The following is a 115,343-nucleotide window of genomic DNA, read 5'->3' as shown; positions in this document are numbered from 1 at the left end:
TAACTGCCTTGTCGTATTCAATTGGATCAAAAGGATTAGTGGCAGTCAAGTTGGCTGCTTTTGTCCAACCAATGAAGGTAGAACCGTCTCTTAAACGATACCAAAGTTGTCCTTCGATAGTTGCTTGTTTATCAACTGCAAGTTTTTTAGTTTTATAGGTGTTTAAAGTAGTACGCTTAATTGGTGCATCTTCAACCGGTAAAGTGTAAAGAGCGGCAGCCGTTTTTTTCGGGTCAACGTACCGAGTTAGTGTAATTGGCTTTTCCATACTTTGTGTATAGAAAGTAGTTAATGCACGTGTATCTACCCAGCCAATGGTCTTCCCATCCACACTAAATTGATACCAAGTAGTGATCGGTGTCTTAGCTTCACGCAAGATGCGCATTTTTTTCCCGGAGTAAACAGATAATTGGTTTATGAGGCTGGCACCTTCCGTTTTATAAGGTTTTGTCCAAACTGCATTACCAGGTGCAGTTTTCACTCGGCTATAGGCAGTAACTGCCTTGTCGTATTCAATTGGATCAAAAGGATTAGTGGCAGTCAAGTTGGCTGCTTTTGTCCAACCAATGAAGGTAGAACCGTCTCTTAAACGATACCAAAGTTGTCCTTCGATAGTTGCTTGTTTATCAACTGCAAGTTTTTTAGTTTTATAGGTGTTTAAAGTAGTACGCTTAATTGGTGCATCTTCAACCGGTAAAGTGTAAAGAGCAGCAGCCGTTTTTTTCGGGTCAACGTACCGAGTTAGTGTAATTGGCTTTTCCATACTTTGTGTATAGAAAGTAGTTAGTGCACGTGTATCTACCCAGCCAATGGTCTTCCCATCCACACTAAATTGATACCAAGTAGTGATCGGTGTCTTAGCTTCACGCAAGATGCGCATTTTTTTCCCGGAGTAAACAGATAATTGGTTTACGAGGCTGGCACCTTCCGTTTTATAAGGTTTTGTCCAAACTGCATTACCAGGTGCAGTTTTCACTCGACTATAGGCAGTAACTGCCTTGTCGTATTCAATTGGATCGTATTTAACTGTTTGCATCGCTTTATACTTTTGATTTACTAAAGAAACAAAATCAGTGAAATTGTAGCCCCATTGATTGAAATAGCCGACAGGGTCTGTATGTGTCGTTCCACCAAGATAGCGAGTGACTGCATCATGTGACCAAACAGTACCTTTGCCATCTCCGTGAGCGTTATCCACAGGTAATTTATATTGATTTAAGAGATAGGCAGTATAGTATGCATAGTTATTTATAGAGCGAGCAAATTCATCAAATGTTTTCGAACGGACCAGTTCTACTTGAATAAAGCGAGCATTAGCATATTGACCGGCACCCCATACCCCATTTTGAGTGGGATGAATTTGAATGATACGGGATTTGTCCACAAATGCATGGACGAAAGCGTTGTTATAATTACTACTCATATAACTAATTTCACCTGTAATCGTGGATGAATTATTGGCAGTTTCATGTATAACAATTCCCTCTGGTTTTCCATACCCATTACGATAGTTGAATTTAGGGAATTGGCTTTTTAGTTGCTTTTCTATTGATGCAGTAGAGAACTTATTTGTTGTAATATAGGAATTAACGTTAGGATAACCTGATGTAGCACGAAGCAAAGGGACTTCCTTTAATACGGTAATAGTCTCATCTTCAAAGCCATCATGTTCCTCTGTAGCAGTTCCGTCTCTAACTCCTTTTGGAATATAAACGGATTGATCATCCGCTTTTTGTACCGTGTCAATGGAAGAAGCACTTGCTTTTTCTGCAATTGTGGTTGCGGAAACACCCACAATAGCAAGACTTGCAAATACGACCGCTGACTTTACTAATTTTTTCAAAGTTCTAATCCTCTCCTAACTACATTACTTTTTAAAAAATAATCTATATTAATTATGACAATAGGTTAAGATGGAGTCAATGGAAATTGGCAACAATGAACCTATTTGCATATAATTTGTCACAGAATAGTAATAAAATTTCTATTTCACATTGAAAAAGGAAATTTGAAAACAATAAATATGTGTTTGGTAGTGGGTAAAAAGGCCTCATTTTACTGATAAGGTTTGTTATAGTCAAACAAGTTGACATCCCTAAAGCAAAATAGGAAACTTAACTCTATAAATAGGAAAGAGGGAGCGGCAATTTGCAAAAGAGAGCGATGATAATATATAATCCGGCAGCTGGAAAGAATAAGTTTAGAAAATTACTTCCGGATGCAGAACAAATTTTAACAAATGCAGATTTTGATGTAACATTAGTTCCGTCTACAAAAGCGCCAAAGAGTACTAAAAAAATTGCTAAACAAGCGGCAGAAGAAGAGTATGATGTAGTGATAGCAGCAGGTGGAGATGGGACAGTAAATGAAGTGGTTAATGGATTAATGCAAGTGACTAATCCACCAAAACTAGGTATTTTACCAGTAGGAACGACAAATGATTACGCAAGAGCACTTAATTTTGCGAAGGATCCACTAGAAGCACTTCATATTATCGCAAAACAAGAGACCGTTCGAGTAGATATTGGAAAAGCAAATGAAACCGAATTTTTTATTAATAATGCAGCAGGTGGGAAAATTACAGAAATAACTTATGCAGTGAAAGAATCAATGAAATCAAAATGGGGTAGGCTTGCATATCTTTTTAGTGGTCTTAGGATATTACCTAAACTATCGCCAGTAGATGTAGAAATTAGTTATAATGATCAATTATTTCAGGGCGAAATTTTACTGTTTTTTGTTAATAAATCAAATTCAGTTGGCGGGATGGAAACGCTTTGTCCACCAGCCCAACTAAATAGTGGTATGTTTGAACTTTTAATTCTAAAAAAAGTGTCGCCGCAGAAGTTATTTCAATTATTTGCTTCAATAAAAAAAGGTACTCATTTGGAAAGCGAACATGTAATTCATGCACGTACCAATAAAGTGGAAATTAGAAGTATGGCGGACTTAAACATTAGTTATGATGGAGTCTATGGTGGAAAAGCCCCGTATACATTAGAGGTTATTCCAGAAGCCTTAGAAATATTTGCAGATAAATCAAGAATAATAAATCGTCTTAGAGGCTAAAGCGTTTTCACGATATTTTTTTCTTGTTTATATGGTAAATTCATCACAAATCTGTTATCATATACTTTGTTAGGGGAAAATAGCTGCCACTATTTTTCACGGCGGAAATTCAAATCTAGGGGAAATCAAAAATGGTTTTCCTAAATTCCTGAGGGAGGAAATTGTATTATGCCTATCGTTAACATGACAGACATGCTGAAAAAAGCATTAGCTGGGAAATATGCTGTTGGCCAATTCAACATCAACAACCTTGAATGGACACAAGCTATTTTGAAAGCTGCAGAAGCAGAAAAAGCACCAGTAATTTTAGGAGTTTCTGAGGGAGCTGCTAAATACATGGGAGGATTTAAAACAGTTGTAAAAATGACTGAAGGACTTGTAGAAGACCTGAAAATCACTGTACCTGTTGCAATTCACCTTGATCATGGTTCAAGCTTTGATTCTTGTAAAGCGGCTATCGATGCAGGATTTTCTTCTGTAATGATCGACGGCTCTCACCACCCAATCGACGAAAATATTGCAATGACTAAACAAGTTGTTGATTATGCGCATGCAAAAGGCGTATCTGTAGAAGCTGAAATTGGTACTGTTGGTGGGGATGAAGACGGAGTAACTGGTGGAATCAACTATGCTGATCCACAAGAATGCTTACGTGTTGTTAAAGAAGCTAACATTGATGCACTTGCTGCAGCATTAGGTTCTGTTCACGGTCCTTATCACGGCGAACCTGTACTTGGTTTTGACGAAATGAAAGAAATCTCTGAACTTACAGGTGCTCCACTTGTACTTCACGGTGGTTCTGGAATTCCGGAACACCAAATTAAAAAAGCAATTGAACTAGGTCACAGCAAAATCAACGTTAACACTGAATGCCAAATCGTTTGGACTGCAGCTGTTCGCGAAAAATTAGCTACTGATGATAAAGTTTATGATCCACGTAAAGTAATCGGTCCTGGTGTGGATGCGATTATCAAAACAGTTACAGAAAAAATTCAAGAGTTTGGTTCTAACGGTAAAGCGTAAAACTGAATTTATGATGATATAAAAATAACTGGCAAAATTCACTTGTTGATTTTGCCAGTTATTTTTATATGGTGATAAAGCATTTATATAGAAGGAAATTAATTATCGTTATTTTAATGAATATGTTATGATAGCAATAGCCTTTATATAGAACGGACTCAAAGTCTAAAATTCCCGATTAAAAATCATGCTACAGGCGCATGTTTTATCATACAAAATGAGTCATAATGTAATTAGTCATGTAATACGAAAGAATAGAATTATGTTATAATAATATACTAAATAATAAATGAACAAACGAGGAAGAGAGTAGGCGATAGTAATGAATATAGGGATTTTCACGGATACCTACAGTCCGCAGATTAGCGGTGTAGCTACGTCAATCATGATTATGGAAAACGAACTAAGAAAACAAGGGCACACTGTATATATTTTTACAACAACTGATCCTAACGCCGATCGAGAAAGTGAAGAGGGACGTGTTTTTCGTTTGCCTAGTATTCCTTTTGTCTTTTTTCCGGAACGTCGTGTAGCTGTAGCTGGGATGAATAAATTTATTAAATTAGTGGGACGCTTAAATTTAGATATTATTCATACGCACACTGAATTTTCTCTAGGACTTTTAGGTAAGCGCATTGCTAAAAAATATCATATTCCTTCCGTCCACACCTATCACACTATGTATGTAGATTACCTGCACTATATTGCAAAAGGGAAAATAATTACACCTTCTATGGTTGGCAAAATGACTAAATCTTTTTGTGATAGTTATGACGCAATAATCACCCCAACAGCGAAAGTAAAACACCATCTTGAAGAACAAGGGATTCATAAATTAATGTATACCATTCCAACTGGCACAGATATTTCTTCTTTTGCACCAGCAGAAAAGCAACAAATAACAGATTTAAAAAAATCACTTGGAATTGGTGTAGACGATGCGGTTATCCTTTCTTTAGGGCGAATTGCTCAGGAGAAAAATATTGATGCAATCATTATTGCGATGCCAGAAGTACTTTTGGAAGAACCGAATGCTAAATTGGTTATTATTGGTGACGGTCCTGTTCGCAAAGAGCTAGAAAAAATAGTAGAATATAAGAATTTAGAACCACATGTTATTTTTACTGGTGCAGTAGAATGGGAAAATATTAGTTTATACTATCAGTTAGGCGACCTGTTTGTAAGTGCTTCAACAACTGAAACACAAGGACTAACTTATGCAGAGGCAATGGCGGCTTCATTACCAGTAGTTGCAAAACGTGATGAAAGCATTGAGGGATTCTTAACAGACCGGGAAACTGCCTTTTTATTTGATGAAGATTATGAATTAGCAGGCTTATTAGTCCAAATTTTATCAGATAAAAATACTGCAACTCATGTAGCTACAAATGGACGAGTGAAGGTAGAATCGATTTCTGCGGATCAATTCGGTCTTAACGTGGAAGCTACATACAATGAAGTTCGCGAAATCTACCGTGCAAAGCGAAAAAATGGCTCCATTAAAGTAAAACCAACATTAATCAAAAGTAAAATAGCTTCCCAAGTATTTTCGCTTTCATCTTCTACACAAGTTCACAGAAAAGAGAGGTCTTCGCGACGTGATTAAGTTGACAATGCTATCTTCAGCGGAAAAAGTCAAGGGTCAAGGTGTAGCGTCAGCATACCGCGAACTTGTGAATTTGCTAGAAGAAAGATATACAAATGAAATTGATATGCAGATTAATAGTTTTAGGGAATCGGATATCACACATTACCATACTGTTGATTTCCGTTTTTTTCTTTCTACTTTTTTTAAGAAAAAACGCGGTGTTTGTGTTGGTTATGTCCACTTTTTACCTGAAACAATGGAAGGTAGTTTAAAATTACCTTGGATTGCACGAGTGGTTTTTTATAAATATTTAATTAGCTTTTATAAGCGGATGGATGAAATTGTTGTAGTAAATCCATCATTTATTCCTAAATTAACTGCATATAACATTCCAGAAGAAAAAATCCACTACATTCCAAATTTTGTTTCTAAAAAAACTTTTTTTCCAATTTCTCAAGCGGAAAAAAATGTCGCTCGAGAAAAATATGGAATTACAGAAGATAAATTCACGGTTATCGGAATTGGTCAGGTTCAGCATCGAAAAGGAGTGCTTGATTTTATTGAAGTAGCTAAACAACTTCCAGAAGTGCAATTTGTCTGGGCAGGTGGCTTTTCATTTGGGAAAATCACTTCTGGTTATGAAGAGCTAAAGAGAATTTATGATAATCCGCCTGACAATGTGAAATTTATTGGAATTGTGGACCGTTCAGAGATGAATGCTTGTATTAATATGGCAGATATTTTCTTTATGCCATCTTATAATGAGCTTTTTCCAATGGCGATTTTAGAAGCAATGAGTTCTAATGTCCCCGTTTTACTCCGGAATTTAGATTTATATGAGGAGATTTTAGATGGTTATTATGTAAAAGAAGCTGATAATCAGGGTTTTATTCAGGCAATTCAGCGTTTAAAAACAGACGAAAATTATTATAATGAAATGCTAGAAAAGGCGAAAAAAGGTGCCGCATATTATTCAGAAGATCGACTAGCTGAGATATGGTACTCGTTTTATCAAAAGTTATACACAAAGGAGTGATGAGTAATGAGTGGAGGCATTAAAAAAAATCTTTTTAATATTGCTATTGTACTTACAATTAGTATTGGATTTATTATTTGGCAATTCAAAGATGTAGATGTCTCTACATTCTTCGCTTCTATGTTAAAAGTAAATCCTTGGTGGCTTGTTGCTGCATTTGGTGCAATGTTTTTATATTGGTTTTTGGAAGCCGTTGTTTTACAAACAGCATCGAAACCAGCGAATAAGGATCAGCGCTTTTTTTCCTCTTTTCGGATTACAATGATTGGTCAGTTTTTTAATACAATTACTCCAATGGCTACTGGTGGGCAACCAGCGCAACTTGTTATGCTAACAAAGCAAGGTATGGATGCTGGGCGTGGCAGTTCCGTCTTATTAGTAAAATTTATTATTTATCAGGCAATGGTGGTACTTAATTTTTTAGTTATTTTATTGTTTGGGATACATTATTTAATGACTGGTGTAACACAATTAAAATTTTTAGTGCTACTTGGCTTTTCTGTACATGTATTTGTTATTGCTTGTTTAATATTAGTTGGTAGAAGTCAAAAATTCACAACAAAACTAGTGCATATTTTGCTTACACCAGCCAAATTATTTATGAAAAAAGAAAAAATAACTAATTTGAGGAATATGCTAGATCAAAAAATTATTACTTTCCATGAAGAAAGTAGTCGAATTGGAAAAGACTGGAAATTAATTATCCGTTGTTGTTTATATACCACTTTACAGCTGTGGATTTATTTTTCTATTCCGTTTTTTATTTTACATGCAATTGGAGTAACTGGTGTTGGATTATATATGGCTATTACTTATCATGCCTTTATTATTATGTTTGCGACTGTAATGCCAACTCCTGGTGGTGCGGGTGGTGCCGAATATACTTTTACATTATTATTTGGAATGCTACTAGGTCCGGCCAAATTACTCATGGCACTCGTGCTGTGGCGGATAATTACTTACTATAGTTGTATCATATTTGGTGCAGGAGCTTTGTTAATTAAAGATACGACCTCTAAAAAAATCAAACCGCGAATGGAAGCACTTGCTAAAGCGCCGGCAAAAAATATTACACAATAATAGAAGCTCGGAACGATTTTGTTCCTAGCTTTTTTTAAAGAAAGAATCTTGCAAAGTAAAACAAATTAATGGATAATGATAAAGTATTATAAGCTTCAAGAAAGAAGGGTACATTTGTGACGGAAAAATTAGTTATTCGAGGCGGCAAAAAATTAGCTGGCACCTTACAAGTAGATGGGGCGAAAAATAGTGCCGTTGCGTTGATTCCAGCTGCAATTTTAGCGGAATCGGAAGTGGTTTTAGAAGGGTTACCAGATATTTCTGATGTATATACACTTTATGATATTTTAGAAGAACTTGGTGGTAAGGTTCAATTTGATAAAAAAACAGCTGTTATAGATCCAACAGATATGATTTCGATGCCATTACCAACAGGAAATGTAAAAAAATTGCGTGCTTCTTATTATTTGATGGGAGCAATGCTAGGACGATTTAAAAAAGCTGTTATTGGGCTTCCGGGAGGCTGCTATCTTGGTCCGCGTCCAATTGATCAACATATTAAAGGTTTTGAAGCACTTGGCGCGAAAGTAACCAATGAACAAGGCGCTATTTATTTGCGTGCTGATGAACTTATTGGGGCACGGATATATTTAGACGTAGTGAGCGTTGGAGCTACCATTAATATTATGCTTGCAGCTGTTCGAGCAAAAGGGAAAACAGTGATTGAAAATGCGGCAAAAGAACCTGAGATTATTGATGTTGCTACGCTTTTAACTAATATGGGTGCTATTATTAAAGGGGCAGGAACGGATACAATTCGAATTACAGGTGTAGAACATCTTCATGGTTGCCATCATACAATTATCCCAGACAGAATCGAGGCGGGAACTTTTATGGTACTTGCAGCGGCTTCTGGAAAAGGAATACGAATCGAAAATATTATCCCGGCACATTTAGAGGGTATCATTGCGAAACTGTCAGAAATGGGCATTTCAATGGATATTGAGGAAGATGCAATTTTTGTTGGTGAGGTAGAAAAAGTAAAAAAAATAGATATTAAAACATATGCTTATCCTGGTTTTCCAACGGATCTACAGCAACCACTAACTGCACTTTTAACAAGAGCAGAAGGTAGTAGTGTAGTAACTGATACGATTTATCCAAGTCGTTTTAAACATATAGCTGAACTTGAACGTATGGGCGGGAAATTCAAACTAGAGGGTAGGTCAGCTGTTGTTAGTGGCCCGGCGAAACTACAAGGATCTAAAGTTACGGCAACAGATTTACGTGCTGGTGCGGCGCTTGTTATTGCAGGACTTTTAGCAGAAGGTCAAACGGAAATTCATGGTGTAGAACATATTGAACGTGGTTATAGTAAAATCATCGAAAAACTTACTGCAATTGGTGCTGATATTACTCGTAGCACTACTGCAGAAACAAATATTTAAAAATTAGAGACTGAACGAAACATTTCGTTTCAGTCTTCCCCCTGTTTGCCTCTCCATTACTTATTTCCAAAAAATTATTAACTTAAAAAGGTGGTACATATATGGCCAAACTGTCCATTGCTTATTTAGAAAGTTTAACAATTAAAGATATTTACTCCCTCGCAAAAGAACACAAAATTGCCTATTATAGTAAGCTTACAAAAAGAGAACTTATTTTTGCATTATTAAAATCCAATGCTGAAAAAGAAGGCTTCTTCTTTATGGAAGGTGTTTTAGAAATCATTCCAAATGAGGGTTTTGGATTTTTACGACCAATTAATTACTCTTCAAGCACAGAAGACATCTATATTTCGGCTTCTCAAATTAGACGTTTTGAACTTAGAACGGGGGATAAAGTTTCTGGAAAAGTCCGCCCACCAAAAGAAAATGAACGTTATTTTGGATTATTGCATGTTGAAGCAGTCAATGGAGAAAACCCGGAAGTTGCCAAAGAAAGAGTGCATTTTCCAGGATTAACACCACTTTATCCAGATCGACAAATTCACTTAGAAACTGGTAAAACGCCTATTTCAACAAGAACAATTGATTTAATAGCACCAATTGGTTTTGGTCAACGGGGCTTAATTGTTGCCCCACCAAAAGCAGGTAAAACGGTATTATTAAAAGAAATTGCTAATGCTATAACGACCAATCATCCGGATTCAGAGCTGATTGTACTACTGATAGATGAGCGGCCAGAAGAAGTTACAGATATAGAGCGTTCGGTAAAAGCAGATGTGGCAAGTTCAACTTTTGATGAAGTGCCAGAAAATCATATTAAAGTTGCTGAACTAGTATTAGAACGTGCGATGCGTCTAGTAGAACAAAAACGTGATGTTATTATTTTAATGGATAGTATTACGAGATTAGCAAGAGCTTATAATTTAGTTATTCCTCCAAGTGGGCGAACGCTTTCAGGTGGGATTGATCCAGCAGCTTTCCATCGACCAAAACGATTCTTCGGTGCAGCGCGTAATATTGAAGAAGGTGGCAGTTTGACAATCCTTGCTACAGCACTTGTTGATACAGGCTCGCGAATGGACGATGTAATTTATGAGGAATTTAAAGGGACAGGAAATATGGAATTACATTTAGATCGCCAACTTGCAGAACGTCGCGTCTTTCCAGCGATTGATATGCGTCGCTCGGGAACAAGAAAAGAAGAATTGCTACTTTCCAAAGAGCGTCTAGAACAACTTTGGAAAATTAGAAAAACAATGCCAAAACAAAGCGATGGACTTGATATTTCCGAGCGTTTCGTCCGCTACCTGAAAAAAACAGCAAATAATGAAGCGTTTTATGAATTATTGCAAGAAGAGATGTTTAAAAAATAAAATATATCTGTACTTTTCTTACTAGTTTTGATAATATCTGTTTTAGAGTGATGAGTGAAATATAAAGAAGGAGAAAGATAATGAAATTAATTACTATATCTGTCCCTGCTTATAATGAACAAGAATCTGTAGTTGCATTATATGAGGCCATCGTGAATGTTATGGATGTCATTAAAGACAAGTATACATTCGAATTATTATTTATTAATGATGGAAGCAAAGACGAAACTTTAGAAATTATAAAAAATCTCCATAACATGGATAACCGAGTAGGCTTTGTAGATTTATCAAGAAATTATGGGAAAGAAATAGCTATGGCAGCTGGTTTTGATTATGCCAAAGGAGATGCAGTAATCACAATGGACGCCGATTTACAACATCCTCCAGAATTAATCATACAAATGATTGAACTTTGGGAACTAGGATATGAAGATGTTTATGCTAGACGGAATAAACGTCATGGTGAAAGCTGGTTAAAAAAAGCAACTTCTAAGTATTATTATAAAACTTTACAAAAAGTTACAAAAACCCCTGTTCTTCCAGATACAGGTGATTTTCGCTTGCTTGATAGACGATGTGTTGATGCTATAAAAAAATTAAGAGAAACGCAACGGTATACAAAGGGGCTATACAATTGGATTGGATTCAAAAAGGTAGAGGTTGCTTTTGATGCTGCACCAAGGCTTGCTGGTGAAACAAAATGGAATTATCGCTCGTTGATTAATTTGGCACTCGAAGGAATTACATCTTATACGACTTTACCGCTAAGACTATCCACTGTAGCAGGCTTTGCAATATCGATTGGGACATTCATTTATTTGATATTTATACTAATTAAAACACTAATTATGGGATCTGATGCTAGTGGATTTCCAACATTAATGATAACCATACTGTTTTTAGGTGGAATCCAATTGACAAGTATTGGAATTATCGGGGAGTATTTAGGAAGAATTTTTAATGAAGTGAAGAAACGCCCGCTTTATTTTGTGGAAGAATACAACGGAGAGAAAGAAGATGTCAAATGATTAGAATAAGACAATTGTTAAATAAATTACCTTGGTATACAGATGAAGTGCATAGCATTTTGATGTATTTAATTATGGGTGGATTTACAACGCTTATTAATATTGTAGTTTTCTGGTTGTGTACTTCGGCCTTAAATTGGGATTATCGAATTGCTAATACAATCGCATGGTTAGCATCAGTTTTGTTTGCCTATTTTTCGAATAAGAAATACGTTTTTGAAAGTTATACGCCAACATGGAAAGATAAGACAAGAGAAATTTCTTCTTTTTTTGGCTTTAGATTTCTAACGTATATTGTTGATTTCTTAGTAATGATTCTATTGATTAGTGGGCTACATATCGATGAATTATGGGCTAAAATATGGACAAATGTAATTGTATTAGTTTTAAACTATATTTTTAGTAAATGGATTATTTTTAAAGTACGAAAATAAAAGGATGGTGCATTGATGATAGGCCGTATAAAAAAAGACGGATTTAAACTGGGGATTTTCAGCTTTATTATTTTTTTGTTTTACTTGTATTTATCTTATTGTACTCCGTTAACGCATGATGACTGGTCATGGGGAATGCAAATTGGTATGAATAGGTTTTATGATGGTTTTAAAGATTATAATGGACGATATTTTGGTAATATTTGTGAGTTAATTATTACTAGAATCGATTGGTTCCGATTTTTAATTATGGGTGTTTTTGGTGCCGCAATTGTAGTATTACCACTTTTGATTGCAAAAACTGCAAAATTAACTATCGCTTTTCTTAGCTTATTTTTAATGCTTGGAGTTTCTAGTGACATGTTTTCTTCCACATTTGCTTGGGCAGCTGGTTTTGCTAATTATAATACTGCGACCATTTGTATATTAGTATACTTATTAATTGTGAAAAATGTTTTTTATGATAAGAGACCTAGTTATTCTGTTTGGTTAGTCATATTTGCAGTTCCACTTGGTATTGCTTCTCAGCTATTTGTAGAGCATGCAACAATATATAATGTTTTTGCAGGCGGATTTATAATAATTTATAGTTTTATTAAATTTAGAAAGATTTTTTATTTTCATGTAGTTTACTTTATTTCAGCGCTTATAGGAGCAGCTATTATGTTTTCCAATGGTGCGTATATGAAAATATTTACTGGAGCAGATACGTATCGAACAATTGATACCGAAATGGGCTTTTTTGAAAAAATATATTCTATTTTTTCTACAAGTATGTATAAGTTTTTAATCATGAACAATGTGTTATTAAATTTCGTCTTAGCTATTTTTTGTATTTTTTTATTAGTTAAAATTGGAACTAATTTGCCTGGATGGAAAATTTGGGTTAAAAATATTTTTATTATTATACTAACAGGTTATCCTTTTTATCAGCCAGTTGTTGTTAATAGAATGCAATTAAGTATCTTTACGGATGTAACAAAGAATTCACAACTCGAAGCTTGGATGTCATTACTATTCTATCTAACTATCTTGTTTACAATCTTATTATTTTTTAATAGAAGTTCATTAAAGGTGGAGTTAAGCTTTTATCTAATATCGGCTGTATTTGTCGCTGGTCCACTTTTCTTTGTAACACCTTTTGGATCCAGGTGCTTTATAATTTCTTATGCATTATTTGTATTATTTATAGTACGATTGCTTGTTTATCTTGTGGATGAAGGCTTTGTGAATTTAAAAGTTATCAATATTCCAATTATCACGATTGCCATTTGTTTTGCGCTTTCTTATATCGTTTTATTTACACAAATAAAGACTTCGGATAATGCAAGAATGGACAGTATATACCAGCAAATTGATGATGGTAAAAAAGTTGTTACAGTTAAACCGCTTAGAAACGAAAAGTTCTTATGGAATAGCAGATTGACCATTCCAAGTTTCCAAGCAGACAATTTTAAAATTTACTTTGATTTACCAAAAGACATTGAACTAAAAAATGCTCCAGAATGATGAGAGATTTTAATTTAAGCAAAATAATTTTAATAAGACAAAAATATAATCTTGCTTGTTTGTGTTAACATTGTTATAATATTTATACTGTGTGTAAAAGCACTTATTACTCTGTTTCAGATGATTCAGGGCGAAGGAGTTGAAAAGAAATGAAAACTGGAATTCATCCTGAGTACCGTCAAGTGGTATTTGTTGATACTAGTACTGATTTCAAATTTTTGTCAGGTTCTACTAAGAGCTCAAGCGAAACAATTAAATGGGAAGATGGCAACGAGTATCCGTTACTACGTGTCGAAATCTCTTCTGATTCGCATCCGTTCTATACTGGTAAACAAAAACATGCTACAGCAGACGGACGTGTGGACCGCTTCAACAAAAAATACGGTCTCAAATAAGCGAAAACGTTTTAGAGGATATCCTAATGGGTATTCTCTTTTTCTTTTTCTAGGACAATTTGTGTATAATGGAATAATGAGGTTTGGAAATATGAAGGAGGCTAGGAGAGTTAGTGGAGATTAGAATGTTGAAATATTTTCTTACAGTAGCAGAGGAACAAAATATTACGCAAGCAGCAAAAAAACTTCATATTACACAACCAACATTAAGTAGACAAATTAGAGACTTTGAAGTAAATTTACAAACAGCTTTATTTGTACGAAAAAATAAAAAACTTTATTTAACTGAGCCGGGCTTGTTTTTAAAGAAACGTGCTGAAGAGATTTTAGAGTTAGATGAAAAAACGGAACAAGAATTTGCTAAATATCAAAATGCACTTTTGAAAGGACAAATTTCAATTGGATGTGTGGAGGCAAGTAATTCCCAATTTTTGGCTGAAATGCTAGAAGAAATGATTGCTGACCACCCTCAAGTAACATTCAATATTTATAGTGGGACGAGTAATGATATTAAGGAGAGGCTTGACAAAGGATTATTAGATATTGCTCTTTTGATAGAACCGGTTTTGGCGGATAATTATCATAAACTAGTTTTACCAGATAAAGAAATTTGGGGATTACTCGTATCTACTGAATACTTTTTGACAAACCAACAACACGTTTCAGCAAAGGAAATATTAGGTGTACCGTTGATCTGGTCCGGTCGGAAAGAGATTCAAAATATGCTTTGTTCATGGGGGGGATTCGTGGAGGAAGATTTGAATGTTGTCGGTAAATATAATTTGATTTTTAATGTTATTTCATTGGTTGAAAATAAAGTCGGCGCTGCTTTTGCAATCAGAGGAGCAATCGATAACCGCAAAAACAATACTAAATTTCTTCCGCTAACACCAAAATTAGAAACGAATTGTGTGCTGATCTGGAAAAAAGAAACGATACTCAGCGATACGGTTTTAACGTTTATTCAAAAGATGGAAAATGCTTTAAAGGCATGAAAGTAAGCTTAATAAGTATTGGACGATAGTTAGGGAAAGCTGTAACATAAACTTGTAAGGGAACTCTTTAAGTTTATGTTATAGCTTTTTTTGAGGTGGAAAATGACTATTATACTTTATTTTTCTAGGAAAGATGAAAATTTTGTGGATGGCGAGATTAAAACGCTGTCGAGTGGGAATACCGAGATTGTAGCAGAAAAGATTGGTCAGAAGATAGGTGCTCCTAGTTTTGAAATTGTCCCAAAAGTGGCTTATCCGTATGACTATCAGGAAGTTGTAAAACTTGCCCAGAAAGAAAAAACGGAGGGTATTAAACCACTGTACCAAACACTCAATATCCATTTAGATCATGTCGCAAATATTTTCCTAGGGTTTCCTAATTGGTTTGGTTCAATGCCACAAATAGTTGCTCATTTCTTAGAAAAAACAGATTTAGCAGGAAAGAATATTTATCCTTTTTGTACACATGAAGGCAGTGCTTTTGGTTTTAGTCTAATGGAGTTAAGAGAAATCTGTCCAGATTCAAACATACAATTAGGATTGCCAGTAAGAGGGTCAAGAGTGGGCAAGGCAGATGAGGCGATAGCAAATTGGCTCGCGGAATACAAAATGAATGGAGGTAAATTAAAATGACAAAATTTGAAGAAGTAAAAGATGGTGTGATTTTTCCAAGTGGAGAGAAAAATGAGGCTTTTGCACAATTTTTTATTGGACAAAGTTATTTGAAATCCTTGGTAGCGGATTCTGCTATTAATGTAGGCGTTGGTAATGTGACATTTGAGCCGGGGTGTCGAAATAATTGGCATATTCACCATGAGGGTTTTCAAATTTTATTAGTGACTGGCGGGGAAGGCTGGTATCAAGAAGAAGGAGAAGTAGCACAATTTTTACAAGCAGGGGATGTTATCGTAACTCATGATGGTGTGAAACATTGGCACGGCGCAACGGAAGATAGCTGGTTCGAACATATTGCTATTACAGCTGGAAGACCTGAGTGGTTAGAGTCTGTTTCGGATGACGTTTACTTATCACTTGAAAAATAAGAAAGAAGGATGAAAAAATGAAAAAACAAACAGCAGGTAGAAATAATTTAGGTGAATTTGCTCCTCAATTTGCGGCATTAAATGATGATGTATTGTTTGGAGAAGTATGGGCACGTGAAGCAGAATTATCCCCTAGAGATCGGAGTTTAATTACAGTCTCTAGCCTAGTAACTCAAGGAGTACCGCAACTAGAAGCTCATTTGAAAATCGCAAAAGAAAATGGCGTAACGAAAGAAGAAATTGTGGCATTAATTACTCACCTTGCTTTCTATACAGGATGGCCAAAAGCATGGTCAGCTTTTAATTTAGCAAAAGATATTTTTAGTGAAGAGGCAAAATAAGTAGAACTACTTGAATGAAGGAGCTAACATGAAGTTTTTTTCGATGAAATTAATGGCATTATTATCAGTAGCGTTAATGGTTAACTCTGCACCAGCTATTTCTGCTAATATACCAGCAATTACGGAGAGCTTTAGTGGGATAAATCCTGTATATGTAGGGCTTTTAACGACTATACCTTCGTTGTTTTTAATAGTGGGTGTTTTTTTTACAAATGTAGTGGAATTCTTTTTAGGAAGAAAATATACCATTTTGCTAGGTTTAGTTATTGTTGGTGTTTTTGGAACTTTGCCAGCGTGGTATCAAGGCAGTTTTCTCGTACTATTTCTTTCAAGGTGTTTGCTAGGCCTTGGAATTGGTCTGTTTAATCGTCTCTTAATTCAAATGATTAGTAGCTTATATCAAAGTGAGATCGGGAAAAAAGCAAAAGCCCTAGGATTAGAAAGTGCATGTGAAGGTCTTGGTGGCATCATCATGACCATTAGCGCGGGTCAGTTAATACGGATAAGCTGGACAAGTTCTTTTTGGGTGTATGGTTTTGCTGTGGTAAGCCTGCTTTTTGTTGCGATTTTTATTCCAAATCAACGAGTGCAACCTATAAGTGATAACGAGGAGGCTGAATCAAGAAATCCCATCTCGAAAGAACGAAAAATAAGGTCTATTATTTTAGGCTGTATTTTATTCTGTATCGTACTTTTGTTTATTAATTATAATTTACAGATTACGCCATTACTAATCGAACAAGGCATAGGGGATGCAACAAATGGGAGTAATATGATTGCAGCAATTGGGGCTGGAGCTTTTATCGCGGGAAATCTATTCGGTAGAACTTATACATATTTGAAAAAGTGGTTACTACCTATTGCTACTTTTACAGCTGGATTGAGTATTTTTTTCACGAATAATTCTAATTCGATTTTATTTACTTTATTTTGCTCGTTAGTGTTGGGATTTGCCTTTCGTAATATTATGCCTTATTTTATGCATATACTTACTACTGGCGGAGAGCAAACAGCTAAATTTGGAGCAACAATTGTTTTAGTAGCTTATAATTTAGGGGCAACACTGGCTCCCTATGGTTCGCGGCTCATATCTGTCATTACTGGTAGTACAAACGCAGGGAGTCAAATCATAGTTATGGGTGTACTTTTATGTGCAATTAGTTTAATTACAGTTATCTTTCATAAATATATGACGGTATAGAAAAGTGCTTAGGAGGAACTAAAATGAATATTTCAGAAGTAGCTTCTCGTCAAAATATCACTCCAGCAACATTAAGATATTATGAACAGCAAGGATTAATCACTCCAATTAAGCGAACAACTGCGGGTGTGAGAGATTATTCCAACGAAGATTTGAAGTGGATTGAATTTATTAAATGTATGCGTAATTCGGGTTTATCTATTGATGCACTTGCAAGGTATACGGAACTTTTTCAAAAAGGGGATATGACACTAAAAGAACGTAAAGAAATCCTTGTGCTTGAATACGAAAAGTTACTTAAAAAGCAAGCGCAAATAAATGAAACAGTAGCCAAATTAGCTTATAAAATAAACAATTATGAAGTGAAGATAAATCACTCTGAAATAATCAATACGGCTGTTCAGAAAACTACTAATTATGCCGGGAGTGTGGAAGATAATGTATCTTTTTCAAAAAATTGAAGAAGCGGACTTTAAGCCACTAGATGCACGACGGACAATTGCGGAGTTTCTTTTGGCTAACAGAGAGAAACTACCTAAATATACAATGGAAGAAGTGGCTAAATTAACGCATACTTCTAAACCGACACTTGTACGTTTTGCTAAATACTTTGAATACTCGGGATGGAAAGAATTTATCTTTGCTTTTACTCATGAAGTGGCTCAGTTTGCAGGGAATCACTTTGACATTGATACGAATATTCCTTTTGGTAATCAGGCAGATACGCTAGAAATTATTGAAAATATTGCTAATTTACGCATCCAGACTATTAAAGAAACGGCATCATTAATGTCACTTTCTGATATCAATCAAGCTGCTCAAATTATCAATCGAGCAAATACAACAATTATTTATGGGAGAAGCCCTAATTCATACTTTGCTGAACTTTTTAAACGAAATTTAAATGCCATTCATAAAAAAGCTTTTTTTGCAGATGAAGCGGAATCGGGCCTTATCTCACACACTTTAACAAAGCAAGATTGCGCTGTGATTATTTCATATTCTGGAAACAATTCCACCTCCTATCCGATGAAAAACTTAAAAATTCTTCTTGCAAATCAAGTGCCAATCATTAGTATTACTAGTGGTGGAAAGAATTATTTGCGTGACTATTCAACAATTAGTTTAAATATAACAAGCAGGGAAAAGTTATATTCCAAAATCGCTAATTTTTCTACGGAAGAATCTATCCAGTTTATATTAAATGTTCTATATTCGAAATTGTTCGCGTTAAATTACGATGAAAATATGGAAATGAAAATTGAGAATTCTAGGATGCTTGAAGCTTTAAGAATGACAACTTTTAAAGATATTTCTGAGGAGCTTTAGAAAAAACGAACTAGCTAGTATTAATTAGGCTAGTTCGTTTTTTTGGTTAGTATAATAGGTTCGCCAGCTGCTAATAGTTGAATTCGATCAGGGTTAATAACTTTATCAAATAAGTCGGCGGGATCTGCGTTAAAGACATTCATATCAGGAGCATCAACTGTTCCCCAATGTGAAAGGATTAAATCAGCCTGAGGATATGTATTTGCAAGTTTTACAGCATTAGCAAAGCCGATATGCCATTCATTGTCTGAGAAATCAAAAAGAATTGCATCTGGAGGTGTCATTTCAAGTTGTTCTTGTAGCAAACGGGAATCGCCAGGAATCCACAAAGTACCATCTGGCGTGTCAATCCAGTAGCCACAATAGTCTTCTATTTTAAAGGTATGCTCAAACTTCGTTGTTGCATTTTGCCACAAATGGTCAGCTTTTGTTAAAGAAATTGTCAGATTGTTGATTTTAAAAGTGTCATAAATCTTATGGCCATTTGCATCAATTTGCAACTGTTCACGCATTAAACGAGCGACGTACTCTGGCCCATGAAACGAGCTAGTCACTGGAATTAATTTTTTGAGTGTTGGCAAACTGTAATGGTCGTTATCGGAGTGAGTGATTAAAATAGCGTCCAAATGAGGGATGTCTTCTGGAGGTATAGGCATATCAATCAGAAGGGGAATATCAAAACCTTCCAAAACGGGATCAATTAAGATATTTGTTGTACCACTATTTAATAAAACACCTGAATTCCCAAGCCAACGAATAACTGTTGTTGTTTCATTTTGAAAAGCTTCTTGTTGAAAAAATTTGGTGTTAGGTGGAATTGCTTGCTTCTTCTTTGTCATTTAGTTCAGTCCCTTCAATCGTTATTCTGTTAAAAAGATTATAACAGTTAAAGCCCACTTTAAGTCAAGTCGACAGAAAAAATGGTTCCTTATAGTTGAAATTAATTTTACAAAAAAAGCTATTTTAAAAAATAAGATGAAATCCGTTTCTTATTTAATAAAAACTATTGGAACCGTTATCAATTCATGGTAAATTGCTTTTCAGAGAGAGCTTATGTTTTACCGGTAAGAGCATAATCTCGTTAAACTTATAGGAGTGGTTTATATGAGCAAAAAATATGAACAATTGGCAAAAGATATTATTCAACAATTAGGTGGAAAAGAAAATATAACAGAAGCGTATCACTGTCAAACAAGATTACGTTTTAAACTAGCAAATGAGACGAAGCTACAAAAAAAGCAGTTACAAGAATTAGATGGCGTTACTAAATATATTAATAACGCAGGTGTCCATCAAGTAGTAATAGGCACACATGTAAAAGATGTTTTTGAGGAGATTGAAAAAAATATCGACACAAGCACAAAAAAATCGACTGACAATGGTTCAGAGAAGAAAAAACCGGTTGCGGCAGCGATTGATTTTGTATCTGGAGTGTTTCAACCAATTATTCCAGCTTTATCTGGAGCAGGGATGGTTAAAGCAGTACTTGCCTTATTAGTAGTTTGCAAGGTTATAACGACAGATTCGCAAACGTATTATATGTTAAATCTCTTTGCAGATGGGGTCTTCTTCTTTCTGCCGATGATGTTAGCATTTACTGTTGCACAGAAATTAAGATGTAATCCTATTCTGGCGGCATCCGTGGCGGCGATGTTGATGCACCCAAGCTGGGGAGCACTTGTTGCAGCAGGAGATCCTGTGAAGTTTTTTGATTTAATTCCTTTCACATTAGCAACCTACACGGGTTCCGTTATTCCAATTTTGATTATCATTTTCTGTCAATCATATGTGGAAAAATTCTTAAATCGAATTATTCCTAAATCCGTTGAGCTAGTGTTTGTGCCAATGCTTACGTTTCTTATTATGGGAACTTTAGCATTTTCAGTACTAGGACCAATTGGTAACATTTTGGGTGGCTATTTAGCATCATTCTTTATCTTCCTAAGTGTCAATGCTAGTTGGTTGCCAGCAGTATTAATTGGTGGATTACTGCCAATTATGGTTATGTTTGGCTTACATAATGGTATTGCGCCATTAGGTGTTATCCAAATGGCTGATATTGGCTATGACAGTATTTTTGGACCAGGTGCACTTGTTTCCAATATAGCTCAAGCAACAGCAGCATTAGTAGTTGCTTTCCGGACGAAAAATAAAAAAATGAAACAATTAGCTGTTTCAGGATCAATCACTGCGTATATGGGAATTACAGAGCCGACATTGTACGGAGTCAATTTGCCTAAAAAATACCCTTTAATAGCCGCTATGATTGGTGGTGCAGCAGGTGGGTTATATGCTGGTTTAACACATACACATCGGTTTGCAACGGGATCATCTGGTTTACCTGCCATTTTGTTATATATCGGTGACGACACGTTGAAGTTTTTTTGGAATATCACCATAGCATTAATCATTTCAGCAAGTGTTACAGCGATTATAACGTATATTTTAAGTTTCAAATTTGAGAAGGAAGAAGAAAATCAAATTCCAGAAATGAAATCTGTCATTTTGGAAAATACAACGATTAGTAGTCCAGTTCCAGGAAAAGTGGTTCCATTAAGTCAAGTGGAAGATGAGGCTTTTGCATCCGAGGCATTAGGAAAAGGATTTGCCGTTGAACCAACAATTGGTGAAGTTTATGCACCGTTTGACGGGAAAGTTGTAGCAATTTTTCCAACCAAGCATGCTATTGGGCTTGTATCAGATAATGGGTTAGAGATTTTAATTCATGTTGGCTTAAATACAGTTGAATTAAATGGTCAATATTTTGAAACAGTAATTGAGGTAGAACAGCAGGTGACCAAAAATCAATTATTACTGACATTTGATATGGAAAAGATTAAAGCGGCAGGGTATGTTACACAAGTACCGATAGTGGTAACAAATACACCACAATATTCATCAATAGAAATGATTGCAGAAGGAAATGTGGATAAAGAAACAGCAATTCTAGCAGTCAATGTATAAGGAGTGGGTTGAAAAATGGCATTAAATGAAAAATTTTTATGGGGTGGGGCGACCGCGGCTAACCAAGCGGAAGGAGGAGTTCTAGAAGGAGGAAGAGGTTTATCTAATGTGGACCTTCTTCCGACTGGAGAGGACCGAAAGAAAGTAGCTTCTGGGGACCTAGAAATGTTGGAATGGAAGGAAGGCTACTATTATCCAGCTAAAGAAGCAGTGGATATGTACCATCGATATATGGAGGATATTCAGTTGTTTGCTGAGATGGGATTTAAAGTCTATCGAATGTCCCTTTCTTGGTCACGTATTTTTCCAAATGGGGATGATGCGGAGCCAAATGAAGCGGGTCTTGCTTTTTATGAAAGTATTTTTAAAGAGTTAAAAAAGCATCACATTGAGCCGCTCGTGACAATTGCTCATTTTGATGTGCCAGTGGGGTTAATTAAGCGCTATGGAGGATGGAAAAATCGACAATTAATAGATTTTTACGTTCATTATGCTGAAACTGTTTTAAAGCGGTACCGAGGTTTAGTAAAATATTGGCTTACAATCAATGAAATTAATGTTTTGCTCCATCAACCTTTTGTAGGCGGAGGAATTGTTTTTGAAGAAACGGACAATAAACAAGAAATTAAGTATCAGGCAGCACACCACCAATTAGTGGCAAGTGCACTAGTTACAAAAGCCGCTCATGAGGTAGATACGCAAAATATGGTAGGGTGCATGTTGGCTGGTGGAAGTCATTATCCATACACTTGTCGACCAGAAGATTATCAGGAAGCAATTAATCGTGACCGAGAGGGGTATTTCTTTATCGATGTTCAAGCTCGTGGCAAATATCCTAACTATGCCTTGAAAAAATTTGAACGAGAAGCACTAAATATCCAAATGGCAGAAACGGACGAAGCAACTCTCGCCGCTTCACCAGTAGATTTCGTCACTTTTTCTTATTATTGTTCACGAACTGTCAGCGCGCATCCAGAAGACTACGCAGAAGCAACCGGAAATCTCTTTCCATCGATTAAAAATGAATATCTTCCCTCCACCGAATGGGGCTGGCAAATTGATGCGCTTGGTTTAAGAAATTCTTTAAATCAACTGTATGATCGTTATCAAAAGCCATTATTTATTGTCGAAAATGGGTTAGGAGCGAAAGACACGCCAGATGAAAATGGATACGTGGAAGATGATTATCGGATTGATTATCTAAGAGAGCATATTCAAGCATTTAAAGATGCTGTGGAAATAGATGGCGTAGAGCTACTTGGCTATACAACTTGGGGATGCATCGACCTAGTTGCGGCAAGTACTGGTCAAATGAGCAAGCGCTATGGCTTTATCTATGTGGATAGAGATGATGAAGGCAACGGAACTTTAGCTCGCTCAAAAAAGAAATCATTTGATTGGTATAAAAAAGTAATTGCCTCTAATGGCGAATATTTATAGAAATATAAGTGGGATATTACTTTCCTATGTCACAAGGGATACACGACTTTTGTTGTGTGTCCTTTTTTATATAGTTTAAAAAACTTTCTGTTCAGGGTTTACTTTTCCCTGTGAAGTTGCGTATAATATCACTAATTACTTTTTTATGAGTAGGTAATAAAAAAGTTAAATTTTCTGTTTAGTTAAACAATAATAAGGAGGTTTTCAAGTGGAAGCAAAGTTACAAGTAGGTGTGTTAGGTTTTGGAACGGTAGGAAGTGGTGTTATTCATATTTTAGAAGAACATCAAGAAAAAATTAGTCAAGTAACTGGTTATCGAATTTCTGTAAAGAAAGTGCTAGTTCGCGACTTAGAGAAAAATCGCCGTTACGAAACAAAAGGTTTTGAACTAACCACCAATCCGTCTGATATACTGGATGATCCAGAAATTGCTGTTGTTGTCGAGGTTATGGGCAGCATCACAACTGCGCGGGAATACATTTTGCAGGCCTTGAAAGCCGGAAAACATGTAGTAACTGCGAACAAAGATTTAATTGCGCTACATGGTGACGAATTAGTTGCAGTTGCACAAGCTAATAATTGTGATTTATTTTATGAAGCAAGTGTTGCTGGCGGGATTCCAATTTTACGTACTATTGTAAACAGTCTAGCAGCAGATAAAATTCAAAAAGTAATGGGCATTGTCAACGGGACAACGAATTTTATGCTAACAAAAATGACGACAGAGAAAAAGTCATATGAAGAAGTTTTAGCAGAAGCTCAAGCATTAGGTTTTGCAGAATCTGATCCGACGAATGATGTGGATGGCATTGATGCAGCGAGGAAAATGGTTATTATGACTCGTTTAGCATTTGGAATGAATGTAGATTTAGATAATGTGGAAACAAACGGCATCCGTGGAATTTCCCCTGAAGATATTGAAGTAGCTTATCAATTAGGCTACAAAATCAAGCTAGTTGGTACAGCTGAAGAAACAAATGGTATGGTCAATGTGAATGTTGGTCCAGTATTATTACCAAAAGCGCATCCTCTTGCGGGCGTAAACTATGAAAACAATGCAGTATTCGTTACAGGAGCTGCTGTTGGAGAAACTATGTTTTATGGTCCTGGAGCTGGCGAATTACCAACTGCAACTAGTGTAGTCAGTGACTTAATCACTGTTGCTAAAAATAGTCGTCTGGGTACGAATGGAAATGCCTTCAATAGTTACAAACACGAAACAAAACATACACCAAAAGAACAAGTTTTTTCTAAATATTATCTTCGTCTAACAATGGATGATAAAACAGGGACATTCTTGAAATTAACTCAAATTTTTGCAGAAGCTGGCGTTGGCTTCGATAAAATTTTACAGCAACCATATAATGATTTTACAGCAACTGTTGTTATCGTCACGCATTCAACTAGCCAAGCGCAATTAGAACAAGCAATTGCTAGGGTGAAAAACGAGCCGGAAATGCAAATGCTCGCAAAATATTCCGTCGTGGAGGGGTAAAAATGTATAAAGGTTTACTTGAAAAATATAAAGAATATCTACCGGTAACTGAAAATACACCGATGATTTCACTTGCAGAAGGAAACACACCACTTATTCCATTGCCGAATTTGTCCAAAGAGCTTGGAATCACTTTATATGGAAAATATGAAGGGTTAAATCCAACTGGTTCTTTTAAAGATCGTGGTATGGTGATGGCTGTGGCTAAGGCAAAAGAAGAAGGCGCGGAAGCAGTTATTTGTGCTTCAACAGGAAATACTTCAGCCGCGGCCGCAGCATACGCAACACGTGCTGGTTTGAAAGCATACATCGTTATCCCAGAAGGTAAAGTTGCGCTTGGTAAATTAGCGCAGGCGGTCATGTATGGTGCGGATATTATCTCAATTCAAGGTAATTTTGATGAAGCTTTAAAGTCTGTTCGTGAACTTGCTGAAACAGAAGCAGTAACACTTGTAAACTCAGTGAATCCTTATCGTTTAGAAGGTCAAAAAACAGCAGCTTTTGAAATTTGTGAACAATTAGGCTCCGCTCCGGACGTTCTTGCTATTCCAGTTGGTAATGCAGGAAATATTTCGGCGTACTGGAAAGGTTTTAAAGAATGGAACGAAGCGCATAGTTCAGGTCTTCCTCGAATGCACGGTTTTGAAGCAGAGGGTGCAGCTGCAATTGTTCAAGGGAAGCCAATTGCTAATCCAGAAACGATTGCAACAGCGATTCGTATTGGAAACCCTGCTAGTTGGGAACTTGCTGAGGTAGCTCGTGATGAGTCTCATGGCTACATTCATTCGGTTACTGATGATGAAATAGTCAATGCTTATAAAAAAATCGCCGCGCAAGATGGTGTCTTTATCGAACCAGGTTCAGCCGCTTCTTTAGCTGGTGTAATTCAACATATAGCTAACGGGACAATCAAAAAAGGTGAGACGGTTGTTTGTGTGTTCACTGGAAACGGATTAAAAGATCCAGATACTGCAATGAGTGTGCATGAAATCCCTGTTTCTCATGTAGATGACATCGAAGCAATGCGTGCCCATCTTCGTTCAGGAGTGAAAGCTTAATGCGTATACGTGTCCCGGCAACTACGGCCAATCTTGGTCCCGGCTTTGATTCATGTGGTTTAGCTTTGACGCTCTATTTAACGCTAGATATTGGTGCAGCTAGGGATGATTGGTATATTGAACATAATATTGGCGGAGATATTCCCCATGATAAAACAAATGTTATTATCGAAACTGCATTAAATCTTGCTCCTGATTTGGCACCGCATTATTTAACAATGACCAGTGATATTCCACCTGCACGTGGCCTGGGTAGTAGTTCTGCCGCAGTTGTAGCAGGAATTGAATTAGCGAATACTCTAGGTGAATTGAACCTGACTAAAGAAGAGAAAGTACGAATTGCTGCTGAAATAGAAGGACATCCAGATAATGTTGCCCCAGCAGTTTTAGGCAATTGGGTAGTCGGAGCGAAATTAGATGGAGAAGACTTTTATGTACGCCATCTATTTCCGGATTGCGCATTAATTGCGTTTATTCCAAAAGCAGAACTATTAACATCTGAAAGTAGAGGCGTATTACCTGATGCCCTCCCTTTTAAAGAGGCAGTGAAAGCAAGCAGTATCGCGAATGTCATGATTGCCGCAATTTTGCACAATGATATGAAATTAGCTGGTGAAATGATGGAACGAGATTTATGGCATGAAAAATACCGTAGCAAATTGGTTCCACATTTACCACAAATTCGAGAAATTGCGAGCAAACAAGGCGCTTATGCTACTTGTTTAAGTGGAGCTGGACCAACTGTATTAGTTTTTGCTCCTAGATCTCAAGCTAATACGCTCCAAACCTCCTTACAAAATTTAAAGATGGATGCGGATGTCCTACTGCTTGAGGTAGAAGGTAGCGGCGCAGAAATTTTCCAATAAAATTAAGCTATGTCGGACTCTGGCATAGCTTTTTTATATGGCGGAAAACTATATGTCCCAATTTCGACAGCTCTATGATAAAATAGGAAAAGAGTTTAAAAAGTAAAAGGGAGCGGTCCTATGGCACAGTTATTTTTCCGTTATGGTTCCATGAATAGTGGAAAAACCATTGAAATTCTAAAAGTCGCACATAATTATGAAGAGCAAAATAAATCAGTTGTTATCTTTACTTCTGGAATTGATGACAGGGACCAAGTTGGCTTTATTTCTAGTCGAATTGGATTAAAACGTGAAGCAACACCTATTTTTAGTGATACTAATATTTATGAAATTGTTGCCGACATCACACCTAAACCAAGCTGTGTTTTGCTAGATGAATCACAGTTTTTAGAAAAAGAGCATGTATTTCAGCTAGCAAAAATTGTAGATGATTTAAATATTCCTGTCATTGCTTACGGCTTGAAAAATGATTTTCGAAATGAACTTTTTGAAGGCTCGAAGTATTTGTTGTTATATGCAGATAAATTAGAAGAAATGAAAACGATTTGCTGGTTTTGTGCCAAAAAAGCAACCATGGTACTTCGTGTTGATGATAAAGGCAAACCAGTTTATACAGGCGAACAAATTATGATTGGCGGAAATGATCATTATTATCCAGTGTGTCGTAAATGCCACGCACATCCACCAATAAAATAACTTAAAGAGGTGTTTAAAAAAATGTATGATCGATTACAAGCGGTGGAAGACCGTTATGATGAATTAAACGAACTATTAAGCGATCCTGATGTAGTATCAGACCCGAAGCGACTACGCGATTTATCCAAAGAACAATCCGGAATTACAGCAACTGTGGAAACATATCGTGAGTATAAAAATGTAACAGAGCAAATTGAAGAAACAAAAGAACTATTAAGTGAAAAATTAGATGATGAAATGCGAGAAATGGCAAAAGAAGAATTTGCTGAACTTCAAAAAGAGAAAGTGGATTTGGAAGAACGACTGAAACTACTTCTTGTTCCAAAAGATCCTAATGATGACAAAAATGTTATTCTAGAAATTCGCGGAGCAGCTGGTGGTGATGAAGCAGCATTATTTGCGGGTGATTTATTCCGAATGTACAGCAAATATGCTGAATCGCGCGGTTGGAAAGTAGAAATAATGGATGCTAACCCAACAGGTATTGGTGGTTACAAAGAAATTATCGCCATGATGAATGGGAATGATGCTTTTTCTCGTATGAAGTATGAAAATGGAGCTCACCGTGTGCAACGTGTGCCAGAAACCGAATCAGGCGGACGAATCCACACATCTACAGCTACTGTTGCTATTTTACCAGAAGCGGAAGAAGTAGAAATTGAATTACATGATAAAGACATTCGAACGGATACATTTGCTTCCACTGGTGCGGGGGGACAAAGCGTTAATACAACCATGTCGGCGGTGCGTTTAACCCATATTCCAACCGGGATTGTTGTTTCTATGCAAGATGAACGTTCACAGCTGAAAAATAAAGATAAAGCAATGAAAGTCTTACGCGCGCGTGTTTATGATAAATTCGAACGAGAAGCAAGAGAAGAATATGATGCTAACCGTAAATCAGCAGTTGGAACAGGAGATCGCTCGGAACGTATTCGCACATATAATTACCCACAAAATCGTGTAACAGACCACCGCATTGGTTTAACTATTCAAAAACTGGACCAAATTATGGAAGGCAAACTCGATGAAATTATAGATGCGCTTATCATGGAAGATCAAACAAGTAAGCTGGAACATTTAAATGACGCAAATTAGTCAGTTATTAAAAAATGCAGAAACAATTCTTCTCGAAAAAGGATTAGACCAAAACGCAGCTGAAATTTTACTCGAAACAAGAATGGGGCTTTCTCGCTCGGAGCTTTGGCAGGAATTTAACCGAGAGCTTGAGGCAAATCATGAAAAACAATTTCAAGAGGATTTTCAACGGTATTTAGATGGAGAGCCAGTGCAATATATCTTAAAAACAGCTCCCTTCTATGGCTACGATTTTTTAGTGACAGAAGATGTACTAATTCCTCGCCCGGAAACAGAGGAATTAGTTGCTTGTGCAGAAGCCTTTTTAAAAAAGAAGCCTTTGCCAGCAGTATTAGATGTTTGTACAGGTAGTGGAATCATTGCGATTGCGTTAAAAAAAGTATTTCCTAGTATAGCGATAACTGCTGCGGATATTTCAGCTTCAGCACTTGCCATAGCGAAAAAGAATGCCCTACTATTGAATGCAGATGTACGTTTTGTGGAAACAGACTTATTAGAAGCGTTCATACAAAATGGCGAGCAATTCGACATGATTTTAGCCAATCCACCATATATTTCGGAAGCCGAAAAAGAAACAATGTCAGATTATGTGTTAAAAAATGAACCAGCACTTGCTCTTTTTGCAGAAAATGAGGGACTTGCAATCTATGAACGTTTTGTAGAGGAGCTAAAGTTTGTCTTAAAACCTTCTTTTTGGGTGGGGGTAGAAATAGGTTATACACAAGGCGAAAAAGTAAAACAGCTATTCCAAAAAAGTTATCCACAATCCACTGTTGTTATCCACAAAGATATTAATTCTAAAGATCGTTATGTAACTTGCTCAAATATACTGGTATAAAGGCGTTTCTAAAAATAGAGCGTCTTTTTTATTTTAAGTTATCCACAAAACTGTGGACAAAATGTTGTGCAAAAAATTTTTTTAATCAAATCTTAATAAAAAAAATGGCTTTTTTACTTATCTGAACGAATTATCCACAATTCACAATAAGTTATCCCCATTGACAAAGTTATTATCCACAGTTTGGGGATAACTCTTGTTTAAAATCAACAAAATACAAAAAATAAAAAACAATGCTGTAAAAATAAACAAGAAAACGTTAAAATATAGTAGAAGTTATGTAAAGGGGACTGGAATTTAATGCAAACCATCCATTGGAAAATAAACAAGCAACAATCAAATAAACCAGTTTATGAAAAAGCGGCTAAACTGCTACAAAACGGCGAGTGTGTAGCTTTTCCAACTGAAACGGTATATGGTTTAGGAGCAGATGCGACGAATCAGGCAGCGATAAAAAAAATATATATGGCAAAGGGACGTCCTTCTGATAACCCACTTATTGTCCACATTGCTAGTCGCGAGCAGATGGATATTTTTGTAGCAAGTTATCCACAAAAAGCCATGCAACTAATGGAAAATTTCTGGCCAGGCCCGTTAACAGTTATTCTCCCTTTAAAAAAAGATACCTTAGCGAGCAATGTTTCGGCCGGTTTATCCACAGTAGGAGTGCGGATGCCTGAACATCCTGTAAGTTTGGCTTTAATTAAAGAAGCTGGTATCCCAGTTGCTGCCCCAAGCGCTAATCGTTCAGGTAAACCAAGTCCAACCACTGCAAGTCATGTTATAGAAGATTTAGATGGAGAAATTGCCGGAATTATTGATGGGGGCGAAACAGGAGTAGGTGTAGAATCTACTGTAATTGATTGTTCAGCAGAAATTCCTGTAATACTTCGACCAGGCGGTATTACTAAAGAGCAAATTGAGCAAATTATTGGTCCAGTCGAATTAGCGACCAATGATACAAAAGAAACAGAAAAACCAAAAGCACCAGGCATGAAATACACACATTACGCCCCTAAAGCACCAGTTTATTTAATTGAAGGTTCAAAAGAATTTTGGCAAAAGGAAATAAATAAAGCAGAAGCTGCCCATAAAAAAATAGGAATATTAGCGACCGAAGAACTTATCGAAGGATTAACTACAAATGCAATTATCCAATCAACGGGAAGTATTAGTTCAATGGCAGAAATTGCTAACCAACTTTACAAAGGACTACGAGCGTTTGATCACGTGGAAGTTGATATGATTTTTGCAGAAGTTTATCCTGAAACAGAATTAGGAGCTGCAGTAATGAATCGTTTAGAAAAAGCAGCTGGAAATCGGAGGATTAGTGAATGAATATTTTATTTGTATGCACCGGAAACACATGCAGAAGCCCTCTAGCTGAAAAAATTTTAAAGGAAATAAGACCAGATTTAGAAGTTCGTTCAGCGGGAACTCATGCAATAACTGGAGCTGCGATTTCTGAAAACTCACGAGAAATTCTTGAACAAATGAGTTTAGATACAAGCCACCAAGCTGAAAATATTGATCAAACAGATATTAACTGGGCGAACGAAATTTATGTTATGACAACAACTCATTTACAAGAACTAAAAAATCGCTTTCCAAAAGCAAAAGATAAAATCAAACTTATCTCACTGGATGAAACAGACATTCCTGATCCATGTGGCGGATCTATCGAGCAGTATGAAATAACCTATTATGAGCTAAAAAGTGCAATTTCCGAACGTTTTTTATAAGTGAAGCGCTTCACTATCGGATTTTGCGTTTTTTTATTCCAAAATGCTTGCTTTTCTAGGGGTTTTAAGTAATTATTAGAGTTAATACATAACAGTTCACTTAAAAAATTTATCAGAAAAGGATGGGGTCCATAGATGGTCTATTTACAAAGGCAAGATAAGGAAGTTTTTGATGCAATTAAGTTAGAACTTGGTAGACAACGTGAAAATATCGAATTAATCGCATCTGAGAATTTTGTTAGTGAGCAAGTAATGGAAGCAATGGGTTCTGTATTAACGAATAAATATGCAGAAGGCTATCCAGGAAAACGTTATTACGGCGGATGTGAATTTGTTGATATTGTGGAGGATCTAGCACGAGACCGGGCGAAAAAAATATTTGGTGCTGAATACGCTAATGTTCAACCTCACTCAGGTGCTCAAGCAAATATGGCAGTTTACCATGCTGTTCTCGAACCAGGCGATACGGTTCTTGGTATGAACCTTTCACATGGTGGTCATTTAACTCATGGTAGCCCTGTGAATTTTAGTGGTGTTTTATACAATTTTGTTGAATATGGCGTTCGTGAAGATACGAAACAAATTGATTATGACATTGTTCGTGAAGCAGCTCTAAAACATCAACCGAAAATGATTGTTGCTGGGGCAAGTGCATATCCGCGTAGCATTGATTTTGCGAAATTCCGTGAAATTGCTGATGAAGTAGGCGCGTATTTAATGGTTGATATGGCACATATTGCTGGTCTTGTTGCAGCAGGCCTACATCAAAATCCAGTTCCTTATGCAGACTTTACAACGACCACCACACATAAAACGCTTCGTGGACCTCGTGGCGGAATGATTTTAGCCAAAGCAGAATGGGAAACAAAATTAAATAAATCTATTTTCCCGGGAATTCAAGGTGGCCCGCTAATGCACGTTATTGCAGCAAAAGCAGTTGCATTTGGCGAAGCGCTACAACCTGAATTTACGACTTATTGTGAACAAATTATTCGCAACTCGAAAAAATTAGCTGAAACTTTAGAAGCGAACAATGTTCCTGTTTTAACTGGTGGATCGGACAATCATTTATTACTAATTGATTTAAAACCACTTGGTATAACAGGAAAAGCAGCTGAAAAAGTGCTAGATGAAGTTGGTATTACTGTTAATAAAAATACAATTCCATTTGAAACAGAAAGTCCATTTGTGACTAGTGGTATTCGTGTAGGTGTTGCCGCTGTCACTACGCGAGGCTTTGATGAAGTTGCTATTGAAAAAGTTGGCGTGTTGATTTCAGAAGTACTTCATAATTTAGAAGACGAAGAAGTTTTAGCTAGCGTAAAAGCACGTGTAATCACTTTAACAAATGAATATCCGCTTTATCCAAGTTTATAAAATAAGTAATCCGGTTTTTTCTATAAATACTAGAGAAAACCGGTTTTTTTCGTGTGGGACAAATTAATCCTTGCACTTGTGTCCTGTTCTGATACAATAAGAGAAGGAAATTTTCAATATCAAAGGAGCGAACGAATCGATGGCAAATGTACATGTTATAAATCATCCGTTAGTACAGCACAAACTAACAATTATTCGAGATAAAAATACTGGAACAAAAGCATTCCGCGAACTTGTAGATGAAGTCGCAACACTGATGGCTTATGAAATCACACGTGATATGGAATTAGAAGATACTCAAGTAGAAACACCACTACAAACAACAACAGCAAAAACACTTACGGGTAAAAAACTTGGTGTTGTGCCAATTCTTAGAGCGGGACTTGGAATGCAAGATGGTATTTTAAAACTAATCCCAGCTGCAAAAGTAGGGCATGTTGGTCTTTATCGTGATCATGATACACTTGAACCAGTAGAATATTTTGTGAAATTACCTTCTGACGTAGAAGAACGCCTTTTCATCGTAGTTGACCCAATGCTTGCAACAGGCGGATCTGCAATCATGGCAATTGACTGCTTGAAAAAACGTGGTGCTCGCAATATGAAATTTATGTGTCTAGTAGCTGCTCCTGAAGGTGTTAAAGCTCTTCAAGAAGCACACCCAGACGTAGAAATTTATGTAGCTGGCTTAGATGAGAAGCTAGACGAGAATGGTTATATCCGTCCAGGCTTAGGAGATGCTGGCGATAGATTATTTGGAACTAAATAATTAACAATCTCCTCGATTTAGCGAGATAAGGAATTTACGAACAGTATTACTTTTAAATAAGTAGGCTGAAAAATTTTTTGTCATGCTATTTCAGAGGAGTTTTTTTATGAGGAGGATGACGTTTGGCTAAGATTAAAGTGATGAGTATTTTTGGAACAAGACCTGAAGCAATTAAGATGGCGCCGCTTGTTTTAGCATTAGAAAAAGAGCCAGAAACATTTGAATCTACAGTAGTCATTACAGCGCAGCATCGAGAAATGTTAGACCAAGTGCTTAAAATTTTCCAAATAACACCGGATATTGATTTAGACATTATGAAAAAAGGCCAGACACTTGCAGAAATTACTTCCCGTGTAATGAATGGAATTAATGAAGTCATTATTGCTGAAAACCCGGATATCGTTTTAGTTCATGGTGATACAACCACTAGTTTTGCTGCGGGTCTTGCTGCATTTTATCAACAGAAAACACTGGGACATGTGGAGGCAGGACTTAGAACATGGAATAAATATTCGCCATTTCCAGAAGAGATGAATCGAGAGCTAACAGGAGTTCTGGCGGATTTACATTTTTCCCCGACAATTCAGGCGAAAGAAAATTTGATAGCAGAAGGGAAAAATGCAGATAATATTTTTGTCACTGGAAATACAGCGATTGATGCGCTAAAAACAACAGTCCAAAAAGATTATCACCATCCAATTTTAGAAAAGTTAAGAACTAATCGTTTAATTCTAATGACTGCCCATCGCAGGGAAAATCTTGGCGAACCAATGCAAGGGATGTTTGAAGCAGTGCGAGAGATTGTAGAGGGCCGTGAAGATGTAGAGCTTGTCTACCCAATGCATTTAAACCCAGCAGTGCGAGAGAAAGCAATCAAAATTCTAGGCGGTCATGAGCGGATACATTTAATTGAGCCGTTAGATGCGATTGATTTTCATAATTTCTTACGGAAGGCTTATCTTGTATTTACTGATTCAGGTGGGGTGCAGGAAGAGGCTCCAGGGATGGGCGTGCCAGTATTAGTGTTACGTGATACGACTGAGCGGCCAGAAGGAATTGAAGCTGGAACGCTTAAACTAGTTGGGACACAAAAAGAGACATTAATAAAAGAAGCATTAGACTTACTTGATAATAAGGAACATCATGACGAAATGGCAAAAGCAGCCAATCCATATGGCGATGGAAATGCAGCTAAGCGGATTCTTGAAGCTATCAAAAGTCAATTTAACGAAACAGAAAGACCTGCCGATTTTATTAGAAAATAGTCAAAGAAAACTAGGCTTAAAAAGTCTAGTTTTTCCTTTCACTAGAATGAAAGCGCCTTATTGTTACAGATATGTTACACGCTCGATTTTCGCTAGTTCTTTTATATTACATGTGATAAGATGGACAATGTTATTAATATAAGAGCCCAAAAAATAGCTTTTTGGAAGCATAGGGATAGAAAACTGCTCTCAGTATTCATTACAATCCCGCCGGCGCGAGGTTTACGCTGACTGAATTGGAATCTATACGGGCGGTAGATATCAAAGTGCATCTCGCTTATTGTGAGATTCAGCTGTTTTTTTCGTTCTTTTTCTTGGGAAAAGAACTTTCGGTCGCGAAATTTGCGAATAATCGTATCGAATTCTTTTACCAATAATGGTAGAAGTTTTTTTATTTGTGCGAGAAAGAAAGGCTTGGTTGTTTTTGTGAATTATCACACGAACAATCCGTTCATTTTCTCAATGATTACGGAGGTGTTGATTGCTGTTAAATGGACAAAAAAATTTCTGGTGGAGCAATCTAAGAAACGAATAAAATCTGAAATTAAAAAAACGTAGAAAAAGGGTGCTATTCTTTTATGAATTAGCCGTGTTGTGGTACTATTAGTATTAGATATACGCACTATTTGTGAAAGTGTATTGACTTTTCTCTTTTGGCTGTTGTATGCTAAGAACTGACACGCTGATAAGGCTTTCATGTGTGTTTGGGATTGGAGTAGATTAGGGGGAATGTGTCTATTTTCACAAACCGAACTTACTCCTTTGAGATTTCAGATTGGTTACTTGGATTAAAAATCTTTTTAAAAGAAAGGATTGCGCCCCGAATGTTGGAATCGCTAATTGGCATGTATCATCGTCATCAAAAGTATATGGTTCTTTTTATTGGAGTTTGTCTTTGCGGATGGTTTTTAACCCCTTATATACATATTTTTCTTGGACTTAAGCTGGGATTAATCGTCGGCTGGTTTAATTACTGGCTATTAATGCGAAGAACACAATCAATGACTAGAGCTTTGGCTGAAAACCGTTCATTTTATGGTATGGGAATGACTGTCAGAATGGGAAGTGTGCTATTTGCTACAATTATAGCGACGCAACTACCGGAATATTTTCATGTTTATAGCATGGTAATCGGACTCGGGCTTGCATATGCCATTATTTTTCTAGATTTTTTTGTGTATTCCATGTACCGCAGAAAAAAGTTTTTACAAAGAGAGGGGTGAACCTAATTGGAAGAGGAATTTCCAACGATAAGCCTATTAGGAATCGACTTTAATCTATCGAATATATTGATGATTACTGTGACTTGTGTCATTGTCCTCCTAATAGCCATTATCTGTACCAGGAATCTGCAACGGCGTCCTACCGGAAAGCAGAACTTCATTGAATGGGTTATGGATTTTGTCAGAGGTATTATCAATAGTAATATGGATTGGAAAACCGGTGGGAGATTCCATGTGCTAGGTATTACGCTATTGATGTTTGTTTTTGTAGCTAATATGCTAGGACTACCATTCCAAATCGCAATAAACGATGAAGTATGGTGGCGTTCACCTACAGCAGATCCAATTGTCACATTAACACTTGCGATAATGGTTCTTGGCTTGACGCATTACTATGGTATAAAAATGCGTGGCTTTAAGCATTACTTTGTTGGTACTTATTTGAGTCCAATGAAATTTTTATTCCCACTTAAATTAGTAGAGGAATTTGCAAATACATTAACGCTTGGTTTACGTCTTTACGGTAATATTTTTGCCGGTGAAGTTTTGTTAACCATTATTGCCACTCAACTTGCACATATTAATATATTTGTAGGCGTGCTTGCGATAATTCCAGCGATTGTATGGCAAGGCTTCTCGCTCTTTATTGGGGCAATTCAAGCGTACATTTTCACTATGCTGACAATGGTTTACATGTCACATAAGGTAAGTGACGAACATTAAACTAACTTTCAATTAAGTCATTTATAAAAAGTATTAAAAAAATAATTTGGGAAAAATTAGGAGGATAATTATATGTCTTTAGGTGTTATTGCAGCTGCTATTGCTGTTGGATTAGGTGCATTAGGTGCGGGTATTGGTAATGGTCTTATCGTATCAAAAACTGTCGAGGGTGTTGCGCGTCAACCAGAAGCGCGTTCTATGCTTCAATCAATCATGTTCGTTGGTGTTGCATTAGTTGAGGCCCTTCCTATCATCGCTGTTGTTATTGCGTTCATGGTTCTTAATAAATAATTAGAGAAGTTGGGGAAGTATTACCCCATTTCTTTCTGTTGAACGAATAATTTAAGCGAATGGATAGAAAGGAGTGAAACTGGCGTGTTACAACCACATTTAGTAATTGGTTCCGCATTTACGTTTGGTGATGCATTCTTTACACTTTTTGCTTTCGCGATTTTGCTAGTTTTAATCCGAATTTATGCTTGGAAACCGCTTATGGGAATTATGAAAGAGCGTGAAGAGCATATTGGTTCTGAAATTGATGCGGCTGAAGAAAACCGTGCTCAAGCAGAAAAATTACTTGCTGAACAAAAAAGTGTTTTACAACAAGCTCGTGTTGAATCTCAAACTATGATTGAGAACGCAAAACAGCTTGGTGAAAAAGAACGTGAAGAAATTGTAAAAACTGCTAGACGTGAATCAGAACGTATAAAAGAAGAAGCAAAAACTGATATTGCACGTGAAAAAGAAGATGCTATTTCTGCGCTTCGTGAACAAGTCGGTTCATTATCTGTTCTTATTGCATCGAAAGTCATCGAAAAAAATCTGGATGAAAAAGAACAATCTAACCTTATCCAAGATTATATCGAAAGGCTAGGGGATGACAAATGAGTAAAGATTTGGAAGTTGCAGGTCGCTATGCCAATGCGCTTTTTCAAGTAGCACAAGATAAAGATTTAGTAGATGTTTTTTCCGATGAATTAAAGGAATTAAAATCGGCACTAAACGAAAACAAAGATTTTGTGAAATTACTTGAAAATCCTACTTTCACGACCGAGCAAAAGAAAAATCTTGCCAGCGTTGTTTTTGACACAATAAATCCAACTTTAAAAGATTTTATTTTTCTTTTAATTGACCGTAGCAGAGAAGATTATCTTTCTGTTATTGCGGATGTATATCAAAAACGCGTAAATGACTTGCGAGGAATTGCGGATGCAGATGTTTATTCTGTTGTTCCACTTTCTGAACAAGAACTTACGGCGCTCTCGAGAGTATTTGCTGCGAAAATGAACAAAACAAAATTAAACATTCAAAATCATATTGATAAATCCTTACTTGGAGGAGTCAAAGTGGTTATTGGAACCCGTATATATGATGACAGTCTAAAAACGAAATTAAAAGACATGGAACGGCAAATTAAAGCTTAGTTCCCGTTTAACGAGGGGTGAAATTAATGAGCATTAAGGCTGAAGAGATCAGCTCAATCATAAAACAGCAGATTGAAAATTATCATTCAGAACTAAAAGTGAGTGATGTTGGTACTGTAACCTATATTGGTGATGGTATTGCGCGTGCTCATGGACTCGATAATGCAATGGCTGGTGAATTGTTAGAGTTCTCAAATGGTGTTATGGGGATGGCCCAAAACTTAGAGACTAATGATGTTGGTATCATTATTTTAGGCCCTTACACTGAAATCCGTGAAGGCGATGAAGTTCGTCGTACCGGTAAAATCATGGAAGTTCCAGTTGGTGAGGCGCTTATTGGGCGTGTAGTTAACTCATTAGGTCAACCAGTTGATGGTTTAGGTCCAATTGAAACAACTGGAACTCGTCCGATTGAAGCAGTTGCACCAGGAGTTATGCAACGTCAATCAGTTAACGAACCATTACAAACAGGTATTAAAGCAATTGATGCGCTTGTTCCAATTGGTCGTGGTCAACGTGAATTAATTATTGGTGACCGTCAAACTGGTAAAACTTCTGTTGCGATTGATACAATTTTAAACCAAGCTGACCAAGATATGATTTGTATCTATGTCGCAATTGGTCAAAAAGAATCTACCGTTCGTAATGCTGTAGAAACTTTACGTCAGCACGGTGCACTTGATTATACAATCGTTGTTACTGCTGCTGCGTCACAACCAGCGCCACTTTTATATTTGGCTCCTTATGCTGGTGTTGCTATGGCAGAAGAATTCATGTATAACGGCAAACATGTATTAGTTGTATATGATGATTTATCTAAACAAGCAGCAGCTTATCGTGAGCTGTCTCTATTACTTCGTCGTCCTCCAGGTCGTGAAGCATATCCAGGAGATGTTTTCTACTTGCATTCTCGTTTACTTGAACGTGCAGCTAAATTAAATGATAGTTTAGGTGGCGGATCCATCACAGCTCTTCCATTTGTAGAAACACAGGCTGGAGATATTTCAGCATATATTCCTACGAATGTTATTTCTATCACTGATGGTCAAATCTTCTTGCAATCTGATTTATTCTTCTCAGGTGTACGACCAGCTATCAACGCCGGTCTTTCAGTATCTCGTGTTGGTGGGTCAGCGCAAATTAAAGCAATGAAAACTGTTGCCGGAACACTTCGTCTAGATCTTGCAGCGTTTCGTGAATTAGAATCATTTTCACAATTCGGTTCTGATTTAGATGCTGCTACTCGCGCGAAATTAGAACGTGGTAAACGTACAGTAGAAGTCTTAAAACAAGATTTACACAAACCTTTGAAAGTTGAAAAACAAGTATTAATCCTTTATGCGCTTGTTCATAAGTATCTGGATGATGTGCCAGTTCATGATGTACTGCGTTTTGAGTCTGAAATGAATACATGGTTTGATCATAATCACCCAGAGCTTTTGGAAGAAATTCGTACTACGAAAAAACTTCCGGATGAAGCAAAACTTGATGAAGCATTAAAAGAATTTAAAAATACATTTGTTCCTTCTGAAGAAATATAATTTAGATGCGGAATAAATTCAAAGGTGGTGAAAATCTTTGGCATCTTTAATCGATATTAAACAACGAATAACCTCTACTCGTAAAACAAGTCAAATTACAAAAGCTATGCAGATGGTTTCAGCAGCGAAACTGGGTCGTGCAGAATCAAACGCTCGTTCCTATGGGCCGTATGTTTCTAAAATTAAAGACGTAGTGACACATGTTGCTAGCACTGGTAACAGTAGTGATCATCCAATGCTCGTATCAAGACCGGTTCATCGCACGGGGTATATCGTTCTTACTTCTGATACAGGACTTGCAGGTTCCTATAATAGTTCTGTAATTAAAGAGGTATTTCAAGAAATTAATGAAAAACATACTTCTAGTGATGAATATGCAATAATCACTGTAGGAAGATCCGCTCGTGATTTCTTTAAAGCGCGTCAAATGAATGTCGTTTTAGAAGTCCAAGGTGTAACGGATCATCCGGTATTTGCGGAAATTAAAGATATTGCTAGCAACACAGTTCAAATGTTTGAAGATGGTGTTTATGACGAGGTTTTCATTTATTATAATCACCATATCAATTCCATTTCTAGTGAACTGAGAAAAGAGCAATTATTACCACTAACAGAATTTCATGAAAAAGGTACAGAAGCGGATGTTGATTTAACTACATACGAATTTGAACCCTCTGAACAAGAAATCCTGGAAGTGTTATTGCCGCAATATGTGGAAAGCCTAATTTTCGGAGCACTTCTGGATGCCAAAGCCGCTGAACATGCCGCTCGTATGACTGCCATGAGAAGCGCGACAGATAATGCATCCGATTTAATCAGTGACTTATCACTACAATATAATCGTGCTCGCCAAGCAGCGATCACGCAAGAAATTACCGAAATCGTCGGAGGAGCAGCCGCGCTAGAATAAAAGTCGGCGTTTCTTCATACGTCCCTATAGATGGGAAGGTAAGTGAGGAGGAATAATTGCATGTCTAAAGGACAAGTAATCCAAGTTATGGGTCCAGTTGTAGACGTTAAATTTGAAGGTGGCAACTTACCTGAAATCTACAATGCCCTAGTTATTGAATATAAATCTGATGCAGAAGAAGCACCAACTAGCCAACTTACTTTAGAAGTAGCCATTCAATTAGGTGATGATGTTGTTCGTACAATTGCAATGGCATCAACAGATGGTGTTCAAAGAGGTATGGAAGTTATTGATACTGGAAGTCCAATTACAGTTCCAGTTGGTACAATAACGCTTGGTCGTGTATTTAATGTATTAGGAAACACTATCGATTTGGATGAGCCACTTCCAAACGATATCAAACGTAATAAAATTCACCGTGAAGCGCCAACTTTCGACCAATTAGCAACAACTACTGAAATTCTTGAAACAGGAATAAAAGTAGTAGACTTGCTTGCCCCATATTTAAAAGGTGGTAAAATTGGTTTGTTCGGTGGAGCGGGTGTTGGTAAAACCGTTTTAATCCAAGAACTTATTCATAATATCGCACAAGAACATGGTGGTATCTCTGTGTTTGCTGGTGTTGGAGAACGTACTCGTGAAGGGAACGATCTTTACTTTGAAATGAAAGACTCTGGCGTAATTGAAAAAACTGCCATGGTATTTGGTCAAATGAATGAACCACCGGGCGCTCGTATGCGTGTAGCGTTAACAGGTCTAACAATTGCTGAATATTTCCGTGATGAAGAACACCAAGACGTACTTCTATTCATTGATAATATTTTCCGCTTTACTCAAGCTGGTTCAGAGGTATCGGCGTTACTTGGTCGTATGCCATCTGCGGTAGGTTATCAACCAACTCTGGCTACCGAAATGGGACAATTGCAAGAACGTATTACTTCTACTAATGTTGGTTCTGTTACTTCTATCCAAGCGATTTATGTGCCAGCCGATGACTATACTGACCCGGCTCCGGCTACAACATTCGCCCATTTAGATGCAACAACTAACTTAGAACGTAAATTAACTGAGCAAGGTATTTACCCTGCGGTAGATCCGCTTGCTTCTACATCACGTGCTCTTTCTCCAGATATTGTTGGTGAAGAACACTATGCAGTAGCAACCGAAGTACAACGGTTATTACAACGTTATAAAGAACTACAAGATATCATTGCAATCCTAGGTATGGATGAATTATCTGATGAAGATAAGCAATCTGTTTCTCGTGCGCGTCGTGTGCAGTTCTTCTTATCGCAGAATTTCCACGTTGCAGAACAATTTACAGGACAAAAAGGTTCTTATGTTCCTGTTAAAGAAACGGTTAAAGGCTTTAAAGACTTACTAGCCGGAAAATACGACCATATTCCAGAAGATGCTTTCCGTTCAGTTGGACGCATTGAGGATGTTCTAGAAAAAGCAAAAGACATGGGCATTGAAGTCTGATAAAAACAGGAGGAAATACGTATGGGTTCATTAAAAGTTAGTATTGTTACTCCAGACGGCCCTGTTTATGAAGGCGTTGCTCAAATGGTTATAGCTCGAACAAAAGCAGGTGAACTCGGTATTTTACCTGGCCATGTTCCACTAGTTGCTCCACTTAAAATTGACGTAGTTCGTTTAAAAGTAGAGTCTGGTGAAGAATGGGTCGCTGTTGGTGGTGGCTTTATGGAAGTAAACGGTGAAGAAGTAAATATTCTAGCGGATACAGCTGAGCGTGAGCAAGATATTGATATCAATCGTGCTGAAAAAGCCAAAGAACGCGCAGAAGCAGAACTTAGCCGAGCGAAAGAACAAAAAGTGGATGAAGTAATGGCTCGTCTTGCATTACAAAGAGCTATCAATAGAATCCATGCAAAAGAACATAATTAAATATAAAGTTACTTCCTGGTATTTAATATCAGGGAGTTTTTTTATAAACTTATAAGTGCATTAGCTGTTTTTTCTAACCAGCATTTGTTAAAATGAGTAATAGCAAAATATGAGGAGCGAACAGAAGTGTATAATATTATTATGGAATCACCGTATATCATTATCATCTCACATTTACTATTTATAGTGATTACTTTTTGGGCATTACAAGCAATTAATTATGAAAAATTCATAAAGAAAAACCATGTAACACAAGCAAGACTATTGTTTGTTATTATCTCGATAGTACTTGGTTATACATTGAGCAGTTTCTTCTTAGATTATTTAGGAGCTTCTAAACAATTGCTTAATTTTATTGGGTAAAAAGTGGATATAGTAGCAAAAAATTAATAGAACTTTAAAACAACTTTAATATTAGGTTAAAATCAGTTGATATTTTGGGGTAATAAGTGGTAGAATTACTAAGATATGTTTAAATTAAAATTTTTATTAATAAAATTCGATAAATGATTTAGTTATTAGTAACGCGGAGGGGTTCTTTTTGGAAAAAATTATTGTACGCGGTGGAAAACAGTTAAATGGTTCTGTAAAAATGGAAGGTGCCAAAAATGCTGTCTTACCGGTAATAGCTGCTACATTACTTGCGAGTAAAGGTACTAGCGTATTAAAAAATGTCCCAAATTTGTCTGATGTTTTCACGATTAATGAGGTTCTTAAATACTTAAATGCGGATGTTTCTTTTGTAAATGATGAGGTTACTGTAGATGCAACTGGAGATATCACTTCGGATGCACCTTTTGAGTATGTGCGTAAAATGCGTGCTTCTATTGTTGTAATGGGACCATTATTAGCTCGTACAGGTTCAGCTCGTGTTGCTCTACCTGGAGGATGTGCTATTGGTTCAAGACCAGTTGACTTACATTTAAAGGGCTTCGAAGCAATGGGAGCAATTGTTAAAATAGAAAATGGTTATATTGAAGCAACTGCTGAAAAATTAGTTGGTGCTAAGGTTTACTTAGATTTTCCAAGTGTAGGTGCAACACAAAATATCATGATGGCTGCTACTTTAGCAGAAGGTACAACAGTGATTGAAAATGTTGCTCGTGAACCAGAAATTGTTGACTTAGCAAACTTCCTTAATCAAATGGGAGCAAGAGTTATTGGTGCAGGAACAGAAGTAATCAGAATTGAAGGCGTGAAAGAACTAACAGCTACAGAACATTCTATTATTCCAGATCGTATTGAAGCTGGTACTTTTATGATTGCTGCTGCGATTACTGGTGGAAATGTTTTAATTGAAGATGCAGTTCCTGAACATATTAGTTCGTTGATTGCTAAATTAGAAGAAATGGGCGTTCAAATTATTGAAGAAGATAATGGTATTCGTGTTATCGGACCAGATAAGTTGAAAGCTGTGGATGTTAAAACAATGCCACACCCAGGCTTCCCGACTGATATGCAATCTCAAATGATGGTTATTCAAATGCTAAGTGAAGGCACAAGTATTATGACCGAAACTGTTTTTGAAAATCGTTTTATGCATGTTGAAGAAATGCGTAGAATGAATGCTGACATGAAAATTGAAGGACATTCTGTTATTATCTCCGGGCCAGCAAAACTACAAGGAGCAGAAGTTGCAGCAACAGATTTACGAGCAGCAGCAGCGCTTATCCTTGCAGGTCTTGTGGCAGAAGGATATACACAAGTTACAGAATTAAAATATTTGGATAGAGGCTACAATAATTTCCATGGTAAACTGCAATCTCTTGGTGCAGATGTGGAACGTGTAGATGATTCTAAAATTGATACAAAAAACTTAGCATCTTTATTTTAATAAATGAATTTTGGAAACCGTATCTTCTGGATGCGGTTTTTTTTTCGTAAAAAAACCACAATGTCATAAAATATACATTCCGACATATCATAAATTATGCTATAATTCAGAATGAGATGTAAAAATAGGGATACACCACGAAAGGAGTTAAGTTATTAATGGCAAAGGATGTTGGTATCGACTTAGGTACAGCGAACGTATTAATTCATGTAAAAGGAAGAGGAATCGTTGTTAATGAACCCGCTGTCGTCGCTATAAATAATAAAACTGGTGAAGTTTTGGCTGTTGGAGCAGAGGCTCGAGATATGGTTGGTAGAACTCCAGGAGATATTACAGCAATCAAACCAATGAAAGATGGAGTTATTGCTGATTTTGATATTGTACAAGAAATGCTACGTTTCTTTATACAAAAACTCAATTTAAAAACATTTTTTTCTCGACCACGTATTTTAATTTGTTGTCCAACGAATATCACTTCTGTCGAACAAAAAGCAATTAGAGAGGTTGCTGAAAAAAGTGGTGGTAAACAAGTATTCCTAGAAGAAGAGCCTAAAGTTGCTGCTATTGGTGCAGGAATGGAAATTTTTGAGCCTTCAGGTAATATGATTATTGATATTGGTGGCGGGACAGCAGATGTAGCAGTGTTGTCTATGGGGGACATTGTAACAAGTCAATCTGTAAAAGTTGCTGGTAATAAATGGGATTCTGATATACTAAATTACATAAAGCGCAAATATAACTTATTAATTGGTGAGCGTACTGCAGAAAATATCAAGATAACAATTGGTACTGCGAGTCCAGGATCTAAGGAAGAAACTATGGATATTCGCGGTAGAGATTTAGTGAGCGGTTTGCCTAAAACAATAACAATCACTAGCTCTGAAGTAGAATCAGCTATTCATGACTCATTGCATTTAATGGTGCTTGCTGCTAAACAAGTCCTTGAACAAACTCCACCAGAACTTTCTGCGGATATAATTGATCGAGGAATTATTATGACTGGTGGTGGATCATTGTTGCATGGGTTAGATGAATTAATGACGGAACAATTGAAAGTACCAGTTTTAATCACAGAAAATCCGTTAGATGTTGTAGCGCTTGGTACTGGTGTTCTGCTTGATTCGCTTACAGCTAAAAAGCGTAGTTGGTTCTAATACTAAATTTGGAGGATTCTTATGTTAGATATTAAAAAAATTAAAGAAATATTACCTCATCGCTATCCTTTCTTACTTGTGGATAGAGTTATCTCTGTTGAAGAAGGAAAGAAAGTTACAGCTATAAAAAATATTACTGCAAATGAAGAGTTTTTCAATGGGCATTTTCCTAAATATCCTGTAATGCCAGGAGTGCTTATTGTGGAAGCGCTGGCTCAGACAAGTGGTATTGCAATGATGCAAAGTGAAGCAAATAAAGGTAAAATTGGTTTGTTTGCTGGAATTGATGGATGTCGTTTTAAACGTCAAGTTGTTCCGGGAGATCAGCTGTTACTTGAAGCTGTAATTACACGGATGCGTGGTGCTATTGCAAAAGCTCAAGTGAAAGCCACTGTTGAAGGTGAATTGGTTTGTGAAGCAGAAATTATGTTTGCACTAACAGATATACCAAAATAATAAATTGGCACTAAAACTCTATGCGGGTTTTGGTGCTTTTTCATGTTTTCAGAATAGCATGCGTTAAAAAAAGTTGCAATTTGCTAAAATGCTATTTTAATAGGTATTTTGATAGGGAAAATAGCTATTTTTTCTAGTGAAAATTACTATTTTAAGCTACTCAAATCAATTTAAAAAGCCATTTTAGCTATTTTACAAAAAAATAATTATCCAATATAATCGCTTTACATCAAAAGAAAGAGGCGATTTCATGATTAATCAAGTGACTTTAGTAGGACGTTTAACGAAAGATCCAGAATTAAAATGGACCACAGAAGATAGAGCCGTTTTGAATTTGACAATTGCTTTAAATCGTTTTGGGAAAAATAAACGTGTTGATAATGATGCAGATTTTATTCAATGTGTTATTTGGGGGAAAAGAGCAGAAGCAACGGCAGAATTTTGTAGTAAGGGGCAACTGGTTGGTATTGTTGGTGAATTGCAATCAAGAAATTATTTAAATAAAGAAGAGCAAAAAATATATATTACGGAGGTTTTAGTTCATCAAATTAGGTATTTATCTAATAGAAATAAGGAAGAACATGTTATTAATATTTCTCAAGATGACGACGAATCGTGTAATACTTTGTTATAAAGCATAAGTTTTTACAAGTAATAACTATAAAATAATAGGAAAAATAGCAGAATCTTTATTATTTTAGGTTGTATTTGTAATGGAAAAATTTTCCAATTATATTCAAGAAAAAATTTCAGTTCAATAAATGAAGTATTTTTAGACCTGTTATTTAATTTGCAAACCACAACCGGGCGTAATGATAGCAAAATAAAAGCTACATGTATAGCCATCTACAAGAAAAGTCAGATAATAACGCCAATTTACAAATATTGCAGAGAAACCAGTCGTTTATTAACTGCTGTCATACACGCTTAATTTTTTAGTAACCAAGTCGCTAGTTTCGTATGGTACGATTATTCTCGAAAGTTATCAAGGAGGGAAAATAATTACATGAAAAAAACAGTAGTAGCCATTGCGGCTGGTTTAATTATTGCAGGATCTGGTTCAACTCAAGCTTTTGCAGCTGAGTATAAAGTGCAAGATGGTGATTCACTTTGGAAAATATCGAATGAAAATAATGTTTCTATAAATCAATTGAAACAAGATAACAATTTGAGTTCTAACATTATCTTTCCAAATCAAACCTTGCAAGTAAATAATGGAGAACAAAAATCAACAACAAGCAATACTGAATATACAGTAGTTGCGGGAGACACTTTGGGACATATTGCATCAGATAAAGGTGTAACTGTGAACCAAATAAAATCTTGGAACAATCTTTCATCTGATTTAATTGTTGTAGGTCAAAAATTATCTATTGGAAGTAATGCTGTAAGTGTAACACCAACGAAGCAAAATAATACAAATTCAAATACTGCAGAACAACCAAAACAAGCTGCACCTCAAACAACACAAAAATCAACATCATCTAATGCAGCGTCATCTAACAGTTCTTCATCATCTCAAGGAAATGTATCAAAAGAGGTAACTGTAACAGCAACTGCTTACAGTAAAGAAGAACCTGGTATGGGACATGTTACTGCTAGTGGTATTGATTTAAATGATAATCCGCGTGTTATTGCAGTTGACCCATCTGTTATTCCTTTAGGATCTAAAGTTTATGTAGAAGGATACGGAGAAGCGATTGCAGCTGATACAGGTGGCGCTATCAATGGAAACAAAATTGATGTACATTTTAACTCAGTCCAAGAGTGTTACAATTGGGGCGTAAAACAAGTTAAAGTACAAATTTTAGACTAATATATTTTAATTAATAAGGCTGTAAATAGCATAGTGCTACTTACAGTCTTTTTTTGTAGATTAAAAATAGGAAAGCAACCCTAATTTATGATAAACTTATATTTAATAAAGTATTTTAGGAGATACATATGAAAAAGAAAGTAGTTTCAATTTTAAATATACCTTTTTATAATATAACTCAGGCTGGATTTGTGGAAAAACTCTATGAAGATGTGCAAAGCGGAGAGAGGAAGTTTGTTGTAACGGCTAATCCTGAAATTGTGATGCATGCTAGCACAGACAAAGAGTTTGAAGCTGTTTTAAAGCAAGCTAATTATATTGTTCCTGATGGAATTGGTATTATAATGGCTTCTGAAAAACTAGGTAATCCTTTAGAAGAACGAGTTACTGGATATGATACCATGATTGGACTGCTTGAAAAACCGCTCCGTTGCTATTTTTTAGGTGCTAAACCAGAAGTCAGTCAAATGGTGGAAAAGAAAGTGAATGAAAAATATCCGAATGTGGAAGTTTGTGGTGTCCATCACGGATATTTTGATGCTTTAGAAAGTGAAATAATTGGCCGAAAAATCGTTGAAACGAAACCGGATATCGTTTTTGTTGCTTTAGGTTCACCCGCGCAAGAAAAATGGATTTTATCGCAAATAACCAATTTTGAAAAAGGGATTTTTATTGGCGTTGGTGGGAGTTTTGACGTACTGACGGATAATGTGAAAAGGGCTCCGCAAATTTGGATAAAATTGAAATTGGAGTGGGTATATCGATTGCTTTCAAATCCATCAAGATGGAGACGTTTTTTTGCGATTCCTCAATTTATGTTTGCTATTAGAAAAGAAAGTAAACGCTTGAAGAAGGGGGAGTAGAATGCGATTCCAAAAAGCAAGATTAATCCATGCAGAAATTCCACTTTTGAAGATATTTAAAACAAGTTATGGAGAATTAAAAACTAAGGATTTTTATATTATTGAATTGATGAATGATGCTGGAATATGCGGATATGGGGAATTAGAAGCTTTTCCATTACCTGATTATACAGAAGAAACCCTGGAAACAGCTATTTTGATTGTTAAACAGCATTTATTACCTAACCTTGTGCAAAAAGATTTTGCTGCTCCGGAAGAAGTGCATCAAATTTTTAGCTGGGTTCAAGGTAATGAAATGGCGAAAGCGGCAGTTGAATTGGCGGTATGGGATGTTTTTGCAAAAGCAGAAAAGAAATCTTTAGCCAAAATGATTGGTGCGACAAAAAAATCTATAGCTGTAGGTGTTAGCATAGGAATACAAGATAGTGTAGATTCTTTAGTTCAGTTGGTGGAAGAATACCAAAATGAAGGTTACGAACGAGTGAAAATAAAAATCGAGCCAAACAAGGATATTGCATTTATTAAGGCGGTTCGAGAAAAATTTCCAAAACTAAGCTTGATGGCAGATGCGAACTCAGCGTATAATAGAGAAGATTTCACTTTGCTAAAAGAGTTAGATCAATTTGGCTTAGAGATGATTGAACAGCCATTTGGAGTGAAAGACTTTGTTAATCATGCTTGGCTTCAGCGACAATTGAATACACGGATTTGTTTAGACGAGAATATTCGCTCCTTAGAGGATGTTCAACAAGCGCATCTCCTTGGAAGTTGTCAGGCAATAAATTTAAAATTAGCACGTGTTGGTGGGATGGTTGAAGCACTCAAAATAACGAGGTATTGCGCTGAAAATGATATAATTGTTTGGTGTGGCGGAATGCTTGAAGCTGGTATTGGTAGAGCTCATAATGTAGCGCTTGCAGCAAGAGCAGAATTTAATTTCCCAGGAGATATTTCTGCTTCAAATCGTTATTTTCATGAAGATATTATTTTCCCGGAGTTTACATTAGAACAAGGTAGATTAAATGTACCTGATGGATACGGGATAGGTGTTGGCTTGAACCATAATGTACTACAAAAATACACAAAAACAACAGAAGAAATTTTGTTAAATAAAGGACGGAGCTGAAAAAATATTGCTGTTATGGAGTATACTAATTAGCTTTGCAGTTGGTATTATTATGGTACCAATAATAAGGAAGTTTGCTTTTCGTATTAATGCTGTTGATGTTCCACGTGAAAGGCATCAACATACGAAAACGACAGCTAGTTTAGGTGGGCTAGTCATATTTATAAGTTTTACTGTAGGAATGCTTTTGGCTCCTATTGATAAATCTGGATTTGCTCCGATTTATTTTGGTGCGTTAATTGTTATTGCTACTGGATTTATAGATGATTTATTTGATTTATCACCCAAATGGAAGATGTTAGGGCAAATTCTGGCAGCGCTTTGTGTGACTTTTTGGGGAGATATTACGATTAATTTTATTAACGTGCCTTTTTATGGAGAGTTGGACTTTGGGTATTTTGCAATTCCATTATCTATTATTTGGGTCGTGGCAATTGTTAATGCGTTAAACTTAATAGATGGTTTGGATGGATTAGCTGGCGGGATTTCTATTATTGCTTTAATGACAATTGCGGGTATGGCTATTCTACTTAAAGACGCTTTTGTAGCTCCTGTTGCTTTAATTCTTGTTGCTGCGGTTGCCGCTTTTTTAATTTACAACTTTCCGCCTGCAAGTATTTTTATGGGAGATACTGGCTCTTTGTTTCTTGGCTATATGATTGCTGTTTTATCACTGATGGGCTTCAAAAACGTAACCTTTATTTCACTTTTAGTACCACTAATTATTCTAGGTGTACCTTTATCCGATACATTTTTTGCAATTATACGTAGGTTAAAAAAACGGATGCCAATATCGTCGGCTGATAGATCGCATATTCATCATAGGTTAATGGCCTTAGGTTTTACAGAGAAACAAACAGTACTGTTAATTTATTGTATGGCCTTACTATTTTCAATGGTAGGATTTGTATTTTCCTTCTCAACCGCCTGGGGAGCAGTGCTTTTACTTATATTACTAATATTTAGTATCGAAATTATTGTAGAATTTATTGGGCTGATAGGAGAAGATTATCGACCGATTCTTAATTTGCTTCAAAAAATCCACAGGAAAAGAAAATAGCAAAAAACATCCAAAACCGGAATTCCGATTTTGGATGTTTTTTTTAGTTGGAAGTTTCTGTTGTAGTGGACTCTTCGTCCGAATAAGGTGTGGCGTTTGAAAATGGTTGTGTAATGCCAAGTTCATCAGCGAATTCGTTGGCGACACTTTGAACAGAATCGTCATTTAATTGATAATAATAAATGCCATTCATTGGAGCATCAGTACCTTCAAGATTAAGAGACTTAATATCAATGCTATTAGTTGTTCCGAATTTTGCAATCGAAAGCATTTGATTAAAAGTTAAGTTGGTTTTCATATTATCACCAACAACTTTGATAATATCGGAATACTTACTAATAGAAGAAAGGGACGTTGCTTCACTTACAATAGCTTTTATAATTAATTGTTGTCGTTTACCACGCTCAATATCACTATCAATATGTCTTGTGCGGGCAAGTGCTAAAGCTTGTTCACCATTTAGATGTTGTTGACCTTTTTCAAGTGTGATGGCCCCTGCTTTATCATTAGAATCTTGTTCAGTGAAACTTACTGGAACGTCAACATCAATTCCACCTAATGCATCAACAATTTTAAGGAAGGCATCAAAGTCAAAACGAACATAATAATCGATTGGAATTTGGAATTCTTCTTCTACTGTTTGCATTGTGAGTTCAGGTCCGCCGTAAGCGTGCGCTGCATTGATTTTAGTATACTTATCAATATCTTTTTTGGAATCTTGAATATGAACGTAAGAATCGCGAGGGATACTTGTCATTTCGACACGAGAGTCTTTTACATTGAATGTTGCTAAGATAAGTGAATCACTTCGAGGATTTCCGTCTGATTCGCGTTTAGCGCTTGTATCAACTCCAATAATTAAAATAGAAAAACTATCTTTTATAGGCTCAATATCACTTGAGCGAAGTGTAGAAGCTTGCCCATTTCTTACATTATCAAAAGAGTTGTCAGCGGCTAGTTTTGTTTTACTAAAAAGGTAAGTACCATATCCAACTCCTGCTAAAACTACACACATAATAGGTATTAAAATCCAGAATAGTATTTTTCGTCTGCGTTTGTATTTCTTGCTGCTTCTTCGGCTGTCATCCGTGCCTGTATTCATATATTAATTCTCCTTATAGTTACTTTTCTATGTTTCATTGTATCATTTGTTAGAATAAAGAATGTTACGCTTGATTTACGTTTTCTTTATTTTTTAACTTTTATTCATTATACAGAATTTAATAGGAAAAAAATACAAAAAAGTTACTATCTTTCAAAAATGTAATATTTGTCCTATCCCAGTGTTAAGCGATAATTACTAATTTCACATATTTTCCCAGAGTGCAAATCCAATTCTTTGTCCGTAGAAATAAGCTGGAAGTTCAATTTTTTGAGTAATTTTATGGATGCGACATTTTCGGGAAGTACTTTGGCAGTAATATTCTTATAGGGTAAAAAAGGTTGAGTGATTTTTAAAAATGCAGTTAAAATTTCGAACATTAACCCTTGCCTCCAGTAATTTTGAGCAAGTTCGTAGCCGATTTCAATCATTTTTGTAGAATTATTAACATCGTTTATTCCTAATGACCCGATTGCATGGAGTGGATTTTTAGTATCGAAAATTGTGTATCTACATGCATTTGGTTCATTCTCAATGGCCTGAATCATTTCTTCAGCTTGTAAAATGGTAGAAAATTTTTCGATATTCATAAATTTAGCTACTTCGCTATCCGACCAAATATCAAATAAACTTGTAGCATCTGCTAAAGTCGTTTTTCTTAGAATAGTTCTTTCTGTGGAAATGGTTACTGGTAATTGGAAAAATATGTTTGTGGACATGCTAAGTGACATCCTTTTCTCTATATTTTTGTGGACCTTCTTGAGTCTCAATTTGACCATTAGAAATTTCTGTTATCCAATGAATGAAATTAATTAAATCATCATTATTGACAAAAATGTGAAGAACTACTTTTTCTGTGAATTCTTTTTGGTCAATTTGATAATTTTTTTGTTCTAGGGCATTCTCCATTTTCCCAAGAAGAGGATAAGCAAATGTGCATTTTACGATTGTAGCAAGTTTGCATTCGACTATACCAATAGCTTGAACAGCGTCACTAACAGCGCTACCGTATGCACGAACGAGGCCTCCAGCGCCTAATTTAGTACCACCAAAATAACGGGTAACAACTGCCACAATATTTTTTAAGCCCTTCTTTTTTAAAACTTCTAACATTGGAACACCAGCAGTTCCGCTTGGTTCGCCATCATCATGTGCTTTTTGATATTGGTCGTTTTCTCCTATAATATATGCAGAACAATTATGTGAGGCATCTCGATGTTCTTTTTTTATTTGTTGAATAAACGCTTGTGCATCAGATTCGTTTGTAACTCGCATAAGGTGACAGATGAAACGAGATTTTTCAATGATTATTTCATGTGTCCCATTATGATGAATGGTTAAATATTGATCTAACATAGGAAACCTCCAAAAGTTGATGCGTTTAGCTAGCTTTTATTTTATCTGAAAGTAAAGCAATTGTATAGATATTTTTCTGAGTACAGCGGGTGAAGTAGTGGCAAATTCGTGTTATAATAAAAACTACTATTACTTTAGACTAGTTTTCAGCTTCTCTTTATAGGCATATAGAAGTAATTTTCTCGTATTATGCAGTATAATGGAGATAAAGTTTTTCTGAAAATAACGTAGTCAGAGTAAAAAGTACTTAAAAGAGAAAAGTTTATTGCCAAATTGTGGCAGGGATTATAAGGTTAAGTGGTTTCGCTACTAAAAAGGTTGATGTTTTCGATTGCAATTAGCTTGATGAAAATAGATAAATGAAGGAGGAGTAGTCATTATGGCACTCAAAATCATGATTGTAGACGATCATCAGTTGTTTCGCGAAGGTATCAAACGAATTTTAGAATTGGAAGATTCTTTTGAGGTTGTAGCGGAGGCTGAAAATGGTAAAAATATTGTAGCAAAGGTCCGAGAATATAAACCAGATATTGTTTTAATGGATATTAATATGCCAACAGTTAATGGATTAGATGCAACTGAAATGTTAGTTCGTCAATTTCCGAGTATTAAAGTAATCGTTTTAACTATTCACGATACAGATGAATATGTGACGGAAGCACTTAGAGCCGGTGCTGTAGGTTATTTATTGAAAGAAATGGACGCACACGAACTTGTAGAAGCTGTCAAAATAGTGGAAAATGGTGGAGCGTATATTCATCCTCGTGTAGCAATTAAATTAATTCGTGAATATCGACATTTAGCAAGTACGAATACAGCACAAGGTGTGTATGGGTATCAACAGCCCGAAGTGAAAATGCCGTTACACATTTTGACACATAGAGAATGCGAAGTGTTACAACTTCTTACGGATGGGAAAAGTAATCGTGGAATTGGCGAAACTCTTTTCATCAGTGAAAAAACAGTTAAAAATCATGTCAGTAGCATTTTACAAAAAATGAAAGTAAACGATAGAACGCAAGCGGTAGTAACAGCAATTAAACATGGCTGGGTATACATCCGCTAAAGAAAATGGCAGGGGGAAAATATGAACGGAAAAATAGCAGTGGTGACGGATAGCACAACTTATTTGCCAGATGAAGTGAAAAAACAACTAAGAATTAATGTCGTACCACTTTCTGTAATAATTGACGGCAAAGCTTATCGAGAAGGAGAGGATTTATCTACAGCAGACTTTTATGAAATGGTAAAAGTATCTAAGGATCTTCCTTCTTCTTCTCAACCAGCCCCGGGAGAATTTATTCAATTGTTTGAATCGCTGAAATCACAAGGGTTTGACACAATAATTACGATTCATTTATCCAGTGGTATTAGTGGGACCTTCCAAAATGCTGCTACAGCTGGAGAAGGAATTGAGGACTTAAATGTTATTGCCTATGATTCGGAACTTTCTTGTATGGCACAAGGAATGCTTGTTATTAAAGCGGCTAAAATGGCTATTGAAAATGAATCTGTAGAGAATATTCTTAAGGAATTGGATAAAATAAAACAAGCCCAAGATGCTTATTTTATGGTAGATGATTTAAACAATTTACAACGTGGTGGTCGCCTTAATGGAGCTCAAGCGCTTGTAGGGAGTCTACTTCAAATCAAACCAATTCTTCATTTTAGTGATAAGCAAATTGTTTTGTTTGAAAAAGTGCGGACCCAAAAGAAGGCGCTTAAACGAATTGAGGATATACTCCAAGCTGCTATTCAAAATAAAACAGCAGAAAAAGCCTACGTTATTCATGGAAATGATCCAGAAAAAGGTGAAGCATGGCGAAAACATTTAGAAGAGAAGTTTCCAGAAATGGTATTTGAATTAAGTTATTTTGGACCAGTTATCGGAACACACCTTGGTGAAGGCGCGCTCGGACTAACTTGGTCAATTAAATAAGGATTCCCCAGTCAAAAAGCTGGGGAATTTTTTTGTGAAGGGCAAAATTGTTTTTTAAGGATTTTAAATGGAGGAAAAGTCTAATTTTCTTCTAGGAAAAAATCTGTTTTCCCCATGAGAAAACAGATTGAAAATAAGATAATCACTTCTGCAAGAATAAGCTAAATATTGTATAACTAAATAGAGGTGAATCACAATGAACGTTTTTCCAGGAAGACTGTATCAAGAAAGTGAACTTGAAAATACCAAGGGGCTGGAGGAAGTAGCAGCTATATCTGAAAATAAGTGTTTTCGATGTGGTAATACAAATCAAAAATTATTTGGAAAGATGGATTGTGTATATTGTGGTCAAGAGGCTTGCACTTATTGCCGGAATTGTATTGTTATGGGGCGTGTAAATAGCTGTCAAAAATTGTATTTCCAAAAAACAATACTTCTACCAAAAAGAAAAGAATCTTTTTTGGAATGGGATGGAACACTTTCAGATGGACAGAAAAAAGCTTCTGATGCGGTGGTTGCCAGCTTAGAAAAAAAGCAAGATATGCTCTTATGGGCTGTTGCAGGTTCAGGAAAGACAGAAATGCTGTTTGAAGGAATGAATATGGCGTTAAAACATGGCTATAAAATATGTTTAGCTTCTCCGAGAGTAGATGTATGCTTAGAATTACATCCACGTTTAAAAGCAGTTTTTCCAAATATGGAAATAGTTTGTCTCTATGGTGATTCGAAAGAGAAATATCAAAATGAGCAGTTTGTGCTTGCAACAACGCATCAGTTAGTTCGTTTTTACGATGCATTCCAAGTGATATTTATTGATGAAGTAGATGCTTTTCCTTTTGCAAAAGACCCATTTTTAGAATACGCAGTAAGTAAAGCCCGTTCAAAAGAAGGTACCACCATTGTTATTACAGCAACTCCAGAAGAAAAGTGGCAACAAGAATGTATCCAAGGAAAAAGGCATTTTGTGAAAATTCCAGCACGTTATCACCGGAAAAAACTTCCAGTACCAAAACTTTGCTGGATTGGCCCATGGAAGAAAAAACTAACAGAAGGTAAAATATCTCCAAAACTTATCAATTGGATGAAGGAAACTAACACATATAAACAACCAGCACTCATTTTCTTTCCAGAGATTAAAGTTATGGAAAAATTTGCAGAAGTATTGGTGACATATGGCTTTGAAAAACCAGTCACAGTTCATTCAGCAGATGAAGCGAGAAAAGAAAAAGTAGCTTGGTTGCGAGAAGAGAAAATCAAATTATTATTAACTACAACTATTTTAGAACGAGGTGTAACATTCACTAATATTCAAGTTGCCGTTTTTGGAAGCGAAGAAAGGATTTTTACAGAAGCAGCTTTAGTTCAAATTTCCGGACGCGCTGGACGAAAAAAGACACACCCCACTGGTGATGTTTGCTTTTTCCACTATGGAAAAACAATTCAAATGAAGCGGGCGATTAAACATATTCAAAGCATGAATGAACTAGGTTTTGCAGAGGGATTGTTAGATGACTAGCTGTTTGTTATGTTTCCAAGCTTTAAAATCAGAAGTAAGTTGGGATTGGAAATGGTTGTTTGGAGAAAAACGATTATGTTGTAGAACATGTTTCTCAAGTTTTGAAGCACTGGGAAAGCACTTGTGTGAAAGATGTAGTAAAGAATCAGCGGTTTCAGTATGTAATGACTGTCAAAATAAGCAGTTTTATTTAGATAGCAATAAATCCATATTCCGGTATAACGATTTTGCAAAAAATTATATGAAAAAATATAAGTTTCAAGGAGACTATATAATAGGTGCAATTTTTCAACAAGAACTTAAACAGATATTCATCAAAAGTAACGCTATAATTGTTCCGATTCCAATAAGTAAAGAACGGAAACTAGAACGTGGTTTTAATCAAACGGCAGGAATGTTAAAACAAGCTGGGATTAAATACGAGGAATTATTAGCTAGAAAGCATTCTGAAAAGCAATCTAAGAAAACTAAAAAAGAACGCTTGGAAAGTGAGCAGGTTTTTTATCTCCAGAGAGAAATATGTCATCAACAGGAGATTGTTCTTTTTGATGACATATACACTACAGGTAGTACGCTTAACTTAGCAGCTCAGCAATTAAAAAAAGCGGGAGTCAAAAGAGTATCCGCAGTAACAATATTTAGATAGTTAATATTTATCTGCTAAAAAAGGTTTGCGAGCGTATATTTAGTGGAATAAAATAGTAAATAAAGATAAGTAGAATAATGCTTCAAAACTCTTTGTGCAAATGTTTGCAAAACGTGTTGTTTTCACGTAGACTAAGAGTAAGAAGAATACTCTTCTTTATCGTTATTTGTTTTATTTCAAAGGAGGAATTACTATGCTGAAGTACAACATTCGTGGTGAAAATATTGAAGTGACGGAACCTATTAGAGATTACGTTGAAAAGAAAATTGATAAACTAGAACGTTATTTTACGGAAACACCAGACGCTAACGTACATGTTAATTTAAAAGTATATTCTGATAAAAATGCGAAAGTTGAAGTGACTATTCCTCTCCCAAATCTTGTTTTACGTGCAGAAGAAACAAGTGGAGATTTATATGCAAGTATCGACTTAATTGTAGATAAACTAGAGAGACAAATTCGTAAACATAAAACAAAAGTAAATCGTAAATTCCGTGATAAAGGGGCAGAAAGAGACTATTTTGCCTACTCAGATGTAAACGGCAGTACACCACCGGAAGAACATGAAGGTGATTTTGATCTTGAAATCGTAAGAACAAAACAATTTTCATTAAAACCAATGGATAGTGAAGAAGCTGTTTTACAAATGAATTTGCTTGGACACAGTTTTTATGTATATACAGATGCTGAAACTAATGGCACTAATATTGTTTATTCACGTAAAGATGGAAAGTATGGTTTAATTGAAACGAATTAATTTTTTGAAATAAAGGGTGGGGGCCAGATTCTGGTCCTCACTTTTTTGTTAAGAGTGAAGAATATATGAACATATTTAATTTTTTATTCATTAAAAAGAGATAAGCAGTTGTATATTTTATCTAATAAGTGATAGAATTGGTTTGTGTATTTAAAATAAGATAATTCCTGAAAGTTATCATAGATGAAACTGCATGAAGACAGCGAAAACAGTAGAGGAGAATTTAAATGGCAGGACTATTGAAAAAGATTTTTGAATCAGGAAAAAAAGATGTTAAATATTTGGAAAGAAAAGCAGATGAAATCATTGCATTGGCGGATGAAACAGCAGCCCTTTCTGATGAAGCTCTACGTGAAAAAACAGTAGAGTTCAAAGAGCGTGTTCAAAAAGGGGAAACACTGGATGATTTATTAGTAGAAGCATTTGCTGTAGCTAGAGAAGGAGCAAAACGTGCTCTTGGTCTATATCCATTTAAAGTGCAATTAATGGGTGGGATTGTTCTACATGAAGGTAATATCGCCGAGATGAAAACTGGTGAAGGTAAAACGCTAACAGCAACACTACCAGTTTATTTAAATGCGCTTTCTGGCGAGGGTGTACATGTTGTTACAGTCAATGAATACTTGGCACATCGTGATGCGGAAGAAATGGGAGTTTTATATAATTTCTTAGGTCTTTCTGTAGGATTAAACTTAAATGCATTATCAAGTGCAGAAAAACGAGAAGCCTATGCATGTGACATTACGTATAGTACAAATAATGAATTAGGGTTTGACTATCTACGTGATAATATGGTCGTTTACAAAGAAGAAATGGTGCAACGTCCTTTAGCTTTTTCAGTTATTGATGAGGTCGACTCCATTTTAATCGATGAAGCAAGAACCCCATTGATTATTTCAGGAGAAGCCGAGAAATCGACTATTCTCTATGTTCGAGCAAATACTTTTGTTCGTACTTTGACAGAAGAGAAAGATTATACAGTTGATATAAAAACAAAATCTGTACAATTAACTGAAGATGGTATGACGAAAGGTGAAAATTATTTTGATGTAGATAACTTGTTTGATTTAGAGAATACAGTTATTTTGCATCATATTGCTCAAGCACTTAAAGCAAACTATACAATGAGTTTAGATGTTGATTATGTAGCTCAAGATGACGAGGTACTAATTGTTGATCAATTTACTGGTCGTATTATGAAAGGTCGCCGTTTTAGCGAGGGATTACATCAAGCTTTAGAAGCAAAAGAAGGCGTGACTATCCAAAATGAATCTAAAACAATGGCAACTATCACATTCCAGAACTATTTCCGAATGTACAAAAAACTTGCTGGGATGACTGGTACTGCGAAAACGGAAGAAGAAGAATTTCGTGACATTTATAACATGCGCGTTATTGAGATTCCAACTAATAAAGTTATTATTCGTGACGACCGTCCGGATTTGATTTTTACAACAATTGAAGCGAAATTTAATGCGGTTGTAGAAGATATTGCAGAGCGAAATGCCAAAGGACAACCAGTTCTTGTTGGTACTGTTGCAATCGAAACATCGGAACTTATTTCTAGCAAATTAAAACGTAAAGGTATTAAACACGAAGTACTGAATGCCAAACAACATGAACGTGAAGCAGATATTATTAAAAATGCCGGTGAAAAAGGCGCAGTAGTAATAGCAACGAACATGGCCGGTCGTGGTACAGACATTAAACTTGGTGAAGGTACCATTGAAGCTGGTGGTTTAGCTGTTATTGGTACAGAACGCCATGAATCTCGTCGTATTGATAACCAGTTGCGTGGTCGTGCTGGGCGTCAAGGTGATCCAGGTGTGACTCAATTTTATCTTTCTATGGAAGATGAACTTATGCGTCGCTTTGGTTCTGATAATATGAAGAGTATGATGGAACGCTTTGGTATGGCAGAAGATGCAATCCAAAGTAAGATGGTTAGTCGTGCAGTAGAATCAGCACAAAGACGTGTCGAAGGAAATAACTTTGATTCACGTAAACAAGTACTACAATATGATGATGTACTTCGCCAACAACGGGAAGTTATTTATAAGCAACGTTATGAAGTAATTAATGCTGAAAATAGTTTGCGTGAAATTATTGATCAAATGATTCAACGTACAGTGAATTACATTGTTTCAAGTAATGCTTCCAGTCGTGAGCCAGAAGAAGACTGGAACTTGCAAGGAATCATTGATTATGTAGATGCCAATTTACTTCCAGAAGGCACGATTACACTGGATGATTTACAAAATCGTACAAGTGAAGATATTCAAAATCTAATTTTAGATAAAATAAAAGCCGCTTATGACGAAAAAGAAACAATGTTACCACCAGAAGAGTTTAACGAATTTGAAAAAGTAGTATTACTTCGTGTGGTTGATACGAAATGGGTAGATCATATTGATGCGATGGATCATCTTCGTGATGGAATTCATCTTCGCGCATATGGTCAAATCGATCCGCTTCGTGAATACCAATCAGAAGGTTTCGAGATGTTTGAAACAATGGTATCCTCTATTGATGAAGATGTCGCTCGTTACATTATGAAAGCAGAAATTCGTCAAAACCTTGAACGTGAGCAGGTTGCTAAAGGTGAGGCTGTTAATCCAGATGAAGGCAAGCCAGAAGCTAAACGCCAACCAATTCGTAAAGATCAACATATTGGACGTAATGATCCATGTCCTTGTGGTAGCGGAAAGAAATATAAAAATTGTCATGGAAAAGAAGCATAGTTTGAGAAAACTAAAAAAGCGCCTGCAAGACGGCGCTTTTTGCTATGAAAGTTTCTAAGTAAATTCAAAAAAAGGTGGAATTAAGAATGGAATTAGCAGAGATTCGGAATGAATTAGAAAAAACAGCACAGCAAATCAAAGACTTTAGGGGGTCTCTTTGACTTAGATAGCATGGAAGTTCGGATTGCTGAGTTAGAGGATCAAATGTTAGATCCAAATTTTTGGAACGATCAACAAGCAGCGCAAAAAGTAATCAATGAGTCCAATGGTTACAAAGAAACTTATCAAGCTTTTCATGCGTTAGAAGAAGAGCAAGAAAGCATGGAAATAAGTTTAGAATTATTGAAAGAAGAAGCTGATGAAGATTTACAAAAAGAACTAGAAAAAGATATTACTGCTTATATGGGGACGATTAATGCGTTTGAGTTGAAATTAATGTTAAGCGATCCCTATGATAAAAATAATGCGATTTTAGAGTTGCATCCAGGTGCTGGTGGTACGGAATCACAAGACTGGGGTTCGATGTTACTTCGCATGTACCAACGTTGGTCAGAGAAAAAAGGCTTTAAGGTAGAAATGCTTGATTATCAAGCTGGAGATGAAGCGGGAATTAAAAGCGTAACGTTACTAATCAAAGGGCACAATGCATACGGCTATTTAAAAGCGGAAAAGGGCGTTCATCGTCTTGTCCGTATTTCACCATTTGATTCGTCAGGTCGCCGTCATACTTCTTTTGTTTCGGTGGATGTTATGCCAGAACTTGATGACGATATTGAAATTGAAGTGCGCCCAGAAGACTTGAAAATTGATACGTACCGAGCAACTGGTGCTGGTGGGCAACATATTAATACCACCGATTCTGCAGTTCGGATGACGCACATTCCATCAGGTATTGTTGTAACTTGTCAATCTGAGCGGTCGCAGCTTAAAAACCGTGATCAAGCAATGAAAATGTTGAAAACAAAACTTTACCAAAAAGAACAAGAAGAAAAAGAACGCGAGCTAGCAGAAATTCGTGGAGAACAAAAGGAAATTGGTTGGGGAAGCCAAATTCGCTCTTATGTTTTCCATCCTTACTCCATGGTGAAAGATCATCGCACAAATTATGAAACTGGTAATATTCAAGCAGTGATGGATGGAGATTTAGACGACTTTATTAATTCATATTTGCGTTCTAGGATTGGATAAAATATGATAAATAAACGAAAAAGACAACCTTTATCCCCAAAAACAGCTAAATTAATGGAATATTTATATGTTATTATTGGTGCGGCTTTAATTGCACTAGCTTTCAATGTTTTACTGTTACCCAATCATATTGCTTCTGGTGGTGTGAGCGGGATAAGTACAATTATTAACTATTTAACCGGTTGGAATCCGGCATTTATTCAATGGGCATTTAATATTCCGCTGTTTCTTGCTGGGTTGTTCTTTTTAGGATATCAATTTGGTTTGAAAACATTCGTTGGCACCATGTTGTTGCCACTCTTTGTCTACTTAACGCAGAATTTAGCACCATGGACCAACGAACCATTAGTTGCCGCTTTATTTGGTGGTGCATTAGTAGGGATGGGCCTTGGGGTAGTATTTCGAGGTAAAGCTTCAACTGGTGGAACTGATGTAGCTGCACAAATCTTGCATAAGTATTCTCATTTAACATTGGGGATTTGTGTAGCATTAATTGACGGTTTTGTTGTTATCTCAGCTATGTTCGTATTTGATGTAGAATCAGGGCTTTATGCACTTATCGGTCTTTTTGCTACAAGTAAAACTATCGATTTAGTACAAGTTGGTTTAAATCAATCCAAAACAGTTTTTATAATTTCGGAAAATCAAGAAGCTATTAGACAAGCGATTCTTTTTAAAATTGATCGTGGAATCACACGACTTTCTGCAAAGGGCGGTTATACAGAAGATGAAAAACAAATATTGTTATGTGTTATTGCTCAAAGTGAATTTTCAAGATTAAAAGAGGTAATTAAAGAAATCGATCCAGAAGCTTTTGTTGTCGTAATGAGTGCCAGCGAGGTCATGGGAGAAGGTTTTACATCCTAAAAAAACTACCACATTGAGTGTTTTCGTCTCAGTGTGGTAGTTTTTTAAAATTATTTTTGACAGTTTTATGACAAAAACAATTTACTGTATTAGCGGAATTGAAGCTGTTTTAATACAATTGGTCTATTCCGATAGCTAGAACTGTAATGATTTTTAATGTACCTGTAATGTTAATTAGCGTAAAAACAAGTTACAATGTTAGCAGTGGAAAAGACCGATGTCGGTGCTTTTTTATTTTGTCAATATCTAATACAACAAAAAAAGTGGAAAACGTGAATATAATCGCCTTTCCTATTACAATAATGGAAATATTGTCATACCTTGAAATATAATTGTAATGCAATTAACCTATAGATGAAAAACTGTCATGGTATAATTAATCTTATGTTGTGAGTTTAGATTTGTGTCCACAAACAGTACATCTTCATGGTTAACATGCATTACCTAAAATGTAACTTAGTAGAAAGGCATAGTAAGGTGATAAAATGATATTAATGGAAGATGTGTATAAGAAATACCCCAATGGTATAACCGCTGCTAATGGATTAAATATTAGCATTGGTGAAGGGGAATTTGTTTATGTTGTAGGACCAAGTGGTGCTGGTAAATCAACCTTTATTAAAATGATTTACAGAGAAGAGCGAGCGACAAAAGGCAAAATCACCGTAGATAAATTTGATTTGATCAATATGAAAAATCGTGAAGTTCCGTATTTGCGTCGTAACGTAGGTGTGGTTTTCCAAGATTACAAATTGCTTCAAAGCAAAACAGTATATGAAAACATTGCTTATGCGATGGAAGTGGTTGAAACTGAGCCAGCCGTAATTAAAGAACGTGTTATGGAAGTGCTTGATTTAGTCAACCTTAAGCATAAAGTAAGAATGTTGCCGGATGAACTTTCCGGTGGTGAGCAACAGCGGATATCCATTGCCCGCTCCATTGCCAATATGCCAAAAGTATTAATAGCAGATGAGCCGACCGGTAATCTAGATCCTGATACTTCATGGGAAATCATGAATATCCTTGAGGAAATAAGCAATCGCGGAACAACCATAGTAATGGCTACCCATAATAAAGAAATTGTAAACACATTAAAACATCGGGTAATAGCTATTGAAAATGGTCGAATCGTTCGTGATGAGCAGCAAGGAGAATATGGTTATGAAATTTAGGACAATAGGAAGACATATAAGAGAAAGTTTTAAAAGCCTTTACCGGAATGGTTGGATGACCTTTGCAGCAGCAAGTGCAGTAACAGTAACACTTATCTTAGTCAGCGTGTTTTTTGCAATATTGATTAACATGAACAAGCTTGCAAGTGATGTAGAAAATAATGTGCAAATTAACGTACATATTTCTCTAAGCGCGGACGAGAAACAGCAGCAAGAACTTGAGAAAAACATTGAGAAGATTGATGGAGTTGATAGTGTCACTTTTTCTTCTAAGGATGATGAATTGAAGAAATTAGTTGGCGCGTATGGCAAAAACTTCGAATTGTTTAAACAAGATAATCCACTATACGATGTTTTCGTTGTTGAGGCAAAAGAGCCAACGCAGACGAAAGCAATTGCTCAGAAAATCGAAAAATTACAGTACGTAGATAATGTAGAATATGGTGAGAAAACAGTTGATAAGTTGTTTGATACCTTGAAATGGGGACGATATGCTGGTATTATACTAAGCGTTGGGTTATTATTAACAGCAATGTTCTTAATATCAAACACCATTAAAATTGCGATTTTCTCCCGTAGAAGAGAAATTGAAATTATGAAATTGGTAGGAGCAACCAATTGGTTCATACGATGGCCTTTCGTTTTAGAAGGAGCTTGGTTAGGTTTAATTGGTTCGATTGTTCCTGTTGTGTTAACATTCGTAGGCTATGTTAATGTTTACAACTTGATAAATCCAAAGTTAGTGACCAGCTCACTTTCGTTATTACCACCAACACCATTTGCCTATCAAATTAGTGGCTTGATTATAGCAATCGGCGTACTAATCGGGATTTGGGGTAGCGCAATATCTATCCGTAGATTCTTGAAAGTCTAACAATTAAATTCACTTGAAATAAAAATAATTTAAAAAGAAAAGCTAGGGAGCTTTTTAGGAGGTAAACTTTTTGAAAAAGAATACGTTTATTGCGGTTTCACTCGCAGCAGTTATCAGTTTGACGCCAGCCTTTACTACTAATGTTTTTGCGGACGTGAATACAGACATTCAAAATCAAGATAAAAAAATCAACGACATTAAGTCTAAAAAGACAGATTTACAATCAGACCTTTCTGGTTTGGTAACTGATCTTGAAAAAGCGCAAGAAGAAGCAAAATCTTTACAAGCAGATTTTGATAAAACAGGCGAAGAGCTAAAACAACTTAACCAAGATATTAAAGATATTAATGCACGTATTAAAGAACGTGAATCAGTTTTAAAAGATCGCGCTCGTGCAATGCAAAAAACATCTAATTCTAATGCATACATTGAAGTAGTTTTAGATGCAGAAAATCTTTCTGACTTAGTTGGTCGTGTTTCCGCAGTAAATCAATTAGTTGAATCTGATAAATCTATTTTAGATGATCAACAAAATGACGAAAAAGAATTAAAATCAAAACAAACTTCTGTGAAGACAAAACAAGAAGAACAAGCAACAGCTATCCATGAATATGAAGCACAACAAAATAAAATTGAAGCGCAAAAAGCTGAAAAAGAAGCAATTGTTGCTCAACTAGCTTCTGATCAAGCAAATGCTGAAAATGCAAAAGCTAGCTTAGTAAGCGAACGCGATAAAGCAGCAAAAGAAGCAGAAGCACGTGCAACTGCGCTACGTGAAGCTACATCTTCAAATGTTGGTCAAGAAGAAAAACAAGCTACAACTAATACTAGTTCGGCAGCTAAAGAGTCTAACTCTTCAAGCGCAACAAAAAATACTTCTTCCAATAGCAACAGTAACAGCAGTGGTAGTAGCAGTAGTGAAACTCCAAGTGCTCCAGCTCCATCTGGTAGTGGATACTCAGCAATGATTTCTGCAGCACAAGCACAACTTGGAAAACCTTATAGTCTTGGAGCTACTGGACCAAGCGCATTTGATTGCTCTGGATTTACTTCTTATGCTTTCCGCGCAGCTGGTATTTCTCTTCCAAGAACTTCTGGTGGACAATATGCAGCAGCAAGCAAAGTGAGTGCTAGTCAAGCAAAACCAGGTGACTTAGTATTCTTCAATTATGGCGGCGGAATTGCTCACGTTGGAATTTATGTTGGTGGCGGTCAAATGATCAATGCTCAAAACAATGGCGTTAAATATGACAATATCACTAGTGGTTACTGGGCTAAATATCTTGTAGGATATGGTCGTGTAGCTAACTTCTAATAAAGATTGAAAAGTTCAAAAGCACCTTTGTCGATTTTAAAAACAAAGGTGCTTTTTTATATGGTAAAGGAATAACATATTAATTTAAAACAAACTATGAAGTTCCTAAGAATATTGAAAACGGAAAAGGAGCTTATTATGTTAAAGAAATATGGGGTATTAGCAACACTTGGCATATTAATTGTTTCTGCACCACTAAGTGTAGAAGCAGATACCATTAACGATATGCAAAAACGTCAAAATGAAATAGAACAAAAAAAATCAGAGTTAGATAAAAATATTGATACAAAAAGTTCGGAAATAGCCAATCTAGAAACCAAGGAAAAAGATGCATCTAAACAATTGGAGTCACTTATAAATAGTATCGATGAAACGAATAAAAAACTAAGAGCGCAAGAAGATAAAGTTGACTCTGAAAATCAGAAATTAAAGCAATTAAAAAAAGATATTGAGAAATTAAGAAAAGATATTAAAGAGCGCCAAGAAGTACTTGATAAAAGAGCTAGAGCAATTCAAAAGAGCGGAACAGCGACAGCCTATTTGGATATGATATTTGAAGCAAATGATTTTAAAGAGTTAGTTGATCGTGTAACAGTAGTATCAACCATGGTAAATGCCGATCAAAACATAATGCAAGACCAAAAAGATGATCAAGATAAATTAAAAGTTGCGGAATCAAGTTCAGAGAAAAAACTAGAGAATTTAAGAGTGCTAGCTGTTGATTTAGCAGTTTCCAGAAATAACATGGAGAGTCAAAAAGCAGAAAAAAACGACTTAGTTATGGCGCTTGCGAATAAAAAAGATTTAACTAAAAATGAAAAATCGCTATTAGCAAATGAACAAGGATCTCTTTCCGCAGAACAGAAGCAATTAGCTTCTAATATTGCAGGCGAAAAAGCTAAACAAGAAGCAGCATTAAAAGCAGCAGAACAAAAACGAATTCAAGAAGCAGCAGCTAAAGCTAATGCTGAAAAAGCGAGTAAAAGTCAAACAACTGTTGCCCAAGCACCTAGTCCTGAAGTGGCTAGTGCACCAAGCAATGTGAGTTCTGGTGGCGGTCAATTTATTAAACCTGCATCTGGAATTTTAACTTCTGGATTTAGTGATCGTACCAATCCAGTTACAGGAGAGCATGAGTCACATAAAGGGCAAGATATTGCTGCTGGAGGCGCGGTAACAGTATCAGCTGCAGCTTCAGGAACTGTTGTCTTTTCCGGTTTTGGTGCATCAGGTAGTGGTTATGGCGGCTATGGTTATGTAGTTGAAATCGATCATGGTAATGGCTTCCAAACACTTTATGGGCACATGCGAGCAGGTAGTTTAAAAGTAGTTGCTGGTCAACAAGTTTCACAAGGACAACCAATTGGAATAATGGGTTCCACCGGGCAATCTACTGGTCAACATCTACATTTCGAGATTCATCAAAATGGAGTACCAATTGATCCAGCTCCTTATCTTTAACTAGTAAACCACTGATAATAAGTCAGTGGTTTTTTCTTGCCAAAAGTTGGACGGCAATAGGCTAAATGAGGATTTTATGATATGATACTACTATCAGTTTGTGTAAGAAAAGGGGGAACATCATGGGGCTGTTGACTTATTTATTAGTGATTCTGCTAATTCTAAATGTATTATTTGCAGCAACAACAGTATTTTTAGAAAGACGAGATACTTCTGCCACTTGGGCATGGTTACTAGTCTTAACTTTTGTTCCAATATTTGGTTTCATTATTTATTTGATTTTTGGAAGAAAATTATCAGGGAAAAAGATTTTTGATTGGAAAGGGCAAGAAAAAATAGGGATTAAAGAATCAACTGCGAACCAAATTGAATTAATTCGCCAAAAAGAATTTCCATTTAGTGATCCTAATGTGAAGAAGCACCGTGATTTAATTTATTTACTACTCGTAAATGATGGTGCAATATTAACACAAGATAATGAAGTGGATCTTTATGTGGATGGTTATGAAAAGTTTGAGGCACTTATTGCTGATATTGAAAAAGCGAAAGACCATATACATATTATTTATTATATTTTTCATTCGGATGAACTTGGAAATCGCTTAATGCGAGTACTTGAAAGAAAAGCGGCAGAAGGCTTAAATGTAAAAATAATTTATGATGCTATGGGATCAAGGACTACAAAAAAATCATTTTTCCGTACTTTTCAGGAAAATGGCGGATTGGTTAGACCGTTTTTTCCATCAAAATTGCCTCTGATTAATTTTCGGCTTAATTATCGAAATCACCGAAAATTAGCAATTATAGATGGAGACATTGGTTATATAGGTGGTTTTAATATTGGTGATGAATATTTAGGTTTATCTAAAAAATTCGGTTACTGGCGTGATACGCATCTTCGTGTGCATGGTAAAGCTGTTTATGCAATGCAAACGCGTTTTATTATGGACTGGAATTCTGCATCTGCTTCTAAGAAAATGGACTACAAGGCAAGATATTTCCCAACATTTCATGGAAAAGGTCATACGAGTATGCAAATTGTATCTAGTGGTCCAGATTCTGAGTGGCAACAAATTAAAAATGGATACATTAAAATGATTAATGCTGCCAAAAAAACGATTTACTTACAATCACCATATTTTATTCCAGATGCCAGCTTATTAGAAGCTATTAAAATTGCAGCACTTTCTGGTGTTGATGTACGTGTGATGATTCCTAATAAACCAGACCATGCTTTCGTTTACCGAGCAACAACGAATTATGCTGGGGAGTTAATGGAAACGGGAGCTAAAATTTTCATTTATGATAATGGATTTATTCATGCTAAAACCTTAGTAGTCGATGGAGAAATCGCTTCTGTCGGGACGGCTAATATGGATTTCCGAAGTTTTCGACTTAATTTTGAAGTAAATGCATTTATTTATGAAAAGGAAATGGTACAAAAATTAGAAGATACTTTTTTAGAAGATATATTAAAATCGTATCAACTAACACCTGAACTATATGCAAAAAGGTCCATATGGATTAAATTTAAAGAAGCGGTAAGCCGACTTTTATCGCCTATATTATAAAATGTGTTGGAAGGCTGGTGTAGATCATGGACATTTTTTTGGAAATACTTAAAGGAATAGGAAGACTACTTCTACAGCCAGCTATTTATGTAGGAATTATTTTAGTTATAATTGCTGGTTTTAATAGAGTAAAATGGGAGCGGAAATCTTTTAGCGTTCGAGTATATTCGCCTTGGTTAGAATTAAAGAACTTCTTTGGTATTGGATTGCTATTTGGTTTAGGTCTGTCGGTAGTAACTACAGTGATTGGCTTTAGTGTAACGTTAGAATGGGTTGCGATTTTTAATACGGTTGTTTGTTTCTTGTTGATTGCTGGGATGTTTCGTCTTAGTTCTACAGCTTTTACGATTGGAATCACAAGTTTAGTATTTTATTTCTGCTATTATTTTGATATTAATCTATCACCATTTACAAACGGAGCATTTGGTTATGATGCAGTATTTATTGATAATTTCATGATTTCAATGACTTTTTTATTAGCATTACTACTCTTTGTAGAAGCATTTCTTATTCAGTATACAAGTGCGAAAAATCCGGCACCATCACTTCGAAAGAGTAAACGAGGAAAACTAATTGGCTCGTTTCAATTAAGAAAATTATGGTTTGTACCGTTAGTTGTTTTTATACCTGGGGATGTTTTTACGAAAATTTTTGAATGGTGGCCGGTGTTTACTATTGGTGCTAAGTCATATTCATTAATTGTTTTACCATTATTTATTGGTTTCCAACAACGGGTTCAATCACAATTACCAGAGCAAGCTAGTCGTAAAATCGCTGTACAAGTTACTACACTAGCAACAATAATTGCGATAGCTGGTTTGTTAGGAATTATGATGCCCGTATTAACCTTATTTGCTTTTATGCTTGCTGTGATTGGCAGATTTTGGATTTCTTATCAACATTATCGTTTGGAAAAGCAATTACCGAAAAAATTCGGACCAAAAACAGATGGAATTGTCGTTTTAGGTGCGCGTGAGGCAACTCCTTCAGCCCGTTTAAATTTAAAAGCTGGCGAGAAAATTACGGAAGTTAACGGACAGGCAATTCATACAAGAGAAAACCTTTATGATGCGCTTAATTTAAATCGTGCCTTTTGTAAAATTAAAGTCATTGATAACAACGGAGAACCTCGATTTGAGCAAACAGCACTTTATGAAAATGAATCATTTGAGCTGGGATTACTTTTAGTCGAACCAAGATAACTATTAGACACCAGTGTTGTTTTTGAAAGCAGCATTGGTGTTTTAAGTTTTTGTAAAGATAAGATTAATATAAAAGCATTTCTATCCGAAAAAGGTTAATTCATGCTATATTTTAAATAAATAGGAATAGATAAAGAAGGGATGGGAAGTAAGTTGGTAAAAATTCTTGTAGTGGATGATGAGGCTTCTATTGTTACCTTATTGCAATTTAATATTGAAAAAGCTGGATTTGATGTGGTTACAGCTGAAAATGGTCAAGCTGGCTATGAACTAGCTTTATCAGAAGAACCAGATTTAATAGTACTCGACTTAATGCTTCCTGAAATGGACGGAATCGAAGTGACAAAAAAACTTCGCCAAAATAAAGTGGATGTCCCAATATTAATGCTTACTGCGAAAGATGAAGAACTCGACAAGATTATTGGTTTAGAACTTGGTGCAGATGATTATATGACAAAACCATTTAGCCCACGGGAAGTGGTTGCGAGAATTAAAGCTATTTTAAGACGTACAGAAGGTAAATCAGAAGTTGTAGAAGAAAATACAGATGAAGTAGAAGCAACTCTTTTAATAGGTGATTTAAAAATTTTACCAGAGAGTTATGAAGTGTATTTACAGGATGATTTGCTAGATTTAACTCCAAAAGAATTCGAGCTATTATTATTTCTTGCTAATCATCGTGGAAAAGTCTTTTCGAGAGATCAGTTATTGGATACAGTATGGAATTATGATTATGTTGGAGAAACGCGAATTGTTGATGTTCATGTAAGTCATTTGCGCGATAAAATCGAATTAGATACGAAACAACCAAAGTATATTAAAACGATACGTGGCTTTGGTTATAAAATGGAGAATGTAAAAAAATGAAGAAATTATGGCTAAAAATTGGTTTGTCGTTTTTTATTCTATTTTTTGTAGTAATGGTAATCGTTGGGATTTTTTCGGGAGAATTAATGAAATCTACTTATTTAAATATGAAAGAAAACCAATTAGAAGATGATGCCAAAATTTTATTGCAAACGACCAATATCGAGAATTTGGATTTGGACAAGGATGCTGTGACAATTCAGAAGACACTTAATCCGCTAAGTGATGAAATTGATGCACGAATTACCGTGATTGATAGTCAAGGGGATGTAGTGGCGGATACGAAAAAAAATCCTGCAAACCTCGATAATCATATGAACCGTCCAGAAGTAGCAGATATTTTAGAAAAAGGGAAAGAAGTAGGCATTTCAATTCGTGAAAGTAATTCTCTTGGATATAGCATGCTTTATGTGGCCGTCCCGGTTCAGCATCAAAATAAAACAGATGGCGTTTTAAGGATTTCAATTTCCCTTGAGTCAGTTGATACAGCTGTCGCAAAACTTTGGGGTAATTTAGCGCTTATTTTCGGTATTGCTTTAGTTATTATAGCGGCAATCAGTGTATTTATTGCTAGAAAAATAACTAAACCTGTCAAAGAAATTATTGATGTTTCCACAGATCTCGCTAACCACAAATATGATAGTCGAATACATGGAAAAAACAGCGGTGAACTACAAGACTTATCAATCAGTGTAAATACGCTTGCGGAAAGTCTCGAAACGCAAATGTTTGAAATTAAGCAAAATGAACAACGGCTTAATGCAATTGTCCAAAATTTAGTGAGTGGTGTAATGCTAATCAATGCCGACAAACAAGTAATTATGACAAACAGGGCAATGTATCAAATTTTAGGTGAGACAGAAATCACTGGAAAACCTTTCTATGAAGTTATTAAAAGTTTTGCACTTAGCCAATTAATTGAAGCAACATTTGAAACAAAAACAATGCAACAAAAAGAAATTATTTTGTATTTCCCACGCGAAATGATTCTAGATGCAAGTGTTTCGCCAATTTTAGCAGAAAATGGAGAAATTACTGGTATTATCTTGCTACTCCACGATATTACGCAAATTAGACATCTGGAAAATGTTCGTTCAGAGTTTGTCACTAATGTTTCGCACGAATTAAAAACCCCTGTAACGGCTCTAAAAGGCTTTGCTGAAACATTATTAGATGGTGCAATGTATGATGAAATGTTACTTAAAAAGTTTTTAACAATTATCAAAGAAGAAAGTGATCGTCTGCACCGTTTGATTATGGACATCTTAGCACTTTCTAGAATTGAGCAAAATCCAGTATCGGAAAATAGGGAAACAATAGATGTAGATGATGTTATTGAACAATCAGCACGCACCATTTATGAGCTGGCAACGGAAAAAAATATTAGCGTGTCTGTCCCAGATAAAACTATTCCACCTGTGATGATTGAAAGTGACCGTGACAAACTGCAACAAATTTTAATTAACTTGCTTTCGAACGCCATTAATTACACGCCAGTAGATGGAAAAGTAGAAGTGAATTTAATGGAACGTGAATCAGAAATTATTATCGAAGTCACTGACAATGGTATTGGAATTCCGGCCAAAGATATAGACCGCGTATTTGAACGTTTCTACCGAGTGGATAAAGCTCGTAGTAGACACTCTGGTGGAACGGGACTTGGACTCTCAATTGTTAAGCATCTTATTGAAAACTGTGGTGGCCGAATTGAAGTAGAAAGTCAAGAAGAAGTTGGCTCCACCTTCCGAGTAACTTTACCAAAAAAACCTTAATAAATATCCTGTTTAAAAGAAAGTAATCTTTTAGACAGGATATTTTTATTATATTTACGAAACAAAAAGAATCTCAGCGATAATTTACTCATTTGCCTTCTATTTGAAAGGGAATCATAAAAAAATTTACAAATTCGATAAAAAATCTAGTTATTTACAATTACTTAACATAAGCTACACACCACCTTAAATCTGTGAGGTTATAGTGATACTTGTAAGGAATAACAATTAAAAAAACAAGGTGGGAATAAAATAATGAAAAAGAAGTATTTGGGAATAGTAGCAGTTTTAGCAGCTTTAATGCTTGTTGTTGCAGCTTGTGGGAGTGGTAGCAGTACAGCGGATAAAGCAAACGGTTCATCAAACAAAGAAGAAGTTTCAGGATCGATTACAGCAGTTGGCTCTACAGCACTTCAACCATTAGTTGAAGCAGCATCTAAAGAATTCGCAAATACAAATCCACAAGCGCAAATTAATGTTCAAGGTGGCGGTTCTGGAACAGGCTTAACACAAGTACAACAAGGCGCAGTAGAAATTGGAAACTCTGATGTATTTGCAGAAGAAAAAGACGGAGTGGATGCTTCAAAACTTGTTGATCATCGTGTAGCGGTTGTCGGAATGGCTCCTGTAGTAAATAAAGATGTTGGCGTAAAAAATATCACAAAACAACAATTAATTGATATATTCACAGGTAAAACTACTAACTGGAAAGATGTTGGTGGTAAAGATGAAAAAATTACTATTATCAACCGTGCAGAAGGTAGTGGAACACGAGCTACTTTTGAAAAATGGGGACTTGATGGTGCAACACCAATAAAAGCACAAGAGCAAGATTCATCAGGTACAGTTCGTAAAATCGTTAGTGAAACTCCAGGAGCAATTAGTTACCTAGCATTTTCTTATATTGATGATTCTGTAGTCGGACTTTCGATAGATGATATAGAAGCAACGGAAGATAATGTAGCAACGAATGACTGGAAAATTTGGTCTTATGAACACATGTATACAAATGGTGAACCTAAAGACCTTACAAAAACTTTCTTAGAATATATGACTTCAGATGACGTACAAAACAATATCGTACCACAATTAGGATACCAATCAATTAAATCCATGAAAGTGGAACGCGATTCAGATGGTAAACTAACTGACGTAAAATAAAAAGAATGAAATGGGCGTCTATCCTAGTAAAATCAGGATAGACGTGTACCCATGTTAGGAGTAAAACATGGGAGGAGAAAGGAGCTTATGTGATTTGGAAGCGATAAAAGAAAAGAAGCTTACAAAAACTTCCAAAAAGGCGCATCTAGAAACAAGAGGCAAGATTATTACATTTATTTGTATCTCAATTATGGTTATTGCCGCTGCGTCTATTTTGTTTTTTGTTATTTCTAAAGGGATAGCAACATTTACAGTTAATAATGTATCTTTCGTAGATTTTATTACTGGTACTGATTGGAACCCCTCTCAAAAAGATGCAAGTGGAAACCCATTAGTTGGTGCACTGCCAATGATAATCGGATCATTTGCTGTTACTCTTTTGGCTGCTTGTATTGCCGGACCACTTGCAATTGGTGCAGCAATATTTATGGTAGAAATTTCGCCTAAGTTTGGGAAAAAAGTTTTACAACCAGTAATGGAATTATTAGTTGGTATTCCATCTGTTGTTTATGGATTCATTGGCTTGAGCGTTGTCGTTCCCTTTATCCGAGATCATATTTCTGGAAGCGGATTTGGTATTGCTGCTGCAACGATTGTTTTAACAGTTATGATACTTCCAACTGTTACTTCGCTAAGTGTAGATGCAATTAATTCCGTTCCACGCCATTACCGAGAAGCTTCTTTAGCACTTGGAGCAACCCGTTTCCAGACGATTTGGAAAGTAGTACTTCGTAGTTCGCGCTCTGGAATTTTAACGGCTATCGTTTTTGGGATGGCTCGTGCTTTCGGGGAAGCTCTAGCAGTACAAATGGTTATCGGGAACTCAGCTGTCATACCAACCTCTCTCTTTGAACCTGCGTCTACATTAACGAGTATTTTGACGATGGGTATGGGAAATACGGTTATGGGGACACTTGATAATAATATTCTATGGTCACTCGCAATGGTGTTACTCGCGATGTCACTATTTTTCATCATCGTGATTCGCTTCATCGGACGTAGGAGGAAAGTCAAATGAATGTAAAAACAAAAGATAAAATTGCGACAGGTGTTTTTTATGCCATTGCTGTCTTAATTGTTGTTATTTTAGCAAGCCTATTAGGTTATATTCTAGTAAAAGGTGTTCCGGAGTTAAGCTGGAAATTTTTGACAACCCCACCACAATCATTTCAAGCTGGCGGAGGAATTGGTCCTGAAATCTGGAATTCATTTTATATGCTCATAATTACTATGCTAATTTCTGTACCTATTTCACTAGGAGCAGGGATATATATGGCAGAATATGCGCGTAAAAACTGGATTACAGATTTAATCAGAACTACGATTGAAGTGCTTTCCTCACTTCCATCTATTGTTGTAGGATTATTTGGTTTCCTTGTTTTTGTTATTCAAATGGGGTGGAGTTTCTCGGTTATTTCCGGGGCACTTACACTAACGATTTTTAATTTACCATTACTAATTCGTGTTGTGGAAGAAGCGCTTAATGCTATTCCAAACACACAAAGAGAAGCTGGTTTAGCACTTGGCCTATCAAGATGGGAAACAATAACTCGAGTACTTGTACCAGCTGCATTACCAGCAATTATTACTGGCGTTATTTTGGGAGCAGGAAGAGTATTCGGTGAAGCAGCTGCACTTATTTTTACTGCCGGACAAAGTACACCAGTGCTTGATTTCACTGATTGGAATCCAGCAAGTCCAGTCTCTCCCCTTAATATTTTCCGTCCTGCAGAAACATTAGCAGTACACATTTGGAAGATTAATGGAGAAGGTATTATGCCGGATGCTCAAGCTGTTTCGGATGGTGCGTCAGCGGTATTAATTATTTCTGTATTGCTATTCAATATCTTAGCTCGTTTACTAGGAAAATTTGTTTATAAACGCATGACCTCTTCGTAAAATGTCAGGAAAAGGAGTTTTAATATGATGTTAACAAAAAAACCTGAAATTAATTCTATTTTGCAAACAACACCAGACCCTCATTCACTTCCTGCTGCGATGGCGACAGAGGATTTGCATGTTTATTATGGTGATAACCACGCGATTAAGGGAGTCGACCTAACTTTCCCAGAGAATAAAGTTACCGCTTTAATTGGTCCGTCTGGTTGCGGGAAATCCACTTATTTACGAGCGTTAAATCGAATGAATGACGAAATAGAAGGTTGCCGAATGGAAGGGCAAATTCTGTATGATGGCATTAATATTAATCGCAAAGAAGTGGACCTATATAATGTTCGAAAAGAAATTGGAATGGTGTTTCAAAAACCAAATCCATTTACCAAATCTATTTATGAAAATGTCGCATTTGGTCTTAAGCGACACGGAATGAAAAATAAAAAAGACATCATGGAGCGTGTAGAAAAAAGTTTACGCCGTGCTGCACTTTGGGATGAAGTAAAAGATGATCTTGGCAAAAGCGCATTATCGCTATCAGGAGGTCAGCAACAACGGCTTTGTATCGCTAGAGCAGTTGCTATGCAGCCTAAAGTGTTGCTACTTGATGAACCTGCATCCGCCCTTGATCCAATTTCAACAAGTAAAATTGAAGACTTAATTAATGAACTTAAAAATAAATATACAATTATTATCGTAACACATAATATGCAACAAGCTGCTCGTGTTTCTGACTATACTTCTTTCTTCTATCTTGGGGAAGTTGTGGAATTCTCTGGAACGTCAGAACTATTCACTAACCCGCAAGAAAAACAAACCGAAGACTATATTTCTGGAAACTTTGGCTAGAAAGGAGCTTTTTCATGACAACTGAAACTGTAAAGAAAACCGAATATATCATTGAAACTAAAGATGTCGATTTATTTTATGGATCAAAGCAAGCTCTGGAAAAAATCGGTTTAAATATTAAAAAGAACCAAGTAACAGCGCTAATTGGCCCTTCTGGATGTGGTAAATCAACGTTTCTAAGAACATTAAATCGAATGAATGACTTAATTCCTGGTGTAAAAACATCTGGTGAAATTCATATTAGTGGGGAAAATGTGCAAGATGCTAAAATCGATATGGTTAACCTTCGAAAAAAAGTCGGAATGGTTTTCCAACAAGCGAATCCATTCCCTTTTTCCATTTATGACAATGTTGCTTATGGTCCACGAATGCACGGAATTAAAGATAAAAAAGAGTTAGATGCTATCGTGGAAAGAAGTTTGCGACAAGCAGCATTATGGGATGAAGTGCATGACAGACTTGATCGTTCAGCAATCGGCATGTCAGGAGGTCAGCAACAACGACTTTGTATCGCTCGAGTACTTGCTGTAAAACCAGAAGTTATCTTGATGGATGAGCCAACCTCAGCACTTGATCCAATTTCAACAGCGAAAGTAGAAGATTTGATTTTAGAATTAAAGAAAGATTATACGATTGTTATTGTGACACATAATATGCAACAAGCTTCTCGTATCTCAGATGAAACAGCCTTCTTTCTTAACGGACGTATTGTTGAATTCTCAGATACAACGAGCATTTTTACCAACCCAGCAGAAAAAGAAACCGAAGACTACATTTCGGGAAGATTTGGATAAAGGAGTGTTATTATGGTAGTCAGAAAAATTTTTACCGAACAACTTAATGACTTGCATCAACATTTAATGGAAATGGGTATGCTTGCGAATGAAGCGATTTTTAAAGCAGTAAAGTCACTTGTACACCGTGATACAGAACTTGCAAAACAAGTAGTAGTAGAAGATAAGGCAATTAATAATATGGAGTTATCATTAGAACAACGCTCTTTTGAATTGATTGCCTTACAACAACCTGTTGGGATGGATTTGCGGAAAATCGTGACTGTTTTGAAAACAAGCTCGGATTTAGAACGTATTGGCGACCACGCAGTAAGTATTGCCAAAACAGCCATTTTAATTGGGGAAAGTAAAGTGTTAAAGCCAATTCCAGAAATTCCGGAAATGGGTGAAATTGTAAAATCCATGTTGCAAGAGGTATTAAAAGCATATCTTTCAGAAGACGAAGCTGCAGCACGCGAAATTGCGATTCGCGATAATGAAGTAGATAAGCTTCACAAAATTGTCTACCAAAAATGCATTACTTTTATGCAAGAAGAGCCGGAACATATTGAAGATGTTTCTCAATTGCTACTAGTTTCTCAGTACATTGAACGAATTGGCGACTACGTAACGAATGTATGCGAATGGATTGTTTACCTTAAAAGTGGCGAAATTGAAGATTTAAATCGATGAAGAAAACAACCCGATTCCCTGTATTAGAGGTAAATCGGGTTGTTTTCTGTGTGTTAGGCGGTTTAAATAACTTCTCAATATTTAACCCTTTTTATTCCCAGCTCTCCTTTCTCTTTGATAAAATAAGTGTAGCATGGAAAGGAGAAAGAGTGTTTTTTTGCTCAAATATAATCATTTTTCGAAGGAAGTAGTTATTAAACTTGCGGAATCATTCCTATTTAAGTATCATATGAGTATATGAACATATAGAGAAAATGGAGTGATATTCAATGAGAAACGCAAAGCAATCATTAGATGAAGAAACGCTTTTTAGTGTAACACAGATTTTTAAGGCGCTCTCCGATCCAACTCGTGTCCAAATTTTAAATTTATTACAAGATAGAGAGTACTCCGTAAATGATATTGCTCGAACACTTGAATTTAATCAAACAACAGTTTCACATCAGCTTCGGTTTTTGAAAAATTTAAGGCTAGTGAAATCAAGACGAGCTGGAACAACTATCTATTATATGCAAGATGATAATCACGTATTAGAGCTATTAACTCAAGCAGTTCATCACGTGCATCATCGTTAATGCAAAACACTCAGGTGCGTTATGGGTGTTTTTTATGCCAAATAAAGAGCAATTATGGTAAAGTAAGTAACAAATAAGAACATGGAGGAAATATTTTGAAGAAATTAACACCAATGCAAAAATTTATTGTTATTTCAGGGATTATCGTGATGATTATTATTTCCATTTTAGCAATTGTCTGGAATAGTAATCTTACTGTTGTTATTGTTTTGTCAGTAGTTCAATTTATTATTATTCAATTTGTTTGTTACGTAGGAATTTATGCACAAATGAAAGTTGGAACTGCACGCGGAACCAAACTTTTTAGTTGGGGGATTTTGACAACATTGTTATTTTCAGCCATCATTTTTATTTTTGCTACAGATAATTTTAGAACCTATTCAGCAGCAATGATCGCTTTAATTGGTTATTGTGCAGCGCTTATGATGCGTGAAATAGAAAATACGAATCCTGCAAATAAAAAGCAAAAGCGGGAGGAATAGAACGAAGAATGGAGGGATTATATGGGAATTCACCAATATTTCCAAAGTTTATCTGATTTAGAAAACATTTATCGTTGTCCGGGGAAATTTAAATACCAAGAACACTCAGTTGCTGAACATTCATATAAAGTGACTTCTATCGCCCAGTTTTTTGGAGCAGTGGAAGAGAGCGCTGGTAACGAAGTGAACTGGCGCGCATTATACGAAAAAGCATTAAATCATGATTATTCCGAATTATTCATTGGTGATATTAAAACTCCAGTAAAATATGCAACAACAGAATTACGTGAAATGCTTTCAGAAGTAGAAGAAAGTATGACAAAAAACTTTATTGAGCGGGAAATTCCTGAAACCTTTCAACCAATTTATCGGCATTTATTAAAAGAAGGAAAAGACAGTACGTTAGAAGGGAAAATCTTAGCAATCTCTGATAAAGTCGATTTATTATATGAATCTTTTGGCGAAATTCAAAAAGGAAATCCAGAAAATATTTTTGTGGAAATTTATAGTGAAGCATTAGCAACCATTTATGAGTATCGCGAAATGGAGAGCGTTAAATACTTTTTACGAGAAATTTTACCAGATATGCTTGCAGAAAAAGGAATTGAAAAAACAGAATTACCGCAGTTAACGACTGAAATAACAACAAAAGCATTGCGTGATGCATAAAATAAGAAAGAGGGGGATTTAAGATGGATCAAATTATATCTGCGCTTATTTTCCCTTGTTTGCTCGTTATTCTTTTTGCTAGAATTACTTATAATCGCTATGTAGCACTATTGCTTATGATAATTTTAATTGCTGCATCTGCAAAATTAGGTTATACGAGTTCCTATTGGTTAATTGTGATTGATGCTTTCTCGATGACAATTGGCTTTATACTTGCTACCTATATGCTAAACCGTTTAAAGAAGCGAGGCAGCGATTTTTAAAAAGCAAATAGATAGGTAGAAAAGCAAAAAAATGATAAAATAAAGAAAAGCGTGATCAACAGGTTGCGTTTTTTCTTTTTAAAAAAATACGAAAATATGTTCGGTTTTTGCTAGTCTTATTAAAATATTTATGATAAAATAGAAACATTAACGGATCTGAAAAAATCCGCTTTTTGCTTTGCGGGACTTTTCGTAAATGCAGTTTTTCAGAAGCCAAGATCGGACCAATATAAGATGGGGGGATTCCGAAGTGAAGGATAAATTTGAGTTAGTTTCTAAGTACAGTCCACAAGGAGATCAACCTAGGGCAATCGAACAATTAGTAACAGGCTTAAGAAAGGGCTTGAAACATCAAACTTTACTTGGGGCTACCGGTACAGGGAAAACATTTACTGTATCAAATGTGATTCAAGAAGTAAATAAGCCAACTCTTGTTATGGCTCACAATAAAACTTTAGCAGGGCAATTATACAGCGAATTTAAAGAGTTTTTTCCAAATAATGCAGTAGAATATTTTGTTAGTTATTATGATTATTACCAACCAGAAGCATACGTTCCACAGAGTGACACATATATCGAAAAAGATGCGAGTATCAATGACGAAATAGATAAGCTTCGTCACTCAGCAACTGCTGCGCTTTTTGAAAGACGAGATGTTATTATTATCGCCAGTGTATCTTGTATTTATGGTTTAGGTTCACCTATTGAGTATGGAGAAATGCTTGTTTCACTGCGAGTAGGCATGGAAATTAGTCGTGATCAACTACTTCGAAAACTAGTAGATATTCAGTATGATCGAAATGACATAGATTTTCAGCGCGGGCGTTTCCGTGTGCGCGGGGATGTGGTGGAAATCTTCCCAGCATCACGAGATGAACATTGTATGAGAGTAGAATTTTTTGGCGACGAAATTGAACGCATTAGAGAAGTAGATGCATTAACAGGCGAAATTATTGGAGAAAGAGAACATGTTTCCATTTTCCCTGCGTCTCACTTTGTTACACGACCAGATATTATGAAAAAAGCTATTGTAAATATAAAAGCAGAATTAGAAGAACGCTTAAAAGTTTTGCGAGCAGACAACAAACTGCTTGAAGCCCAACGACTGGAACAGCGCACTAATTATGATTTAGAGATGATGGAAGAAATGGGCTATTGCTCAGGAATTGAAAATTATTCTCGCCATTTATCACTTCGACCTGCCGGAGTTACACCATATACGTTACTTGATTATTTCCCAGATGATTTCCAAATGGTAATTGATGAATCGCATGTAACAATGCCACAAATTCGCGGGATGTTTAATGGTGACCAAGCGAGAAAACAAATGTTAGTAGATCACGGTTTTAGACTTCCGAGTGCGCTAGATAACCGTCCGCTTCGATTGGAAGAATTTGAAAAGCATATTAATCAAATTATGTTTATCTCTGCCACACCAGGTCCATACGAACTAGAAAAAAATCCAGATGTTATTGAGCAAATCATTCGACCAACAGGATTGCTAGACCCAATAGTTGAAATTCGTCCAATTCAAGGACAAATTGATGATTTATTGGATGAAATTAATGATCGAGTAGAAAAAAATGAACGCGTGTTGATTACCACTTTAACAAAGAAAATGTCCGAGGATTTAACCAACTACCTAAAAGAAGCAGGAGTAAAAGTCCAATATCTTCATTCAGAAGTAAAAACATTAGAACGAATTGAAATTATTCGTGATTTACGACTAGGTGTTTACGATGTTATAGTCGGAATTAATTTGCTTCGTGAAGGAATTGATTTACCAGAAGTATCTCTGGTTGCCATTTTAGATGCCGACAAGGAAGGCTTTCTCCGTTCAGAACGTTCACTAATTCAAACTATGGGGCGTGCTGCACGTAACGAAAATGGTCGTGTAATCATGTATGCAGACAAAATGACAGATTCCATGCGAAATTCTATTAGCGAAACAGAACGACGCCGTGGAATTCAAATAGAATATAATGAAAAACATGGTATTACCCCAATGACCATCAAAAAAGAAATCCGTGGTATTATAGCAGCAACATCTGCCGCAGATGAAAGAGAAGCAATAAAACAACATGATTTAAGTAAAATGTCTAAGAAAGAACGCGATGTCTTCATTGAAGGTATGGAACATGAAATGAAAGAAGCAGCCAAAGCACTTGATTTTGAACGCGCTGCTGAATTGCGTGATGCTTTACTGGAAATAAAAGCGGAAGGATGAAGCAAAATTGAATAAAGATAAAATAGTAATTCAGGGTGCGAGAGCCCACAACTTAAAAAACATTGATATAGAAATCCCAAGAGATAAGTTAGTTGTTATGACTGGCTTATCTGGATCAGGAAAATCTTCGCTAGCTTTTGATACCATTTATGCGGAGGGACAAAGACGTTATGTGGAATCATTATCTGCTTATGCACGTCAATTTTTAGGGCAGATGGATAAACCAGATGTGGATTTAATTGAAGGTCTTAGTCCGGCAATTTCTATTGATCAAAAAACAACAAGTCGTAATCCACGTTCTACAGTTGGGACAGTGACAGAAATTCATGACTATTTACGACTATTATTTGCGCGCGTGGGACATCCAATTTGTCCTAACCATGGTATTGAAATCACATCGCAGACAATTGAACAAATGGTGGATCGTGTGCTGGAATATCCTGAAAAAACACGCATTCAAATTATGGCCCCAATCGTTTCCGGAAAAAAAGGAACACATAAAAAAACAATAGAAGAAATAAAAAAAGAAGGCTATGTAAGAATTCGCGTTGATGGTGAAATATACGATATCAATGATGAAATCGAAATAGAGAAAAATAAAAAGCATTCTATCGAAATTATTATTGACCGAATTGTTATTAAAGAAGGAATTAACACTCGCTTATATGATTCCATTGAAGCGGCTCTTCGCTTAGCAGATGGTTATGCGGTTGTAGATATTATGGGCGAAAATGAACTACTATTTAGTGAGCATTATGCCTGCCCATATTGTGGTTTTTCAGTAGGTGAATTAGAGCCAAGGATGTTCTCTTTTAACAGTCCTTTTGGTGCTTGTCCGACTTGTGATGGGTTAGGAACAAAGTTAGAAGTAGATGTGGATACCGTGATTCCTGATAGAAGCTTATCACTTAACGAAGGAGCAATTATTCCTTGGCGCCCAATCAGTTCTCAATATTATCCACAAATGCTAGCTTCAGCATGTAAAGAATTTGGTATTGATATGGATAAACCATTTGAGCAACTATCTAAAGAAGACATGGACATCATTTTGAATGGCTCTAAAGATAAAGAATTTTATTTTGAATACAAAAATGATTTTGGAATGACACGTGAAACATGGATTCCTTTTGAAGGCATATTACCGAATATTGAACGACGCTACCGAGAAACAAACTCCGACTTCACCCGGGATCAAATGGCGCAATATATGACAGATTTACCTTGCCCAACTTGTAAAGGCTACCGCTTAAAAGAAGAAACACTTTCTGTAAAAGTAAATAATCATCATATTGGTCAAATTAGCGAGTTTTCCATTAACGAAGCATTAGCATTTTTTGATAGTCTAGCGCTTTCTGAAAAAGAAACACAAATTGCTGCACCAATCTTTAAAGAAGTTCGTGCTCGATTAGGTTTCTTAAAAAATGTTGGGCTTGAATATTTGACGATGAGTCGTGCAGCGGGTACTTTATCTGGAGGAGAAGCACAGCGGATTCGTCTCGCAACACAAATTGGTTCAAGGTTAACAGGTGTGCTTTATATTCTTGATGAACCATCTATTGGGCTTCATCAACGGGATAATGACCGTTTAATCAGCACATTACAAAGTATGCGTGATATTGGTAATACACTTATTGTTGTAGAACATGATGAAGACACGATGATGGCAGCTGATTATCTTATTGATATTGGCCCGGGTGCAGGTGAGCATGGCGGACGAATTGTTGCAGCAGGTACGCCAGAAGAAGTTTCCAATAATAAAAATTCCATTACTGGTGACTATTTGTCCGGCAAGAAATTCATCCCAGTTCCAGCAACACGTAGAAAAGGAAACGGACTTGAATTAGAAATAATTGGTGCAAAAGCCAACAACTTAAAAAATGTTAACACTAAAATTCCATTAGCAACTTTTTCATGTGTAACTGGGGTTTCGGGTTCAGGTAAAAGTTCTCTTGTAAATGAAGTACTTAGAAAAGCATTAGCAAGAAAACTAAATAGAAATCATGCAAAACCTGGGGAACACAAAGAAATCAAAGGAATCGAAAACTTGGAAAAAATCATTAATATTGATCAGTCACCTATTGGAAGAACTCCACGTTCCAATCCTGCGACTTATACAGGGGCATTTGATGATATTCGTGACCTATTTGCTAGTACTAATGAAGCCAAAGTTCGTGGCTACAAAAAAGGCCGATTCAGTTTTAACGTAAAAGGTGGAAGATGTGAAGCTTGCAAAGGTGATGGCATCATAAAAATCGAAATGCACTTTTTACCTGATGTCTATGTTCCTTGTGAAGTCTGTCATGGGAAACGATACAATGGTGAAACATTAGATATTCGTTATAAAGGAAAAAACATTGCAGAAGTTTTAGAAATGACAGTAGAAGAGGGCTTGGAATATTTTACTAACCAACCAAGAATAGCAAGGAAGTTACAAACGATAGTTGATGTGGGGCTTGGATATATTCGTTTAGGGCAACCGGCAACCACACTATCAGGAGGAGAAGCACAACGCGTTAAGCTTGCCTCTGAACTGCATAAACGCAGCAATGGGAAATCATTCTATATTCTGGATGAACCAACAACTGGTTTGCATGCAGATGATATTGGTCGACTTCTAAAAGTACTTCAAAGACTGGTAGAAGAAAATGGCGATACAGTTCTCGTTATCGAACATAATCTCGATGTTATTAAACAAGCAGATTACTTGATTGATTTAGGACCAGAAGGCGGGGACGGCGGAGGCCAAATTATTGCAACGGGGACTCCTGAAAAAATTGCTCGCTCGAAAAAGTCCTATACAGGTAAATATTTAAAACCCATTTTAGAACGCGATAAAGAAAGAACAGCAACAAAAATTTCTTCTGTTCAAAAATAATATTGAATCTCGCTTATTATTTAATAAGCGGGATTTTTATGTATAATAACCGTAAGAAAAAGATGATTACCAAACCACCCAAAGTCTAAACAAATAATCATCCTCTGGTTGTATGACAGAAATTATCTTTTCCTTCATAATAGAGACATAGATAAAACAGATAGCTCACTTGCCAATAAAAGCAAGACTAAAATAGTTTATCCGAAAGTATAGGAGGAAATGAAAATGGAAAACGAACGTAAACGTATTCTAGAATTAGTAAAACAAGGTATTATTTCGACAGAAGAAGCACTTACTTTACTTGAAAACATTTCTAAAAAAGAAGGTAAATCTGCTGCCACAGAAAATATCCGTCGTTCCACAGCACCAGCAGAAGAAGTGGAAGAAGAGCTAGAAGAAGAACCAACATTTGATTATAGTAAAGGATGGAATAATCAAGGTAATCCATATACCGCTCCAAAAAGACGCCAAAGACGCCCGGAACCAAGGGAAGATAATAAACAACAAGAAAAACAAAATGAAAATAATTCGAAAAATCAAGATGATTCCATGCGCAATATGGTGAACGACCTATCCCAAGCAGGTGAAAAAATCGGTTCATTCTTAAATAGCGCTTTTAAACAAGTGAAAGATATGCCGTTCCCGTTCTTAACATCTACAAAAATCGAACGAGATTTCGTTTATCATGATACAACACTTTCCATTCTAGAGTTTGAAATTGCCAATGGGAATGTAGAGTTTAAACCTTCAGATACAGATGATATTAAAGTTCATGCGATGATTAAACTTTTCAAAGAGTACCCTGAAGATGAAGCTCTTAAAATATTCTTTGACAAAACCACTTTACGCGTAGACGAAGAAACATTACGCTTCGAATCTACCTCTAAACAAATCGTTACAAACTTAACTGTGTATTTACCACGTAGAGAATATGATTATGTTTCTGTTAAAATGCTAAATGGGAACTTCCATATGGATGAGTTATCAGGACGAGACTTATTTGTTAAAACAACAAATGGAAATATAAGTATTGGAACATTAAATGCAACATTAGCCGAAATTGAATCTATCAATGGCAATGTTCGCATCCAAAATGGTGAAATTCGTGATGTTGCACTTAAAACTTTTAATGGTAATGTAGCAGTAAAAGGTAATTACTACTCCACTAATTTACAAACTAAGAATGGGAATGTTAACTATCAATTAACTGGTAACGAAGCAACCTTCTTAAAAGCGAAGACTGGTGCTGGTAATATTGAAGTACTTGTTCCTACTACAATTGGTGTAGATGGTCGTTTCCATACTAACCTAGGGAAATTACTTTTAGACTTAAAAGGTGCAGAAATACTTGAATCAAAAACAGAATCTGTAAGTAAATCGATTGTGTTCACTAAATTACCAGATGCAGCTGATTCTTCCCTTAAAATCGAAGCAGAAGCAACAACTGGTTCCGTGAAAATTCGTGAAGCAAAATAATTTAAAATCTAGCGCAAGGAAAGCGCGCTAGATTTTACATAGAAATTAGAAAGGAAGAACTAGCATGGATAAAAAACTAAGAAGATCAAGGGTAGACCGGAAAGTCGGTGGTGTTTTAGGTGGCTTGGCAGAGTTTTTAGGTATCGATGCCACACTACTACGACTTATATATATTGTAATTGCTATTATTACGATGAAGACTGGTATTGCAATTATCGCTTATATCATTGCCTTGTTTGTGATTCCTTCTGCTGATACAAGTAACGAAGAAGTTATAGAACGGCACCGTCGCCGCGTGGAGGAGAAAAGAAGACGCCATGCAGGACGTAATGAGGCAAGACAGGAAGTGCGAGAAGCAATGAGAGAAAGACACAACCATATGCATAAAAATAACCATTCCCATAATCACCCAAGAAGAAAAGAAGAGCGGCCACGACCAGTGCGTGAATTTAATTTTGACAATGTGACATTCCGTTCTTTTACAATTAGAATAGCGACAGGAGATGTGATTATCCGTTCTTGGGATAAAGATCAAATGAAAGTTCGTGCTGTATTAGCCGTACATGAAAAAGCACGCTCCATCCGTCAATTAAGTGAAGAAAAATTATGGGATTATTTCTTTAGCCAAACAATGCTAGATATTTCCACTGATAGTTTCATCTTTGAGTCTAAAAATGAATTATTAAAAACAGATTTAGTTATTACTATTCCAAAACGTTTATATGAACAAGTGAAGATTCAACTACTCAATGGGAACTTAAAATATGATGATACAGCGGCAGAAGATGCTATCATCAAAACACGTCATGGAGACATTCGTTCTTCGGGAGCTAGCGGTAAATTCCTTAGTACAGAATCAGCAGACGGAGAAATTTTCTTTAAACGTAGTACTGTTGAAAACGTTGATATGTCAACAGCTAAAGGAGATATTGCACTCCAAGGTAATTTCCTTACGACAATCGCCAAAGCTGCTCAAGGTGATGTGGAATATATTCTAGAAAATGAAACATCTTCAGCGGCAGATCTTGAGGCATTAAATGGAGATATTCGCATTCAAATTCCACCAACTTGGAATGTCGATGGCACACTTGGCACTAAAAAAGAAAAAATTTATTTCGATTTAAAAAATGCAAAAATTTGGGATGATGCTGAAAGAACCTTTGTATTCACCCAAAATGCGGAAGAAATAAGCATGGCAACTCTGCAAGCAAAAGTTGGAAATGGAATAATCAAAGTTTCTGAACTCGAAAATAAAAGTGTTTAATAACACGAAAGGAAGGGAAAACAATGAGAAAGTTATATAAATCTTCATCACAAAAAATGATTAGTGGTGTCTGTGGTGGACTTGCAGAGTATTTTGGAATTGAAGTAACGATTATTCGTTTAATCTGGGCAGGCCTAGCATTGTTTGCTGGCGGTGGAATTCTTCTTTACATTATCGCTGCAATCATAATTCCGAAAGCAACCCCTGAATCTGAATGGGAGTGAACTAAATTATGCGTTGGATTATTGGCGTAATCATCAACTCGGTACTTTTTGTAGCATTATCAGGATTCTTTACAAGTTTTCACGTAGATGGATTCACAACAGCGCTACTAGCGAGTTTTATATTAGCAATTCTTAATATGCTAATTCGCCCTATCTTACTACTTTTGACTTTACCGATCAATATTTTCACATTAGGGCTATTTACATTTGTTATTAATGCACTGATGCTTGAACTAACAACTTTCTTTATTGGAGATTCCTTCCAATTTGATAGTTTTGGGACAGCACTTATTATCGCTGCGATTATGGCATTTGCAAATATGATTATCAATTCCGTTTTATGGAGTAAAAATGAACATTAAACATTCCAGCTACATCTTGAAGTCAAATTGGCTTTGAAGTGTAGCTGGTTTTGCTATGTAGAGCCATTTAGAAAGAAAGAACTAGCTTGATTCCCTCGAAAGTGCTAAAATGAGAAAGAGCTTTGTAAATAATATTTTATAGAAAATAGTGACGGACTTTTATAATTCATTTGGAGGTACTTGCATGACAAAATCGGTTACAGTAAAGGATTTAGTAGAACGACTTAATTTAGAATTAATTTGTTCAGAAAAGGGACTTGAACGGCCAATTTTAACAAGTGATTTATCTAGGCCAGGATTGGAACTCACAGGATTTTTCTCCTATTATCCAGAAGATCGAGTGCAACTTTTTGGAATGACAGAAATTTCTTTTTCAGAGGGCATGGAACCAGAAGAACGACTTAAAAGGTATCGACAAATGTGTACAAAGCGAACTCCAGCTTTTGTGATTTCCAGAAATTTAGAAGTACCAAAAGAGTTAGTGGAGGCGGCAAAAGAAGCTGGTATTCCTGTACTTCGTTCGCGCCTTAAGACGACACGTTTATCCGTTTATATTACAAATTACTTGGAAAGTAGATTGGCACCAGTAATTTCTATGCATGGCGTTTTAGTGGATATATATGGTTTGGGTGTTTTAATTACAGGTAGTAGTGGCGTTGGTAAAAGTGAAACGGCATTAGAACTTGTAAAACGCGGCCATAGACTGGTAGCCGATGATAATGTTGAAATCCGCCAAGAAGATGAAATGACATTAATTGGCTCTTCACCAGCAATTATTGAACATTTACTAGAGATACGTGGACTTGGAATTATAAATGTAATGACATTGTTTGGAGCGGGTGCAGTTCGCTCGAGTAAGAAAATAACAATTGTTGTGCACCTTGAAAATTGGGATCCAGATAAGCATTATGATCGTGTTGGATTAGATCAAGAGAAAACAAAAATCTTTGACATGGATATTCCAAAAATTACTGTCCCAGTTCGTCCAGGGCGAAATTTATCTGTTATCATTGAGGTAGCAGCAATGAATTTCCGCTTGAAAAATATGGGTTATAATGCGGCGGAACAATTTACACAAGACCTTAACAATTTAATAGGTCATAATAGTAGTATGAATGATTAAATAAATATAGAGAATATCTCCGCAGCCTAACAGAAATTAAAATAACTTTGTTTGGTTGCGGAGCTGTCTTTTGAAAGTAGGGGAACTATGGAAAATGGTATACAGCCACTTGATCCGGTGGCAATTCAACTGGGAAATATTTCTGTTAAATGGTATGGGGTAATTATTGCTTCGGCTGTTGTGATTGCACTTATTCTTGCCTTAAGTGAGGCAAGTAAACGTAAAATGGATAAAGAAATCATTGTTGATTTACTTATATGGGCGATTCCAATTTCCATTATTAGTGCACGGATATATTATGTTGTTTTTGAATGGGATTTTTACAAGAATAATTTAAGTGAAATTGTGAAGATTTGGCATGGTGGTATTGCGATTTATGGAGCTTTAATTGGAGCAGTACTAACAGCAGTTATTTTCTCTAGGATAAAGAAAATTTCGTTTTGGCAATTAGCAGATGTGGTCGCTCCAAGTTTAATAATTGCACAAGCGATTGGTCGTTGGGGAAACTTTATGAATCAAGAAGCTCATGGAGCAGAGACAACTAGGACTTTTCTTGAAAACTTACATTTACCAGAGTTTATTATCAACCAGATGTACATAGATGGCGCTTATTATCAACCAACATTCTTATATGAAAGTCTATGGAATGTACTAGGATTTGTTATATTATTAATTATTCGCCGCACGAAAATACGGCGCGGGGAGCTTTTCCTTAGTTATGTAATTTGGTATTCATTTGGGAGATTCTTTATTGAAGGAATGCGGACAGATAGTTTGATGTGGGGCGATTTCCGAGTTTCACAAGTGTTGTCTGTATTATTAATTATTTTATCAATTGGAATAATTGTATATCGTCGTCTAAAAATGAATCCACCTTATTATATGGAAGATAAGTACGGAAAAATAACGAAGAAAAAATAAAGTTTTAAGTTTGTTCTAGAAAGGAAGAAATTATGACTGAGAAAATTACTACCTTGTTGTTTGACTTAGATGGCACGCTGATAAATACAAATGAGTTGATTATTAAAACTTTTCAAGCGACGTTTCAAGAATTTTTACCTGATCGTGTTTTTACAAGAGAGGATATTTTACCATTTATTGGACCTTCATTGATGGAAACATTTCGTGAAATAAATCCAGCACATGCAGAAGAAATGCGCGTTTTTTATCGTGAATACAATTTAAAGCATCACGATGATTTGATTTTGGAATATGATGGAGTTTATGAAGCAATTCGAGCTTTATATGAAGAGGATTATAAATTAGGAATTGTTTCAACAAAAATGTACGATACAATTATGCGTGGTCTAAAAGTGACAGGATTAGATAAATTTTTCCAAGTGGTGATTGGATTAGATCAAGTATCTAATGCTAAACCAGATCCAGAAGGTATTGAGATGGCTTTGTCTTTACTTAATGCAACAAAAGAAGAGGCAATTATGATTGGTGATAATTATCATGATATTGAAGCGGGGAAAAATGCAGAAACATTAACTGCTGGCGTAGCATGGGCAATCAAAGGACCAGAACACTTAGCACAATTTCAACCAGACTTTATGTTAACAAAAATGGGTGACTTGCTTGCGATTGTTAGGGACGAGGAATAAATTTTGAGACGGTTAGAGAAACTAAAAGCTCCTGATAAAAAAGTCAATACGCTATTTCAAGTATACAAAACGGTTTCCTTTTTTAGAGCGGTAAAAAACACAATGGTTATTGAGTTTGGTCGTTTTTTTCCGTGGATGGGAGGCAAACGACGAATTTATCGCGCGTGCTTAGGAATGAAAATTGGTGAAAAGACAGCAATTGCATATAAAGTAATGCCAGATTTATTTTTTCCTGAGAAGATTTCTATTGGAGCGAATTCGATTATTGGCTATCAAACAACTATTTTAACGCATGAATATTTGATTGCTGAATATTGTATTGGTGAAGTAGTTATTGGGGAAAATGTGATGATTGGCGCGAATGTAACTATTCTGCCAGGTGTTACAATTGGAGACGGAGCAGTTGTTGGTGCAGGAGCTGTCGTTTCAAAAGATATACCAGCAGAAAGTTTTGCATATGGGAATCCTTTAATAATCAAAGAACAAACTATCCCAAAATAAAGGTGATAGTAAATTAGCCTTTTAATATGTCTAATGAAAGCTTATCCATGATGTTTATTCTGACTTCATGGGTAAGTTCTTTTTATTTTCCTTCACTTTAAAATGGTAAATGATAGTTGCGCTTAAAGGAATTTAATTAATGTTAAAAAGAAAAATTACTTAATTATCGGGTCATAAAATAATGCGGATTATATGAGTGGAATTCTTTAACTTGTTGTTTGAAGAAGCTGCTACAATTAAGTCTTTTTTTGTCGCCCAAAGTAATAAATTCTGTGTTATACTCATTAGGATAAGGAAATTGTTGGGGGTGGAAAAATGGACGAAAACAAAAAAATATCTGCGAAAATCTATCCATTTTATCCGAATGGGCAATTTTATTTTGAGCGTGGTGTAGAAGCATTTCGCGATCAACGCATTAAAGAAGCTATTCGCTACTTGATACGTGCTTCAGAACTTGAGCCGGGAGAGTCAGTAATTATTTGTCAACTCGCGATTTGTTATACAGAAATAGGACAATTCCATAAATCTAATCAATTAATTAGAGATATTCTAGAAAATCGTAATGGGAATATGGATTATTGCTACTATTTTATTGCTAATAATTTTGCTTATATGAAAGATTATAGACGTGCGCTCCAATATGCGAACCGCTATTTAGAAATGTCTCCAGAAGGTGATTATGCGGAAGAAGCTCGTGATTTAATTGAGGTCTTACTTGAAGAAACTCCTTTTGGTGAAACATTAGAAAATGGTTTTTCAAAGTTAGAACAAGAATTTTATGCTTATAAAAAAGAAATTAATCGTCATTTGGCAGAAGAGGATAGCGCCTCAGCATGTGATATTTTAAAAAAAGTAATTGATGAAAAGCCAAATTTTTGGCCGGCTTATAATCAACTAGCGTCACTTTATTTTGAACAATTGAAAGAAGAGGAAGGTGTCAAAGTTTTAAGTGATTTGCTTGAAAGAAACCCTGGAAATCTTTTAGGGCTTTGTGATTTCTTTGTATATCATTTCTATAAAGGCCATAGAGAAGTCGCTGATGCACTTTATGCTGATTTGCGTGACGTATTACCAGTTCTTTCGCATCATAAAGAAAAACTTGGACTGATTCATGCGATGATGGGCAATTACAAAGAAGCAGACGATTTACTTGAACAAGTGGCTGATTTGGAAGTTAATGAACGCAGCAAATATTACTATTATCGTGCCAAAGCGGCTTACTATATAGGTGAAGTGGAAGATGCAAAGCTTTTTTGGCATTCTTTTTTAGAGTGCGATTTATATGAGGATGTTAGATTTCCCTGGGAAAAAGAAATCGATTTAACAAATGATACGCGCTATATATTAGAGATGCTTCAATCGGAGGATGAGTTAACACATCTATTGGGTGTTTATGCACTAACTGTTTCTAGTAACCGTCCAGAATTAATGTTATTTCACCCATTGCTTGATATGAGTAAATGGTCATATATGGAGCATTTAATTTTTACCGATTTTGATTATTTTCCAGATGGTGATGTAGAGCAAAATTGTTTTTTAATTACGAAGGCAATGAACACACTTCGAGAAAATGGTGTTTTGTTTAATAAGGAAAATCTGTCTTTATATAGTACAGTGTTTTCATTAGTTTTACACGATAGACGAAATGAGTTAATTCTTGGATGTTACACTATTCAAATTGTTGCTACTGCCATTGCGTATGTATTTTTACCAGAATTAAAACTTACCATGACAGACGAGCTAAATTACCATAAGTGTGCAAAAGAGATACAGCAAATTCTGAGCAGATAAATAGACCTTTTTGCTATTCCGTATTAGGATTAATTTAGGCTAACTATAGTGCGAACATAAATGAGGAGGGCGAAATGATGGCTAGTGAAGAAAAAATTTATGATGTGATAATTATTGGTGCGGGACCAGCTGGGATGACAGCAGCTCTTTATACTTCCCGTGCAGATTTAGATACTTTAATAATTGAACGTGGTGTACCAGGCGGACAAATGGTAAATACTGCTGAGGTAGAAAACTATCCAGGATTTGATAGCATCTTAGGACCAGATTTGTCTAATAAAATGCTTAGCGGTGCAAAACAATTTGGCGCTGAGTATGCATATGGTGATATTAAAGAAGTCATTGATGGCAAAGAATTTAAAACAGTAACAGCTGGTTCGAAAACATATAAGGCTCGTGCGATTATTATTGCTACAGGCGCTGAGCATCGAAAACTTGGCTCAGCAGGTGAAGAAGAGCTTAGTGGACGCGGTGTATCCTACTGTGCGGTCTGTGATGGAGCCTTCTTTAAAGGACGAGAGCTAATTGTTGTTGGTGGTGGCGATTCTGCTGTAGAAGAAGGAACTTACTTGACTCGCTATGCCAATAAAGTAACTATTATTCATCGTCGTGATAAACTACGCGCGCAACAAATTTTACAAGATCGAGCTTTTAAAAATGAAAAAGTAGATTTTATTTGGAATAGTACGGTAGAAGAAATTATTGGTGATGGGAAGAAAGTCACTGGAGCTAAACTTGTATCAACAGTGGACGGTTCTGAATCGATTATGCCAGTGGATGGTATCTTTATCTATGTTGGACTTGTACCATTAACAAAAGCGTTCTTGAATCTAGGTATTACAGATGATGAAGGCTATATTATAACAGATGAAGAAATGCGTACAAATCTTCCAGGTATTTTCGCAGCAGGAGATGTTCGTGTTAAAAGTTTACGCCAAATCGTGACTGCAACTGGTGACGGCGGACTTGCTGGACAAAATGTACAAAAATATGTGGAAGAACTAAAAGAAGAATTAGAAACAGAAGCGGCAAAATAAAGTATTGATATGGAAAATGGGTCTAAGGTTATTAATCTTAGACCCATTTTTGCGTGACTAGATAGACTAGAGTAGTGTAGAATAGAATGAAAAGAATCAAGTTAGGAGAGATAAACAAAATGAGTATAGTTGTTCTTGGAGGAGCCGGATATATTGGTTCTCATGCAGTAGATGAGTTAATTAATAGAGGTTATAAAGTAGTAGTCATTGATAATTTAAGAACGGGGCATAAGGAGTCGATTCATAAAGAAGCCATTTTTTATGAGGGGGATATTCGTGATAAAGCATTTTTGCAAACCGTTTTTGAACGTGAGGAAGTGGAGGGTGTAATTCATTTCGCTGCTAGTTCGCTTGTTGGTGAATCAATGGAAGAGCCCTTGCCCTATTTAAATAATAATGTATATGGAACACAAATTTTGTTGGAAGTGATGGAAGCGTTTAAAGTGAAGCATATTGTCTTTTCTTCTAGCGCAGCAACATACGGAGAGCCTGAGAAGGTGCCAATTACAGAAGATATGTTAACAAATCCTGAAAGCACCTATGGAGAAACAAAATTAATAATGGAAAAAATGATGAAGTGGTGCGATAAAGCCTATGGAATGAAATATGTTGCGTTGCGTTATTTTAACGTTGCAGGAGCAAAAGCAGATGGCTCTATTGGCGAAGACCATCAACCAGAGTCGCACCTTGTACCAATTATTTTACAAGTAGCGCTTGGTCAAAGAGAAAAATTAGCTATTTACGGAGATGATTATAATACTCCAGATGGTACATGTATCCGTGATTATGTTCATGTGGAAGATTTAATTGATGCGCATATTCGAGCAATGGAATATTTGAAAAACGGCGGCGAAAGTAATATTTTCAATTTAGGCAGTAGTAACGGTTTTTCAGTGAAAGAAATGTTAGATGCGGCTCGTATAGTTACTGGAAAAGAAATTCCTGCTGAAGTGGTAACAAGACGAGCGGGAGATCCGGGAACACTAATTGCTTCCAGTGAAAAGGCGCGAGATATACTTGGTTGGACACCCATATATACAGATGTGAAAGATATTATCGCAACAGCATGGAAATGGCATGTATCACACCCAAATGGCTATAAATAAAATAGAAGAAAGAACGTGATTCTCATCGAAGTAATAAAACAGCATTTTGGCGAATTTAAAGGCGAAACAGTTTGGCAGTGGACATTAACAAATGACCATGGAATGAAAATGAGTGTGTTAAATTTTGGAGCAATAGTTACCTCGATAGAAACGGCGGATAAATTTGGTAAGTTTGCGAATATTAGCCTTGGTTTTTCAAGCATAGATGATTATCTGGCTTTCTCCCCTTATTTTGGTGCAGTGGTTGGTCCTGTTGCAGGGCGAATTACAAAAGGACAATTTGAATTAGAGGGGGAGCAATTTCAGCTATCCATAAATGATGGTAATAATTCTCTTCATGGTGGAAAAGCAAACTTTAGTAAAAGAATGTGGGATGTTGCTATTGAAGAACAACCAGATCAAATTATTATGAAGTTTCAATATCAGTGGCCAGACGGAGAAAATGGCTATCCTGGAAAAATAGAAACAAAAATGAGCTATATATTAAATAATAAAAATGAATGGCTGATTGATTATGAGGCAGAGACGGAGAAACCAACTATTTATAATCCATCTAACCATATTTATTTTAATTTAACTGGAGATAATGGTTCCACTGTTTTAGAACATCAGCTTAAGGTTAATAGTGAGCAATATGTGCCTTTAGATGGTGAAACGCTCCCGATAGGAGAAATTTGGTCAGTAAAAGATTCGGTTTTTGATTTACGGGAAGAAACTAAAATTGCTGAGATAGTTAGTAGTTCAGATGAGCAAATAAAAATAGTCGGAGCAGGTCTAGATCATGCTTTTATTTTAAAACATGAAAAGGAACAGCCAGATGCAATCTTAGTAGATCCTAAATCAGGTAGATGTGTGGAAATGGAAACGACCTCAGATGCGGTGGTAATTTATACAGCAAATAATTTGGCGAGTAAATTTAACATTGCTGGAGTACCTGTTCCCAAATATGCAGGAATAACGATGGAAACGCAAGGCTTGGTAGATGCAATTAATCAACCGGATTTTGGAGATATTGTGCTTAGACCTGGTGAGAAATTTGTTTCAAGAACTACTTTCCGTTTTACAGTGGATGGACGAGATAAATAGAACCTGTTAAAATCAAAGAAACGAGTATGCTGAGGAGTGTGACCAATGAACTGGCAAAATGAATATCAAAATTGGACTAAAAATAAAATGTTAGATGAGTCCTTAAAGGCTCAATTAGATAAAATAGCTACTGATGAAAAAGAATTAGAAGATAGTTTTTACCGAGATATGGAATTTGGTACAGCGGGAATGCGCGGAGTACTTGGTGCAGGGATAAATCGGATGAATATTTATACAATCCGAAAAGCTTCATTTGGTTTAGCTCAGTTTGTAGCTGAAAACGGAGAAGAAGCAAAAAAACGCGGAATAGTAATAGCTTATGATCCGCGTCATATGTCACGTGAATTTGCTTTTGAGTCAGCTGCCGTATTAGGAGAACATGGTGTTAAAAGTTATGTTTTTGAGGCACTTCGCCCAACTCCAGAGCTTTCATTTGCTGTTCGTTATTTAAATGCTTTCGGGGGAATTGTTATCACAGCTAGCCATAATCCGCCTGAATACAATGGTTACAAAATATATGGAGAAGATGGCGGACAAATGCCACCAAATGGCGCAAAAGCAGTGACTGAATACATAGAGTCTGTCAAAGATATTTTTTCTGTCAAAGTAGCAGATCAAGACGAACTAATGAAACAGAGTTTACTAGAAGTGATTAGTGAAAAAGTGGATTGTCCTTATTTGGAAAGGTTAAAGGAAGTCATCGTCAATAAAGAACTAGTTCGTGCAAATGGAAGGGATTTAAAAATTGTTTTTACGCCGCTTCATGGTACTGGTGGGATTTTAGGTGTTCCTGCGCTTGAAAGTGTTGGATTTACTAATATTATTAAAGTAGCTGAGCAATTTGTAAATGACCCGGACTTTGGTACAGTGAAATCGCCAAATCCTGAAAATCGCGAGGCATTCTTACTTGCCATTGAATATGGTAAAAAGAACGGTGGAGATATTTTAGTAGGAACAGACCCGGATGCTGACCGATTAGGGGTAGCTGTGCGTAATCATGCAGGAGACTACGAAATTTTATCTGGCAATCAAATTGGTGCGATTATTTTACATTACTTATTAAAACAAAAGAAAGCTCAAAATGAATTGCCGGAAAATGCTGCGGTATTGAAATCAATTGTAACGAGTAATCTTGGAACAGAAATTGCTAAACATTATGGTGTTGAAATGATCGAAGTACTAACAGGATTTAAATTTATTGCTGAACAGATTAAACAATTTGAACTTACTGGCAAACATACTTTTGAGTTTGGTTATGAAGAAAGTAATGGCTATATGGTGAAGTCGTTTACTCGAGATAAAGATGCTATCCAAGCTGTTTTAGCAATTTCAGAGGTGGCGCTTGTTTGTAAAACAGAAGGTCGCACGCTATTAGACGAATTAGACCAAATTTATGCGGAGTTTGGTTATTATAAAGAAGATCTTGTGTCGTTAACTTTAAGTGGAAAAGATGGTTCCAAGCGTATTAAAGAAATCACAAGTGGTTTTAGAGAACAACTTCCAACAAGTATGGGTGGCTATAAAATCGAACGCGCAGAGGATTATTTAAGAAGTGAAACAACGTGGATTGCTTCTGGTGAAACAGCAACAATTAAGCTACCAACTGCAGATGTCATAAAATGCTATTTAGAAGATGGTTCCTGGTTTGGTTTACGCCCATCTGGGACAGAGCCGAAAATCAAGTTTTACTTTAGCATTTGCGGAGAAAACGAGGAAGAAAGTACAACCAAACTAGAAAAAATTAAGACGGATTTGCTTGCCTATATTGAGGCTTAAAAATAAAATCCCGGAAATGCTCTTTGGAGACTTTTCCGGGATTTTCTAGTAAGAAGTGTGCTAAAATGGTAGGTAGATATATTTTGTGCGAAAGGATGAGGCATTTATGGCTTCTAAACAATTAAAATTAGTAATTATTACTGGGATGTCTGGAGCAGGTAAAACAGTTGCAATGCAGTCCTTAGAAGATCTCGGTTATTTTTGTGTAGATAATTTGCCGCCAAGTTTACTTCCGAAATTTTGGGAGCTAATGAAAGAAAGCGATAAAATGGATAAAATCGCGCTAGTAATGGACCTACGCGGAAGAGAGTTTTTCGATTCCATTGAACCAGCGCTTGATGAATTAGATAATACCAATTTTATTACAACGAAAATTCTCTTTCTAGAAGCGGATGATAAGGTGCTTGTTTCGCGTTATAAAGAAACACGTCGGCACCACCCACTAGAGCCAAATGGTTCTGTACTGGATGGAATTAATGCGGAACGTGAACTGCTTAGCGATTTAAAAGGACGGTCTCAATTAGTAATTAATACTTCCAATATGGCTCCACGAGAGTTGCGCGAACGAATTAATAATGAATTTCAAACAGAAGATAAAGATGTTTTCAATGTGCAACTAATGTCTTTCGGTTTTAAATATGGTATTCCAATTGATGCAGATTTAGTATTTGATGTACGGTTTTTACCGAATCCACATTATATTGACAAAATGCGCCCGCTTACTGGCTTAGATGAAGATGTCTATGAATATGTGATGAAATGGCCAGAAACACAAACCTTTTTAGATAAATTAATAGACTTATTAATGTTTACACTTCCGTTTTATAAAAGAGAAGGTAAAACACAACTTGTGATTGCAATCGGATGTACTGGAGGGCAACATCGTTCAGTCGCTTTAACAGAGTTTGTCGGAAGAGCTATTCAGCAAAAATATGAAACAACGATCTCACATCGAGATATGAAACGTAGAAAGGATCGTTAATATGAGAAACGAAATGAAACCGAAAGTAGTCGTTATAGGCGGCGGCACAGGTCTTCCAGTAGTTTTAAAAGGATTAAAGCGAAAAGACATTCATCTGACAGCAATTGTTACAGTAGCAGATGATGGTGGAAGTTCTGGTAAGATTCGTGAGCAAATGGATGTGTTACCACCAGGAGATATTCGGAATGTTATGCTTGCTTTGTCCAATGTTGATCCGCGTGTAGTAGATTTGTTTCAGTACCGTTTTGCTGTTGATGGCGATCTTTCTGGACATGTTATTGGCAATCTGATTTTAACGGCTTTATCGCAATTGAATGATAGTTATGTGGATGCAATTAATGTTCTTGCCACCGTGCTAAAAATCCGTGGAAAAGTTATTCCGGCGACAGATCAGCCGTTAATTTTGAGCGCAGAGATGGAAGATGGTTCGATTGTTCATGGTGAATCTCTTATCCCTTTACAAGGAAAACATATTAATCGCGTATTTATTGAACCTGAAAATGTGAAACCATATCCAACAGCAGTTGCGGCTGTAAAAGAAGCAGACTTAATTGTTATTGGTCCGGGAAGCTTATATACTAGTATTTTGCCTAATTTATTATTAACAGAATTAACAAATGAAATCATAGCAAGTAAAGCGCCAAAAGTCTATATTACCAATATTTTAACGCAAATTGGAGAGACCGACTTCTTTTCAGATGCAGACCATATTAAAGTTATTCACGAACATGTTGGTAAATCTTTTATTGATAAAACGTTGATCAATACCACGGCAGTACCGAAAGAATTGCTATTTCCGGAAGATGTTACTCAAGTAGAACATAATGCGAAAGAAATGGAGAATCTTGGAGTAGAAGCCATTTATCAAGATTTTCTTTCGACAGAAGATGGACTTGTACGTCATGCTGCTGATAAGGTGGCAGATGCACTTTTAGCAATATTATCTAATAAAAAAATGGAAAAGGAGTGAGTCAGCCATGTCATTTGCATCGGAGACAAAGAAAGAATTAACCCATATGGACGTAAGTGATAGCGATGCAAAAGTGGAACTCGCAGCTTTTATTCGAATGAATGGTGCAATCTCGTTTTCTAATCAATTAGTCATAATGGATGTTCAAACGGAAAATGCCGCTATTGCTAGACGAATGTACCAATTATTAAAAGATTTATATGAAGTTCCAATTGAGCTTCTTGTTCGTCGGAAAATGAAACTCAAAAAAAATAATGTCTATATTGTACGATTAAAGTCTGGGACACGAGGGATTCTGGAAGATTTACGGATTCTCGAACCACCAATGACGTTTACCAAATCAATTGATAGGGGATTTGTTAAGAAAAGAAGTGCCAAACGTGCTTATTTGCGTGGTGCATTTTTAGCAAGTGGCTCTGTTAATAATCCAGAAACTTCTTCCTATCATTTAGAAATTTTTTCGGTTTATGAGGAACATAACGAAGCAATATGCGCATTGTTGAATCAATTCGACCTTAATGCGCGAACACTTGAACGGAAAAATGGTTATATTACTTATTTGAAAGAAGCGGAAAAAATCACGGAGTTTTTAAGTATTATTGGAGCGACGAGTGCCCTACTCCATTTTGAAGATGTTCGGATTATGCGCGATATGCGAAATTCTGTGAATCGGCTAGTAAATTGTGAAACCGCCAATTTAAATAAAACTATTAATGCAGCTGTTCGACAAATTGATAATATTAAATATATTCAAGCGACAGTTGGTTTAGAAGCTTTACCCGAACGTTTGCGTGAAATCGCGGCACTACGGATCGCCAATGAGGATGTAACGTTAAAAGAATTAGGTGAAATGTTAACAACAGGTCAAGTAAGTAAATCTGGAATTAACCACCGTCTTCGTAAACTTGATCAAATTGCCGAACGTTTAAGAAGCGGAGAATCTCCTTCTCAAGTAGGTTTAAAAGTTAGTAATAGTTAAATAAAAGAAAAGGATGCGAATTAGAATGTCAAAATTATTTTCAGAATATAAGTTAAAAGATGTAACATTAAAAAACAGAGTAGTTATGTCACCAATGTGTATGTATTCAGTAGAAAATAAAGACGGAATCGCAACAGATTTTCATTTTGCTCACTATGTTTCTAGAGCTGCTGGTGGAACGGGACTTGTGATTTTAGAAGCTACGGCAGTGCAGGAAGTAGGGCGGATTTCAGAGTTTGATTTAGGTTTATGGAATGATGAACAAGTACCAGCTTTAAAACGAATAGTAGATGGATTACATTATCACGGCGCAAAAGCAGGAATTCAGCTGGCACACGCTGGTAGAAAAGCCGTTTTGCCAGGTGAAATCGTAGCGCCATCAGCTATTGCCTATGATGAAAAATCAACCAAACCAACTGAGCTAACAAAAGAAGCAATTAAAGAAGTAGTTGCAGATTTTAAACGCGCGGCATACAGAGCGAAAGAAGCTGGTTTTGATGTCATTGAAATTCATGCAGCTCATGGCTATTTAATTCATCAATTCTTATCACCGATTACTAATCGACGTGAAGATAATTACGGCGGTCCAGCTGGTAATCGCTATAAAATTTTAAGTGACATTATTAAAGCAGTTAAAGAAGTGTGGGACGGACCAATTATTGTGCGAGTTTCAGCAACAGACTATGCTCATGGTGGTTTGCAATTAGAGGATTATATTCCTTTTGCTAAATGGATGAAAGCAGATGGAGTAGAGCTAATTGATGTCAGTACTGGTGGACTCGTTAATGTAGCACCTCCAGTTTTCCCAGGTTATCAAGTACCATTTGCTGATGAAATTCGTCGTGGAGCAGGAATTGCCACTGGAGCACTTGGGTTAATTACACGCGGGGAACAAGCAGAAGAAATTTTATGTAATGAACGGGCGGATTTAATTATTGTTGGTCGTGAATTACTAAGAAACCCATACTTTGCGAAAGATGCGGCACAAGCATTAGGTGAAACAATCGAGGCACCGAAGCAATACTCTCGTGCATGGAAATAAATTAAAAGACCTGAAATCCCAAAGTGAAATTGTAGTGACCCCAAAAAGTCTAACTTTTTGGGGTCACTACAATTGGGACTTCAGGTCTTTATTTCTTAATTAATTGTAAGAACCCAGTCATAAATACAACCTTGTTCAGTAACTGGATAAGCCATATTAAATTGAACATTAAATTTATAGACTCCTGGGTTAAGCGTCGAGGTATCAAGTGTCATTGAATTTGTTGCTTCGTCTAATGTTACAGGGACAGAATATACATTATCAGTTACATATGCCCCAGAGACATTTGGATTTACTAACATACCAATAGATTTCATTTGGAAGTAAATTGGTAATTCAATAGTACAAGCTTCACCTTGATTGATAGTTTGGTCAGGGACTGTACCATTCTGATTATGAACAAAAATAGAATCAATTACATTACTTGGAAGTTCGTTTAGGTGATTATAATCTAAATTTAATCCTAAGTGAGTTAATGATGGTAGGTTAGTAAAATTAACGATTTTATCTGTTAGTTCATTATAGCTTAAATCCAAGGTTTCTAGTTCTGGTATATTTTGAAAATCAGGAATATCATCACTTGAAATGGACATCCGAGACATACTTAAATTTTTCAGCTTAGGCATCCCAGTAAAATCAGGAATTGGCCCAATTAACGTGCTGCCATTCATGGTAATTGCATACATTTCTGGATAGTTTTGATAATCTGGGAGTGATAAACTTCTGGAAATTCCAGATGGTGGTAATTGGTAAAATAAAGTAGCTAAGTGAGGAATGGTCATAATGTCCGGAAACTCGGTTAAACCTTCACCAAATTCCATTACACTAATGGAGGTAACGTTACTAAACATTGCTCGTTCCAATAACTTCATGGAGTCATTTGTGATTGTTTCTGTTTCAAATCCCAATCCGGTTAATGCGTCTAGATCAGCTTGATCAATAATATCATTAACAGAATCTTTATTTAGATTTTTGGCCATATCTTTTGCAAGCCCATCATCTGGAAAGACGTCAATAATTGGTGCGGGTAGTGGATATAAGTCAGAAGTTGCCTTTGCTTTTATATCTCCTCCTGAAACATTGAATAATAAAGTAATCAGTAATAAAGCGAAACTTAAACTAGTTAATATTTTTTTCATAGCATTCATCCCTTTCATTTGGTTGGCTAAAGCGTAACATGGAAAGGATTTAGAAAAAATTTTTACATCAAATATGAACTTTATTACTACATTTTTAAAAATTTAAATAACGTATTGCATGCTTTTTGTGCAAATTCATACAAATATGGTATATCTTTCAGTTTGTTTATGGTAGTATAAATAATGGTTTTCATATTAGCTTTAAAATACATATAGATAAATTAACTGAAAATTGGAATTTAAAAAAGGAGGAATTTTCATAATCCCGAAAAAGACAAACATCATTTGAACAAAACATTAGGTGCATTTGATTTAACCATGCTAGGTGTTGGAGCAGTGGTTGGTGGAGGTATCTTTATTCTCCCGGGAGAGGTTGCTTCTGTTATTGCAGGACCAGGAATTATTATCTCATTTATTATCGCAGGAATTGCTTGCTGTTTGGCGGCGCTTTGTTATTCGGAATTTGCTTCTAAATTGCCAGTTGCAGGAAGCGCGTATACATATAGTTACCATGTTTTTGGCGAAGGAATTGCCTGGATACTTGGTTGGTCACTTATTTTGGAATATGGGCTAGCGGTTGCCGCGATTGCAAGTGGTTGGTCATCATACATGAAAAGTTTACTAGCTGGATTTAATTTGCACATCCCGACAGTGATTTCATCAGCTTACGATCCAAAAGCAGGAACTTACTTTGATTTACTCGCATTTCTAGTTATTATGATTATTGGGATTTTACTTAGTTTTGGCATTCGTGAATCGACGCGAGTGAATAATATTATGGTTTTAGTAAAAATTGCTGTAGTCGTATTATTTATTATCGTTGGTGCGTTTTATGTTAAACCAGACAATTGGACACCGTTCTTGCCATTTGGAGTACAAGGTGTTATTACTGGAGCTTCAACAGTGTTTTTTGCTTATATTGGTTTTGATGCTGTTTCAAGTGCCGCCGAAGAAGTGAAAAATCCGCAGAAAAATATGCCAATTGGAATTATTTCATCACTCGCTGTTTGTACACTACTATATATTTTACTTTCAGCAGTTTTAACAGGCGTTGTCCCTTATACTGACTTAGTTGGTGTGAGTGCACCAGTGGCTTTTGCTCTTCAAGCTATTAATCAAAACTGGATTGCTGGACTTTTATCGGTGGGGGCGATTGTTGGAATGACTACTGTTGTACTTGTAATGTCATACGGCGGAACTCGTTTGTTGTTTGCAATGGGACGTGATGGGTTACTTCCAAAATCCTTCTCAAAAATCAGTAAAAATGATACACCAGTTCGAAACACAATGATTTTTGCTACAGTGATGGGGTTAATTGCTTCTGTAGTACCAATGGCTGATTTAGCACAATTAATTAATATTGGTACATTGTTTGCTTTTGCAATGGTTTCTATCGGAATTTTCTTCTTACGTCGGAACCCAGAACTAAACAAAAAAGGCTTTAAGACACCTTTGTACCCTGTAGTACCAGCGCTTTCATTTTTACTTTGTGTGTACTTAATGCTTAATTTATCAAAAACAACTTGGATTGCTTTTGGGATTTGGTTTGTGTTAGGAATTATTGTATATATATTCTATGGGAGAAAACACTCAGCTATTCGTTTGAAATAAGTGCATAAAAAAGGATGTTGCAAGTTAATGCAGCATCCTTTTTTCGTATCAACCTTTTAAACCAGCTTTGTTAACGATAATATCATCAATTAAGCCATAATCTTTTGCTTCTTGTGCAGTCATGAAGTTATCACGATCTGTATCACGAGCAATTACTTCATATGGTTGGCCAGTTTTTTCAGCCATAATAGTATTCATACGTTCTTTAATTTTTAAAATATGACGAGCAGCAATCTCAATTTCTGTTGCTTGGCCTTGTGCACCGCCAAGTGGTTGGTGAATCATAATTTCAGCATTTGGCAAGGCGAAACGTTTACCATTTGCACCTGCTGTAAGTAAGAATGAACCCATAGAAGCTGCCATTCCCATACCGATTGTTTGTACATCAGCTTTAACGAAATTCATTGTATCATAAATTGCCATCCCTGCTGAAATGCTTCCTCCTGGAGAATTGATATAAAGGAAAATATCTTTTTCAGGATCTTGTGCATCTAAAAATAATAACTGGGAAACGATAGAGTTAGCAACGTTATCATCAATTGCAGAGCCTAACATAATAATTCTGTCTTTTAATAAACGAGAATAAATGTCATATGCGCGTTCACCGCGGCTAGTTTGTTCAATTACTGTTGGAATTAAGTTCATATCAAGATTCCTCCTGTTAAATGTGAATTAAAATTAACTTTGTATCTATCATACACTAATGGTCAAATTAGGTCAAATAATAAAGTTCGAACCCAGAAATAAAGTGGGATTTAACTAAAAAAACGGAAAACTGTATAAAGTGAAACGGTTTAAAAGATTAAAGAACAACGAATTATGTAAACTAAACTGTTTATAGATAGTTGGAAGAACAATAATTGGCAAGTTAATAGGCACATAAGCTGTTTTAGCTCAAAATAAAGCTTGTAAAACCTTCTTTTTTTCGCTATAATTACTATTCGTACGATAATAATATTATGTGTACATAAAGCCCTCGTGGTGCAACGGATAGCACGTAAGATTCCGGTTCTTAAAATGGGGGTTCGATTCCCTCCGAGGGCAGTTTTTCAATTAAAAAAACATTTTATTAATGGCGTTAAAGATAGCTATACCAAAGCGTTCGGCCGTTTATAAAATGTTTTTTATTTTGTTCTATTTTCCTTTTTTTACCCTGTTTTTACATTTTTTAATATAGTAAGTTCCCGGTTGAATTGTTCCGATGTTCTTTTTTCATTTAGTGTTCTAATTTTAGAACTGACATGATTAATGAAAGTGATAATACCAATGCTTGTCGGATTTTTGATAATAACTCTGATTGCACATGTATCCGCAGCAGAGGAAAAGGTTGGAACATCTCCAATTCTTACGCAAAGTGAGGTTGAAAATAGTGTGCAATGTAGTAGTGAAGCATTATCGACTGAATTTATAGTTAAAGATAAAAATATCCCAAATAGTCAAGAAAGACCACTTTTAAAAAGTGCTAGCTAATACACAGGGACAACTACAAAATATACAAGTACTGCTTCAAGTACATACGTTCAAAGCCGTAATAAATAAAATGAAAAGAGAGACAATGGAATGAAGAAAAAGTGGTTAATATTATTAATTGGGACAATAGTTATTGGTACTTCAGTATTCGGAATAAAATGGCTACTATATAGAGATAATCTTGTAGGGATGGTACAAGTTGATGGGCTTCTATATATAGTGACGAATGAACCAGCAAAAAATGAAGATAGTTTGGGGAAATTTGGGGAGGTAGAGCAGAAAATAAAAAGATATCAAATACCAGATAAAGATTTTACCTCTAACTCATTAAATGAAGGCGTAGAACTTTATCAAGCCAAAAACGGAGACGCTTACCCTAGAATTATTTTGTATAAAGAAGAGGGGGAATACTACATTGCCTCGGAAGCTGTGGAACAACCTAATCAGCAGCAATAGTAGCATTTAGTATTAACAAACTAGCGAGTTATCCAACATAAGAGGTATGATTTGTAGCAAGTAAACTCTAAATGGCTATAAACCAAGTGTGTATTAATCCTCTGTTAGCATAACGGAAAACGAACGTCACAGAAGCTAAATTCCTCAGTGATATTCAGGCAACAGTGAATGATGAATTAGATGGAAATATCCAGGTTACCAGTGACTTCGCTGAAAAAGTTAATCAAAACAAAGTTGGTATCTATCCAGTGAAACTTGACGCAGTAGACACCTATGGGAATAAAGCAAATCCTGTTACCATCTATGTGCAAATTGAAAATAAGATAGCACCAACATTAGAAAAAATAAAAGATCAAACAATAGAGGCAACGGATAAACTATCTGAGTTGTCGGCGATTTTCGGGATAGAAGCAAATGATTATATGACGGGCGAATCCTTAACAATCACCTACACTCCAGACCAATCTATCCAAGGTAACGTTCCAGGAACATACCCAATAAAAGTCAGCACGAAAGACACTGCGGGTAATACAACAGAGAGCAATGTTGTACTCACGATTATTGATACAACAGCACCAACGTTTACAGCAAAACAATCAAGTAAAAAAATAGAAATTAATACAGTAGCGCCAAATTGGTTGACGTTCTTTGGCATCCAAGCAATTGATATTGTAGATGGTGATGATACTAAACAAGTCAAAGTGGATGCGAGCGAAGTGAAACTAGCTCAACTAGGCGAATACCATGTTTACTTTACAGTAACGGATCAAACAGGAAATGTAGCAAATCAATTTATCACAACGGTCCAAGTGGTTGATACGACACCTCCAACATTGTTGGTAACAAAGGACAAGATTAGTTACCCGAAAGGAAAAAATGTATCAGAAAACCAATTTCTACAAGATGTCGGTGCAAGTGCAACTGACAATAACGGCATTGTATCAATCACTACCAACTTTGCCAAAGTAGTTAACTGGAATCAGGCAGGCGTATATCAAGTAACTATCACTGCAACTGATTCATCCGGAAATGTGACGAAAAATGTGATTCAAGTTACAGTAAAAGATAGCGACACAGCAATTATCATCAAACCTAAAAATGAATCCAATAACCAAAGAAAAGGCGGCAGCAAAAACGTTTCTTCTAAAAATAAGAAAAACACGCCAGAAACAGGAGATACATGGAATACTGAATTACTTCTAACTGGCAGCCTACTTCTCTTAGCTGGTATTTGGTTGTTCCGCAGAAAGAACACAAAAACAAAATAAAATAAAAAAAGTGGAGATAGTTAGTGATAGAAAAAAATCACCAAACATCTCCGCTTTTTCTTATTTAAATACTGTATTTTTAACTTTCCAATCTTCCAATTTAATAAATACCCAGAAGCTATAAATACCTATCGTAATAATGCTTAATAATAACCACTTAATCCAATGACCGAAAAGCCCAACTGCTGATCCTCGAAATTCTAAACGTCTACCTTCAATAACAGTATGATTTATTTTCCAACCATAGATCATACATAAAGCCCATGGATAACAAATACCAATTGTCACAATCGTTATAATAACTCCTAGTATTGTCCAACCTATAAATTGCAGTAATCCTCCGTCAAAAAATGATGTTCTCCCGTTTCGTGTTTCTAACATAGTTTGTTCTCCCATTTTGCCCCAACTTCCTAGTTATATTTTGATAGCCATAAAAACGATTATACTATATTAATATAGCCGTAATAGCTACACTATTTATTTTAGCATAATGACAATAATAAGTAGACCATCAATTGATCATATAACAACAAATATTTAAAAGTAATGCTACAATTTAAAAAATCCATTTTACAAATAGTCCGACTTTTGGGAGCTAACAGTTTTTATTTAAAAAAATAGGGGCGTGAGGTAGGATGGGGGTAAGGATAAAAAGTGACGGGTTTTAATTACTTATTGTGAAATGTAAATACTCCTGGAACATGGCTCATTGCCTTTTCACGCAACGGATTAAACCAGATAGAAACAATTATGTTCGTTTGGAGCAAATTGAGGAATTGCAACAAAAAAACAAGGAACTAGTGCAAAATTAGTTTCTTGTTAGAGTGGGTGTTGGTTATTTTGAAGGATAGAAGATTCTAGAGATTTCAGGTCACTCATAATTTCTTGAACAGAACGTGTTTTTAACGAAGATTCTTCTGTATTAGATTCTTTTTCTTTCTTCTTTTTGGCTTTTTCTTCGGCTTCAATATCGGAAACATTTTTTCCTTTTATATCTGCATTGGGTTTTTCGAGTTTGTAAATTTCTTCTGCGACATTGACAACTTCAACTCCGTTTTTTCCATCCATAGCAGCATCAATCCAAAGTTTTTTATTATCATTGATGTATCCTTCAATATGTGTGATTCCTGTTGGATTTGTGTAAGTACCTGTTAATGTTATGCTGTCTATATTATTAAAATTATAAGCGAAAAATTTTTCAATACGTGGTTTTTGTTCAGTCATTAATTCTTTTTCTTGATGTTTCATGTATAAGTACCCTCCTAAAATGATACATAGTATAATAAGTGGTATGATTGATATGATGATGAATTTCTTTTTTCTTTTCATGTAGTAAACTCCCGTCTTTTGTTTCATACAAGATAAGTATAACATACGAGGTGATGAAAATGGCAGAATTTACAGATGAACAATATTTTGGGTTATCAGACCAGGTTTATAAAAATAATAATTTAAAGGTTGGAAAGACTATTCAATTAACCGATTATTCAAAGTGGAAAGTAATTAATTCGGTTGATAAACAAGGAAGTGGCTTACAAGCCATCGCCGTTGTACCAGCAAAAGAGTACAAAAAAGGAAAAACATCTTATGATGACGCTATTTTTGTGGCACGAGGTTCGGAACCCAATACGAAGCAATTTATGAAGGATTGGATTCACACGGATGTCGGGAAACTGGGTATTGGACAGAAACCAGAAACGGATAGAAAGTTAAAAAAAGCTGTAGGACAACCGTCTCAAACAGTGGCTGATTTTGCTAAAAAATGGTCGTTACCGGGAAAAGGAATTGCTCAATTACCAGCTTGGTACAGCAATACAGACAACCAATTTTATGATTATCAAGTGTTTGTGAATCAGACGTTAAAGGATTATCAGATTCCCAATTATACGTTTACAGGGCATAGTTTAGGTGGTGCTTTATCGCAATATATGGGCGTACAAAAAAAGAAAAAAACGGTGACATATGCAGCAGCTAATCCGTTTCGCTTATTGACGAAGGAACAACAAGAAGCAGTGGAAAATGGGGATTTCGATACCCTTATTACAGATTATCGTCATCGTTTAGATCCAGTAGGAAAGATTGTTCCTGGAGGTATGGTGATAGGGAAACAATTTATTATGGATATGAATTCGGATGTGTCTTTAGGTTCGTACATTTTCATGGGACATTTAAAGGGAACGTTTGCCGGCATGTTTACTGCCAGTGGTTCAGCGAAATTAAAAGTGAATCCAGATATGGTCATTCAACAAGCTCGTCGATTAGATGATGTGTTAGCGATTATGCAACAAACCCAATATCGCATGCAAGATTTAGAGGAAGAAGTAGCGAAAAGGTCGCGAAAGCTTCGAGCAGATTTAGAGGATGATACGAGGGAAGGCGCTCGTTTTAGTGAATTAACGGTATGGGATGTGGATGAAGCGTTAACAGAGCGTGCGGTGAAATATCATGGTGGGGTTTATACCTTTCATGACCCAGCTAAATTTGAAGCTTTTTATGCTTTGAACGAACAACAAATGGGACGCTTACGTGGTTTTCAAGAGGGATTAATTCAAGCAGCAGCGTCCATACGAGAGAAAGATATTTCTTTAGGGGATTGGATAGCTCATAATCAGCCATAGGAGGTTTATGTATGTATCAAAGTACGTATCAACGAGGCATGGAAATGGCAACAGGCAGTCGTTCTGGTGAATTATTGTATCAAGCAAAACAATTAAGAGAACGGCTAGATAAAGGGGATTTAAGTGACAAAGAACGAAGCAATTTAGTGATGGCAGAAAGAGAGCTTATTCAGCAAGCGCAAAAAATTGATTTAAAGAAAGCCGTCAAAAAAGGGGCTAAAAAAATAGAGGATGTATTGGATGAAGAAATGGACCGTGTTCAAAAAAAGTATCCGACGGTACAAGAAGACCTGCAAGCAGTGCAAGTGACGTTAAAAGATGCCTTTGAATCAGCGACAGGAGATGCGGTATTTATGTGGCTACAAACGACTCGAACAGAAGCGATACAAGCGAGTAGAGAAGCATTGGAAGCTTCATGGTAAGCAAGTACAAGGGATAGAAACGGATTCAATAGGAAGTGTCCACGGTAAATGGCTGACTGAACGGAGAGAAGGAATTTAAGGAGTGGATACGAGCGTCTGATTTACACGCTAATGTTTGCCAATGTTGAACCATTGGCCGAGTTCCCGACGGCGAGGGGGTCTTGAAAAGGTTTTAGGTTTTCACTTGCCAAATGGAATGAATAGAGCTATGCTAAAAATAACTTCATAACGGACGCGAAAAAAGCCTATGAGTTGAACGCTCACAGACTTTTTATACCGTGTAAGAAAGAAACCACCTTTCTTACAGGCTTCGCATTAGTGCTTTGTTATCAAAATAAGAGTATCGGGAGTATCCGATATCCTTATCTTATAAACAAAGCGCTAATAAGTCAATCGGAAAGTAAACGAATTGATAGTGAAAACCTTGTAAGAACGGACGAAACCTCTTACAAGCGAGCTATCGAGGCGTTTACTTTTTTTGTTGAAAAAAATCGAAAAAGACCTCTGAAAACCATCAACCAGCGGAGACGGCACGCCGGGGAGCGCCCAGCGCTCCAACGGCAGTGACCGACGGGACGTCGGAGCTGGGCAAGGAGGAGCGTAGCGACGAGTTTCTTATTAACTTGATTTTAGTTAAACTTTACGAGAAAAAGAAAATAAATGGCAGAGCAGAGCCAATGAGGAAGGAGGTGCAAAGGGCATGGGAGTCAAAAAAATAGACGCTTTCATCAATAACGATGATCGAGTACGAGTAACGGAAATGAATGACATAATAGAGCTGCAGTTTATGAGTCATTGGAATCGAGAATGTCCGATAGTCAAATTGGATAAGTCTCGTTACTTGGTGAAATCGACGGGAGAAATTGGGGAATTTAATCAATCAATGACTCGAAAAGATAATTTAAACTCTTTGCGCCAATCTTTTAAACGGCTGTCTTACTTGATAAATGCCAACTTTACGGGAGCAAACAATGAATTATGGATAACGATGACATATAAAAAGAATATGACCGACAATAAACAAGCTTCTGCAGATTTTGACCGATTTTTGAAGCGATTTAAATATTTTTGTGAACAGACATATGGAAAGACAAGAGGACATATGGAATATGTGAAGGCGATAGAGCCACAAGAACGGGGTGCGTGGCATTTTCATTTATTAGTGAAATTCCCATTGATGAAAAAAGTATACATACCGAACAGTTTATATGCAGCAATTTGGGGTCATGGCATTGTGAATGTGAAACGTCCAGATAGAACGGATAACATAGGAGCCTATTTTACGAGCTATTTGACAAATTTAGAGGTAGAAGAAGGTTTAACTGTCGAAGAGGAAGAAGAACACGTGAGCGAGCTCCTACAGGCTCCTGGAGCACGTACCGTAGAAGTAACGAAGTCGGACGAATCCAAACGAGTGATAAAAGGGGGACGTCTGCACTTATATCCACGGGGCATGCAGTTGTACAACAAGTCGAAAGGAATTAAAATGCCTCTACGAAAAGATAGCAAATGGCGTAAAGCGGTGCGAAAATATGGCTTAAAACCCCAACATTTAGCGCTTCGCAAGTCGTTGTTGATAGAAGATGTGGAGAATGAATTTCAAAATGTGCTGATTATTGAACAGTATAATCGGAATGTGTGGAAAGAGGATTCGATACTGGCGAAAAGGCAGTTTTATTTGGAGCGCTTAGAAAAAGCCGAAAAAGAAGGGGCAGAAACATGGTATTTGGCATTTATGCGGTATGAATTAGACCAAATAGAAAACAAGTATGCCCGTTTAGAGGAAATAGAGGAATTGCAACAAAAAAACAAAGAACTAGTGCGTAATTAGTTCCTTGTCAGAGTGGATGTCGGTTATTTTGAAGGATGGAAGCTTCTAGAGACTGCAGGTCGCTCATAATTTCTTGAACAGAACGAGTGTTTAACGAAGATTCTTCTGTATTAGATTCTTTTTCTTTCTTCTTTTTGGCTTTTTCTTCGGCTTCAATTCCACTAACCGTTTTACCTTCGTATTTGAATTGTGGTTTAGAATATTTGTCATCAAATATTGTTGGGGTGTTAACGACTTCGACACCATTTATGCCATCTAAAGGAGCATCAATTTTTAGCTTTTCATTATTGTTTAAGTAGCCTTCAATATGTACTATACCCGTTGGATTTGTGTAGGTTTTTGTTAGTGTAATAGATTCTATATTGTTGTAGTTGTATTTTAGAAATTTTTCAATCCGTGGTTTTTGTTCCTGCATCAATTCTTTTTCTTGATGTTTCATGTATAAGTACCCTCCAAGTATAACAAATAGTAGTATAATCAGTATAATTATAATGATTTTTATTATCCGTTTTCTTTTTTTATTTTTCATGAAGTCAACTCCCGTTAATTATGCAATACAAGATAAATATAACATATGAGGTGATGAATTTGGCAACATTTACAGATGAGCAGTATTTTAGTTTAGCTGATGAAGTTTATAATAACGACACTTTGAAGCTGGGAAGCTTAATTAAGACAAAAGATGTTTCTGGTAAATATTCTAAATGGCGAGTGATTAACTCAGTTGACAAGCCAGGAAGTGGATTACAAGCTATCGCCGTTGTACCAGCAAAAGAATATAAAAAAGGAAAAATGACGTATGATGACGCTATTTTTGTGGCACGAGGTTCGGAACCCAATACGAAGCAATTTATGAAAGATTGGATTCATACGGATATTGGAAAATTGGGTATTGGTCAGAAACCAGAAGCAGATAGAAAGTTAAAAAAAGCTGTAGGAGAACCGTCTCAAACAGTAGCTGATTTTGCTAAAAAATGGTCGTTACCGGGAAAAGGAATGGCTCAATTACCAGCTTGGTACAGCAATACCGACAACCAATTTTATGATTATCAAGTGTTTGTGAATCAAACGTTAAAGGATTATCAGATTCCAAACTATACGTTTACGGGGCATAGTTTGGGTGGCGCTTTATCGCAATATATGGGTGTACAAAAAAAGAAAAAAACGGTGACGTATGCAGCAGCTAATCCGTTTCGCTTATTGACGAAGGAACAACAAGCAGCAGTGGAAAATGGAGATTTTGATAGCCTTATTACAGATTATCGTCATCGTCTAGACCCAGTAGGAAAAATTGTTCCTGGAGGTGTCGTGATAGGAAAACAATTTATTATGGATACGAATTCAGATGTACCTTTAGGTTCGTCTCTTTTCATGGGACATTTAAAAGGAACGTTTGCTGGAATGTTTACTGCTAATGGTTCAGCGAAATTAAAAGTGAATCCAGATATGGTTATTCAACAAGCAAGTCGATTGGATGATGTGTTAGCGATTATGCAACAGACTCAATATCGTATGCAAGATTTAGAAGAAGAAGTCATGAAAAGGTCTCGAAAGCTTCGAGCAGATTTAGAAGATGATACGAGTGAAGGCGCTCGTTTTAGTGAATTAACGGTATGGGATGTGGATGAAGCGTTAACAGAACGTGCGGTGAAGTATCATGAGGGTGTTTATACGTTTCATGACCCAGCTAAATTTGAAGCTTTTTATGCGTTAAATGAACAACAAATGAGACGTTTACGTGGTTTTCAAGAGGAATTAATTCAAGCGGCACAATCGATACGAGAGAAAGATATTTCTTTAGGGGATTGGATAGCTCATAATCAGCCATAGGAGGTTTATGTATGTATCAAAGTACGTATCAACGAGGCATGGAAATGGCAACAGGCAGTCGTTCTGGTGAATTATTGTATCAAGCAAA

General features: G+C 36.1%; 111 protein-coding genes, 1 tRNA gene and 2 pseudogenes (1 of these 114 running past the window's edge). 104 read left to right on the top strand and 10 right to left on the bottom strand.

Annotated features, from left to right (window positions below; translation table 11 throughout):
- Nucleotides 1–1,843 carry part of the coding region annotated (locus tag HCJ50_RS09480; RefSeq protein WP_187127552.1) for a GW domain-containing glycosaminoglycan-binding protein on the bottom strand (this coding region is incomplete at its 3' end). Its footprint begins 178 nt before the window's first position, so 1,843 of the 2,021 annotated nt are shown.
- A gap of 305 nt (nucleotides 1,844–2,148) precedes the next feature.
- Between HCJ50_RS09480 and HCJ50_RS09475 the strand changes: the two genes are divergently transcribed.
- The 18 genes from HCJ50_RS09475 (at nucleotide 2,149) to HCJ50_RS09390 (ending at nucleotide 18,832) form a co-directional block, all read left to right on the top strand.
- Nucleotides 2,149–3,069, top strand: a complete 921-nt coding sequence (locus HCJ50_RS09475) for a diacylglycerol kinase (protein ID WP_185345808.1) — start codon at nucleotides 2,149–2,151, stop codon at nucleotides 3,067–3,069.
- Between the two features lie 168 nt (nucleotides 3,070–3,237).
- Entirely contained in the window at nucleotides 3,238–4,092 is an 855-nt protein-coding gene (gene fba / locus HCJ50_RS09470; RefSeq protein WP_003724024.1) for a class II fructose-1,6-bisphosphate aldolase, read from the top strand.
- A 322-nt stretch (nucleotides 4,093–4,414) separates the two neighbouring features.
- On the top strand, nucleotides 4,415–5,698 hold the full coding sequence (locus tag HCJ50_RS09465) for a glycosyltransferase family 4 protein (RefSeq protein ID WP_185345806.1): 1,284 nt from the start codon (nucleotides 4,415–4,417) through the stop codon (nucleotides 5,696–5,698).
- A complete protein-coding gene (locus HCJ50_RS09460) occupies nucleotides 5,691–6,716 on the top strand; it encodes a glycosyltransferase family 4 protein (protein WP_185345804.1) in 1,026 nt (341 codons plus the stop codon). Before HCJ50_RS09465 ends, HCJ50_RS09460 begins: the two co-directional genes overlap by 8 nt.
- A 6-nt stretch (nucleotides 6,717–6,722) precedes the next feature.
- A complete protein-coding gene (locus tag HCJ50_RS09455) occupies nucleotides 6,723–7,796 on the top strand; it encodes a lysylphosphatidylglycerol synthase transmembrane domain-containing protein (protein ID WP_185345802.1) in 1,074 nt (357 codons plus the stop codon).
- Nucleotides 7,797–7,912: 116 nt separating this feature from the next.
- The gene (locus tag HCJ50_RS09450; RefSeq protein ID WP_185345800.1) at nucleotides 7,913–9,184 is read left to right on the top strand and encodes a UDP-N-acetylglucosamine 1-carboxyvinyltransferase; all 1,272 of its coding nucleotides are present in this window, start codon (nucleotides 7,913–7,915) and stop codon (nucleotides 9,182–9,184) included.
- Between the two features lie 101 nt (nucleotides 9,185–9,285).
- Nucleotides 9,286–10,557, top strand: coding sequence for a transcription termination factor Rho (gene rho / locus HCJ50_RS09445; RefSeq protein WP_185345798.1), 1,272 nt, complete (start codon nucleotides 9,286–9,288; stop codon nucleotides 10,555–10,557).
- Between the two features lie 80 nt (nucleotides 10,558–10,637).
- A complete protein-coding gene (locus HCJ50_RS09440; protein ID WP_185345796.1) occupies nucleotides 10,638–11,585 on the top strand; it encodes a glycosyltransferase family 2 protein in 948 nt (315 codons plus the stop codon).
- Nucleotides 11,582–12,019 carry a cell wall teichoic acid glycosylation protein GtcA gene (gene gtcA / locus HCJ50_RS09435; protein ID WP_185345794.1) on the top strand — a complete coding sequence of 146 codons (438 nt, stop codon included), beginning with the start codon at nucleotides 11,582–11,584 and terminating at the stop codon, nucleotides 12,017–12,019. Before HCJ50_RS09440 ends, gtcA begins: the two co-directional genes overlap by 4 nt.
- 15 nt (nucleotides 12,020–12,034) lie before the next feature.
- On the top strand, nucleotides 12,035–13,528 hold the full coding sequence (locus HCJ50_RS09430; RefSeq protein ID WP_185345792.1) for a DUF6056 family protein: 1,494 nt from the start codon (nucleotides 12,035–12,037) through the stop codon (nucleotides 13,526–13,528).
- Nucleotides 13,529–13,677: 149 nt separating this feature from the next.
- A complete protein-coding gene (locus HCJ50_RS09425) occupies nucleotides 13,678–13,923 on the top strand; it encodes a type B 50S ribosomal protein L31 (protein WP_003720869.1) in 246 nt (81 codons plus the stop codon).
- Between the two features lie 113 nt (nucleotides 13,924–14,036).
- On the top strand, nucleotides 14,037–14,918 hold the full coding sequence (locus tag HCJ50_RS09420; RefSeq protein WP_185345790.1) for a LysR family transcriptional regulator: 882 nt from the start codon (nucleotides 14,037–14,039) through the stop codon (nucleotides 14,916–14,918).
- A gap of 102 nt (nucleotides 14,919–15,020) precedes the next feature.
- Nucleotides 15,021–15,551 (top strand): flavodoxin, encoded by a 531-nt coding sequence (locus HCJ50_RS09415; protein ID WP_185345788.1) that lies wholly within the window; start codon nucleotides 15,021–15,023, stop codon nucleotides 15,549–15,551.
- Nucleotides 15,548–15,961 (top strand): cupin domain-containing protein, encoded by a 414-nt coding sequence (locus HCJ50_RS09410; protein ID WP_185345786.1) that lies wholly within the window; start codon nucleotides 15,548–15,550, stop codon nucleotides 15,959–15,961. Before HCJ50_RS09415 ends, HCJ50_RS09410 begins: the two co-directional genes overlap by 4 nt.
- 17 nt (nucleotides 15,962–15,978) lie before the next feature.
- Entirely contained in the window at nucleotides 15,979–16,302 is a 324-nt protein-coding gene (locus tag HCJ50_RS09405) for a carboxymuconolactone decarboxylase family protein (RefSeq protein WP_185345784.1), read from the top strand.
- A gap of 28 nt (nucleotides 16,303–16,330) precedes the next feature.
- Nucleotides 16,331–17,503: an MFS transporter gene (locus tag HCJ50_RS09400; protein WP_185345782.1), complete on the top strand. Its 1,173-nt coding sequence runs from the start codon at nucleotides 16,331–16,333 to the stop codon at nucleotides 17,501–17,503.
- Between the two features lie 23 nt (nucleotides 17,504–17,526).
- Complete coding sequence (locus HCJ50_RS09395; protein WP_185345780.1) at nucleotides 17,527–17,964, top strand: MerR family transcriptional regulator; 438 nt, start codon at nucleotides 17,527–17,529, stop codon at nucleotides 17,962–17,964.
- Nucleotides 17,942–18,832 carry a MurR/RpiR family transcriptional regulator gene (locus HCJ50_RS09390; RefSeq protein WP_185345778.1) on the top strand — a complete coding sequence of 297 codons (891 nt, stop codon included), beginning with the start codon at nucleotides 17,942–17,944 and terminating at the stop codon, nucleotides 18,830–18,832. Before HCJ50_RS09395 ends, HCJ50_RS09390 begins: the two co-directional genes overlap by 23 nt.
- A gap of 29 nt (nucleotides 18,833–18,861) precedes the next feature.
- Here the strand turns inward: HCJ50_RS09390 and HCJ50_RS09385 are convergent, their stop codons facing one another.
- A complete protein-coding gene (locus HCJ50_RS09385; protein WP_185345776.1) occupies nucleotides 18,862–19,671 on the bottom strand; it encodes an MBL fold metallo-hydrolase in 810 nt (269 codons plus the stop codon).
- Between the two features lie 265 nt (nucleotides 19,672–19,936).
- Between HCJ50_RS09385 and HCJ50_RS09380 the strand changes: the two genes are divergently transcribed.
- From HCJ50_RS09380 to HCJ50_RS09230, 31 genes are all read left to right on the top strand, one after another.
- Nucleotides 19,937–21,796 (top strand): beta-glucoside-specific PTS transporter subunit IIABC, encoded by a 1,860-nt coding sequence (locus HCJ50_RS09380; protein ID WP_187127551.1) that lies wholly within the window; start codon nucleotides 19,937–19,939, stop codon nucleotides 21,794–21,796.
- Nucleotides 21,797–21,811: 15 nt separating this feature from the next.
- Nucleotides 21,812–23,236, top strand: coding sequence for a 6-phospho-beta-glucosidase (locus tag HCJ50_RS09375; protein ID WP_185345772.1), 1,425 nt, complete (start codon nucleotides 21,812–21,814; stop codon nucleotides 23,234–23,236).
- A gap of 208 nt (nucleotides 23,237–23,444) precedes the next feature.
- The gene (locus tag HCJ50_RS09370; protein ID WP_185345770.1) at nucleotides 23,445–24,731 is read left to right on the top strand and encodes a homoserine dehydrogenase; all 1,287 of its coding nucleotides are present in this window, start codon (nucleotides 23,445–23,447) and stop codon (nucleotides 24,729–24,731) included.
- Between the two features lie 2 nt (nucleotides 24,732–24,733).
- The gene (gene thrC / locus HCJ50_RS09365) at nucleotides 24,734–25,789 is read left to right on the top strand and encodes a threonine synthase (RefSeq protein ID WP_185345768.1); all 1,056 of its coding nucleotides are present in this window, start codon (nucleotides 24,734–24,736) and stop codon (nucleotides 25,787–25,789) included.
- A complete protein-coding gene (gene thrB / locus HCJ50_RS09360) occupies nucleotides 25,789–26,655 on the top strand; it encodes a homoserine kinase (RefSeq protein ID WP_185345766.1) in 867 nt (288 codons plus the stop codon). The genes thrC and thrB overlap by 1 nt, the downstream gene beginning before the upstream one ends.
- Before the next feature lie 120 nt (nucleotides 26,656–26,775).
- Complete coding sequence (locus HCJ50_RS09355; RefSeq protein ID WP_185345764.1) at nucleotides 26,776–27,351, top strand: thymidine kinase; 576 nt, start codon at nucleotides 26,776–26,778, stop codon at nucleotides 27,349–27,351.
- 21 nt (nucleotides 27,352–27,372) lie between these two features.
- Nucleotides 27,373–28,449: a peptide chain release factor 1 gene (prfA, locus tag HCJ50_RS09350; RefSeq protein WP_185345762.1), complete on the top strand. Its 1,077-nt coding sequence runs from the start codon at nucleotides 27,373–27,375 to the stop codon at nucleotides 28,447–28,449.
- Nucleotides 28,436–29,287, top strand: a complete 852-nt coding sequence (gene prmC, locus HCJ50_RS09345) for a peptide chain release factor N(5)-glutamine methyltransferase (RefSeq protein ID WP_185345760.1) — start codon at nucleotides 28,436–28,438, stop codon at nucleotides 29,285–29,287. The genes prfA and prmC overlap by 14 nt, the downstream gene beginning before the upstream one ends.
- Nucleotides 29,288–29,587: 300 nt before the next feature.
- The gene (locus HCJ50_RS09340; RefSeq protein WP_185345758.1) at nucleotides 29,588–30,625 is read left to right on the top strand and encodes an L-threonylcarbamoyladenylate synthase; all 1,038 of its coding nucleotides are present in this window, start codon (nucleotides 29,588–29,590) and stop codon (nucleotides 30,623–30,625) included.
- Nucleotides 30,622–31,029 (top strand): low molecular weight protein arginine phosphatase, encoded by a 408-nt coding sequence (locus HCJ50_RS09335; protein ID WP_185345756.1) that lies wholly within the window; start codon nucleotides 30,622–30,624, stop codon nucleotides 31,027–31,029. Before HCJ50_RS09340 ends, HCJ50_RS09335 begins: the two co-directional genes overlap by 4 nt.
- A 135-nt stretch (nucleotides 31,030–31,164) precedes the next feature.
- On the top strand, nucleotides 31,165–32,406 hold the full coding sequence (gene glyA / locus HCJ50_RS09330) for a serine hydroxymethyltransferase (RefSeq protein WP_185345755.1): 1,242 nt from the start codon (nucleotides 31,165–31,167) through the stop codon (nucleotides 32,404–32,406).
- A 139-nt stretch (nucleotides 32,407–32,545) separates the two neighbouring features.
- Nucleotides 32,546–33,175, top strand: coding sequence for a uracil phosphoribosyltransferase (gene upp, locus HCJ50_RS09325; RefSeq protein ID WP_003720854.1), 630 nt, complete (start codon nucleotides 32,546–32,548; stop codon nucleotides 33,173–33,175).
- 122 nt (nucleotides 33,176–33,297) lie between these two features.
- Nucleotides 33,298–34,440 (top strand): non-hydrolyzing UDP-N-acetylglucosamine 2-epimerase, encoded by a 1,143-nt coding sequence (wecB, locus tag HCJ50_RS09320; RefSeq protein ID WP_185345753.1) that lies wholly within the window; start codon nucleotides 33,298–33,300, stop codon nucleotides 34,438–34,440.
- A gap of 824 nt (nucleotides 34,441–35,264) precedes the next feature.
- On the top strand, nucleotides 35,265–35,663 hold the full coding sequence (locus HCJ50_RS09315) for an ATP synthase subunit I (protein WP_185345827.1): 399 nt from the start codon (nucleotides 35,265–35,267) through the stop codon (nucleotides 35,661–35,663).
- A gap of 6 nt (nucleotides 35,664–35,669) precedes the next feature.
- The gene (atpB, locus tag HCJ50_RS09310; RefSeq protein ID WP_185345751.1) at nucleotides 35,670–36,386 is read left to right on the top strand and encodes a F0F1 ATP synthase subunit A; all 717 of its coding nucleotides are present in this window, start codon (nucleotides 35,670–35,672) and stop codon (nucleotides 36,384–36,386) included.
- A 72-nt stretch (nucleotides 36,387–36,458) separates the two neighbouring features.
- The gene (atpE, locus tag HCJ50_RS09305) at nucleotides 36,459–36,677 is read left to right on the top strand and encodes a F0F1 ATP synthase subunit C (RefSeq protein WP_003732517.1); all 219 of its coding nucleotides are present in this window, start codon (nucleotides 36,459–36,461) and stop codon (nucleotides 36,675–36,677) included.
- Between the two features lie 84 nt (nucleotides 36,678–36,761).
- On the top strand, nucleotides 36,762–37,274 hold the full coding sequence (atpF, locus tag HCJ50_RS09300; RefSeq protein ID WP_185345748.1) for a F0F1 ATP synthase subunit B: 513 nt from the start codon (nucleotides 36,762–36,764) through the stop codon (nucleotides 37,272–37,274).
- Nucleotides 37,271–37,810 (top strand): F0F1 ATP synthase subunit delta, encoded by a 540-nt coding sequence (locus tag HCJ50_RS09295; protein ID WP_185345746.1) that lies wholly within the window; start codon nucleotides 37,271–37,273, stop codon nucleotides 37,808–37,810. The genes atpF and HCJ50_RS09295 overlap by 4 nt, the downstream gene beginning before the upstream one ends.
- Before the next feature lie 26 nt (nucleotides 37,811–37,836).
- On the top strand, nucleotides 37,837–39,351 hold the full coding sequence (atpA, locus tag HCJ50_RS09290) for a F0F1 ATP synthase subunit alpha (RefSeq protein ID WP_185345744.1): 1,515 nt from the start codon (nucleotides 37,837–37,839) through the stop codon (nucleotides 39,349–39,351).
- Nucleotides 39,352–39,388: 37 nt separating this feature from the next.
- Complete coding sequence (locus HCJ50_RS09285) at nucleotides 39,389–40,261, top strand: F0F1 ATP synthase subunit gamma (protein ID WP_185345742.1); 873 nt, start codon at nucleotides 39,389–39,391, stop codon at nucleotides 40,259–40,261.
- A gap of 60 nt (nucleotides 40,262–40,321) precedes the next feature.
- Nucleotides 40,322–41,743 (top strand): F0F1 ATP synthase subunit beta, encoded by a 1,422-nt coding sequence (gene atpD / locus HCJ50_RS09280; RefSeq protein ID WP_185345740.1) that lies wholly within the window; start codon nucleotides 40,322–40,324, stop codon nucleotides 41,741–41,743.
- Between the two features lie 21 nt (nucleotides 41,744–41,764).
- The gene (locus HCJ50_RS09275; RefSeq protein ID WP_185345738.1) at nucleotides 41,765–42,169 is read left to right on the top strand and encodes a F0F1 ATP synthase subunit epsilon; all 405 of its coding nucleotides are present in this window, start codon (nucleotides 41,765–41,767) and stop codon (nucleotides 42,167–42,169) included.
- Nucleotides 42,170–42,295: 126 nt separating this feature from the next.
- Nucleotides 42,296–42,532 carry a DUF1146 family protein gene (locus HCJ50_RS09270; protein WP_185345736.1) on the top strand — a complete coding sequence of 79 codons (237 nt, stop codon included), beginning with the start codon at nucleotides 42,296–42,298 and terminating at the stop codon, nucleotides 42,530–42,532.
- A gap of 178 nt (nucleotides 42,533–42,710) precedes the next feature.
- The gene (gene murA / locus HCJ50_RS09265; RefSeq protein ID WP_185345734.1) at nucleotides 42,711–44,003 is read left to right on the top strand and encodes a UDP-N-acetylglucosamine 1-carboxyvinyltransferase; all 1,293 of its coding nucleotides are present in this window, start codon (nucleotides 42,711–42,713) and stop codon (nucleotides 44,001–44,003) included.
- Between the two features lie 158 nt (nucleotides 44,004–44,161).
- On the top strand, nucleotides 44,162–45,157 hold the full coding sequence (mreB, locus tag HCJ50_RS09260) for a rod shape-determining protein MreB (protein ID WP_185345732.1): 996 nt from the start codon (nucleotides 44,162–44,164) through the stop codon (nucleotides 45,155–45,157).
- Between the two features lie 21 nt (nucleotides 45,158–45,178).
- Complete coding sequence (fabZ, locus tag HCJ50_RS09255; protein ID WP_185345730.1) at nucleotides 45,179–45,613, top strand: 3-hydroxyacyl-ACP dehydratase FabZ; 435 nt, start codon at nucleotides 45,179–45,181, stop codon at nucleotides 45,611–45,613.
- Between the two features lie 250 nt (nucleotides 45,614–45,863).
- Entirely contained in the window at nucleotides 45,864–46,247 is a 384-nt protein-coding gene (locus HCJ50_RS09250; protein WP_185345728.1) for a single-stranded DNA-binding protein, read from the top strand.
- A 372-nt stretch (nucleotides 46,248–46,619) separates the two neighbouring features.
- Nucleotides 46,620–47,429, top strand: a complete 810-nt coding sequence (locus tag HCJ50_RS09245; protein ID WP_185345726.1) for a LysM peptidoglycan-binding and 3D domain-containing protein — start codon at nucleotides 46,620–46,622, stop codon at nucleotides 47,427–47,429.
- A gap of 128 nt (nucleotides 47,430–47,557) precedes the next feature.
- On the top strand, nucleotides 47,558–48,292 hold the full coding sequence (locus HCJ50_RS09240) for a WecB/TagA/CpsF family glycosyltransferase (RefSeq protein ID WP_185345724.1): 735 nt from the start codon (nucleotides 47,558–47,560) through the stop codon (nucleotides 48,290–48,292).
- A 1-nt stretch (nucleotide 48,293) separates the two neighbouring features.
- Complete coding sequence (menC, locus tag HCJ50_RS09235) at nucleotides 48,294–49,418, top strand: o-succinylbenzoate synthase (RefSeq protein ID WP_185345722.1); 1,125 nt, start codon at nucleotides 48,294–48,296, stop codon at nucleotides 49,416–49,418.
- Between the two features lie 7 nt (nucleotides 49,419–49,425).
- Nucleotides 49,426–50,478 (top strand): glycosyltransferase family 4 protein, encoded by a 1,053-nt coding sequence (locus tag HCJ50_RS09230; RefSeq protein WP_185345720.1) that lies wholly within the window; start codon nucleotides 49,426–49,428, stop codon nucleotides 50,476–50,478.
- A 43-nt stretch (nucleotides 50,479–50,521) separates the two neighbouring features.
- On the opposite strand, the gene HCJ50_RS09225 is transcribed toward HCJ50_RS09230, so the two are convergent.
- The 3 genes from HCJ50_RS09225 to HCJ50_RS09215 form a co-directional block, all read right to left on the bottom strand.
- A complete protein-coding gene (locus tag HCJ50_RS09225; RefSeq protein WP_185345718.1) occupies nucleotides 50,522–51,580 on the bottom strand; it encodes an LCP family protein in 1,059 nt (352 codons plus the stop codon).
- A 173-nt stretch (nucleotides 51,581–51,753) separates the two neighbouring features.
- Nucleotides 51,754–52,299: a GNAT family N-acetyltransferase gene (locus tag HCJ50_RS09220; RefSeq protein WP_185345716.1), complete on the bottom strand. Its 546-nt coding sequence runs from the start codon at nucleotides 52,297–52,299 to the stop codon at nucleotides 51,754–51,756.
- A 1-nt stretch (nucleotide 52,300) separates the two neighbouring features.
- Complete coding sequence (locus HCJ50_RS09215; RefSeq protein ID WP_185345714.1) at nucleotides 52,301–52,936, bottom strand: YigZ family protein; 636 nt, start codon at nucleotides 52,934–52,936, stop codon at nucleotides 52,301–52,303.
- 379 nt (nucleotides 52,937–53,315) lie between these two features.
- On the opposite strand from HCJ50_RS09215, the gene degU reads away from it, so the two are divergent.
- The 45 genes from degU (at nucleotide 53,316) to namA (ending at nucleotide 102,610) form a co-directional block, all read left to right on the top strand.
- Nucleotides 53,316–54,002: a two-component system response regulator DegU gene (degU, locus tag HCJ50_RS09210; protein WP_185345711.1), complete on the top strand. Its 687-nt coding sequence runs from the start codon at nucleotides 53,316–53,318 to the stop codon at nucleotides 54,000–54,002.
- 21 nt (nucleotides 54,003–54,023) lie between these two features.
- On the top strand, nucleotides 54,024–54,875 hold the full coding sequence (locus HCJ50_RS09205; RefSeq protein ID WP_185345709.1) for a DegV family protein: 852 nt from the start codon (nucleotides 54,024–54,026) through the stop codon (nucleotides 54,873–54,875).
- Between the two features lie 196 nt (nucleotides 54,876–55,071).
- The gene (locus HCJ50_RS09200; RefSeq protein WP_185345707.1) at nucleotides 55,072–56,391 is read left to right on the top strand and encodes a DEAD/DEAH box helicase; all 1,320 of its coding nucleotides are present in this window, start codon (nucleotides 55,072–55,074) and stop codon (nucleotides 56,389–56,391) included.
- Nucleotides 56,384–57,037 carry a ComF family protein gene (locus tag HCJ50_RS09195; protein ID WP_185345705.1) on the top strand — a complete coding sequence of 218 codons (654 nt, stop codon included), beginning with the start codon at nucleotides 56,384–56,386 and terminating at the stop codon, nucleotides 57,035–57,037. The genes HCJ50_RS09200 and HCJ50_RS09195 overlap by 8 nt, the downstream gene beginning before the upstream one ends.
- A 193-nt stretch (nucleotides 57,038–57,230) precedes the next feature.
- Nucleotides 57,231–57,794: a ribosome hibernation-promoting factor, HPF/YfiA family gene (gene hpf / locus HCJ50_RS09190; RefSeq protein WP_185345703.1), complete on the top strand. Its 564-nt coding sequence runs from the start codon at nucleotides 57,231–57,233 to the stop codon at nucleotides 57,792–57,794.
- Between the two features lie 227 nt (nucleotides 57,795–58,021).
- Complete coding sequence (gene secA, locus HCJ50_RS09185; RefSeq protein WP_185345701.1) at nucleotides 58,022–60,535, top strand: preprotein translocase subunit SecA; 2,514 nt, start codon at nucleotides 58,022–58,024, stop codon at nucleotides 60,533–60,535.
- 86 nt (nucleotides 60,536–60,621) lie between these two features.
- Nucleotides 60,622–61,723 (top strand): peptide chain release factor 2 gene (prfB, locus tag HCJ50_RS09180; protein WP_185345693.1). Its coding sequence is split into 2 segments (ribosomal slippage): nucleotides 60,622–60,693 and nucleotides 60,695–61,723, totalling 1,101 coding nucleotides; the frame shifts between segments, so codons are not numbered across the junction.
- A gap of 3 nt (nucleotides 61,724–61,726) precedes the next feature.
- The gene (locus HCJ50_RS09175; RefSeq protein WP_185345691.1) at nucleotides 61,727–62,590 is read left to right on the top strand and encodes a YitT family protein; all 864 of its coding nucleotides are present in this window, start codon (nucleotides 61,727–61,729) and stop codon (nucleotides 62,588–62,590) included.
- Between the two features lie 485 nt (nucleotides 62,591–63,075).
- The gene (gene ftsE, locus HCJ50_RS09170; RefSeq protein ID WP_185345689.1) at nucleotides 63,076–63,762 is read left to right on the top strand and encodes a cell division ATP-binding protein FtsE; all 687 of its coding nucleotides are present in this window, start codon (nucleotides 63,076–63,078) and stop codon (nucleotides 63,760–63,762) included.
- Nucleotides 63,752–64,636 carry a permease-like cell division protein FtsX gene (gene ftsX / locus HCJ50_RS09165; RefSeq protein WP_185345687.1) on the top strand — a complete coding sequence of 295 codons (885 nt, stop codon included), beginning with the start codon at nucleotides 63,752–63,754 and terminating at the stop codon, nucleotides 64,634–64,636. The genes ftsE and ftsX overlap by 11 nt, the downstream gene beginning before the upstream one ends.
- Nucleotides 64,637–64,706: 70 nt before the next feature.
- Nucleotides 64,707–65,951 (top strand): NlpC/P60 family protein, encoded by a 1,245-nt coding sequence (locus HCJ50_RS09160; RefSeq protein WP_185345685.1) that lies wholly within the window; start codon nucleotides 64,707–64,709, stop codon nucleotides 65,949–65,951.
- A gap of 138 nt (nucleotides 65,952–66,089) precedes the next feature.
- Nucleotides 66,090–67,412 (top strand): murein hydrolase activator EnvC family protein, encoded by a 1,323-nt coding sequence (locus HCJ50_RS09155; protein WP_185345683.1) that lies wholly within the window; start codon nucleotides 66,090–66,092, stop codon nucleotides 67,410–67,412.
- Nucleotides 67,413–67,534: 122 nt separating this feature from the next.
- Nucleotides 67,535–68,983: a cardiolipin synthase gene (cls, locus tag HCJ50_RS09150; protein WP_185345681.1), complete on the top strand. Its 1,449-nt coding sequence runs from the start codon at nucleotides 67,535–67,537 to the stop codon at nucleotides 68,981–68,983.
- Between the two features lie 26 nt (nucleotides 68,984–69,009).
- On the top strand, nucleotides 69,010–70,185 hold the full coding sequence (locus HCJ50_RS09145) for a S1C family serine protease (RefSeq protein ID WP_185345679.1): 1,176 nt from the start codon (nucleotides 69,010–69,012) through the stop codon (nucleotides 70,183–70,185).
- Nucleotides 70,186–70,338: 153 nt separating this feature from the next.
- The gene (locus HCJ50_RS09140) at nucleotides 70,339–71,052 is read left to right on the top strand and encodes a response regulator transcription factor (protein WP_185345677.1); all 714 of its coding nucleotides are present in this window, start codon (nucleotides 70,339–70,341) and stop codon (nucleotides 71,050–71,052) included.
- Nucleotides 71,049–72,824, top strand: coding sequence for a two-component system histidine kinase PnpS (gene pnpS / locus HCJ50_RS09135; RefSeq protein WP_185345675.1), 1,776 nt, complete (start codon nucleotides 71,049–71,051; stop codon nucleotides 72,822–72,824). The genes HCJ50_RS09140 and pnpS overlap by 4 nt, the downstream gene beginning before the upstream one ends.
- A gap of 255 nt (nucleotides 72,825–73,079) precedes the next feature.
- Nucleotides 73,080–73,985, top strand: a complete 906-nt coding sequence (locus HCJ50_RS09130; RefSeq protein WP_185345673.1) for a phosphate ABC transporter substrate-binding protein — start codon at nucleotides 73,080–73,082, stop codon at nucleotides 73,983–73,985.
- Nucleotides 73,986–74,079: 94 nt separating this feature from the next.
- The gene (gene pstC, locus HCJ50_RS09125; protein ID WP_185345824.1) at nucleotides 74,080–75,003 is read left to right on the top strand and encodes a phosphate ABC transporter permease subunit PstC; all 924 of its coding nucleotides are present in this window, start codon (nucleotides 74,080–74,082) and stop codon (nucleotides 75,001–75,003) included.
- On the top strand, nucleotides 75,000–75,884 hold the full coding sequence (gene pstA / locus HCJ50_RS09120) for a phosphate ABC transporter permease PstA (protein WP_185345671.1): 885 nt from the start codon (nucleotides 75,000–75,002) through the stop codon (nucleotides 75,882–75,884). Before pstC ends, pstA begins: the two co-directional genes overlap by 4 nt.
- 27 nt (nucleotides 75,885–75,911) lie before the next feature.
- On the top strand, nucleotides 75,912–76,727 hold the full coding sequence (gene pstB, locus HCJ50_RS09115; protein ID WP_185345822.1) for a phosphate ABC transporter ATP-binding protein PstB: 816 nt from the start codon (nucleotides 75,912–75,914) through the stop codon (nucleotides 76,725–76,727).
- A 14-nt stretch (nucleotides 76,728–76,741) separates the two neighbouring features.
- Entirely contained in the window at nucleotides 76,742–77,521 is a 780-nt protein-coding gene (pstB, locus tag HCJ50_RS09110; protein WP_185345669.1) for a phosphate ABC transporter ATP-binding protein PstB, read from the top strand.
- A 12-nt stretch (nucleotides 77,522–77,533) separates the two neighbouring features.
- Nucleotides 77,534–78,193 (top strand): phosphate signaling complex protein PhoU, encoded by a 660-nt coding sequence (gene phoU / locus HCJ50_RS09105; protein WP_185345667.1) that lies wholly within the window; start codon nucleotides 77,534–77,536, stop codon nucleotides 78,191–78,193.
- A gap of 269 nt (nucleotides 78,194–78,462) precedes the next feature.
- Nucleotides 78,463–78,768 (top strand): ArsR/SmtB family transcription factor, encoded by a 306-nt coding sequence (locus HCJ50_RS09100; RefSeq protein ID WP_185345665.1) that lies wholly within the window; start codon nucleotides 78,463–78,465, stop codon nucleotides 78,766–78,768.
- Between the two features lie 95 nt (nucleotides 78,769–78,863).
- Complete coding sequence (locus HCJ50_RS09095) at nucleotides 78,864–79,250, top strand: hypothetical protein (protein ID WP_185395644.1); 387 nt, start codon at nucleotides 78,864–78,866, stop codon at nucleotides 79,248–79,250.
- A 21-nt stretch (nucleotides 79,251–79,271) separates the two neighbouring features.
- Nucleotides 79,272–79,919 (top strand): HD domain-containing protein, encoded by a 648-nt coding sequence (locus HCJ50_RS09090; RefSeq protein ID WP_185345661.1) that lies wholly within the window; start codon nucleotides 79,272–79,274, stop codon nucleotides 79,917–79,919.
- Between the two features lie 23 nt (nucleotides 79,920–79,942).
- The gene (locus HCJ50_RS09085) at nucleotides 79,943–80,182 is read left to right on the top strand and encodes a CsbA family protein (protein WP_185345659.1); all 240 of its coding nucleotides are present in this window, start codon (nucleotides 79,943–79,945) and stop codon (nucleotides 80,180–80,182) included.
- Nucleotides 80,183–80,432: 250 nt separating this feature from the next.
- Nucleotides 80,433–82,409, top strand: a complete 1,977-nt coding sequence (gene uvrB / locus HCJ50_RS09080; protein ID WP_185345657.1) for an excinuclease ABC subunit UvrB — start codon at nucleotides 80,433–80,435, stop codon at nucleotides 82,407–82,409.
- A 7-nt stretch (nucleotides 82,410–82,416) separates the two neighbouring features.
- Nucleotides 82,417–85,284 (top strand): excinuclease ABC subunit UvrA, encoded by a 2,868-nt coding sequence (gene uvrA / locus HCJ50_RS09075; RefSeq protein WP_185345655.1) that lies wholly within the window; start codon nucleotides 82,417–82,419, stop codon nucleotides 85,282–85,284.
- A 225-nt stretch (nucleotides 85,285–85,509) separates the two neighbouring features.
- Complete coding sequence (locus HCJ50_RS09070; protein ID WP_185345653.1) at nucleotides 85,510–86,760, top strand: DUF4097 family beta strand repeat-containing protein; 1,251 nt, start codon at nucleotides 85,510–85,512, stop codon at nucleotides 86,758–86,760.
- 64 nt (nucleotides 86,761–86,824) lie between these two features.
- Entirely contained in the window at nucleotides 86,825–88,024 is a 1,200-nt protein-coding gene (locus HCJ50_RS09065; RefSeq protein WP_185345651.1) for a DUF4097 family beta strand repeat-containing protein, read from the top strand.
- A 23-nt stretch (nucleotides 88,025–88,047) separates the two neighbouring features.
- On the top strand, nucleotides 88,048–88,248 hold the full coding sequence (locus HCJ50_RS09060) for a PspC domain-containing protein (protein WP_185345649.1): 201 nt from the start codon (nucleotides 88,048–88,050) through the stop codon (nucleotides 88,246–88,248).
- An 8-nt stretch (nucleotides 88,249–88,256) separates the two neighbouring features.
- Nucleotides 88,257–88,610 (top strand): phage holin family protein, encoded by a 354-nt coding sequence (locus HCJ50_RS09055; RefSeq protein WP_185345647.1) that lies wholly within the window; start codon nucleotides 88,257–88,259, stop codon nucleotides 88,608–88,610.
- A gap of 184 nt (nucleotides 88,611–88,794) precedes the next feature.
- Nucleotides 88,795–89,733 (top strand): HPr(Ser) kinase/phosphatase, encoded by a 939-nt coding sequence (gene hprK, locus HCJ50_RS09050; protein WP_003720795.1) that lies wholly within the window; start codon nucleotides 88,795–88,797, stop codon nucleotides 89,731–89,733.
- 87 nt (nucleotides 89,734–89,820) lie between these two features.
- Nucleotides 89,821–90,654 carry a prolipoprotein diacylglyceryl transferase gene (gene lgt, locus HCJ50_RS09045; RefSeq protein WP_185345645.1) on the top strand — a complete coding sequence of 278 codons (834 nt, stop codon included), beginning with the start codon at nucleotides 89,821–89,823 and terminating at the stop codon, nucleotides 90,652–90,654.
- Nucleotides 90,655–90,686: 32 nt separating this feature from the next.
- Entirely contained in the window at nucleotides 90,687–91,340 is a 654-nt protein-coding gene (gene ppaX, locus HCJ50_RS09040) for a pyrophosphatase PpaX (RefSeq protein ID WP_185345643.1), read from the top strand.
- A 3-nt stretch (nucleotides 91,341–91,343) separates the two neighbouring features.
- Nucleotides 91,344–91,841: an acyltransferase gene (locus HCJ50_RS09035; RefSeq protein WP_185345641.1), complete on the top strand. Its 498-nt coding sequence runs from the start codon at nucleotides 91,344–91,346 to the stop codon at nucleotides 91,839–91,841.
- Between the two features lie 315 nt (nucleotides 91,842–92,156).
- On the top strand, nucleotides 92,157–93,632 hold the full coding sequence (locus tag HCJ50_RS09030; protein WP_185345639.1) for a tetratricopeptide repeat protein: 1,476 nt from the start codon (nucleotides 92,157–92,159) through the stop codon (nucleotides 93,630–93,632).
- 77 nt (nucleotides 93,633–93,709) lie between these two features.
- Nucleotides 93,710–94,669 carry a thioredoxin-disulfide reductase gene (gene trxB, locus HCJ50_RS09025; RefSeq protein WP_185398470.1) on the top strand — a complete coding sequence of 320 codons (960 nt, stop codon included), beginning with the start codon at nucleotides 93,710–93,712 and terminating at the stop codon, nucleotides 94,667–94,669.
- A gap of 119 nt (nucleotides 94,670–94,788) precedes the next feature.
- Nucleotides 94,789–95,775, top strand: coding sequence for a UDP-glucose 4-epimerase GalE (galE, locus tag HCJ50_RS09020; protein ID WP_185345637.1), 987 nt, complete (start codon nucleotides 94,789–94,791; stop codon nucleotides 95,773–95,775).
- Nucleotides 95,776–95,790: 15 nt separating this feature from the next.
- Nucleotides 95,791–96,861 carry an aldose epimerase family protein gene (locus tag HCJ50_RS09015; RefSeq protein ID WP_185345635.1) on the top strand — a complete coding sequence of 357 codons (1,071 nt, stop codon included), beginning with the start codon at nucleotides 95,791–95,793 and terminating at the stop codon, nucleotides 96,859–96,861.
- A gap of 45 nt (nucleotides 96,862–96,906) precedes the next feature.
- Nucleotides 96,907–98,637: a phospho-sugar mutase gene (locus HCJ50_RS09010; RefSeq protein ID WP_185345633.1), complete on the top strand. Its 1,731-nt coding sequence runs from the start codon at nucleotides 96,907–96,909 to the stop codon at nucleotides 98,635–98,637.
- Nucleotides 98,638–98,743: 106 nt separating this feature from the next.
- A complete protein-coding gene (gene rapZ / locus HCJ50_RS09005; protein WP_185345631.1) occupies nucleotides 98,744–99,619 on the top strand; it encodes an RNase adapter RapZ in 876 nt (291 codons plus the stop codon).
- A gap of 1 nt (nucleotide 99,620) precedes the next feature.
- Nucleotides 99,621–100,589, top strand: coding sequence for a YvcK family protein (locus HCJ50_RS09000; protein WP_185345629.1), 969 nt, complete (start codon nucleotides 99,621–99,623; stop codon nucleotides 100,587–100,589).
- A gap of 7 nt (nucleotides 100,590–100,596) precedes the next feature.
- Complete coding sequence (gene whiA / locus HCJ50_RS08995) at nucleotides 100,597–101,568, top strand: DNA-binding protein WhiA (RefSeq protein ID WP_185345627.1); 972 nt, start codon at nucleotides 100,597–100,599, stop codon at nucleotides 101,566–101,568.
- Nucleotides 101,569–101,593: 25 nt separating this feature from the next.
- Nucleotides 101,594–102,610, top strand: a complete 1,017-nt coding sequence (gene namA / locus HCJ50_RS08990) for an NADPH dehydrogenase NamA (protein WP_185345625.1) — start codon at nucleotides 101,594–101,596, stop codon at nucleotides 102,608–102,610.
- Between the two features lie 95 nt (nucleotides 102,611–102,705).
- Here namA and HCJ50_RS08985 read toward each other — a convergent pair whose 3' ends face one another.
- Entirely contained in the window at nucleotides 102,706–103,749 is a 1,044-nt protein-coding gene (locus HCJ50_RS08985) for an internalin N-terminal domain-containing protein (protein WP_376698828.1), read from the bottom strand.
- Nucleotides 103,750–103,992: 243 nt separating this feature from the next.
- Here HCJ50_RS08985 and HCJ50_RS08980 point away from each other — a divergent pair.
- Nucleotides 103,993–105,360 (top strand): annotated as a pseudogene (locus HCJ50_RS08980) (amino acid permease); the annotation flags it as partial.
- Nucleotides 105,361–105,408: 48 nt separating this feature from the next.
- On the opposite strand, the gene clpP reads toward HCJ50_RS08980, so the two are convergent.
- A complete protein-coding gene (clpP, locus tag HCJ50_RS08975) occupies nucleotides 105,409–106,005 on the bottom strand; it encodes an ATP-dependent Clp endopeptidase proteolytic subunit ClpP (RefSeq protein WP_014093683.1) in 597 nt (198 codons plus the stop codon).
- 327 nt (nucleotides 106,006–106,332) lie between these two features.
- On the opposite strand from clpP, the gene HCJ50_RS08970 reads away from it, so the two are divergent.
- The 5 genes and pseudogenes from HCJ50_RS08970 to HCJ50_RS16090 all read left to right on the top strand — a co-directional run bounded on the left by HCJ50_RS08970 (nucleotide 106,333) and on the right by HCJ50_RS16090 (nucleotide 108,554).
- A tRNA-Arg gene (locus HCJ50_RS08970) sits at nucleotides 106,333–106,404 on the top strand.
- A 222-nt stretch (nucleotides 106,405–106,626) separates the two neighbouring features.
- Nucleotides 106,627–106,830, top strand: coding sequence for a hypothetical protein (locus tag HCJ50_RS08965; protein ID WP_260444380.1), 204 nt, complete (start codon nucleotides 106,627–106,629; stop codon nucleotides 106,828–106,830).
- 90 nt (nucleotides 106,831–106,920) lie between these two features.
- Nucleotides 106,921–107,286 (top strand): hypothetical protein, encoded by a 366-nt coding sequence (locus HCJ50_RS08960; RefSeq protein WP_185345621.1) that lies wholly within the window; start codon nucleotides 106,921–106,923, stop codon nucleotides 107,284–107,286.
- Nucleotides 107,287–107,414: 128 nt separating this feature from the next.
- Nucleotides 107,415–107,741: pseudogene (locus HCJ50_RS16095) on the top strand (LapB repeat-containing protein); the annotation flags it as partial.
- Between the two features lie 246 nt (nucleotides 107,742–107,987).
- On the top strand, nucleotides 107,988–108,554 hold the full coding sequence (locus HCJ50_RS16090; protein WP_376698854.1) for a LapB repeat-containing protein: 567 nt from the start codon (nucleotides 107,988–107,990) through the stop codon (nucleotides 108,552–108,554).
- A gap of 60 nt (nucleotides 108,555–108,614) precedes the next feature.
- On the opposite strand, the gene HCJ50_RS08950 is transcribed toward HCJ50_RS16090, so the two are convergent.
- Together HCJ50_RS08950 and HCJ50_RS08945 are read right to left on the bottom strand one after the other, a co-directional pair.
- Nucleotides 108,615–108,950, bottom strand: a complete 336-nt coding sequence (locus HCJ50_RS08950) for a DUF898 family protein (RefSeq protein WP_185345619.1) — start codon at nucleotides 108,948–108,950, stop codon at nucleotides 108,615–108,617.
- A 423-nt stretch (nucleotides 108,951–109,373) separates the two neighbouring features.
- Nucleotides 109,374–109,802: a DUF1433 domain-containing protein gene (locus tag HCJ50_RS08945; RefSeq protein WP_185345617.1), complete on the bottom strand. Its 429-nt coding sequence runs from the start codon at nucleotides 109,800–109,802 to the stop codon at nucleotides 109,374–109,376.
- Nucleotides 109,803–109,942: 140 nt separating this feature from the next.
- Here HCJ50_RS08945 and HCJ50_RS08940 point away from each other — a divergent pair, with 140 nt between their 5' ends.
- The 3 genes from HCJ50_RS08940 (at nucleotide 109,943) to HCJ50_RS08930 (ending at nucleotide 113,425) form a co-directional block, all read left to right on the top strand.
- The gene (locus HCJ50_RS08940) at nucleotides 109,943–111,172 is read left to right on the top strand and encodes a lipase (RefSeq protein WP_185398471.1); all 1,230 of its coding nucleotides are present in this window, start codon (nucleotides 109,943–109,945) and stop codon (nucleotides 111,170–111,172) included.
- 11 nt (nucleotides 111,173–111,183) lie between these two features.
- Nucleotides 111,184–111,594 carry a hypothetical protein gene (locus HCJ50_RS08935; protein WP_185395779.1) on the top strand — a complete coding sequence of 137 codons (411 nt, stop codon included), beginning with the start codon at nucleotides 111,184–111,186 and terminating at the stop codon, nucleotides 111,592–111,594.
- Between the two features lie 700 nt (nucleotides 111,595–112,294).
- A complete protein-coding gene (locus HCJ50_RS08930) occupies nucleotides 112,295–113,425 on the top strand; it encodes a rolling circle replication-associated protein (protein WP_185395778.1) in 1,131 nt (376 codons plus the stop codon).
- Between the two features lie 7 nt (nucleotides 113,426–113,432).
- On the opposite strand, the gene HCJ50_RS08925 is transcribed toward HCJ50_RS08930, so the two are convergent.
- Nucleotides 113,433–113,864 (bottom strand): DUF1433 domain-containing protein, encoded by a 432-nt coding sequence (locus HCJ50_RS08925; RefSeq protein WP_149067782.1) that lies wholly within the window; start codon nucleotides 113,862–113,864, stop codon nucleotides 113,433–113,435.
- Between the two features lie 149 nt (nucleotides 113,865–114,013).
- On the opposite strand from HCJ50_RS08925, the gene HCJ50_RS08920 reads away from it, so the two are divergent.
- On the top strand, nucleotides 114,014–115,255 hold the full coding sequence (locus tag HCJ50_RS08920; protein WP_185398472.1) for an alpha/beta hydrolase family protein: 1,242 nt from the start codon (nucleotides 114,014–114,016) through the stop codon (nucleotides 115,253–115,255).
- The last annotated feature ends 88 nt before the right edge of the window (nucleotides 115,256–115,343 follow it).

Origin of the sequence: Listeria immobilis (genome assembly GCF_014322765.1) — a bacterium.
Lineage (GTDB): Bacteria > Bacillota > Bacilli > Lactobacillales > Listeriaceae > Listeria > Listeria immobilis.
Note: the sequence above shows the minus strand (reverse complement) of the source record. Positions and strands in the feature narration are given on the sequence as shown.

What these genes read in the sequence shown, in the direction of transcription:
- HCJ50_RS09145 (WP_185345679.1), top strand. Translation starts at nt 69,010, where the DNA reads ATGGACATTTTTTTGGAAATACTTAAAGGAATAGGAAGACTACTTCTA.
- HCJ50_RS09070 (WP_185345653.1), top strand. Translation starts at nt 85,510, where the DNA reads ATGGAAAACGAACGTAAACGTATTCTAGAATTAGTAAAACAAGGTATT.
- HCJ50_RS08940 (WP_185398471.1), top strand. Translation starts at nt 109,943, where the DNA reads ATGGCAGAATTTACAGATGAACAATATTTTGGGTTATCAGACCAGGTT.
- thrB (WP_185345766.1), top strand. Translation starts at nt 25,789, where the DNA reads ATGCGTATACGTGTCCCGGCAACTACGGCCAATCTTGGTCCCGGCTTT.
- atpA (WP_185345744.1), top strand. Translation starts at nt 37,837, where the DNA reads ATGAGCATTAAGGCTGAAGAGATCAGCTCAATCATAAAACAGCAGATT.
- HCJ50_RS09455 (WP_185345802.1), top strand. Translation starts at nt 6,723, where the DNA reads ATGAGTGGAGGCATTAAAAAAAATCTTTTTAATATTGCTATTGTACTT.
- HCJ50_RS09275 (WP_185345738.1), top strand. Translation starts at nt 41,765, where the DNA reads ATGGGTTCATTAAAAGTTAGTATTGTTACTCCAGACGGCCCTGTTTAT.
- HCJ50_RS09010 (WP_185345633.1), top strand. Translation starts at nt 96,907, where the DNA reads ATGAACTGGCAAAATGAATATCAAAATTGGACTAAAAATAAAATGTTA.
- trxB (WP_185398470.1), top strand. Translation starts at nt 93,710, where the DNA reads ATGGCTAGTGAAGAAAAAATTTATGATGTGATAATTATTGGTGCGGGA.
- HCJ50_RS09380 (WP_187127551.1), top strand. Translation starts at nt 19,937, where the DNA reads ATGAGCAAAAAATATGAACAATTGGCAAAAGATATTATTCAACAATTA.
- HCJ50_RS09240 (WP_185345724.1), top strand. Translation starts at nt 47,558, where the DNA reads ATGAAAAAGAAAGTAGTTTCAATTTTAAATATACCTTTTTATAATATA.
- lgt (WP_185345645.1), top strand. Translation starts at nt 89,821, where the DNA reads ATGGAAAATGGTATACAGCCACTTGATCCGGTGGCAATTCAACTGGGA.
- HCJ50_RS09000 (WP_185345629.1), top strand. Translation starts at nt 99,621, where the DNA reads ATGAGAAACGAAATGAAACCGAAAGTAGTCGTTATAGGCGGCGGCACA.
- fba (WP_003724024.1), top strand. Translation starts at nt 3,238, where the DNA reads ATGCCTATCGTTAACATGACAGACATGCTGAAAAAAGCATTAGCTGGG.
- hpf (WP_185345703.1), top strand. Translation starts at nt 57,231, where the DNA reads ATGCTGAAGTACAACATTCGTGGTGAAAATATTGAAGTGACGGAACCT.
- HCJ50_RS09130 (WP_185345673.1), top strand. Translation starts at nt 73,080, where the DNA reads ATGAAAAAGAAGTATTTGGGAATAGTAGCAGTTTTAGCAGCTTTAATG.
- HCJ50_RS09245 (WP_185345726.1), top strand. Translation starts at nt 46,620, where the DNA reads ATGAAAAAAACAGTAGTAGCCATTGCGGCTGGTTTAATTATTGCAGGA.
- HCJ50_RS09465 (WP_185345806.1), top strand. Translation starts at nt 4,415, where the DNA reads ATGAATATAGGGATTTTCACGGATACCTACAGTCCGCAGATTAGCGGT.
- HCJ50_RS09410 (WP_185345786.1), top strand. Translation starts at nt 15,548, where the DNA reads ATGACAAAATTTGAAGAAGTAAAAGATGGTGTGATTTTTCCAAGTGGA.
- ftsE (WP_185345689.1), top strand. Translation starts at nt 63,076, where the DNA reads ATGATATTAATGGAAGATGTGTATAAGAAATACCCCAATGGTATAACC.
- pstB (WP_185345822.1), top strand. Translation starts at nt 75,912, where the DNA reads ATGTTAACAAAAAAACCTGAAATTAATTCTATTTTGCAAACAACACCA.
- cls (WP_185345681.1), top strand. Translation starts at nt 67,535, where the DNA reads ATGGGGCTGTTGACTTATTTATTAGTGATTCTGCTAATTCTAAATGTA.
- HCJ50_RS09340 (WP_185345758.1), top strand. Translation starts at nt 29,588, where the DNA reads ATGCAAACCATCCATTGGAAAATAAACAAGCAACAATCAAATAAACCA.
- HCJ50_RS09055 (WP_185345647.1), top strand. Translation starts at nt 88,257, where the DNA reads ATGCGTTGGATTATTGGCGTAATCATCAACTCGGTACTTTTTGTAGCA.
- HCJ50_RS09395 (WP_185345780.1), top strand. Translation starts at nt 17,527, where the DNA reads ATGAATATTTCAGAAGTAGCTTCTCGTCAAAATATCACTCCAGCAACA.
- HCJ50_RS09205 (WP_185345709.1), top strand. Translation starts at nt 54,024, where the DNA reads ATGAACGGAAAAATAGCAGTGGTGACGGATAGCACAACTTATTTGCCA.
- menC (WP_185345722.1), top strand. Translation starts at nt 48,294, where the DNA reads ATGCGATTCCAAAAAGCAAGATTAATCCATGCAGAAATTCCACTTTTG.
- HCJ50_RS09405 (WP_185345784.1), top strand. Translation starts at nt 15,979, where the DNA reads ATGAAAAAACAAACAGCAGGTAGAAATAATTTAGGTGAATTTGCTCCT.
- pnpS (WP_185345675.1), top strand. Translation starts at nt 71,049, where the DNA reads ATGAAGAAATTATGGCTAAAAATTGGTTTGTCGTTTTTTATTCTATTT.
- HCJ50_RS09090 (WP_185345661.1), top strand. Translation starts at nt 79,272, where the DNA reads ATGGGAATTCACCAATATTTCCAAAGTTTATCTGATTTAGAAAACATT.
- namA (WP_185345625.1), top strand. Translation starts at nt 101,594, where the DNA reads ATGTCAAAATTATTTTCAGAATATAAGTTAAAAGATGTAACATTAAAA.
- HCJ50_RS09195 (WP_185345705.1), top strand. Translation starts at nt 56,384, where the DNA reads ATGACTAGCTGTTTGTTATGTTTCCAAGCTTTAAAATCAGAAGTAAGT.
- HCJ50_RS09390 (WP_185345778.1), top strand. Translation starts at nt 17,942, where the DNA reads ATGTATCTTTTTCAAAAAATTGAAGAAGCGGACTTTAAGCCACTAGAT.
- HCJ50_RS09355 (WP_185345764.1), top strand. Translation starts at nt 26,776, where the DNA reads ATGGCACAGTTATTTTTCCGTTATGGTTCCATGAATAGTGGAAAAACC.
- HCJ50_RS08950 (WP_185345619.1), bottom strand. Translation starts at nt 108,950, where the DNA reads ATGGGAGAACAAACTATGTTAGAAACACGAAACGGGAGAACATCATTT.
- HCJ50_RS09220 (WP_185345716.1), bottom strand. Translation starts at nt 52,299, where the DNA reads ATGTCCACAAACATATTTTTCCAATTACCAGTAACCATTTCCACAGAA.
- HCJ50_RS09250 (WP_185345728.1), top strand. Translation starts at nt 45,864, where the DNA reads ATGATTAATCAAGTGACTTTAGTAGGACGTTTAACGAAAGATCCAGAA.
- HCJ50_RS09315 (WP_185345827.1), top strand. Translation starts at nt 35,265, where the DNA reads ATGTTGGAATCGCTAATTGGCATGTATCATCGTCATCAAAAGTATATG.
- HCJ50_RS09200 (WP_185345707.1), top strand. Translation starts at nt 55,072, where the DNA reads ATGAACGTTTTTCCAGGAAGACTGTATCAAGAAAGTGAACTTGAAAAT.
- HCJ50_RS09415 (WP_185345788.1), top strand. Translation starts at nt 15,021, where the DNA reads ATGACTATTATACTTTATTTTTCTAGGAAAGATGAAAATTTTGTGGAT.
- pstB (WP_185345669.1), top strand. Translation starts at nt 76,742, where the DNA reads ATGACAACTGAAACTGTAAAGAAAACCGAATATATCATTGAAACTAAA.
- ppaX (WP_185345643.1), top strand. Translation starts at nt 90,687, where the DNA reads ATGACTGAGAAAATTACTACCTTGTTGTTTGACTTAGATGGCACGCTG.
- upp (WP_003720854.1), top strand. Translation starts at nt 32,546, where the DNA reads ATGGCAAATGTACATGTTATAAATCATCCGTTAGTACAGCACAAACTA.
- glyA (WP_185345755.1), top strand. Translation starts at nt 31,165, where the DNA reads ATGGTCTATTTACAAAGGCAAGATAAGGAAGTTTTTGATGCAATTAAG.
- mreB (WP_185345732.1), top strand. Translation starts at nt 44,162, where the DNA reads ATGGCAAAGGATGTTGGTATCGACTTAGGTACAGCGAACGTATTAATT.
- whiA (WP_185345627.1), top strand. Translation starts at nt 100,597, where the DNA reads ATGTCATTTGCATCGGAGACAAAGAAAGAATTAACCCATATGGACGTA.
- prmC (WP_185345760.1), top strand. Translation starts at nt 28,436, where the DNA reads ATGACGCAAATTAGTCAGTTATTAAAAAATGCAGAAACAATTCTTCTC.
- HCJ50_RS09030 (WP_185345639.1), top strand. Translation starts at nt 92,157, where the DNA reads ATGGACGAAAACAAAAAAATATCTGCGAAAATCTATCCATTTTATCCG.
- ftsX (WP_185345687.1), top strand. Translation starts at nt 63,752, where the DNA reads ATGAAATTTAGGACAATAGGAAGACATATAAGAGAAAGTTTTAAAAGC.
- rho (WP_185345798.1), top strand. Translation starts at nt 9,286, where the DNA reads ATGGCCAAACTGTCCATTGCTTATTTAGAAAGTTTAACAATTAAAGAT.
- HCJ50_RS09060 (WP_185345649.1), top strand. Translation starts at nt 88,048, where the DNA reads ATGAGAAAGTTATATAAATCTTCATCACAAAAAATGATTAGTGGTGTC.
- HCJ50_RS08925 (WP_149067782.1), bottom strand. Translation starts at nt 113,864, where the DNA reads ATGAAACATCAAGAAAAAGAATTGATGCAGGAACAAAAACCACGGATT.
- HCJ50_RS09335 (WP_185345756.1), top strand. Translation starts at nt 30,622, where the DNA reads ATGAATATTTTATTTGTATGCACCGGAAACACATGCAGAAGCCCTCTA.
- fabZ (WP_185345730.1), top strand. Translation starts at nt 45,179, where the DNA reads ATGTTAGATATTAAAAAAATTAAAGAAATATTACCTCATCGCTATCCT.
- HCJ50_RS09100 (WP_185345665.1), top strand. Translation starts at nt 78,463, where the DNA reads ATGAGAAACGCAAAGCAATCATTAGATGAAGAAACGCTTTTTAGTGTA.
- HCJ50_RS09430 (WP_185345792.1), top strand. Translation starts at nt 12,035, where the DNA reads ATGATAGGCCGTATAAAAAAAGACGGATTTAAACTGGGGATTTTCAGC.
- rapZ (WP_185345631.1), top strand. Translation starts at nt 98,744, where the DNA reads ATGGCTTCTAAACAATTAAAATTAGTAATTATTACTGGGATGTCTGGA.
- degU (WP_185345711.1), top strand. Translation starts at nt 53,316, where the DNA reads ATGGCACTCAAAATCATGATTGTAGACGATCATCAGTTGTTTCGCGAA.
- HCJ50_RS08930 (WP_185395778.1), top strand. Translation starts at nt 112,295, where the DNA reads ATGGGAGTCAAAAAAATAGACGCTTTCATCAATAACGATGATCGAGTA.
- HCJ50_RS09295 (WP_185345746.1), top strand. Translation starts at nt 37,271, where the DNA reads ATGAGTAAAGATTTGGAAGTTGCAGGTCGCTATGCCAATGCGCTTTTT.
- HCJ50_RS08935 (WP_185395779.1), top strand. Translation starts at nt 111,184, where the DNA reads ATGTATCAAAGTACGTATCAACGAGGCATGGAAATGGCAACAGGCAGT.
- HCJ50_RS09085 (WP_185345659.1), top strand. Translation starts at nt 79,943, where the DNA reads ATGGATCAAATTATATCTGCGCTTATTTTCCCTTGTTTGCTCGTTATT.
- HCJ50_RS08985 (WP_376698828.1), bottom strand. Translation starts at nt 103,749, where the DNA reads ATGAAAAAAATATTAACTAGTTTAAGTTTCGCTTTATTACTGATTACT.
- pstA (WP_185345671.1), top strand. Translation starts at nt 75,000, where the DNA reads ATGAATGTAAAAACAAAAGATAAAATTGCGACAGGTGTTTTTTATGCC.
- HCJ50_RS09215 (WP_185345714.1), bottom strand. Translation starts at nt 52,936, where the DNA reads ATGTTAGATCAATATTTAACCATTCATCATAATGGGACACATGAAATA.
- clpP (WP_014093683.1), bottom strand. Translation starts at nt 106,005, where the DNA reads ATGAACTTAATTCCAACAGTAATTGAACAAACTAGCCGCGGTGAACGC.
- phoU (WP_185345667.1), top strand. Translation starts at nt 77,534, where the DNA reads ATGGTAGTCAGAAAAATTTTTACCGAACAACTTAATGACTTGCATCAA.
- HCJ50_RS09425 (WP_003720869.1), top strand. Translation starts at nt 13,678, where the DNA reads ATGAAAACTGGAATTCATCCTGAGTACCGTCAAGTGGTATTTGTTGAT.
- hprK (WP_003720795.1), top strand. Translation starts at nt 88,795, where the DNA reads ATGACAAAATCGGTTACAGTAAAGGATTTAGTAGAACGACTTAATTTA.
- HCJ50_RS09175 (WP_185345691.1), top strand. Translation starts at nt 61,727, where the DNA reads ATGATAAATAAACGAAAAAGACAACCTTTATCCCCAAAAACAGCTAAA.
- atpE (WP_003732517.1), top strand. Translation starts at nt 36,459, where the DNA reads ATGTCTTTAGGTGTTATTGCAGCTGCTATTGCTGTTGGATTAGGTGCA.
- HCJ50_RS09385 (WP_185345776.1), bottom strand. Translation starts at nt 19,671, where the DNA reads ATGACAAAGAAGAAGCAAGCAATTCCACCTAACACCAAATTTTTTCAA.
- thrC (WP_185345768.1), top strand. Translation starts at nt 24,734, where the DNA reads ATGTATAAAGGTTTACTTGAAAAATATAAAGAATATCTACCGGTAACT.
- HCJ50_RS09440 (WP_185345796.1), top strand. Translation starts at nt 10,638, where the DNA reads ATGAAATTAATTACTATATCTGTCCCTGCTTATAATGAACAAGAATCT.
- gtcA (WP_185345794.1), top strand. Translation starts at nt 11,582, where the DNA reads ATGATTAGAATAAGACAATTGTTAAATAAATTACCTTGGTATACAGAT.
- atpD (WP_185345740.1), top strand. Translation starts at nt 40,322, where the DNA reads ATGTCTAAAGGACAAGTAATCCAAGTTATGGGTCCAGTTGTAGACGTT.
- HCJ50_RS08960 (WP_185345621.1), top strand. Translation starts at nt 106,921, where the DNA reads ATGAAGAAAAAGTGGTTAATATTATTAATTGGGACAATAGTTATTGGT.
- secA (WP_185345701.1), top strand. Translation starts at nt 58,022, where the DNA reads ATGGCAGGACTATTGAAAAAGATTTTTGAATCAGGAAAAAAAGATGTT.
- prfA (WP_185345762.1), top strand. Translation starts at nt 27,373, where the DNA reads ATGTATGATCGATTACAAGCGGTGGAAGACCGTTATGATGAATTAAAC.
- HCJ50_RS09155 (WP_185345683.1), top strand. Translation starts at nt 66,090, where the DNA reads ATGTTAAAGAAATATGGGGTATTAGCAACACTTGGCATATTAATTGTT.
- HCJ50_RS08945 (WP_185345617.1), bottom strand. Translation starts at nt 109,802, where the DNA reads ATGAAACATCAAGAAAAAGAATTAATGACTGAACAAAAACCACGTATT.
- HCJ50_RS09400 (WP_185345782.1), top strand. Translation starts at nt 16,331, where the DNA reads ATGAAGTTTTTTTCGATGAAATTAATGGCATTATTATCAGTAGCGTTA.
- HCJ50_RS09225 (WP_185345718.1), bottom strand. Translation starts at nt 51,580, where the DNA reads ATGAATACAGGCACGGATGACAGCCGAAGAAGCAGCAAGAAATACAAA.
- HCJ50_RS09065 (WP_185345651.1), top strand. Translation starts at nt 86,825, where the DNA reads ATGGATAAAAAACTAAGAAGATCAAGGGTAGACCGGAAAGTCGGTGGT.
- HCJ50_RS08965 (WP_260444380.1), top strand. Translation starts at nt 106,627, where the DNA reads ATGCTTGTCGGATTTTTGATAATAACTCTGATTGCACATGTATCCGCA.
- HCJ50_RS09375 (WP_185345772.1), top strand. Translation starts at nt 21,812, where the DNA reads ATGGCATTAAATGAAAAATTTTTATGGGGTGGGGCGACCGCGGCTAAC.
- galE (WP_185345637.1), top strand. Translation starts at nt 94,789, where the DNA reads ATGAGTATAGTTGTTCTTGGAGGAGCCGGATATATTGGTTCTCATGCA.